This is a genomic window from Pseudotamlana agarivorans (genome assembly GCF_018860245.1).
Lineage (GTDB): Bacteria > Bacteroidota > Bacteroidia > Flavobacteriales > Flavobacteriaceae > Pseudotamlana > Pseudotamlana agarivorans_A.
Window position 1 is genome coordinate 324,877 of the sequence record NZ_JAHKPD010000018.1, and the last position, 115,343, is coordinate 440,219.

At 33.9% G+C, this 115,343-nt stretch carries 89 protein-coding genes (2 of these 89 only partly in view); 64 read left to right on the top strand and 25 right to left on the bottom strand.

All coding sequences use genetic code 11. The features are described 5' to 3' along the window. The 3 genes from KO493_RS12475 to KO493_RS12485 form a co-directional block, all read right to left on the bottom strand. Positions 1–624, bottom strand: partial view of an alkene reductase gene (locus tag KO493_RS12475; protein ID WP_216068298.1) — the 5' portion only. The gene continues 501 nt to the left of window position 1, outside the view; only the first 624 of its 1,125 coding nucleotides appear in the window; it begins with the start codon at positions 622–624; its stop codon lies off the left edge, out of view. Positions 625–1,011: 387 nt separating this feature from the next. Further along, complete coding sequence (locus tag KO493_RS12480; protein ID WP_216068299.1) at positions 1,012–1,989, bottom strand: polysaccharide deacetylase family protein; 978 nt, start codon at positions 1,987–1,989, stop codon at positions 1,012–1,014. 6 nt (positions 1,990–1,995) lie between these two features. Continuing rightward, entirely contained in the window at positions 1,996–2,655 is a 660-nt protein-coding gene (locus KO493_RS12485; RefSeq protein WP_216068300.1) for an NAD(P)H-dependent oxidoreductase, read from the bottom strand. A 95-nt stretch (positions 2,656–2,750) separates the two neighbouring features. On the opposite strand from KO493_RS12485, the gene KO493_RS12490 reads away from it, so the two are divergent. Then, on the top strand, positions 2,751–3,608 hold the full coding sequence (locus KO493_RS12490; RefSeq protein ID WP_216068301.1) for an AraC family transcriptional regulator: 858 nt from the start codon (positions 2,751–2,753) through the stop codon (positions 3,606–3,608). On the opposite strand, the gene KO493_RS12495 is transcribed toward KO493_RS12490, so the two are convergent. Beyond that, positions 3,605–4,630: a LacI family DNA-binding transcriptional regulator gene (locus KO493_RS12495; RefSeq protein WP_216068302.1), complete on the bottom strand. Its 1,026-nt coding sequence runs from the start codon at positions 4,628–4,630 to the stop codon at positions 3,605–3,607. The genes KO493_RS12490 and KO493_RS12495 overlap by 4 nt on opposite strands. Positions 4,631–4,755: 125 nt before the next feature. Between KO493_RS12495 and KO493_RS12500 the strand changes: the two genes are divergently transcribed. From KO493_RS12500 to KO493_RS12590, 19 genes are all read left to right on the top strand, one after another. Continuing rightward, positions 4,756–7,050, top strand: a complete 2,295-nt coding sequence (locus KO493_RS12500) for an FdhF/YdeP family oxidoreductase (RefSeq protein ID WP_216068303.1) — start codon at positions 4,756–4,758, stop codon at positions 7,048–7,050. A gap of 156 nt (positions 7,051–7,206) precedes the next feature. Beyond that, positions 7,207–9,723, top strand: a complete 2,517-nt coding sequence (gene nirB, locus KO493_RS12505) for a nitrite reductase large subunit NirB (RefSeq protein ID WP_216068304.1) — start codon at positions 7,207–7,209, stop codon at positions 9,721–9,723. 23 nt (positions 9,724–9,746) lie between these two features. Further along, positions 9,747–10,124 (top strand): nitrite reductase small subunit NirD, encoded by a 378-nt coding sequence (nirD, locus tag KO493_RS12510; RefSeq protein WP_216068305.1) that lies wholly within the window; start codon positions 9,747–9,749, stop codon positions 10,122–10,124. Between the two features lie 22 nt (positions 10,125–10,146). Further along, positions 10,147–10,731, top strand: a complete 585-nt coding sequence (locus KO493_RS12515) for a DUF4202 domain-containing protein (RefSeq protein ID WP_216068306.1) — start codon at positions 10,147–10,149, stop codon at positions 10,729–10,731. A gap of 11 nt (positions 10,732–10,742) precedes the next feature. Further along, positions 10,743–12,569, top strand: a complete 1,827-nt coding sequence (locus KO493_RS12520; RefSeq protein ID WP_216068307.1) for a sensor histidine kinase — start codon at positions 10,743–10,745, stop codon at positions 12,567–12,569. Positions 12,570–12,586: 17 nt separating this feature from the next. After that, positions 12,587–12,967, top strand: a complete 381-nt coding sequence (locus KO493_RS12525) for a RidA family protein (protein ID WP_216068308.1) — start codon at positions 12,587–12,589, stop codon at positions 12,965–12,967. 51 nt (positions 12,968–13,018) lie between these two features. Continuing rightward, positions 13,019–13,684, top strand: a complete 666-nt coding sequence (locus KO493_RS12530) for a response regulator transcription factor (protein ID WP_216068309.1) — start codon at positions 13,019–13,021, stop codon at positions 13,682–13,684. A gap of 428 nt (positions 13,685–14,112) precedes the next feature. After that, complete coding sequence (gene tssD, locus KO493_RS12535; protein WP_216068310.1) at positions 14,113–15,843, top strand: type VI secretion system tube protein TssD; 1,731 nt, start codon at positions 14,113–14,115, stop codon at positions 15,841–15,843. Further along, positions 15,840–16,448 (top strand): toxin-antitoxin system YwqK family antitoxin, encoded by a 609-nt coding sequence (locus KO493_RS12540; RefSeq protein WP_216068311.1) that lies wholly within the window; start codon positions 15,840–15,842, stop codon positions 16,446–16,448. The genes tssD and KO493_RS12540 overlap by 4 nt, the downstream gene beginning before the upstream one ends. Positions 16,449–16,722: 274 nt before the next feature. Then, a complete protein-coding gene (locus tag KO493_RS12545) occupies positions 16,723–18,213 on the top strand; it encodes an MFS transporter (protein ID WP_216068312.1) in 1,491 nt (496 codons plus the stop codon). 655 nt (positions 18,214–18,868) lie between these two features. Continuing rightward, a complete protein-coding gene (locus KO493_RS12550) occupies positions 18,869–22,390 on the top strand; it encodes a nitrate reductase (RefSeq protein ID WP_216068313.1) in 3,522 nt (1,173 codons plus the stop codon). Then, positions 22,390–23,820, top strand: a complete 1,431-nt coding sequence (locus KO493_RS12555) for a rubredoxin (RefSeq protein ID WP_216068314.1) — start codon at positions 22,390–22,392, stop codon at positions 23,818–23,820. Before KO493_RS12550 ends, KO493_RS12555 begins: the two co-directional genes overlap by 1 nt. A gap of 481 nt (positions 23,821–24,301) precedes the next feature. Next, on the top strand, positions 24,302–25,210 hold the full coding sequence (locus KO493_RS12560) for a DMT family transporter (protein WP_216068315.1): 909 nt from the start codon (positions 24,302–24,304) through the stop codon (positions 25,208–25,210). A 114-nt stretch (positions 25,211–25,324) separates the two neighbouring features. After that, positions 25,325–27,175: a DNA topoisomerase IV subunit B gene (locus KO493_RS12565; RefSeq protein ID WP_216068316.1), complete on the top strand. Its 1,851-nt coding sequence runs from the start codon at positions 25,325–25,327 to the stop codon at positions 27,173–27,175. Positions 27,176–27,348: 173 nt separating this feature from the next. Beyond that, positions 27,349–27,492: a hypothetical protein gene (locus KO493_RS12570; RefSeq protein ID WP_216068317.1), complete on the top strand. Its 144-nt coding sequence runs from the start codon at positions 27,349–27,351 to the stop codon at positions 27,490–27,492. A gap of 3 nt (positions 27,493–27,495) precedes the next feature. Beyond that, a complete protein-coding gene (locus tag KO493_RS12575; protein WP_216068318.1) occupies positions 27,496–30,102 on the top strand; it encodes a DNA gyrase/topoisomerase IV subunit A in 2,607 nt (868 codons plus the stop codon). A gap of 15 nt (positions 30,103–30,117) precedes the next feature. After that, positions 30,118–31,155: an endonuclease/exonuclease/phosphatase family protein gene (locus tag KO493_RS12580; RefSeq protein WP_216068319.1), complete on the top strand. Its 1,038-nt coding sequence runs from the start codon at positions 30,118–30,120 to the stop codon at positions 31,153–31,155. A gap of 793 nt (positions 31,156–31,948) precedes the next feature. Next, positions 31,949–32,842, top strand: a complete 894-nt coding sequence (locus KO493_RS12585) for an IS1595 family transposase (protein WP_216068320.1) — start codon at positions 31,949–31,951, stop codon at positions 32,840–32,842. A gap of 140 nt (positions 32,843–32,982) precedes the next feature. Beyond that, on the top strand, positions 32,983–33,564 hold the full coding sequence (locus KO493_RS12590; RefSeq protein ID WP_216068321.1) for a hypothetical protein: 582 nt from the start codon (positions 32,983–32,985) through the stop codon (positions 33,562–33,564). Positions 33,565–33,892: 328 nt separating this feature from the next. Here KO493_RS12590 and KO493_RS12595 read toward each other — a convergent pair whose 3' ends face one another. From KO493_RS12595 to KO493_RS12605, 3 genes are all read right to left on the bottom strand, one after another. Beyond that, complete coding sequence (locus KO493_RS12595; protein WP_216068322.1) at positions 33,893–35,161, bottom strand: carboxypeptidase-like regulatory domain-containing protein; 1,269 nt, start codon at positions 35,159–35,161, stop codon at positions 33,893–33,895. Between the two features lie 72 nt (positions 35,162–35,233). Beyond that, on the bottom strand, positions 35,234–37,045 hold the full coding sequence (locus KO493_RS12600; protein ID WP_216068323.1) for a cytochrome-c peroxidase: 1,812 nt from the start codon (positions 37,043–37,045) through the stop codon (positions 35,234–35,236). A 7-nt stretch (positions 37,046–37,052) separates the two neighbouring features. Beyond that, the gene (locus KO493_RS12605) at positions 37,053–38,591 is read right to left on the bottom strand and encodes a PhoX family protein (RefSeq protein WP_216068324.1); all 1,539 of its coding nucleotides are present in this window, start codon (positions 38,589–38,591) and stop codon (positions 37,053–37,055) included. 268 nt (positions 38,592–38,859) lie between these two features. On the opposite strand from KO493_RS12605, the gene bshC reads away from it, so the two are divergent. The 5 genes from bshC (at position 38,860) to KO493_RS12630 (ending at position 46,143) form a co-directional block, all read left to right on the top strand. Further along, positions 38,860–40,461, top strand: coding sequence for a bacillithiol biosynthesis cysteine-adding enzyme BshC (gene bshC, locus KO493_RS12610; protein ID WP_216068325.1), 1,602 nt, complete (start codon positions 38,860–38,862; stop codon positions 40,459–40,461). A 171-nt stretch (positions 40,462–40,632) separates the two neighbouring features. Next, the gene (locus KO493_RS12615) at positions 40,633–42,006 is read left to right on the top strand and encodes a pyridoxal phosphate-dependent decarboxylase family protein (protein ID WP_216068326.1); all 1,374 of its coding nucleotides are present in this window, start codon (positions 40,633–40,635) and stop codon (positions 42,004–42,006) included. Between the two features lie 60 nt (positions 42,007–42,066). Next, positions 42,067–43,602, top strand: coding sequence for a glutamine-hydrolyzing GMP synthase (gene guaA, locus KO493_RS12620; protein WP_216068327.1), 1,536 nt, complete (start codon positions 42,067–42,069; stop codon positions 43,600–43,602). A 344-nt stretch (positions 43,603–43,946) separates the two neighbouring features. Continuing rightward, positions 43,947–45,884 carry a LysM peptidoglycan-binding domain-containing protein gene (locus KO493_RS12625; protein ID WP_216068328.1) on the top strand — a complete coding sequence of 646 codons (1,938 nt, stop codon included), beginning with the start codon at positions 43,947–43,949 and terminating at the stop codon, positions 45,882–45,884. A 31-nt stretch (positions 45,885–45,915) separates the two neighbouring features. Further along, a complete protein-coding gene (locus KO493_RS12630; RefSeq protein ID WP_216068329.1) occupies positions 45,916–46,143 on the top strand; it encodes a DUF3820 family protein in 228 nt (75 codons plus the stop codon). Positions 46,144–46,158: 15 nt separating this feature from the next. On the opposite strand, the gene KO493_RS12635 is transcribed toward KO493_RS12630, so the two are convergent. Then, positions 46,159–46,398: a hypothetical protein gene (locus tag KO493_RS12635; RefSeq protein ID WP_216068330.1), complete on the bottom strand. Its 240-nt coding sequence runs from the start codon at positions 46,396–46,398 to the stop codon at positions 46,159–46,161. 158 nt (positions 46,399–46,556) lie between these two features. Between KO493_RS12635 and KO493_RS12640 the strand changes: the two genes are divergently transcribed. The 11 genes from KO493_RS12640 (at position 46,557) to mazG (ending at position 68,183) form a co-directional block, all read left to right on the top strand. Beyond that, a complete protein-coding gene (locus KO493_RS12640; RefSeq protein WP_216068331.1) occupies positions 46,557–48,512 on the top strand; it encodes a peptidylprolyl isomerase in 1,956 nt (651 codons plus the stop codon). A gap of 5 nt (positions 48,513–48,517) precedes the next feature. Then, a complete protein-coding gene (locus KO493_RS12645) occupies positions 48,518–49,366 on the top strand; it encodes a peptidyl-prolyl cis-trans isomerase (protein WP_436839523.1) in 849 nt (282 codons plus the stop codon). After that, complete coding sequence (locus tag KO493_RS12650; RefSeq protein ID WP_216068332.1) at positions 49,329–50,783, top strand: peptidylprolyl isomerase; 1,455 nt, start codon at positions 49,329–49,331, stop codon at positions 50,781–50,783. The genes KO493_RS12645 and KO493_RS12650 overlap by 38 nt, the downstream gene beginning before the upstream one ends. A gap of 3 nt (positions 50,784–50,786) precedes the next feature. Beyond that, positions 50,787–51,740 carry an AAA family ATPase gene (locus KO493_RS12655; RefSeq protein WP_216068333.1) on the top strand — a complete coding sequence of 318 codons (954 nt, stop codon included), beginning with the start codon at positions 50,787–50,789 and terminating at the stop codon, positions 51,738–51,740. 417 nt (positions 51,741–52,157) lie between these two features. Continuing rightward, positions 52,158–54,935, top strand: a complete 2,778-nt coding sequence (locus KO493_RS12660; protein ID WP_216068334.1) for a bifunctional aconitate hydratase 2/2-methylisocitrate dehydratase — start codon at positions 52,158–52,160, stop codon at positions 54,933–54,935. Between the two features lie 276 nt (positions 54,936–55,211). Next, positions 55,212–60,707, top strand: coding sequence for an alpha-2-macroglobulin family protein (locus tag KO493_RS12665; protein WP_216068335.1), 5,496 nt, complete (start codon positions 55,212–55,214; stop codon positions 60,705–60,707). A 16-nt stretch (positions 60,708–60,723) separates the two neighbouring features. Continuing rightward, positions 60,724–63,084, top strand: a complete 2,361-nt coding sequence (pbpC, locus tag KO493_RS12670) for a penicillin-binding protein 1C (protein WP_216068336.1) — start codon at positions 60,724–60,726, stop codon at positions 63,082–63,084. 180 nt (positions 63,085–63,264) lie between these two features. Then, positions 63,265–65,535, top strand: a complete 2,271-nt coding sequence (locus KO493_RS12675) for an aconitate hydratase (RefSeq protein WP_216068337.1) — start codon at positions 63,265–63,267, stop codon at positions 65,533–65,535. A 142-nt stretch (positions 65,536–65,677) separates the two neighbouring features. Continuing rightward, positions 65,678–66,349, top strand: a complete 672-nt coding sequence (locus tag KO493_RS12680; RefSeq protein ID WP_216068338.1) for a Crp/Fnr family transcriptional regulator — start codon at positions 65,678–65,680, stop codon at positions 66,347–66,349. 71 nt (positions 66,350–66,420) lie between these two features. Then, positions 66,421–67,299 (top strand): anti-sigma factor, encoded by an 879-nt coding sequence (locus KO493_RS12685; RefSeq protein WP_216068339.1) that lies wholly within the window; start codon positions 66,421–66,423, stop codon positions 67,297–67,299. Between the two features lie 110 nt (positions 67,300–67,409). Further along, positions 67,410–68,183, top strand: coding sequence for a nucleoside triphosphate pyrophosphohydrolase (gene mazG, locus KO493_RS12690; protein ID WP_216068340.1), 774 nt, complete (start codon positions 67,410–67,412; stop codon positions 68,181–68,183). On the opposite strand, the gene KO493_RS12695 is transcribed toward mazG, so the two are convergent. Beyond that, positions 68,184–68,336: an SsrA-binding protein gene (locus KO493_RS12695; RefSeq protein ID WP_216068341.1), complete on the bottom strand. Its 153-nt coding sequence runs from the start codon at positions 68,334–68,336 to the stop codon at positions 68,184–68,186. A 127-nt stretch (positions 68,337–68,463) separates the two neighbouring features. On the opposite strand from KO493_RS12695, the gene KO493_RS12700 reads away from it, so the two are divergent. Then, positions 68,464–69,408: a calcium/sodium antiporter gene (locus tag KO493_RS12700; RefSeq protein ID WP_216068342.1), complete on the top strand. Its 945-nt coding sequence runs from the start codon at positions 68,464–68,466 to the stop codon at positions 69,406–69,408. 408 nt (positions 69,409–69,816) lie between these two features. Here the strand turns inward: KO493_RS12700 and KO493_RS12705 are convergent, their stop codons facing one another. Continuing rightward, positions 69,817–70,839 (bottom strand): glutamine synthetase beta-grasp domain-containing protein, encoded by a 1,023-nt coding sequence (locus KO493_RS12705; protein WP_216068343.1) that lies wholly within the window; start codon positions 70,837–70,839, stop codon positions 69,817–69,819. 266 nt (positions 70,840–71,105) lie between these two features. Between KO493_RS12705 and KO493_RS12710 the strand changes: the two genes are divergently transcribed. The 7 genes from KO493_RS12710 to KO493_RS12740 all read left to right on the top strand — a co-directional run bounded on the left by KO493_RS12710 (position 71,106) and on the right by KO493_RS12740 (position 81,487). Further along, entirely contained in the window at positions 71,106–73,292 is a 2,187-nt protein-coding gene (locus KO493_RS12710) for a glutamine synthetase III family protein (RefSeq protein ID WP_216068344.1), read from the top strand. A gap of 82 nt (positions 73,293–73,374) precedes the next feature. Continuing rightward, the gene (locus tag KO493_RS12715; RefSeq protein WP_216068345.1) at positions 73,375–74,553 is read left to right on the top strand and encodes an AIR synthase related protein; all 1,179 of its coding nucleotides are present in this window, start codon (positions 73,375–73,377) and stop codon (positions 74,551–74,553) included. A 75-nt stretch (positions 74,554–74,628) separates the two neighbouring features. Further along, entirely contained in the window at positions 74,629–75,588 is a 960-nt protein-coding gene (locus tag KO493_RS12720) for a DUF3078 domain-containing protein (protein ID WP_216068346.1), read from the top strand. A 397-nt stretch (positions 75,589–75,985) separates the two neighbouring features. Beyond that, a complete protein-coding gene (locus KO493_RS12725; RefSeq protein ID WP_216068347.1) occupies positions 75,986–78,541 on the top strand; it encodes an adenosylcobalamin-dependent ribonucleoside-diphosphate reductase in 2,556 nt (851 codons plus the stop codon). A gap of 168 nt (positions 78,542–78,709) precedes the next feature. Next, positions 78,710–79,786: a peptide chain release factor 1 gene (gene prfA, locus KO493_RS12730; RefSeq protein ID WP_216068348.1), complete on the top strand. Its 1,077-nt coding sequence runs from the start codon at positions 78,710–78,712 to the stop codon at positions 79,784–79,786. A 60-nt stretch (positions 79,787–79,846) separates the two neighbouring features. Then, entirely contained in the window at positions 79,847–80,671 is an 825-nt protein-coding gene (gene pyrF, locus KO493_RS12735; protein ID WP_216068349.1) for an orotidine-5'-phosphate decarboxylase, read from the top strand. Positions 80,672–80,680: 9 nt separating this feature from the next. Beyond that, entirely contained in the window at positions 80,681–81,487 is an 807-nt protein-coding gene (locus tag KO493_RS12740) for an ABC transporter substrate-binding protein (protein WP_216068350.1), read from the top strand. Positions 81,488–81,688: 201 nt separating this feature from the next. Here the strand turns inward: KO493_RS12740 and KO493_RS12745 are convergent, their stop codons facing one another. From KO493_RS12745 to purU, 4 genes are all read right to left on the bottom strand, one after another. Beyond that, the gene (locus tag KO493_RS12745) at positions 81,689–81,877 is read right to left on the bottom strand and encodes a Lacal_2735 family protein (RefSeq protein WP_252723227.1); all 189 of its coding nucleotides are present in this window, start codon (positions 81,875–81,877) and stop codon (positions 81,689–81,691) included. A gap of 87 nt (positions 81,878–81,964) precedes the next feature. Further along, complete coding sequence (locus KO493_RS12750; RefSeq protein ID WP_216068351.1) at positions 81,965–82,162, bottom strand: Lacal_2735 family protein; 198 nt, start codon at positions 82,160–82,162, stop codon at positions 81,965–81,967. Positions 82,163–82,318: 156 nt separating this feature from the next. Beyond that, complete coding sequence (locus KO493_RS12755) at positions 82,319–83,047, bottom strand: DUF4197 domain-containing protein (RefSeq protein WP_216068352.1); 729 nt, start codon at positions 83,045–83,047, stop codon at positions 82,319–82,321. Between the two features lie 50 nt (positions 83,048–83,097). After that, positions 83,098–83,952, bottom strand: coding sequence for a formyltetrahydrofolate deformylase (gene purU, locus KO493_RS12760; protein ID WP_216068353.1), 855 nt, complete (start codon positions 83,950–83,952; stop codon positions 83,098–83,100). Positions 83,953–84,099: 147 nt separating this feature from the next. On the opposite strand from purU, the gene KO493_RS12765 reads away from it, so the two are divergent. The 3 genes from KO493_RS12765 (at position 84,100) to KO493_RS12775 (ending at position 88,553) form a co-directional block, all read left to right on the top strand. Further along, positions 84,100–87,621 carry a methylmalonyl-CoA mutase family protein gene (locus KO493_RS12765; RefSeq protein WP_216068354.1) on the top strand — a complete coding sequence of 1,174 codons (3,522 nt, stop codon included), beginning with the start codon at positions 84,100–84,102 and terminating at the stop codon, positions 87,619–87,621. Between the two features lie 219 nt (positions 87,622–87,840). Beyond that, positions 87,841–87,981: a hypothetical protein gene (locus tag KO493_RS12770; RefSeq protein ID WP_216068355.1), complete on the top strand. Its 141-nt coding sequence runs from the start codon at positions 87,841–87,843 to the stop codon at positions 87,979–87,981. Positions 87,982–88,007: 26 nt separating this feature from the next. Beyond that, entirely contained in the window at positions 88,008–88,553 is a 546-nt protein-coding gene (locus KO493_RS12775) for a GNAT family N-acetyltransferase (protein ID WP_216068356.1), read from the top strand. A 45-nt stretch (positions 88,554–88,598) separates the two neighbouring features. On the opposite strand, the gene KO493_RS12780 is transcribed toward KO493_RS12775, so the two are convergent. Beyond that, positions 88,599–88,994, bottom strand: coding sequence for a hypothetical protein (locus KO493_RS12780; RefSeq protein WP_216068357.1), 396 nt, complete (start codon positions 88,992–88,994; stop codon positions 88,599–88,601). A gap of 123 nt (positions 88,995–89,117) precedes the next feature. On the opposite strand from KO493_RS12780, the gene KO493_RS12785 reads away from it, so the two are divergent. Continuing rightward, a complete protein-coding gene (locus tag KO493_RS12785; protein WP_216068358.1) occupies positions 89,118–89,561 on the top strand; it encodes an Lrp/AsnC family transcriptional regulator in 444 nt (147 codons plus the stop codon). A gap of 6 nt (positions 89,562–89,567) precedes the next feature. On the opposite strand, the gene KO493_RS12790 is transcribed toward KO493_RS12785, so the two are convergent. Continuing rightward, on the bottom strand, positions 89,568–89,945 hold the full coding sequence (locus tag KO493_RS12790) for a VOC family protein (RefSeq protein ID WP_216068359.1): 378 nt from the start codon (positions 89,943–89,945) through the stop codon (positions 89,568–89,570). Between the two features lie 5 nt (positions 89,946–89,950). Continuing rightward, positions 89,951–90,925 carry a YpdA family putative bacillithiol disulfide reductase gene (locus KO493_RS12795; RefSeq protein WP_216068360.1) on the bottom strand — a complete coding sequence of 325 codons (975 nt, stop codon included), beginning with the start codon at positions 90,923–90,925 and terminating at the stop codon, positions 89,951–89,953. 87 nt (positions 90,926–91,012) lie between these two features. Between KO493_RS12795 and KO493_RS12800 the strand changes: the two genes are divergently transcribed. Then, a complete protein-coding gene (locus KO493_RS12800) occupies positions 91,013–91,618 on the top strand; it encodes a DUF1684 domain-containing protein (RefSeq protein WP_216068361.1) in 606 nt (201 codons plus the stop codon). Here KO493_RS12800 and crcB read toward each other — a convergent pair. Beyond that, positions 91,615–91,986: a fluoride efflux transporter CrcB gene (gene crcB, locus KO493_RS12805; protein WP_216068362.1), complete on the bottom strand. Its 372-nt coding sequence runs from the start codon at positions 91,984–91,986 to the stop codon at positions 91,615–91,617. The two genes, KO493_RS12800 and crcB, sit on opposite strands and share 4 nt — an antisense overlap. 3 nt (positions 91,987–91,989) lie before the next feature. Beyond that, positions 91,990–93,012 carry an SRPBCC family protein gene (locus KO493_RS12810; protein WP_216068363.1) on the bottom strand — a complete coding sequence of 341 codons (1,023 nt, stop codon included), beginning with the start codon at positions 93,010–93,012 and terminating at the stop codon, positions 91,990–91,992. A 1,215-nt stretch (positions 93,013–94,227) separates the two neighbouring features. Here KO493_RS12810 and KO493_RS12815 point away from each other — a divergent pair. Beyond that, positions 94,228–94,614, top strand: coding sequence for a nucleoside triphosphate pyrophosphohydrolase family protein (locus KO493_RS12815; protein WP_216068364.1), 387 nt, complete (start codon positions 94,228–94,230; stop codon positions 94,612–94,614). Between the two features lie 52 nt (positions 94,615–94,666). Continuing rightward, positions 94,667–94,975, top strand: coding sequence for a hypothetical protein (locus KO493_RS12820; protein ID WP_216068365.1), 309 nt, complete (start codon positions 94,667–94,669; stop codon positions 94,973–94,975). Between the two features lie 344 nt (positions 94,976–95,319). Here the strand turns inward: KO493_RS12820 and KO493_RS12825 are convergent, their stop codons facing one another. Beyond that, entirely contained in the window at positions 95,320–97,347 is a 2,028-nt protein-coding gene (locus KO493_RS12825; protein ID WP_216068366.1) for an ankyrin repeat domain-containing protein, read from the bottom strand. Positions 97,348–97,499: 152 nt separating this feature from the next. On the opposite strand from KO493_RS12825, the gene KO493_RS12830 reads away from it, so the two are divergent. The 3 genes from KO493_RS12830 to KO493_RS12840 all read left to right on the top strand — a co-directional run bounded on the left by KO493_RS12830 (position 97,500) and on the right by KO493_RS12840 (position 99,555). Continuing rightward, the gene (locus tag KO493_RS12830) at positions 97,500–97,724 is read left to right on the top strand and encodes a hypothetical protein (protein ID WP_216068367.1); all 225 of its coding nucleotides are present in this window, start codon (positions 97,500–97,502) and stop codon (positions 97,722–97,724) included. A 373-nt stretch (positions 97,725–98,097) separates the two neighbouring features. Beyond that, positions 98,098–98,304, top strand: coding sequence for a hypothetical protein (locus KO493_RS12835; RefSeq protein WP_216068368.1), 207 nt, complete (start codon positions 98,098–98,100; stop codon positions 98,302–98,304). An 873-nt stretch (positions 98,305–99,177) separates the two neighbouring features. Then, entirely contained in the window at positions 99,178–99,555 is a 378-nt protein-coding gene (locus KO493_RS12840; RefSeq protein ID WP_216068369.1) for a cupin domain-containing protein, read from the top strand. A gap of 170 nt (positions 99,556–99,725) precedes the next feature. Here the strand turns inward: KO493_RS12840 and KO493_RS12845 are convergent, their stop codons facing one another. Then, on the bottom strand, positions 99,726–100,793 hold the full coding sequence (locus KO493_RS12845) for a branched-chain amino acid aminotransferase (protein WP_216068370.1): 1,068 nt from the start codon (positions 100,791–100,793) through the stop codon (positions 99,726–99,728). Between the two features lie 135 nt (positions 100,794–100,928). Here KO493_RS12845 and mnmD point away from each other — a divergent pair, with 135 nt between their 5' ends. Both mnmD and KO493_RS12855 read left to right on the top strand, forming a co-directional pair. Then, complete coding sequence (mnmD, locus tag KO493_RS12850; protein WP_216068371.1) at positions 100,929–101,615, top strand: tRNA (5-methylaminomethyl-2-thiouridine)(34)-methyltransferase MnmD; 687 nt, start codon at positions 100,929–100,931, stop codon at positions 101,613–101,615. Between the two features lie 114 nt (positions 101,616–101,729). After that, on the top strand, positions 101,730–102,632 hold the full coding sequence (locus KO493_RS12855) for a TIGR01777 family oxidoreductase (protein WP_216068372.1): 903 nt from the start codon (positions 101,730–101,732) through the stop codon (positions 102,630–102,632). A gap of 144 nt (positions 102,633–102,776) precedes the next feature. Here KO493_RS12855 and KO493_RS12860 read toward each other — a convergent pair whose 3' ends face one another. Continuing rightward, positions 102,777–103,439: a YceI family protein gene (locus tag KO493_RS12860; protein ID WP_216068373.1), complete on the bottom strand. Its 663-nt coding sequence runs from the start codon at positions 103,437–103,439 to the stop codon at positions 102,777–102,779. Between the two features lie 148 nt (positions 103,440–103,587). Here KO493_RS12860 and KO493_RS12865 point away from each other — a divergent pair, with 148 nt between their 5' ends. From KO493_RS12865 to KO493_RS12890, 6 genes are all read left to right on the top strand, one after another. Beyond that, positions 103,588–104,151: a nucleotide exchange factor GrpE gene (locus tag KO493_RS12865; RefSeq protein ID WP_216068374.1), complete on the top strand. Its 564-nt coding sequence runs from the start codon at positions 103,588–103,590 to the stop codon at positions 104,149–104,151. An 8-nt stretch (positions 104,152–104,159) separates the two neighbouring features. Beyond that, on the top strand, positions 104,160–105,275 hold the full coding sequence (dnaJ, locus tag KO493_RS12870; protein ID WP_216068375.1) for a molecular chaperone DnaJ: 1,116 nt from the start codon (positions 104,160–104,162) through the stop codon (positions 105,273–105,275). Between the two features lie 422 nt (positions 105,276–105,697). Next, positions 105,698–106,624, top strand: a complete 927-nt coding sequence (locus tag KO493_RS12875; protein WP_216068376.1) for an ABC transporter ATP-binding protein — start codon at positions 105,698–105,700, stop codon at positions 106,622–106,624. 5 nt (positions 106,625–106,629) lie between these two features. Then, positions 106,630–107,943 carry an ABC transporter permease gene (locus tag KO493_RS12880; protein WP_216068377.1) on the top strand — a complete coding sequence of 438 codons (1,314 nt, stop codon included), beginning with the start codon at positions 106,630–106,632 and terminating at the stop codon, positions 107,941–107,943. 4 nt (positions 107,944–107,947) lie between these two features. Next, positions 107,948–108,874 carry a mechanosensitive ion channel family protein gene (locus KO493_RS12885; protein WP_216068378.1) on the top strand — a complete coding sequence of 309 codons (927 nt, stop codon included), beginning with the start codon at positions 107,948–107,950 and terminating at the stop codon, positions 108,872–108,874. Between the two features lie 38 nt (positions 108,875–108,912). Next, positions 108,913–110,076 (top strand): sigma-54-dependent transcriptional regulator, encoded by a 1,164-nt coding sequence (locus KO493_RS12890; protein WP_216068379.1) that lies wholly within the window; start codon positions 108,913–108,915, stop codon positions 110,074–110,076. Positions 110,077–110,147: 71 nt separating this feature from the next. On the opposite strand, the gene KO493_RS12895 is transcribed toward KO493_RS12890, so the two are convergent. Further along, positions 110,148–110,924: a hypothetical protein gene (locus KO493_RS12895; RefSeq protein WP_216068380.1), complete on the bottom strand. Its 777-nt coding sequence runs from the start codon at positions 110,922–110,924 to the stop codon at positions 110,148–110,150. A gap of 138 nt (positions 110,925–111,062) precedes the next feature. Here KO493_RS12895 and KO493_RS12900 point away from each other — a divergent pair, with 138 nt between their 5' ends. After that, positions 111,063–111,920, top strand: coding sequence for a PPK2 family polyphosphate kinase (locus tag KO493_RS12900; RefSeq protein WP_216068381.1), 858 nt, complete (start codon positions 111,063–111,065; stop codon positions 111,918–111,920). A 234-nt stretch (positions 111,921–112,154) separates the two neighbouring features. On the opposite strand, the gene lysA is transcribed toward KO493_RS12900, so the two are convergent. Beyond that, the gene (gene lysA, locus KO493_RS12905) at positions 112,155–113,390 is read right to left on the bottom strand and encodes a diaminopimelate decarboxylase (RefSeq protein WP_216068382.1); all 1,236 of its coding nucleotides are present in this window, start codon (positions 113,388–113,390) and stop codon (positions 112,155–112,157) included. A gap of 192 nt (positions 113,391–113,582) precedes the next feature. Between lysA and sucC the strand changes: the two genes are divergently transcribed. Continuing rightward, positions 113,583–114,776 (top strand): ADP-forming succinate--CoA ligase subunit beta, encoded by a 1,194-nt coding sequence (sucC, locus tag KO493_RS12910; protein ID WP_216068383.1) that lies wholly within the window; start codon positions 113,583–113,585, stop codon positions 114,774–114,776. 212 nt (positions 114,777–114,988) lie between these two features. Here sucC and KO493_RS12915 read toward each other — a convergent pair whose 3' ends face one another. Continuing rightward, positions 114,989–115,343: the 3' portion of a hypothetical protein gene (locus tag KO493_RS12915; protein ID WP_216068384.1), read on the bottom strand. The gene runs 80 nt beyond the window's last position; the window shows 355 of its 435 coding nt (coding positions 81–435); the start codon falls outside the window, past its right edge — the gene reads right to left on this strand; the stop codon is at positions 114,989–114,991.

Sequence of the window (115,343 nt, forward strand, 5' to 3'; positions counted from 1 at the left end):
TCCTCCGTATTCATCGGTACGTTCGTTGGAATTGCTTCTTAAAAATTCATCGATTAAATAGCCGTTAGCACCATGTATTTCTACCCCGTCAAAACCAGCCTCAATAGCATTTTTAGCCCCTATTTTAAATTCTTCAATAACCTGGTTTATATCTGCTTTTGTCATTTCACGAGGTGTTTCTACAGGGACAAAAGTGGCATCGCCATTCGGGGCACCATCAAAAATATAAACATTGGTTTCTTTCGCTATTTTTTCTGAAGGCGCTATAGGTTGTAACCCATTTACTTTAGCACTTGAAACACGACCAACATGCCAAAGTTGTAAAAATATTTTACTGCCTTTTTTATGGACTTCGTTGGTGACCAATTTCCAACCTTCAATTTGTGCTTTGGTATAAATGCCGGGGGTATTGGCGTAGCCTTTGCCTTGTAATGATACTTGAGTGGCTTCTGTAATAATTATACCTGCCGAGGCAAGCTGACCGTAATATTCTGCCATAAGTGCATTGGGTATATCTCCTGGTTGAGACGCTCTAGAGCGGGTCATGGGAGCCATTAAAAAACGATTTTTTAAAGGGATTTCTCCCATTTTATATTCTGAAAATAATGTTTTTGAAGGTTTCATATTATTTTTTCTTTTTAAAAATTTTATACAACAGAAAAATAGTTATAATCAATAGAAATGGCCATAAAATAAATAAATCTACTCGAATTATAGCTCCGATTTCATTTGCTGCCCAAATGAAATTGAGATAAACTTCATAAAGGATGTAAATAATCCAAATGGTTATTAAGGCAATTTTGTATGGTTTTCTGTTACTCATGTGGTTTATGGTTATTTGATTTATATCATATTTCAATTTTTACGTCATGCTGAATTTTTTAGCACCTCACCAATTGAATGCGAGAATCTTTGTGTGTTTCTAAAATAGGTTTCGTGTGACCTTGAAATTTTATTGCACTTCCTAAATTATCAATAAACCATGGATTTTGAGTTAATTGGTCCTCTTTTTTATTTGTTATATTCTAATTCTGAATTATCTATAGGGGTATTTGGATCGTCTTTTATCATTTTTGCAATATTATCTTTTCGCATAAAAACAACATTTTCATGTGTTTTTGCATATTTGATGAATTCATCAACCACATGTACTACCGATGGAGCACCACCAATTCTATCATGTAAACTCACACTCATCATGCGTCTTTGGGTATTGCCTTCTTCATATAACTGGTCGAACTCAGCTTTTAATTGTGCTAAAAATTGGTCGGGACTCCATTGTTTGCCTTCGATATTCACGATATCGTTATTACGTAAAGTATATGGTATTACCACAAAATTTTCTCCGCGAACTTTGGTTATAAAGGGTTCATCTCGGCTTAAATCATCTATATGATATAAGAAACCTAACTCTTGTAAAACTTTTAGTGTATTTGGTCCGCGTCTTAACCAGTTGGCGTTGTAACCAATACCACGTTGTCCTGTAATCGTCTCAACGGTGTCTATTCCTTTTTTTATGAAATCCAATTCATTGGCATAACTCATGCTCCATTGATCGCTCCAAGAAATACCGTGGGCCGCAATTTCATGACCACCTTCTGCAATAGCTTTGGCTACTTCAGGATACTTGATAGCAGCTTCACCAACAACATGGGATGTGACATGAATATCATGTTTTTTCCAAAGTTTTAGCATTCTATAAACACCTTCCTTAGCACCATATCTAAACCAACTTTCAGCGGGCATATCAGGGTTTCCTTTTGGTAATGGATTGCCCGAGAACGGACTTTCAGCGCCTTCTGGTTGGCCGCCAGTTTCAAATTGCATAGAGAAGGAAATGACTAATTGCGCATCGTTTGGCCAATATTTTTTTGTGTTTTTTGTGTGATTTTTCATGATTATTTCTTTTGCTTCATTAGTATTACAAGCTGTAAATCCTAACAGACAAATAAGCGTTGTAATGCCATAAATTAATTTTTGTTTCTTCATTAATAATTATTTAAAAGTTACCATGTTGTTTAGTGATCTTCGGGTTTTTGGTCTTGGGTCATTAACACGATATCCAAAAGCTACCATGTAGGATAAGCCATATAAATTGGTGTCAACACCTAAATCTTCTTTTAATATTTTTTCGCTTATAGACTGGTTAAAACCTTCTATCGGACAAGAATCTATACCAATCATTGCAGCACTTGTCATCATGTTAGCTAAAGGAATGTAACATTGTTTTGAAGCCCAATCGAAAAGTTTTCGATCATCGGATAAGTCAAAATCACTTTTTTGAAATGCTTCGTAAGCAGCACCTTTTTGTACAATAACATTTTCTGGTAACTCTTGAATATTTCGCATAAAATCTTCAATGTATGGACTGTCATATTTAGTTAATGGAGCTTTCATGGTTAGCCCTATTATAAAATGACTGGCCGAATCTAATTTGGCTGTGGCTCCCCAGGCACTTTCTTTCAGTTTTGTTCTTAATTCTGGGTTTTGAACCACGATAAAATGCCAAGGTTCGAAACCAAAAGAACTTGGTGATAATAAGCCTGTTTCCAATATGAAATTCATGTCTGAATCGCTAATCTTTTTAGTCGTATCGAAAAGTTTGCAAGCGTGTCTAAATTTATATGCTTCTATGATTTTTGCTTTGGTAATCATGATGTTAAGTTTTGTTACAGGGCAAAATTAAAGCAGAAGTCTATGTTATTTGTTGTATAAATACATGTTATATTTGTATAATTATATGTTTTACTATGGCGAAGCGTTTTTTTATAAATAAGGATCTAGATGTTTTAGAATTTGAAGCGGTAACTGAGTGGGGGTATCCAAGACATAAACACAATTTTTTTGAGTTGACTTTTGTTTTAAAAGGCGCGGGTCAGCATCTTTTAAATGACAGTATTATTAATTATCAAGCAGGTGATATTTTCTTTTTAACTCCAAAGGATGAGCATGAGTTTATCATTTCAGAGCCTACGACCTTCGGAATTATAAAATTCACAGAGCAGTTGTTTTTAGAGAAATCAACTTTCACTTCAAGTACTTATTGGCGAAAAAATATAGAAACGGTTATTTTTCATTCCAATGTTATTGCAGAAAGCATTGTGCACTATGAAACTGATAAGTCACAACTCATAGGATTGTATTACCTCATAAAAAATGAAATGAATAATACTTTAGCTTATAATAGAAATGTGTTAACCGAATTGTTTGGAGCCCTTTTAATTGTGCTGTCTAGGAACTTAAAATCACGAATAAAAAACGAATCGCACGAACAATTTTCAGATGAAGAAAAAGTAGAGAATATTTTAACTTATATTCGGCAGAATGTACTCAATAAAGAGCGAGTAAAGCTAAAAACGATTGCTGAAACATTTTACATGTCACCAAATTACGTGGGGTTGTTTATTAAAAAACATGCTGGTATTTCTGTTCAGCAGTATGTGATTCAAACAAAAATAAAAATGGCAGAACAACTTTTAAAACAATCCAACCTGAACATCACTGAAATTTCAGAAAAACTGGGTTTTGTTGATTCCAGCCATTTTAACCGTACTTTTAAAAAATACACAGGCGAAAATCCTAGTGCATTTTTTAATAAAACCAATTAATGTAATCGCCTTGTAGATTCGCGCTCAATTAAACTCGTTTTAACAACTTTAGTTTCAAAAGGTTTTGGGTTCGCTTCGTTTTCAATGCGGTCAATGAGCATTTTTACCGCCGTTTGGCCAATATGTTTACCATGCTGACTAATAGCCGATATGGAAGGTGTAACATGTTGTAGCAACTTTCCGTTGGTAAAACAAGCAATGGATAAGTCTTCAGGAATATTGTAATTCATTTTTTTTACTAAGTGCAAGGCATTCACTGCGGCACTTTCTTCTAAGCACAATAAACCATCGATGCTTTTATCGGATAGAATAATTTTTAAGGCGGTGTCGAAATCTTCGTGTTTATTAATACGCACTATTAAACGTTCGTCAATAGATATGTTACATTGGTTTAAAGCTTTTCTATAACCTTCAACCCGTAATTTTCCCACGCTTAAATTATCAATAACCGAAATTAAGGCCACCTTTTTACAACCCGATTTAATAAGGTGATTTGTGGCATGAAAAGCACCCTCAAGATCGTTAACGATTACTTTATCGCATTCCAATTCATCTGAAACTCGATCGAACATCACGATTGGAATACCTTCATTTAAGGTATTCTTTAAATGGGTGAAATTTTGTTTTAATTGTGTTTCTTCAGCCAAAGAAATGATAATGCCATCTAAGTGCCCGTGCTTCAATAAATCGATTGTTTTCACCTCTTTTTCAAACGATTCATTCGAGATGCAAGAGACTAAATGGTAACCGTTTTGAGACGCAATATGTTCAATACCTATAAATACTTTGGCAAAAAAAGTATTTAAAATATTAGGGATAACAACACCTATCGTTTTCGTCTTTTTGTTTAATAAGTGAAGCGCTGTTACATTAGGTTTATAATGGTGTTGTTTGGCATATTCCTGAATTTTAGTCTTGGTTTTGGCGCTAATTTCATGACTGTCTTTTAACGCCTTGGATACGGTGGCTATAGAGACATCAAAAGTTTGGGCAATATCTTTTAAAGTGATTCTTTTTTTCATGTGACGGACAAGCTGAATAGGGGTACAATTTAGAATAATTATTTTGCTTTTCTATACTACTGGCTCTTTTGGTGTTTTCATATTAATTTAAAAAGACGATATTTGAGTTTGTCAAACCAAATATTATGAGTTCATCTGCCGAAGAAAAAGCATTAACACCTGAAGATTTTGAAAATCTTAAAACTACGAAACCACCTAAGCACAGTGTGGGTTTTGGCGGTATAACAGCTGCCATGAGTCAGGTTTCAAAATATATGAATATTGCCGATGCTTTTAAATTGGGTAGAAAAATGAACCAAAAAGGTGGATTTGATTGCCCGGGCTGTGCTTGGCCAGATCCAGATGATGAACGCTCTGCTCTAGGTGAATTTTGTGAAAATGGTATCAAAGCCATTGCTGAAGAAGCCCAGAATAAAACTATTGGTGCTAATTTTTTTGCAAAACATAGCGTGGATGAATTGGCAAATTGGACAGATTTTGAAATTGGAAAATCTGGGCGTTTAGCTGAACCCATGTATCTTGCTGAAGGCGAAACACACTACAAACCCATTTCTTGGGAAGAAGCTTTTAATAAAGTGGGTACACATTTAAATGCTTTGGATAATCCCGATGAAGCGGTTTTTTATACCTCCGGAAGAACGACGAATGAAGCTGCTTTTTTATATCAATTGTTTGTTCGCGAATACGGAACATCTAATTTGCCAGACTGTTCGAATATGTGTCATGAAGCCAGTGGAAGTGCTTTGTCTGAAACCTTAGGTATTGGAAAAGGTTCGGTGACTTTAGATGATTTGTATAAAGCGGAATTGGTTTTAGTGGTTGGGCAAAACCCAGGAACAAATCATCCGCGCATGCTAACGGCCTTAGAGAAATGTAAAAATAATGGCGGTAAAATAGTAGCCGTAAACCCGTTGCCAGAAGTCGGTTTAGTGAAGTTTACCAATCCGCAAAATCCAATTAAATTATTAACCGGTGGTACCGAATTGGCCGATGTTTTTGTACCTGTAACTATTAATGGTGATGTGGCTTTTTTTAAAGCAATGCTTTTAAAGTTATTGGCTGAAGAAGAAGCGAAAGGTAACGTGTTTGATCAAGAGTTTATTAATGAATTTACACATGGTTATGATGCTTTTATTACCGATTTAAAAACTTATAATTTTGATGATTGCTTAAAGGCTTCAGGAGTTTCTGAAGCTGTTTTTAATCAAGTCTTCGATCTGGTTCTTAATAAAAAGAAAATTATTATATGTTGGGCTATGGGGCTTACACAGCATGAAAATGCGGTAGATAATATTCGAGAGGTTGTAAACCTATTACTTTTAAAAGGGAGTATAGGGAAGGAAGGTGCAGGCACTTGCCCTGTACGTGGGCATTCTAACGTTCAAGGTGATAGAACAGTAGGTATTTGGGAGTCTGCACCACAGGCTTTTTTAGATAAAATTGAGTCAAAATTCGGTTTTAAACCTAGTGTAAAGCATGGGTATTCGGTTATTGATGCGATTAAAGCGATGTATGAAAAAAAGGCAAAGGTCTTCTTTGGTCTTGGAGGGAATTTTATATCTGCAGTTCCAGATACGGTCTATTCCGCGAAAGCGTTATCAAACTGCAATTTAACGGTGCATGTAAGTACGAAATTAAACCGATCGCACTTGGTTACAGGACGGGAAGCTTTAATTTTTCCATGTTTGGGAAGAACCGAAAAAGATTATCAAAAGTCTGGATTGCAAAAACAAAGTGTGGAGAACTCAATGGGTGTAGTAACCTCTACAGCAGGTGTTTTGGAACCTTGCTCCACAGCATTACTTAGTGAAGTCGCGGTAGTTTGTGGTATCGCACATGCCACACTAAAAGGACGCTCAAAAATTAATTGGTTAGCCTATAAAGATGATTATAATTTGGTGCGTGATGCTATTGAAGACGTGGTTTCTGGTTTTGAAAATTATAACAAGCGTTTAAAAAAACCGTCAGGATTTTATTTGCCAAACGGTGCACGTGTTAGAAAGTTTAATACGAAAACTGGAAAAGCTAATTTTTCGATTAACAAGCTGCCTGAATGGAGATTAAAAGATGACGAGTTAATCATGATGACTATTCGTAGTCATGATCAATTTAATACCACTATTTACGGATTGGATGATCGTTATCGTGGCGTTTTTAATGGAAGACGGGTTGTTTTTATGAATCGTGAGGATATGAAATTACGTGGTTTAGTGGAACAACAGTTGGTAAATTTGAAATCAGAATTTAAAGGCGTCTTAAGAAATGCAAATAATTTTAAAGTGGTTGGTTACGACATTCCTAAAAATTGTTGCGCTACATATTTCCCAGAAACAAATGTTTTAGTACCTTTGGCTAGTTTTGCGCACACAGCCAAAACACCCGCATCCAAGAGCATTCCTATCACAATAGAGATTGTTTAAGGTTTTATCAAATCTGAACGATTAATTTTTCTAAAAAGCAATATATCTCAATTCTATTTGAGAAATCGGTAATAATTGCAGTTCCACTAAAATTTCTAAAAAAAATACGTCCAAAAATAAGTATAAATACTTAGTTTTGTTTTCAAATACGTAATTATGAAACATATTATTGTTGTTGGAAACGGAATGGTTGGTTATAAATTTTGTGAAAAATTTGTAGCAAAATCCGAAGCTAAAGATTTTAAAATCACTGTTTTTGGTGAAGAGCCAAGACCGGCCTACGATCGAGTTCATTTAAGTGAGTTTTTTGAAAATCAAGATGCTAAAGCGTTAGAAATGGCCCCGAGAGCATGGTATGAAGAAAACGGAATAGAGTTAGTTACAGGTGAACTTGTTACCGATATAGATAAAGAAGGTAAAACAATAACTACGATTAAGAATCGTGACTTTTCGTATGATTATTTAGTTTTAGCTACAGGGTCTTCTGCTTTTGTGCCTCCAATTAAAGGTGTTGAAAAAGAGGGTGTTTTTGTATATAGAACGATTGAGGATTTAGAAGGTATGTTGGCTTATGCGGCTAAGCTTAAAGAAACTAACCCAAATGCTAAGGCAGCTGTTTTAGGAGGTGGTTTATTAGGGTTAGAAGCAGGTAAGGCTGTAATGGATATGGGGTTAGAACCTCATATTGTGGAGTTTGCTGGTAAGTTAATGCCAAGACAATTGGACTCAAGAAGTAGTCAAGTATTGCAATTAAAACTAGAGTCTATAGGATTAAATATTCATTTAAGTAAGGCTACAAACCAAATTTTGGGTGATAAAGCGATTACTGGGATGGAGTTTGGAGAAGACGATGTGCTAGATGTAGAAATGTTGATTATTTCTGCGGGAATTCGTCCAAGAGACGAGCTAGGAAAATCTTGCGGCTTAGAGATGGGTGTTCGTGGTGGTATTGTAGTAGACAATAGAATGCAGACTTCAGACGAAAATATTTTTGCCATTGGAGAAATTGCATTATATAATCAAATGATATATGGTTTAGTGGCACCCGGTTATGATATGGCTGGTGTAGCTGCAGATCAAATTGTAGGTATGGCAGATAGCCTGATGCCAGACGAGATTGATATGTCTACCAAATTAAAGTTAATTGGTGTAGATGTAGCAAGTTTTGGAGAGCCTTTTATGCCAGCTTCTAAAGGGCATTCGATTATTTTTGAAAATAAAACACAGCATTTATATAAAAGAATTAATGTAAGTCTTGATGGTAAATCATTGTTAGGGGGTATTCTTGTAGGAGATGCGTCTGATTATAGCATGTTGCATCAGATTTACTTAAACGGAATGAAAATTCCTGAAGATCCAGCGCAATTAATTTTACCTGCAGGTGACGGAGGAGCTTCATTTGGTGATGTTATGGATTTACCTGACGAAGCCCAAATATGTTCTTGTGAAAGTGTGACTAAAGGACAAATTTGTGGTGTTATTGAAGACGGTCAGGCTACCGATGTTGGTGGTGTTGTAAGTTGTACAAAAGCAGGGACAGGTTGTGGAGGTTGTAAACCAATGGTTGCCGATTTAACCAACGCCACGCTTAAATCTTTAGGTATTGAGGTTAAAGAAGGTGTTTGTGAGCACTTTGAATTAAGCAGACAAGATTTATATAAAATTATTCAAGTAAAGGGGTATACCACGTTTAATGAAGTATTGGATAGTCATGGAACTGGAGGGCATGGCTGTGAATTGTGTAAGCCTTTAGTGGCATCATTACTTGCTAGTATTAATGCAGATACAGCAAATAAGGAGTATGCGATTCAAGATTCTAATGACAGGTTCATGGCAAACATCCAAAGAAACGGAACCTATTCTATTGTACCTCGTGTTCCAGGAGGTGAAATTACGCCAGATAAATTAATTGCACTTGGTCAAATTGCTAAGAAGTATGATCTATATACCAAAGTAACTGGTGGTGTGCGTATCGATTTATTTGGTGCAACTTTAAGTCAATTGCCAATTATTTGGAAAGAATTAATAGATCACGGTTTTGAAAGTGGTCATGCTTATGGTAAGTCTTTAAGAACGGTGAAAACCTGTGTAGGTTCTACATGGTGTCGTTACGGAATGGACGAAAGTGTGAGTTTCGGTATAGAATTAGAAAACAGATATAGAGGTATACGTGCGCCACACAAAATTAAAGGTGGTGTTTCAGGATGTATTCGCGAATGTGCAGAAGCGCGCGGAAAGGATTTTGGTTTAATTGCTGTTGAAGGTGGTTGGAACTTATACCTAGGTGGAAACGGTGGTGCTACTCCACGTCACGCCGAGTTATTTGCCGAGCAGATAGATAATGAAACTGTAATTAAATATATAGATAGATATTTAATGTTCTACATGCGTACAGCAAAACCATTACAACGTACTGCTGCATGGCAAGAAAGATTAGAAGGTGGTATCGATTACTTAAGAGAAGTTATTATTGATGATAAATTGGGTATTGTTGCCGATTTAGATCAAGAAATGCAAACTTTAGTGAATAAATTCGAATGTGAATGGACACAAGCAGTTAATGATCCTGAAGCTATGAAACGTTTTAGTCACTTTGTTAATAGTGAAGAAGAAGATGATAACTTAGTTTTTGTTCCTATGAGGGATCAAAAAATGCCAGAACAGTGGAATTAATTAATAGCCTAAAAAATTAAAAAATGGAAGCAATTCTAGATACATATAAGACAACCAAATTAGAAGATGTAAAAGTTTGGTTTAAAGCAGCTTCAGTTGATGATTTTGCAAAAGACGGTGGCGCTTGTGTTAAATATAAAAATAAGCAAATCGCTGTTTTTAATTTTGCAAGAACAAATACATGGTACGCTTGTCAAAATGTTTGTCCGCATAAAATGGAAATGGTGTTAAGTAGAGGAATGATTGGTGATGATAAGGGAACTCCTAAAGTTGCTTGTCCGCTTCATAAAAAAACTTTTTCATTAGAAAATGGTGAAAATTTAAATGGCGATTTAGATGCTATTGCAACTTACCCTGTTAAAATTGAAGGAGAAAATGTGTATATTGGCTTTTCAGAATAATGAAAAGTAATATAAAGTACATATGAAGCCTACAAGATTTGAAACAGCTATAGCTTTAATAGATAAAAAAAACGCAGAAGATACGAATACATACCAGGTAGCTGGAATGGAATATCCTAAGGAATTGTTGTATTCACAACGTATGACTAGGAAGTTATTACAGTTTTGTCCTGATGCGTCTAAAGCCCTTCAAATCGCAGCACGTGCACAACACATTTGCCGTTGGAAAATTGCAAGAGACGAGTATCCTATGGATCGAGTAGGGTATTTAAAGTGGCGTGAAACATTAAAAAAAATGCATGCGGAAATAACTGCTGAAATCTTGGAACAAGTAGGTTTCGATCGGCAGTTTATAGATCGAGTTTCATTGTTAGTTAACAAAAAACTCATTAAAAAGAATGAAGAAACTCAAATTCTAGAAGACACGATTTGTTTAGTGTTTTTAGATTACTATTTCGATGAATTCGCCGCTAAGCATGACGATGAAAAAATTATAGACATTCTTAAGAAAACTTGGGTTAAGATGTCTGAAAACGGACATAAGGCTGCCTTACAATTGCCTTATTCGGAAAAAAGTTTAGCACTCGTTAAAAAAGCAATCTCATAATGATGTAATATATGACAAAGCACGGAAATTCATTAGACCAAAGAACGTTTGATAAATTAAGCCGGCTTTATATTATTGCATTAAGTACAATTGCGGTTTCTGTAATTGTTAGCCAAATGCTTATTCGTAACCATCTTTCCGATCAGGAAACGGATTCTTCTGTTATAAATGTGGCAGGAAGACAACGTATGCTTAGTCAGAAGCTAACAAAAAACGTCGTTTCTTTATCTTCAGAAAATAGCTTAGAAACAAGGGTGTTAATTAAGAATAAAATTAAAGAAACACTTGACCTTTGGAAACTGTCTCACTATGCCCTTCAAAATGGTAGCGACAGCTTAGGGCTTCCCGATAAAAATACTGAAGAAATTCGCGCCAGGTTTTCGATTTTAAACCCAATATTTGATAAAATTAGTTTCGCTTCTAAATTTATTGTTTCTAAAATAGAAGAGGATCCAAAGTCGCCTATTTCAAGTTTTGCTTCAGAAGTTAAGGTGGTCAGAGAAAATGAGAGCGATTTTTTATTGATGATGGATGATATTGTAAATCAATATGATCTAGAAGCAGACAAAAAAGTAGATTGGTTAAGGCATTTAGAAATGTGGCTCACTGGCTTGACCTTAATTATTTTGCTAGGAGAGTTTTTGTTTATTTTTTGGCCTGCAGCAAAATCGGTGAGATCAACCCTTTCGGAATTATTATATGCTGAAAAACGCGCTAAGCAAATGGCTTTTGATGCCGATGAACTTAGTTCTGCTAAAGAAAAATCTATAAAAGAATTACGTGCGCTTAGCCGGGCTATGGACGATACTCTGCTGTTTGCTCGAATTTTGCCAAACGGGTACATTGTACATATGGGAAATAAATTCTCACGCCTTTTTAAGTATTCGAAAATGACCGATATAGGTTTGTTTTGGACAGTTTTATCACAAGAGGAGACGGAGCAAGTTATCATAGAGGAACTGATAACAAAATATAAGAAAACAGGCTGGCAAGGTGAGGTGAAAGCGAGTACAAAGGAAGGTAAGGATGTATGGCTGGAAATGGCAATTATACCTTATAGTCCAACCGAAGACCGATCGGAACTACTTATTATCGCTTCAGAAATTACTGATAGAAAAGCAGCACAATTAGAGATTGATAGACTGACAACAGCGAGTTTTGAGGAGAAAATGAATCAGCAAAAGATCATTTCTAGTAAAATTATTGAAAACCAAGAAAAGGAGCAAAATAGAATTGCTAAAGATGTGCATGATGGTATCGGACAAATGCTTACAGGGTTAAAATACAATTTAGAAAGTATCGATACGAGTAATATTGAAAAAGCTACTTCTAAAATTGAAAACTTAAAAGTGCTTGCTAGCGATATTATAAAAGGGATTAGAACGGCTACTTTTAATTTAGCGCCACCAGAATTAACCGATCATGGTATTGTGCCTGCTATTGCAAAATTAACCCAAGAATTGGCTAAACTTACAGGGAAGGAAATTATGCTTTTTAATAAAACAGATTTTAATCAGCGATTAGATTCTTTAGTTGAAATTAATATTTATCGCATCACTCAAGAAGCCATTAATAATGCCATTAAATATGCTGATACCTCTCACATATTAGTAGCGTTATCGCATAGTGAAAATATTTTAAGTATTGTTATTGATGATAATGGTAAAGGTTTCGACCCTAAGAATGTCAAGAATGTGAAAAATGGCGATGGCGGTATGGGGATGACTTTCATGAAGGAGCGTATTAAGTATATTGACGGCCGTTTCTTTTTAAATTCTGAAATAGGAAAAGGGACTCGTGTTACTTTAAATATTCCAATAAAGGATATGCAGGATTAAGGTTTTAATACGTTTTTATGGCAAGAAAAAATGTAAGTTCGGGTTCAGATTTTGAAGATCAAATTGGGTATTCAAGAGCTGTTGTTAAAGGGAATTGGATTTTTGTTTCTGGAACTACTGGATACGATTATGATACCATGTGTATTAGTGATGATATTGTAGAACAAACTAAACAATGTTTTGTTAATATAATAAAGGTGTTAGAGCAAGTGGACTCTAGTTTGAATGATGTGGTAAGAGTGACTTATATTTTACCTCATGCCAATCAATTTAAAGACTGTTGGCCGGTTTTAAAAGAATATTTTAGTGAAATTAAGCCCGCGGCTACTATGTTTTCTGCTGGCTTAGCAAATGATAAAATGAAAATTGAAATTCAAGTGACTGCGCTAAAAGAATAAAATACGTATTTATACTTAATTTTGTTATTTTTGTACTTATAAATGGAATTTATGGATATTATTAATGTTGTGCTTGCAGACGACCATGTTTTAGTTAGAGATGGGATTAGAGCCCTTTTAGAAGATCAATCGGGGGTAAAAGTTATTGCTGAGGCTTCCAATGGAAAAGAAGCGTTAGAGATTATCGCTGAAAACAAGCCACACGTCTTAATTGTGGACATTAGAATGCCAGAAATGAATGGTATTGAAGTGGTAGGGGAGATAAATAAAACCTACTCCGATGTTCGAACATTAGTACTGTCTATGCACGATTCAGAGGAATATGTGCTTAAAGCCATACAAGCTGGTGCTGATGGATATTTGTTAAAAGGAGCCAGTAAGGAAGAGTTTTTAAAAGCACTGAATAATGTCGCTGCTGGTGGGAAATATTTTACGGGAGACGTTTCTGCAATCATCATGAATAATTTTGTAAACGGCAATACTAATACCGCTGTTGCTGAAGAAAAGCAGGTTAAAAAAGACCCCTTTAAATTGACTAAGCGTGAAAAGCAAATACTTAACTTAGTATTACAGCTTAAAAACAATAAAGATATTGCTGAAGAACTTCAAATAAGTAAACGTACTGCTGAAGTACATCGTTTTAATCTTATGAAAAAATTAGAAGTTAAAAACTTAATGGAACTGAGCAATAAGGCTAAAGCGTTTGATTTGGCTTAGGCTGTTAATTCTTAATTAATTTTTTCTGTTAAGTACTTATTAAAACTTTGTACTTATTTTATTCTTACCAAATACACACCCTAAATTCTTGTGTGCAGTTACCAAAAAAATGAATAGATTTTGGAGCTATTTCACTTGCTTGTTTCATGATATTATTTGCGGTAAACAGGGAGCTAAATAGTAGAAAACACCATCCTTAATCCTTATTTCCAATAAGGGTTTCTTTTCTAAATTATTTATGTTAGTTAAGTGTTTTACTAATATTTCGTAAGACAAACATCCAGATTCAGGCAAGGAGATAGAAATTCAAAAACCCTGTCAATCTTGTGGTAATTATCTTATATTTGAAAGAAATATTATACAAATCATCGATCTTGTATTCAACAAGGTAAAATGACACAAGTCCTTTAATAAATGCAAAAGCAATAATGGTAAATGCAAAATTAATAATAGACAGACAGGAAGTAAATCTTTTGTGGTTTAATTTTGGTTTTAGGCAAGAAGCCGATTATAATGGGAGACCTTCTCAAAAACCAGTGTTTACCGGCCTTCAACTAGTTATTGAATCTAGAAAAGATTTAGACTTAACCGATTGGGCTATTGCTCCCAATCAAGCCAAACAAATTGAAGTGCATATTTATCCTGTAATCCTAGGAGGTAAAACACGTAAAATTAACTTCTACGATTGCCACCTTGTAAATTGGAAAAACAACTTTTCATCAATAGGGAGTGAGCCGATGAGTGAAACTCTTGAAATTACTGCAGCTGGTGTTAAAGACCCTCAAACTCTAACGGAATACGCCGCCAATTGGAGAACTACTTTTCCAAGCGAGGATGTTAATTTAATTACACGAGAAGAAACAGAAGAAGTTGAAGACGAATTAGCTCTGAAGTTTATAGCAAAATTTGAACGATTAGATACTTATAAAGGTGAGATTGGTTTCGATTGGATGCGAGACGAATATGAAGAGATATCTGAAAATTATGAAAAACTAAAAAAAGAATACACGCCAACCAAAATTCATGACCAAGATTACTTTGTGCCATGGTTAAGTATGTTTCCTAATCAAGAAAATGTAAAGCTAAATTTGGTAATTACAGAAATAGAAGGCAGTTTAAAAGATACAGACATTATAAAACTACCTCCAAAAAGCGGGATTAAATTTGTGCCTAACGAATTGAAAATATCTGAAGCTAATTGTAAGGAAATAACCGTAGTCTGTGAAACACCGTTAAGCAATGATGTAGTCATTTCATTATTAGATAAAGATAATAATGAAGTCGGAAAGTTAAATGTGTTTAAAAATGCTAATCATGAACAGTTGTACTTTAATATTACCCCTGTTCGTATATTAAGAGGTGTTTCTTCTGAAAGAGACAAGCAAATCATTGAAAATATGATGGACCACTCACAAGGTTTTGGAGATAAGAGCAAAGATATAAATGGTGATTTACAAAATTTACAGAAATATTTAAACGAACAATCCTTAAACCAAGCTTTATTACAATGTCATATTGGTCAGGTTTATGATGTAATTATAGATGAAGAAAAATGGATTGCTGACGACCTTATTGTTGATGAGGGGTGTGCTTTTAAAGGAAATTTATTAGATAAGTTTGAGGTTGAATTTAAAAAGCAACATCCAAAAGCATTTAAAAACAGAGGGATTACAGTATTTCTTTCACCATTAAAAAATGTTAAAAAGGATAATAGTACAGGAGCTGGAGGTTATGGGAACTTGGGAGATATTGATTCAAAAAATCTAGCCATCTTTGAAACAAACCTTTGGAATAAAGAATCTTTCGCCCATGAAATTGCTTATGTTGCAGGGTTAGAGCATTCTTTTAGAGAAGATGAGGATTTGACAGCAGAGGAGGTTATTTCTTATAATTATAGAAAAGCAGAAATTGACGGTTATTTTGATAAAATAATTAAAACAGGGGGGTATACTAAGGAAGAAATTAGAAAGCTTTGGGTGCCCTATAGTGATGAAATGAGAGTTATCAATTCGGCTTTATATACACTAAATAGAAACCTGTATAAATTTAAACAGGCTGAAACTGATAATTTTATGGACTATAATAATAAAAGAAAATCTTTTTGGAAGTTTCAATGGAAGAGTCTACAAGAAGATGTATTAAAATTCTATAATAAATGAGAAATACATATATACTCTTAAGTTTTTTGTTGTTAAGTTTTAGTCTTCTAGGGCAAAACAAAAACATTCAAGCACCGCCGATTTTTATTAATTCACTTTACTTAGATTCAGAAATCATTAAGGGGGTAGAGTGTTATACATATAAAGATTTAGAAATTAGTGATAATTTTTATGCGATTTATTATAAAGTAAGAAAATCAAATTCTAAAGAAAACCAAACAAATGATATAATAAGAGCTAAGTCCGATTTCTCTATAGGTACACATACCGGGTATATTGCAACTGGGTATTTAAGGTTATGTCATAAAAACGGCTTATGGAAAACCACCTATAACAACAAACTTGTAAAAAGCATAAATTATAATAAAGGCTTACTTATTGGTGAATATACCGTGTACAGCACCAAAGGCGATGTATTATACAAAACAACATTTGGAAATTCAGGTGATGGTAAATTTAAAGACTACTATTATGAAACTGGTGTTTTAAGGGAAGAAGGAAGTTATAAAAATGGCAAAAAAGAAGGTAAGTGGTATGAATATGATGAGGATGGAAATATTTTAAACACAACCTATTATGAAAGTGGCGTGCCGTTAGAAAAGTAGAAACCATTAATTTATTTGTGCTGGAAAACAGTATAATTTCTATTGTTTATTGTTTTGCAAGTTCGCCTTTAGCTATCTAAATTAGCTTTTCTATTAAAAAATATAAGAATTAGTGAGTCCTTTTAATAATTCTTCAAAATCTTGTTTCTATAATTGTTAAACTCATAATTTTATTTGATTACGTAGTTTTTGAATCAAAAATTAAGTATTTATACTTAATTTCGCTGTGTAATAAAGCATATAATCTGTGCGTTAAATTTTAAATAAAATTGTAATGAATACAACACAAGGAGCAAATAAAATACTGTTTATTAATACGTTAGCATTTACGTTCTGTTTTGCAGCATGGCTGTTAAACGGGATATTAGTTACTTTTTTAGTTGATAATCAAGTTTTTTCTTGGAGCGCTGTGGAGATAGGTTGGTTAATAGGTATTCCGGTATTAACGGGGGCTATTTTTAGATTACCTGCAGGTGTATTAACCGATAAATTAGGTGGTAAGCCTGTATTTACGGGGTTATTGTTATTGTGTGCTGTTCCTATGTACTTATTGTCTTATGCAAATGATTTTTGGTCTTTTGCACTTTGTAGTTTAGGTTTTGGAATCGCTGGAGCTAGTTTTGCAGTTGGAATTGCTTTTTCTTCAATTTGGTTTCCTAAAGAAAAACAAGGTGTGGCTTTAGGGATATTTGGTGCTGGTAATGCTGGTGCGGCCATAACCACATTAGTAGGTCCTAAACTTTTAAATTTCTTAACGGATAATAAAACAAATTTAGACGGATGGAGAGATATGCCAAAAATATACGCTGGAGTTTTAGTTCTTATGGCCGTGGTGTTTTTTCTAACAACTAAAAATAAAAAACCAGCTTCAAGCTCGAAAACAATTAAAGCGATGATGGTGCCTCTTAAGAGTATTAGAGTGTGGCGATTTGGATTATATTACTTTTTAGTATTCGGTTGTTTCGTAGCATTCGCTGGTTGGTTAGTGCCTTACTACACGAATGTTTATGCGTTAGATTTGGTGACAGCCGGTATATTAGCCTCTTGTTTTAGTTTGCCTTCTGGTATTATTCGAGCCTTTGGAGGTTGGTTATCTGATAAAGTTGGTGCAAGAAAAGTGATGTATTGGGTGTTAGGGTCTTCATTAATTTTTAGTGCTATCCTAATTATACCTAAAATGGATATTTATTCTGCAGGTAAAGGAATTATGGCTAAGGCATCGGGAACTGTAACTAATGTGACTTCTGATTATATAGAAGTAGAAGGTGTGAAATATGCAGTTAAAGCTAAAACTGATAAACTAGCAAACGTCGATGAAGGATTTCATATTTTTCCAAAGAAAGAATCATGGCAAGAAGTGCTTGTTGAAAAAGGAGATGTTGTTAAAAAGAAGCAATTAATCGCTAAAGGAAATACGCATATTTTCTTTCAAGCCAACTTATGGATCTTCGCTATTGTTGCGATTATAATAGGGTCTATTTGGGGTATTGGTAAGGCAGCGGTCTATAAGCATATTCCAGATTATTTCCCTGAGGAAGTTGGTGTTGTTGGAGGTATGGTAGGTGTACTTGGTGGTTTAGGAGGTTTCTTTTGTCCTATAATTTTTGGATACTTATTAGAAGGTACTGGACTTTGGTCTAGCTGTTGGATATTAATGTTAGTATTATCTGCGGTTTGTTTAATTTGGATGCATCGTGTGATTCAGAAAATGGCAGATAAAGCGACCCCTCAGTTAGTGAATAAGTTTGAAAATGAGAATGGTTAGTCCTTATTAATAAGGCTTATGGTTCTTGTGATTAATGAAATTCATTTTTTGTAATTAAATCATTAAGGAAGCCTTGTTTATTAATGAATATTTAAAATGGCTAATCATTAATTGTTAATCTAGTAATTATTTAATATTACTTAATTGTGAATCTTTAAATTAAGTATTTATACTTAATTTTACACAGATCAAGAATAAAGTAATTTCATAAAAATAAAGTACATTTTGAGTGTTAAGTGCTTTAAAATAAGTGATATCTGTTCTTTTTAAAAACATAAAAGTATTACCGAAAGTTGTTGTAATGTAGTATTGGTTATAATAATTATAGGTTTGTTTATGTAAAGTATAGCTGCATTATTGCAGTTTAGCTACCGCAGTGTCTAATGGTTTTTATAATTGGAGCCATAGTGGTTGTGACTGCGGTAGTTTTTATTTAACGCTTCCTTGTTTAAGGAAGTTAAGTTACAGTCAAAAAGAATTCAAATGGAGTTCTCTTTAAATTCGCTAATGGCTAACTAAAAAAGCGAAACAAGATGGCCTATTTTTTATTAATTTAAAAGTATATAGCGTCCATTTTATGGTTTTTCAGAATAATGAATGCAGTATTTGTTTTCTGAGATTAAAATGTATTATTTAGTATAAAATCTTTGTCTGAATGATTAAAAACGAAGTTAAAACAACGTGTTCATATTGTGGTGTAGGCTGCGGAATTATTGTTAAAAAAGACAGTAATGACAAGGTTATTGTTGAAGGAGATAAGGATCACCCTGTAAACCGAGGTATGTTGTGTTCAAAAGGTATGAACCTGCATTATGTGGCTAACGATACCTCCGATAGGATTTTATATCCAGAAATGCGATGGAGTCGCTCTCACCCTAGAGAACGTGTAAGTTGGGACGATGCCTTAGATCGTGCTGCGAGTGTTTTTAAATCCATCATAAAAAAGCATGGGCCAGATAGCGTCGCTTTTTATGTGTCTGGACAGAGTTTAACCGAAGAATATTATATAGCAAACAAGCTAACAAAAGGTTTTTTAGGAACCAATAATATAGATACCAACTCGCGACTTTGTATGAGTTCTGCCGTTGTTGGTTATAAGAAAACATTTGGGGAAGATAGTGTGCCTATTTCTTATGCAGATATTGAATTGGCAGATACTTTTTTAATATCTGGAGCCAATCCGGCATGGTGTCATCCGATTCTTTTTAGACGTATTGAAAAGCGTAAAGAAGAGAACCCAGATGTAAAAATAATAGTTGTAGATCCTAGAAAAACAGATTCGGCAAACTTTGCCGATCTGCATTTACAATTACTTCCGGGTACCGATGTTATTTTGTATAATGCCATTGGGAGATGTTTGTATAAAAGCGGACTTATAGATGAAAAATTTATAAAAGACCATACCGACGGATTTGATGGTTACAAGGACTTGATTTTTCAAACCTCTTTAAGAAAAGCCTCAAAATTATGTGGTGTATCTGAAGACGATATTAGAAAAGCAGCAAAATATATAGGGCTTTCAAAAGGATTTATTTCTATGTGGGCCATGGGACTTAACCAAAGTGTGGTGGGTACCGATAAAAATGTTTCGCTTTTAAACTTATCACTTATTACAGGACAAGTTGGGAAACCAGGTGCTGGTCCTTTTTCTCTTACTGGTCAGCCAAATGCGATGGGCGGACGTGAAGTAGGGGGTATGGCTAATCTATTAGCGGTACATAAAGATTTAATGAATGAAGAGCACCGTCGTGAAGTAGCGCAGTTCTGGGGTGTTGATAAAATCAACCCGAAACCAGGGCTAACAGCAACCGAAATGTTTGATGCTCTTGAAAGTGGAAAGCTTAAAGCGGTTTGGATTGCTTGTACAAATCCCTTAGTGAGTTTACCAAATTCAAATCGTATAGAACGTGCCATGAAAAACGCTAAGTTTGTAGTGGTTCAAGATATATCTCATAAGTCAGATACCGTAGATTTTGCCGATTTAGTACTTCCTGCAGCAGGATGGCTGGAAAAAGAAGGTACCATGACGAATTCTGAAAGACGAATCTCATACCTGCCTAAAGAAATCGATGCTCCTGGAGAAGCAAGACCAGATGTTGAAATATTTTGTGATTTTGCACAACGCATGGGCTTCAGAGGGTTTAACTTTAGCAATGCTAGTGAAGTTTATGATGAATACGCTTCCATGACCAAAGGAACAAATATTGATGTATCTTTCTTAAACTACGACCGTTTAAAAAATGAAGGTACTTTTCAATGGCCAGTTCCAGAATACAGACACCCAGGAACACCTAGGTTATTTGAAGATAAAAAGTTTTATACACCAACGCAAAAGGCACAATTTAACTTACCAAGTACCATAGAAAATACATCGGTACAACCAAATGATGATTATCCACTTATTTTAACAACAGGACGTGTTCGTGACCAATGGCACACGATGACAAAAACGGGGAAAGTATCGCGTTTAAAAACACATTACCCAACACCTGTTTTAGAAATTAACCCTGTAGACGCCTTTTTAAACAAAATTAAAGATGGCGATATTACCGAGATTTCTGGTGAAAACGGCATGGTTAGGGTGCGTGCAAAAATTACAGATACCATTAAAAAAGGTGTGGTGTTCTTGCCAATGCACTGGGGTAAGCAATTACAGAGCGACTTAAATAGAGCAAACAATTTAACGAATACACATGTTGATCCAACATCTAAAGAACCAGATTTTAAATTCACACGAGTAGCTGTTTCAAAATATAATAAACCCGTTGAGAAAATTGTTATTGTAGGTGCGGGAGCAGCTGCATTCCGATTTGTTCAAAATTATAGAGAATACAACGAGATTGATGAAATTCACGTATTTTCTAAAGAGCCAAACTTATTTTACAATAGGGTTTTATTACCCGAATATGTCACCGAAGAATTATCTTGGGAACAACTTCTTAAAATTAAAGAAAAGGAATTAGGTAAATTAAATATCCATTTGCATCCAGAACGTTCAATTTTAAAAATTGATAAGGAAAGCAAGAAAGTTACCGATAGTAATAATGACGAGCATACATTCGATAAGCTTATTTTAGCAACTGGTAGTAGACCTTTTATTCCTAAAGATGTTCAAATCGATTTACCTGGACGTTTTACTATGCGTAATAAAAGTGATGCCGATAGTTTTAAGTCTTACTTAGATGCTACAAATTTACCACCAGAGGAACAGCATGTTGTTATTGTTGGTGGTGGACTATTAGGATTGGAGTTAGCCGCTGCAATGAAGCATAAAAATGCTAAAATCACTATTATTCAACGTGCCTCACGTTTAATGGAGCGTCAACTAGATAAAGTGTCCAGTAAGTTATTAGCCTTAGATGTTCAAGAACGTGGTATTCAAATTTATTTCGATAACGAGGTAAGTACTGTGTTTGATGATGAAGATACAGGTGAATTAAATATCACTCTTAAAAGTGGTAAGTGTATTACGGCCAATGCGATTGTTTATGCCATTGGAACTATTCCAAACGTAGATATTGCCAGAGCAAATGGAATTTCTTGTAGTCGAGGCGTTAAGGTTAATCAGCATTTAGAATCTTCTCATAAAGATATTTTTGCCATTGGTGAAATTGCAGAATACAATAACAAGTTATTCGGAATTACGTCGGCTGCTGAAGAACAAGCAAATATTTTAGCCAATTTTATCGCAGGTGATATTAGTTGTGCTTATGATGGTTCTGTACTAATGAATATTTTAAAATTCAACGACTTAAACCTTTGTAGTATCGGTGATATTGATGTGCCTGAAAATGACGATAGCTACGAAGAAATTATATTTACCGATCTTAAGAAACGTTATTACAAAAAGTGTATTGTAAAAGACGACCTGTTAGTTGGTGCGGTTTTAATGGGTGATAAAAATGAATTTGCCGAATTTAAAACCATGATTGAAAGTAAGATTGAAATGGCCGATAAGCGAAATACATTGCTTAGAGGTTCCTCAAACGACGCACCTGTATTAGGTAAATTAGTCTGTTCTTGTAGTCAAGTTGGTGCAGGAAATATTGAAGAAGCTATAGCAAAAGGATGTGATGATTTTACAGAATTATGTAATAAAACAGGCGCAGGATTAGGTTGTGGTAGTTGTAAAACTGAAGTTAGAGAAATACTTCAAAATTCAAAAGTATTAGCATAATGGACGAGCCATATAGAATTAAAATTAACGGAGGTGTGTTGTCTCCAGGAGAGTTAAAATACATTTGTGAAGCAGCTGAAAGCTTAGGTTTAGATGCGATTTCATTCGGTTCTCGACAAGATATTATTTTTCCAGAACAAATTGATGAAAGCAAGTTTGATCAATTTAATAAAATACAATTTATAAAACCTAAACGTGACGGTATTCAAAATATCGCATCGTCTTATGTTTCTGCTGAAATTTTGCCAAGTACGTCCTGGTTAACAAGTGACCGCTATTTGTACATTTTGGAGCAGTTTAAGCACAAGTTAAAATTAAGAGTAAATATCACAGACCCAAAACAACGGTTGGTACCTTTATTTACAGGGAATGTGAATTTTATCGCCTCAGAACACGAAGATTATTGGTATTTGTACGTTAGACTTCCAGGTTGGAAAAAAACACTTATGTATCCGGCGCTAATTTATAGCTGGGATATGGACAAGATAGAAATTGCTATCGAAAACATTTTGCAAGAAGAGCCAGAAACAATAGAAACAGTTTTTGAATTGGTTAGCGATGCGGTTGATACCAACAACAGAACGGTTGATAAAAGCTTGGAAGTACCTTTTTATCCTTTCCCTTATTATGAGGGTATGAACAGAATTGGTACAGACCGTTATTGGTTAGGTTTGTATTGGAGAAATAACCGTTACGATTTAAAATTTCTGAAAGCGATGTGTGAATTGTGTTCAGAAAATAAAATTGGTAAAATTTCTATAACGCCTTGGAAGTCTTTTATAGTTAAAGGAATTCCTCAGAAATCGAAGTTACAATGGGAGAAATTTCTAGGAAAATACGGTATTAACGTACGTCACTCTATGTTGGAAATGAACTGGCACTTACCGGTGAACGATCCTGATGCTTTAAATCTTAAAAAGTATTTGGTAACTAATTTCGATCAGAATGACATTAGTACCTATGGTTTAACCTTCGGTATTACAAGTTACGAAAGTGATACTTATAATTTCACTTCAATCGTAATTGAAAAAAATAAACAGCCCGATCTTAAGGGGGATTTTAAAATAAGAGATACTTATAATCTATTATATGCCAAAAATTTCGACCCGAATACACGGAAATATATCATGCATGTTCAAGATGTGGATAAGGTGGAATTACCAGGCTTGTTAATGGAATTAAGTCAGTTGTATTTTGAACAATTAGGAACCGAACGTGATGAGGAAGAAGTTGAAGTGATAAAGAAAGAAACTTCCGAAGAAGAGGTATATCAATGTTCAGATTGTTTAACGGTTTATAATGAGGTTTACGGCGATATCACTCAAGATATTGCACCAAATACGTCATTTGAAGACTTGCCAGCAACTTATGAATGTTCTCTTTGTGAAGCCTCTAAAAGTAACTTTGAAAAGAAGGTCTTAGTAAAATAAAAAATAAAGTTTAATTTGAATACTTGTTTTGTATTGTCATTACCAGGTCACGAGTAATCTCACCAAAACTAGAATGATTCTTCAGTTGTATCCTTCTACTAAATGACAAAATCAATATAATTTTATTTCAGTTTACAGACAATTAAAAAAAGAATCAAAAAAACGAGTGTTATAGAATAAATTACAAATTACTTTTGCTCGAATGCGATGTCTCATAGGTACTGGATGTGTTTTAAATATGCTTGGGTTTATATTTAATTAATCAACACTAGTGCTAGAGATATCGCATTATTTTTTACCGATATTTGATTAATAACTAAGGTTCTTTTATTTCTTTTAAGATAAATGAGCCGCTTTAAGGTTTTCACTAAGTCTGCTTATTTTACCTAAATAAAATTTAAGTTACTTTTTTTACTTCTGAACATCGTATCATTTGATTTTTTTAAATATTTGTGCGAAAGCTCATACTTATTTTAGCTTCATGGAAACAAATACAAAACAATTTTGGTACGGTGTGATTATTGGTGTTTTAGGCGTGGTGCTTTTTTCATCAAAAGCCGTTATGGTGAAGTTAGCTTACAATTATAATATTGATCCCATCAGTATTTTGTTGTTACGTATGCTATTTTCGTTTCCAATTTATGTGGTTATAGCTTTCATTTATAGCAAGAAAAAAAACGAAGTCGATATTGCCAAAAGCGATTATATATGGTTGATCTTTTTTGGAGTCGTGGGTTATTACTTGGCGAGTTATTTTGACTTTGTTGGACTTAAATACATCAAGGCCAGTTTAGAGCGCATCATTTTATTTTTATATCCAACTATCGTTTTAATTTTAAATCGCGTGTTTTTAAAACGACCAATAACCAAAATACAAACATCAGCCATTGCTTTAACCTATATAGGTGTTGTTATTGCTTTTTGGGATGAAGTCGCTATATCCGGCAGTGATAGCTTTTTAGGTGGTGCTTTTGTGTTATTAAGTGCAATTACCTATGCAACGTATTTGGTTGGTACCGGTTGGTTAATCCCAAAATTTGGTGTAGTAAAATTTACAGCATACGCCATGATCGTATCCTGTGTGAGTGTGTTTATTCATTATAGTATCGTGAGCGATGTGGATTTGTTTAGTTTTTCATGGCAAGTTTATGCTTTAGGTTTTATTATAGCGGTGTTCGCTACAGTAATCCCTTCTTTTTTGGTGTCGACATCAATTAAAATGATTAGCTCCTCGAATTTTGCTATTGTAGCAGGAATCGGGCCTATTTCGACGATAATTTTGGCTTCTATTTTTTTGAATGAAGTTTTAACGGGATTACAGTTTTTTGGAGCTTTAGTGGTGATTGTTGGTATTTTGGTGGTGTCACTTAAAAAAGAAAAGCAGGCTTAATTGGGTTCTCAACAATGAATAAATAATTATTGTTAATTACTTTGTGACTCTGCTATTTCATTTTTTACTTGGTTGTGCTATATTAGCGTTCTATCTTAACCACATCTCTTATTAATGGCTGAAAACTCTAACTACACCGAAGACAATATTCGTTCATTAGACTGGAAAGAACATATCCGTATGCGTCCAGGAATGTATATTGGAAAACTTGGTGACGGGTCTTCTCCAGACGATGGTATTTATATTCTACTTAAAGAAGTTCTAGATAACTCCATTGACGAATATGTTATGGGAGCCGGGAAAACCATCGAAATTTCTATTCAAGGTGCCAAAGTAACGGTTCGCGATTACGGGCGTGGTATACCTTTAGGAAAAGTAGTAGATGTGGTTTCCAAAATGAACACCGGTGGAAAGTACGACTCTAAAGCCTTCAAGAAATCTGTTGGTTTAAATGGGGTAGGTACCAAAGCAGTAAATGCTTTATCTTCATTTTTTAGAGTAGAATCAACGCGTGATAGTAAGAGCGCTTCCGCGGAATTTGAGCAAGGTAACCTCACAAATGAAGAGTTTTTAGAAGAAACCTCCCGAAGAAAAGGTACCAAAGTATCATTTATTCCTGATGAGCTCATTTTCAAAAACTATAAATTTAGAAGTGAATATATCGTGAAAATGCTTAAAAACTATGTGTACCTGAATCCGGGTTTAACCATAGTTTTTAACGGCGAGAAATATTATAGTGAAAACGGGTTAAAGGATTTATTAAGTGAAAATATTAATGAATCCGATCGTTTGTATCCTATAATTCACTTAAGAGGTGACGATATTGAAATCGCCATAACACATAGTAAAACCCAATACAGCGAAGAATACCATTCTTTTGTTAACGGTCAAAATACAACACAGGGAGGAACGCACTTAAACGCTTTTAGAGAGTCTATAGTAAAAACCATAAGAGAGTTTTATGGCAAAAACTACGATGCTTCAGATATTAGAAAATCTGTGGTAAGTGCTATCGCTATAAAAGTGATGGAACCTGTATTCGAAAGTCAGACGAAAACAAAATTAGGGTCAACCGATATGGGCGGTGAACTGCCAACGGTTAGAACCTATATTAACGACTTTGTAAAACGTTATTTAGATAATTATTTACATAAAAATCAAGATACTGCTGAAAAAATTCAGCGCAAAATACTTCAAGCCGAACGTGAAAGAAAAGAGCTTTCGGGTATTAGAAAATTAGCGAAAGACCGTGCTAAAAAAGCAAGTCTTCACAATAAAAAATTGCGAGATTGTCGTGTGCATTTTGGAGATACTAAAAACGAAAGAAACCTAGAAACGACTTTGTTTATCACAGAGGGAGATTCGGCTTCGGGTAGTATTACTAAATCACGAGATGTAAATACTCAAGCCGTTTTTAGTTTAAAAGGGAAACCATTAAACTGTTATGGTTTAACGAAAAAAATTGTTTACGAAAATGAAGAATTTAATTTACTTCAAGCCGCTTTAAATATTGAGGAATCTTTAGAAGATTTACGTTATAATAACGTCGTGATTGCTACCGATGCCGATGTTGATGGTATGCATATTCGTTTGTTATTAATCACTTTTTTTCTTCAGTTTTTTCCAGAAGTAATCAAGGAAGGGCATTTGTATATTTTACAAACGCCATTATTCCGTGTTAGAAATAAAAAGGAAACTATTTATTGTTATTCAGAAGAAGAAAGAAGAAACGCGATTGAAAAGCTAAAGCCAAAACCAGAAATCACGCGATTTAAAGGGCTTGGTGAAATCTCTCCAGATGAGTTTAAGCATTTTATTGGTGAAGACATTCGTTTGGATCCAATAATGTTAGATCATAACATGTCTATTGAAGATTTGTTAGCATTTTATATGGGTAAAAACACACCCTCAAGACAAGAATTTATCATCGACAATCTAAAAGTAGAATTAGATATCATCGAGTAAAAGTGATCTGATTTTCATGCCTGTTTTTAGATTTAAAATAAGGTGTAATTTGGTAATAAATTTTAGTTAAAAATAGTTAAGAAATTTATCTGAAAACGTAACTTTGTAGCGTTAAAAAAAGATAAATTTATTTGAAAAACATCCTACTTTAGTGGGAGTAAAACTTAACTAAGATGTTATACGCAAAGAAAGAAGAATTAGAAGTAGTACGTTCATACGAGTATTTACATGTACACCCAGCTAAAGATCAAGTAACTAGATTGCATGCGCGTGGAAGAGTAATGCTTAATGGCAGACCAAAACCAGTTAAAAAGTAATTAATGATTGAAAACGGAGACGATTTAATTAACGAACAAGACGAACCTCAAGAAACCATTACCCGCATAACGGGAATGTATAAAGATTGGTTTTTAGATTATGCTTCTTACGTTATTTTAGAACGTGCCGTTCCTGCTATCGAAGACGGTTTTAAACCCGTACAACGCCGCATCATGCATTCTATGAAAGATTTGGATGATGGGCGTTACAACAAAGTAGCTAATATTGTTGGTCATACCATGCAGTATCACCCTCACGGTGATGCCAGTATCGCGGATGCCATGGTTCAAATTGGGCAGAAAGATTTATTAATTGATACCCAAGGTAACTGGGGAAATATTTTAACAGGAGACAGAGCCGCTGCTTCACGTTATATTGAAGCTCGTATTTCTAAATTCGGTCTTGATGTGGTTTTTAATCCAAAAATTACCGAATGGCAAGCCAGTTACGACGGACGAAGAAAAGAGCCCGTAAACTTACCGGTTATGTTTCCGTTGTTGTTGGCTCAAGGCGGCGAAGGTATTGCCGTTGGACTTTCAACAAAAATATTACCACATAATTTTATTGAACTTATAGAGGCTTCAATAAAACATTTACAAGGCAAACGTTTTACCATATTACCCGATTTCCCTACTGCGGGAATTGCAGATTTTTCAAATTATAATGATGGTTTAAGAGGAGGGAAAGTACGTGTTCGTGCTAAAATTTCTCAACTCGATAAAAATACCTTGGTGATTACCGAATTACCTTTTAGTACAACAACCTCGTCGTTAATTGATTCAATATTAAAGGCGAACGATAAAGGTAAGATTAAAGTCAAGAAAATTGAAGATAATACAGCTGCCGAAGTTGAAATCTTAATTCATCTACCAACTGGACTATCTCCTGATAAAACTATTGATGCCTTATATGCTTTTACAAGCTGTGAGTCGTCTATTTCGCCCTTGGGTTGTGTTATTGAAGATAACAAGCCTTTATTTGTTGGTGTTACTGAAATGCTTCGCCGTTCTACAGATAATACGGTTCAGCTATTAAAGCAAGAGCTTGAAATTAAACTGGGTGAATTTGAAGAACAGTGGCATTTTGCTTCCTTAGAACGTATTTTTATTGAAAATAGAATTTACCGTGATATTGAGGAAGAAGAAACTTGGGAAGGTGTTATTAGTGCTATCGATAAAGGACTACAACCACACATCAAGCATTTAAAACGAACCGTTACCGAAGAAGATATTGTACGTTTAACAGAGATTCGAATTAAACGTATTTCAAAATTTGATATCGATAAAGCACAGCAGAAAATTGATGCTTTAGAAGATCAGATTGCTGAAATCAAACATCACCTCGCAAACCTAATCGATTATGCGATTGCCTATTTCACCAGACTTAAAAAAGAATACGGAGAAGGTAGGGAGCGTAAGACCGAAATAAGAGTTTTTGATGATGTCGACGCCACTAAAGTAGTGATTCGTAACACGAAGCTTTACGTAAATAGAACTGAAGGTTTTATAGGTACATCGCTTAGACGTGATGAATACGTTGGTGACTGTAGTGACATTGATGATATTATTGTTTTTACCAAAGAAGGTAAAATGATGGTAACCAAAGTTGATAGCAAAACCTTTATTGGTAAAGACATTATTCATGTTGCCGTATTCAAGAAAAAAGATAAGCGCACCATTTATAACTTCATTTATCGTGATGGTAAAGGCGGTCCTTCATACATCAAACGTTTTGCTGTGACTAGTGTGACACGAGATAGAGAATACGATCTAACAAACGGCACTAAAGGTTCTGTTGGTTTATATTTTTCAGCAAATCCTAATGGAGAAGCTGAAGTCGTTTCTATTTCATTGCGCCAAGCAGGTAGTATTAAAAAGCTTAAATGGGATATAGATTTTGCCGATATTCTTATAAAAGGTAGAGTTTCCAAAGGGAATTTAGTTACTAAATACCCTGTAAAGCGTGTAGAACTTAAAGAAAAAGGGGTTTCAACCTTAAAACCTCGTAAAATTTGGTTCGATGATACGGTACAACGATTAAATGTTGATGGCCGTGGCGAACTCATTGGTGAATTTAGAGGTGAAGATAAATTACTCATCATTTCACAATCGGGTACACTCAAAACCGTAACACCAGAGGTGACCATGCATTTTGATAACGATATGATTGTTATGGAAAAATGGCAGCCTAAAAAACCAATTTCTGTGGTTTATTTTAATGGTGAAAAAGAATTGTATTACGTTAAACGTTTTTTAATTGAAAATGAAGGCAAAGAGGAAACTTTTATTCCTGAAGATCCGAATTCACAATTAGAAATAGTTTCTACCGATTGGCGTCCTATGGCCGAAGTGGTTTTTGCCAAAGAACGTGGAAAAGATCGTAAAGATAATTTGGAGCTTAATTTGGAAGAGTTTATTGCTGTTAAAGGTATAAGTGCTTTAGGTAATCAATTGACAAAAGATAAGGTAAACCAAGTCAACTTATTAGATCCTTTGCCTTATGAATCTCCTGATGAAGTTCATGCAGATGATGTAGAAGTGATTGATGAAACAGAAGTGTCTCCAGATGGTAAATCTGATGATGATAAATCGCAGACTACTTTGTTTTAAAACAATGCATCCCTTTTGAATTTTTTTAAAATAGTTTACTTAGCAATAAGTCGTTTACTATACTTTTTAATTCCGCTTATTTTAGTGCTAAGCTGTATTATAACGCTTTATTTCGAAAACGTACTCTCCTTAATTTTATCGGTTGGGCTTCCGCTTATAGTTGTTTTGAATGCGGTTGTGTTCATTTATTTAGCATTTCGTAAACGCAAGCAGGCCATTTTATTGCTTCTAGCATTAGTAATTTATGGTTTGTCTCATGTGTTTTTTTTCAAATTCAGTTTGGGAAAGAAAGTTGATACCCCCCCAGACTCCTTGTCTGTTTTAACCTTTAATGTAAGAGGTGGAGGTGGTGCAGGGCATACTACCGATAGATTTAATCGTTTGGAAAGAATCGATAAAATGAAAAATTTTGTAGAAAATCAAGATGCTGATATTTTGGTTTTTCAGGAGTTTTGGAGAACTAAATTTGAATCATTTAAAAATTATCCTTACGCATTTATTGGACAAAGAAAAGGGGTTTCTAAGTCATTACAATTAATTTTATCCAAATACCCAATTGTAAATAAAGGGTATGTGGATTTTCCAAATACGGCAAATAATGCCATGTATGCCGATGTGCAAATTGAGCATGAAATCATAAGAATATACAATGTCCATTTACAATCCTTTAGTGTTGAAGTCAACTCTGAGTTTTTTACAGAGACGGGTTTAAAAACTGTATATCCTAAAATAGATAAAGGTCAGAAAATGAAAAGCGCTCAAACCGAGTTACTATTAGAAGGTGTTAAAGAATTTAAAGGCAGAAGTATAATATGCGGTGATTTTAATGCGACGCCTTTTTCTAAAACCTATAAGACTATAAGCAAAGACAGGCTAGATTCGTTCTTAGAAGCAGGCTCTGGTTTTGGTGAAACTTATAATTTATTAGGTTATCCTATGCGATTGGATTATGTACTTCCTGATACTAACTTTGAAGTCATTGCTCATGAAAATTTTAATTTACAGTTGTCCGATCATGAACCGATACTTGTATATTTGAAGTTGAAAAATTAAGTTTTTAGTTTTGTTTTAGTTGCGCTGATAGTCAGTTGTTAAACCGAGATCAGGATTATTATGTAACAGTAAAGTAATTAAACAAAAGATAGATTATATTCACAATAACCCCGTGGAACAAGGTTTTGTAACAAAACCAGAAGACTGGAAATATAGCAGCGCAAGAAATTATGCAGAAGATGAAACTGGGTTGAAAATTGATAACGCAAATATACATTCAGGAATGTTGTAACGGGCACGAGCGAGACGCTCGCCTAGCCGGGTGTGAGTCGACTTTAAATACGTTAATTGAAAAGTCTAAAGTAATTGGTATAAACTTAATAAATAGAAATCTCAAAAATGGAAGGAAAGCTTCATCGAGAGATTATAGATACGATAAAAATTAAACTTGTAGAAATCTATAAAGGAATTTTGTTAAATTATAAAATATAGAGATTAATATCGAAACAGGTCTTATTATTACAGAAGTTTTTAAAATAACCATAAAATAATTATTATGAATTTAAACTTATTTCAAATAATATTGTTATTAGTTATATTATCAGGAACTTTTCTATTATTCTACAAGTATAAATTATCCTATATTTCTAATTTTTTGATAGGAAGCTGGATGTTAATTTTATTTTGTAAAATAGATTTTAGAAAGATAAAATTTATTGACGACCAATATGGTGTGATTTTAACTTCTTACATTATTCTATCTTACTTTATGTTGCATTTTTCCATTTTGATTAACCATTTATAGAGGTCAGTATATAATTGCGTATCTTAAGACCTTATAATAGTACAAATTATGGATATATTTAAAGGTCAAAACCTTCTAGAGTTCTCTGATCGGTTTAAAACAGACGAAGATTGCAAGGAATATTTAGCTTTTTTAAAGTCAAAAACGGCTTATAAATGCTTAAAATGTAATCATACCGCCTATCAATCACTCAAGAATTTTGGCCGACAATGCAATATTTGTAGACATACAGAATCAGCTACAGCTAACACCTTATTTCACAAAGTTAAATTTGGAATAAGAAAAGCTTTTTTTATCTATTTTGAAATGTCAACCACTACCAAAAGCCTATCTGCTAGTTATATGGGTGTTCGTTATGGAGTTACCGAAAAAACAGCACGTTTATTTATGTTAAAAGTGAGAGAAGCTATGTCTTCTAGCGGTAATAATCCAATGGATGGCAATGTTCATGTAGACGAATTTGTTCTAGGAGGAAAAGAACAAGAAAAAGTTGGGAGGAGTTATAATAGTAAGAAGAAAAAGGCTATAACCGCAGTCCAGCTTACAGATGATGGTAAAGTAAAACGCATGTATGCTATGAAGATAGACGACTTTTCGGCGCAATCACTACAATACATTTTTATCAATCACATAAACAGGGAAGCTCAAGTAACTACTGATTTATGGAGAGGCTATAAACCAATTTCTAAAGCTTATAACATAACTCAAATTGAAAGTAATAAAGGGTTAAATTTTAAAGCTTTGCATACTATGATTCATCAAGTAAAATCATGGATTAGAACCACATATTCTTGGGTTAGCGATCACAATTTAGATAGGTATTTTAATGAATTTTGTTTTAGAATTAATAGATCTCAAAGTAAATCAACTATATTCAATAATCTTATTGTTAAAATGGTGGAGGCCGATAAGATTTATCAATCTGAATTTATAAGCAACTAACTACTGACCTCTATAACAAAAATAAAAACCAATGTATAAAACAGTATTCCTTCTACTTTGTCCGGTATTTTTAAATGCGCAAATTAATTTGGAAGTTCAAACCTTATTAAGGTAGATTATAAACGATAAATAATAACATAATGAAGAATGTATCAAGGAATTTTAAAGCTGTACATTTTAGTGAAGGTAGATTTATAGCGATTCAAAAAAGTAAAACTTTAAGTTATAATGACAAGAAAGAGAAGAAGAACGCAATTAAAAAATTAGAAAAATGGAAAGAAGGTTTATTAGAAAAATGTACTGAAATTCATTTTGCGCGGTATATAGGTATAAGTAATTCATTTTATTTTTTAGATAATAGAATAAAATTAGTTACACACGGGGGCTGGGGATACTCATGTAGTGGATATCTTTATATTATATCTTCTGATAGTGAGTATGAGTGTGAATATACTTCTGTGAGATGTGATTTAGACTTTGTAGTTAAAGAATTAAATAATATTATGAATATTGATGACTTAGATGAATATATAAAGCAGGAATTAAAGAGGAAACAGGTAGAATTAAAACTAATAATAACCGATCTGAAAAAGGAATTAGAGCCTTTAGAGATTGATCAAGTACAAAGAGAGGCTAGGATAAAAAAAATTAAACGAAGTCTGAAGGAAAAAGAAGAAGGTTTACAAAATTTAGATGATAAATTACTTTCTTTGTCTCTTTAAAAATGAATTATTTAATGGGTTAATAGGTGTTTTTTGTTATTGTCAATTCTTGATTTTTTTTAAGCGCTATTAGGTCTGAGGTCATTTGTGATGTATAGTAAACGTATCGAGATAGAACCCCGATGGCGCAGACTACAATAAAAAGAAACGTCGATAGCGCGGACTTTTAGTCCGTGCCTACTAGAGTAAGCAATAAATGAGAAATCCCACGCTATCGCAAGCGTCACGCTCGTGTCGTCAATAGAATAAAAGCCATAAAAAAACCACCTAAATGCTAGGTGGTTTTTTATTGAATGTCGTTGTGAATGGTGTCTTCAGAAGCACTATTTTAAGTACGCTTCAACTGTTTTTGAATCTTCTTAATCGCCGATTGAATGGATTTTTCAGGTTCAATTATATTATAAGCACCCCAAAATCGAGGGTCTGAAAACCCTGAAGCTTTTTCAGTTAAAATGGTAGTTGGTCTTAAAACTTGACGTCTATTTTTAGTCAGTTTATTTTCATTAATTTCCCAATCGGTCACGGCCATTTCACTATTTAAGGTATAGGTACTGTTAAAAAGTTTGCCTTCCCAATTCACCTTAAAAGTTAAAGAGATATTGCTATAAGCATAATGCCATTTACCATTTTTAGTTCTGTAATTTACACGATAGGCAGTTTCAGTAGGGTAAACTTCAGCGCGTCGAGGTTTTTTACGAACAAAGTATTCACTAGATAGTGTTCTGTTGGATACATTTAAACTGTAAACCGCATTTGTTAAAGCTAGGGTTTCTGCGTCTATAAACAATTTACCGTAATATAACGGCGTGTTTAATGTTTCCTTTTGCTTAAAATTGATTACATAAATTAAACGGTCATTAATTTTGGTGGCACTATCAAAACTGAAGTTATATTTTGGAAGAGACTGTTCATTAAATATATACTCTGGATATTTAATCATATCGGTATACAAATTACTAAACGGCCCTCCTTGTAATTTTAAAGCTAAGGTGTCTAATTTTTTATAATCGGTGGTTTTTCTTGCCTTTACTAACTCGATATAATCACTTCTTACATTATCATAAGGTTGTTTGTGAATTTTAACGACAGCTTCAGATAGGGAAGCATTTTTTCTTTTCTTTTTTATGGTTTCACGATAGAAAGCAGTCATTAAAGTGTTTTCATTATTGTAAAGACTGCTCTTTTTGCTTAAACACTCACGAACTATGGCTTCTGCATTTTTTGGAGTTGTAACAATGCTAACCTCTTCTAAAGCCGTAGTCACAGGGCTTAACCGAATTTTTTTATGAGCTTCAAATTCTTTAACAGGAATCTCAATTTTTTCATAACCAAGGTAAGATATTGTTATGGTTCCGTTTATGTGGTCTTCAGGTATTTTTAAAGCAAAATACCCATCACTATTAGTTACTGTACTAATGTTTGAATGGTCTAGGACGATGTCTGCAAAAACTAAATCATTATTTGATTCGGCGTCTACAACTTTTCCTTCAATTTCTTGGAAAAGTGCTGTGGTTTTTTCTTGCGCAGTAAAGGTGTTCGTCCCAATAAAAAATAGGACGAACACAGATAATGTGCGTATTAGTGATTGTTTTTTCATGTTATTATAGTTTAAGATGGTTCTAAAATATACGAAAAATCAAGGTGAAATACTAGTTTTCAGTGGTTTTAATTATTGAATGAATTCGGTTTTAGATTGATCTGTAAGGCTTTTCATAAAAGCAATTAAAGCCACTTGTTCTTTTTCAGTTAATTCTAAATTATCAAAAGGCAAGGTTTGATGTTCCAAATCAAAACCAAAGCCATTTCCGCCACCTTCATTATAAAATTCAACAACCTCTTCTAAAGTGGTGTAAACACCATTATGCATATAAGGCGCTGTAAGTTCAATATTTCGTACGGTTGGTGTTTTAAAAGCTCCAAAACGTTCTTTGGTTTTAAAGAGGTCAAATCTTCCTAAATCGTCATCAAGTGCTTTGTTTTCTTTGGTTTCAGGAACTCCAATAATTTCTAATTCGGTATCTGTGAAGTTTGGTGGTACCGTACCGTTAAACATAGGCGGGAAGTGACAAGTCGCACAAGCGGCTTTCCCCATAAAGAGGTTAAAACCTAGTTTTTCTTCCGCGCTAAGCGTATTTTCTAAATTATTTATGTTTTTGTCAAATTTAGAATCGAAAGAATTAAGGGTTCTAATGTAAGAGGCTATGGCATGACGGATATTAAAATCTTCACGTTTATTTTGGTATAAGGAATCTAAATCATGCTTATGTATTTTATCCTTTTTTACTCTCGCAATAATGGAGTCCATAGACATATTGAACTCATCATGGTTATTAACCACACCTACTATTTGTCCTTCCAGACTCCCCACACGGGCATCAGTAAAGTATAATTGTTGATTAGAGACATAGGTTAGGGTTGGGGTGTTTCTTTTTTGTCTGTCATCAAAAGTCACACGGCCATCGGTGAAAGCTTTTTCAGAAATATGACAGGTAGCACAAGCCATATTATTTTCCTTGGAGAGGTTTGTGTCATTGAATAAACGCTTTCCGAAGGCTACTTTTTGAGTAAGATTGGTCGTATCACTTTTATAATCGGTGAAGAAATCCATGTTCAAAGTTTCTTCAGTAAAAAGCGAGGTTAAGTTGTTTGATAAAGCCAAGTTGAACGGAAACTTGACCTTCCAATCATTTTGGGTATCCACTAAAAGCTTCAGTTGCTGGTGAATATGATTTTTGATGAAGGCATAACGATCAAAAGTATCAAAATCGGCATCTAAAGCGTGTTTCGCTTGTTCAATGGATTTTAAAAGCTCTTGATACAGCTTTTTAGAAGTAAATTTAGATTCGTTAATCTTCAAAATAGATTCTAAAGTGGTGTAAGTGAATTGACTTTCTTCTAAAGATTGGGCTAACACTGGCGAATCAAAACCAGTAATACCTGTGGTTGCAATACGTACCATTTGATTGCGTAAAAGCCAAATGAGGTGGTAATCTTTAAAGTCTATGTGCGTGTTTTGTTTTATTAATTGGAGTCGACTATTGGTTTTGTTAACGGTTTCAGTGATTATAGCCGTGTCTATAGGTGTTTCATGAAGTAATTCTTCAATAACTTGAAACCCAAAGGGGTTCATGATTTTAATATCGGTAGGATCTTCTTCTTGAATCTGTAAAATGTTTGGGGCGTTTAAAGATTTGTAATTGTTTTGGTCAATGTAAGCCAAAATAGGTTCCGCCAGTTTAAAATGCTTTCGCGCCTTTTTGTAACTGTTTATTTTGTCTGCCGTGTTTTGGGAGGCGTTTAAAGTATCTAGATAGGCGATGCTCAGGCTTAATTGATTTAGGTAATTTTCTTCAATCTGTGTGTCAACAGCCAAAGGTGTTGGTGTTGTGGTGTCGTTTTTACACCCTAAAGCTGATAAAAGCAAAAGACATATACCAAACGTATATGCCTTTGCTCTTACTGTAAGTAAGTATGTATTCATGTTGTTTTTATCTGTCTAATCCTGTGATTTTAAATAAGGTAGAGCCTTCTTTATTAGCACTGTCTGATGAGTTTGCTTTTGGGTCTGTAAAAGAAGAACCGTCTGCAGGAACCCAACCGTGGTTTTGAGTGATGATGATAAAGGTGTTTTCACCGTTGTTAACTTCTTCAGTAACATCAATCATTCCTGTGATTTCCCACATTTTTGATGTGGTTCCGTAACCTAATCCAGCAGCCTTATCTTGGTCACATTCTAAAACTGTTTTAAATGCTCCAGTGTTTAAATCATATTGATACATTTTAGCATAGCCTGTAATGTTTGAGTTTAAGTAAGCATAACCGTTTGGATCTTCTTGAATGTATGCGTAGTTTTCTGTTACTAAAATGTTGTCAGGTGAGTGGAAACCATCAGCTTTTCCACCAACAATATCACCGTCTAATACACAAGTAATTTTTGCAGGACCTTCAGGATCTTTATCGTTTAAAACTACTTTATAGATACGTCCTAATAAAGAACCTTTACCTACTAGGTCAGCTCTATCTCTTCCGGTTACACAGAAATAGATTTCTCTTTGGTTTTCAGCAGAACCTCTTCTCCAGTCAATATCCTCTAATCTAGAGAATCCCATAACACCTTTAGCTTTAGCTTCAGCATCTAATAAATCGATTTGAGTTTCTGTTAATTCAACAAACTCAGCATCATATTCTACACCTTCAGTCATGTCCATTTCAAAATCAATACCAGCTGTAGTTACTTTTAATCCGTAAAGTTTACCATCGTCAAAGTTTCCACGACTTCCAACATACATTCCTAATTGTCCAGAAGGCACGGTGTTGTCTGAATGGTCATCACCAATAAAAGCTACAGTAGCATCATCATAAGCATCTTTTCCAATAACTACAGCATTTTCAGTAGACCATTGTCCTAATTTAGGAAGCATGATAGCTGTATCTGCATTATCCACAGATTTGTACGGGTTTGTAGCAAATACCCCTTTTGAAGAACCACCCCATTCACCGCCAGAAAGGTATAATGGTCCGAAACCATGTTCTTTAGGTGTAATCATAGACCCTGAGCACTGTGCCGTATAAGCAGTAGCGAAAGCATTTAAAATATACTCTCCATGCATCGGTTTTAAATCTTCGTTTAATTTTATTCTAGCGATAGAATAATCACCTTCAATATTATTAATTAAAGTGAAAGTACCATCGTCTTCGGCTAAAAGTCCAGCACCATCGGCTAAAGAACCATAAACGAAATCAGGAGAACTTTCTAAAACATCTTCAGAAGATAAAAGTGTTGTTACCGCAATAGAGGAGAAAGCAGGATCTACTTTAAATAAGTTTGGTGTTTTTGATGCTTCAAGCGGAATTAACTCGGCATTCGTTAAATCTTCGCCGTCCTCTCCGTCTTCACCGTCAACGCCATCTTCTCCATTAACACCGTCGATGCCGTCTTTACCGTCTTCGGCAGAGCAAGCCACGATTGCCGTACTGGATACGGTAACAAGTAATACTAGTAATAAAAGTTTGGATAATTTTTTCATAATAAATAATGGTAAATTGTTTGGTTTATGTTAGGGTCAAATTTATTATGAGCGTTTGGTATACTTGTTAACTGATTGATGTAGAATAGTTAACTTAGGGTTAGTTAAAAGTTAATAAAGTTATGTGTAGATTAATCTAGCTTTTGAAAACGGACTTTATGTTAAGGGAATATGGATTACATGTAAACGCACCAAAAAACATCTTAACTTAATTTTTAGATTTGCTAAAATAGAATAACAGTATATTTACGTGATTTTTAAGTGGCATATGCAGCACAAAACCCTTCCTTTTAATAAAACAGGCTATTTTTCAACATTAATTTGTGATTATTTGGCTGAGAAACCAGAATTGAAATCCTTTTATAATAGGTTTCCAAGTGCTGATAATTTTCAAGCCCAAATAGAAGAGAAACGTGCGTCGTTTAAATTAGAATCAAGAATTACTTTAGTTTCAGCCTTAAAAAAACAATATCAAAATGTTGAAACTTCAGAATTAACTTTAAGTCATATTGAATTATTAAAATCTGAAAATACATTCACTGTAACCACAGGACATCAGCTTAACTTATTTACAGGACCACTTTATTTTTTATATAAAATTGTTTCGGCCATAAATCTTTCAAAAGAATTAAAGCTGAAATATCCTGAAAATAATTTTGTACCTGTGTACTGGATGGCTACGGAAGATCATGACTTTGAGGAAATCAATTATTTTAATTTCAACGGAAAAAAAGTACAATGGAATCGTGAAGCAGCGGGAGCTGTTGGTGAATTATCTACTGAAGGTTTAAATGCGGTTTTGAACGTGTTTTCTGAAGAACTTGGACAAACTAATCATGCTAAAACCATAATACAGCTTTTTGAAAAAGCGTATTTAAATCACGATAATTTGGCTGATGCGACACGTTTTTTAGCCAATACCTTATTTCAAGATTACGGTTTGGTAATTGTTGATGCAAACGATGCTAGTTTGAAAAAGACCTTTGTGCCTTTTATGGAAAAGGAATTACTTCATCAAGTATCGTTTAAAGCGGTTTCGAAAACGAATAACGCGCTTTCGGAAGTTTCCGAGGTATATAAAATTCAAGTAAATCCTAGAGAAATTAACTTGTTTTACATTGAAAAAGACTTACGAGAACGTATTGTTTTTGAAGATGAGGTTTACAAAGTGTTAAACACAGAAATCTCTTGGAACAAGAATGAACTAACAGAATATTTGAATAAACACCCCGAACGTTTTTCGCCAAATGTGATTATGCGTCCGTTATATCAAGAGGTAATTTTACCAAACTTATGTTATATAGGTGGTGGAGGTGAGTTGGCGTATTGGTTTCAGTTAAAAGATTTTTTCAATGAAGTAAACGTGCCTTTCCCAATGTTGTTATTGCGGAATTCGGTATTAATTCAGACTGAAAATCAGCTAAAAAAGTTAGAGAATTTAGACATTTCAACTGAAAATTTATTTTTGAAGCAGAGTACCTTCATCAATAAAAAAGTTAGAGCGATTTCTAATATAGATATTGATTTTTCAAAACAGAAAAAACACCTTCAAGAGCAATTTAAAGACATGTATACGCTGGCAGAACAAACGGATAAATCGTTTTTAGGCGCAGTGAAAGCTCAAGAAGTTAAACAAATAAAGGGTTTAGAGTATTTAGAAAAACGCTTGCTCAATGCTCAAAAACGAAAATTATCTGATCAGGTTTTACGTATGACGGATATTCAGAATGAATTATTTCCCAATAAAAGCTTGCAAGAGCGAAACACTAATTTTTCACAGTTTTATATGGAATATGGTGACATGCTAATTCCTAGTTTGATTGAAAGTTTAAAGCCTTTAAGTGGTGAGTTTTCGATTATCACTTTATAGTATAATATGGTGTGGTCTTGAACGATTAACTATAGAATTCCCAGGACTCCTCCACTAAAAAGAAATTCTTATATGGTGTTATGGTGACGCTTTTCAATTTAATTGCTTTTAAAATTTCATGGTTTCTAATGATAAGCGTAATTTTGAAATTGATATTTAAATACAACTTAAATGCATAAAATTGATTTTGATTTAGTGGAAATGACTATGGATACCATGAAATATGTTATCGACCGTGTGTCTTCTACAACCACCACCATAGGTAAACCAAAGAAAGCTGAAGAATTAAAAGCCTTGGTTGGTGAAACGGTTACTGAGAAAGGTATAGGTGGTGAATATGCATTTAAATTATGGCGTAAGCATTTGGCAAAAGCTAATGTGCCTGTAGATCACCCAAGAAATTTAGCTTTTGTGCCAGCAGCACCAACTCGGGCTGCGATTATGTTCGATTTAATAACTTCGGCCTCAAGTATACATGGGGCATATTGGATGGAAGGAGCCGGTGGTATCTTTTGCGAGAATGAAGCCATGCGATGGATGGTGTCTTTAACGGGATTGCCAGAAGGTGCATTTGGGGTTTTTACAAGTGGAGGCACGGCGGCGAACCTTTCGGCTATTGTTGCAGCTCGTGAAAATTGGAGGCGTAGCGATGATAAACATCAGTCGGAAAAAGGTCTTATAATCACTTCTATTGGAGCACATTCTTCAGTAAAGGCGATGGCAAAAGTGGCCGATATTGATGTCGTACTCGTAGATACAGAAGATTGTTTAGAAAAAGACGCGCTTCAAGAATCAATTGATGCCTTATCGGTTAAAGAAAGACAACGTTTATTCGCTGTAGTTGGAACAGGAGGCACAACAAATGCTGGAATTATTGATGATTTAGATGGCATTGCAAGTATCTGTAATCATGAGAACTTATGGTTTCATGTGGATGCTGCTTATGGTGGAGGTGCACTTATGGCAGATTCTGTAAAACACTTGTTTAAAGGTATTGAGAAGGCAGATAGTATTACTATCGATCCACATAAATGGATGTTTTCACCCTACGATTGTGGCGCGGTCATTTATAAAAATCCAGAATTGGCTAAAAAAGCACATTCCCAAGAAGGGTCTTACCTCGATATATTTAAAGATGAAGGGGCACACGGATTTAATCCAACCGATTATCAAATTCAATTAACTCGCCGTGTACGTGGTTTGCCTTTATGGTTTTCATTAGCCATGCATGGTACCGATAGATATAAGGAGGCTGTTGAGCGTGGTATAGAATTGGCACAAATTGCAGGACGATTAATTAAAGACATGCCGCACGTAGAATTGGTTAGAGATCCTAGTTTGTCTTGCGTATTGTACAGACGCATTGGTTGGAAACCTGAAGATTATACACATTGGACTTATGAGAATCACGAATCTGGATTTGCTTTAGTCACCCCTACAAAATGGAAAACAGGTGATCGTTTTGAAACCGTTTCACGATTTTGTTTTATTAATCCAGATACCACAGAAGAAGATATTCGAATGATTTTAGAGACAATGTCCTAAAAAAGTATAAAAAAAGTGGCGTGTAATTCGTCAATAAAAAATCAATTCCTATTTTTGCGCATGCAACATGATAAGGTACTAATTTTAGACTTCGGATCGCAATACACCCAGCTTATTGCTCGTCGAGTTAGAGAACTCAACATTTACTCCGAAATACATCCATTTAATAAAATTCCAAGCAACTTAGAAGAATACAAAGCTGTGATTCTTTCAGGTAGCCCAAATTCAGTAAGAGGGGAAGATGCTTTACATCCTGAGTTATCAGAGATTAGAGGTGTTAAACCAATGCTAGCTGTTTGTTATGGCGCACAATATTTGGCACATTTTTCAGGCGGGGAAGTCGCACCATCAAACACAAGAGAATATGGGCGTGCTAACTTATCGTTTATCAAAAATAACGAGCCGTTTTTTGCGCATATTCATACGGGTAGCCAAGTTTGGATGAGCCACAGTGATACCATTAAAAAACTACCAGAAAATGGTGTTTTAATTGCAAGTACGCACGATGTAGAGAATGCAGCCTATAGAATTGATGGTGAGGAAACTTACGCGATTCAATTTCACCCAGAAGTATATCACTCGACAGATGGGAAACAATTATTAGAAAACTTTTTAGTGAGTATCGCTGGACTTCAGCAAGATTGGACACCTGATTCTTTTGTTGAAGAAACGGTTGAAGCCATTCAGGCAAAAGTTGGTGGTGATAAAGTAGTTTTAGGACTTTCAGGAGGTGTAGATTCTACCGTAGCTGCTGTGCTTTTAAACAAAGCTATTGGTGATAATCTATATTGTATTTTCGTAAATAACGGGTTACTTCGTAAAAACGAATTTGAAAGTGTTTTAAAGCAATACGAAGGTATGGGACTTAATGTAAAAGGTGTTGATGCATCCGATCGTTTTCTTCTAGCTTTAAAAGGACTTGAAGATCCAGAATTAAAACGTAAGGCTATCGGAAATGCTTTTATTGAAGTATTTGATGATGAAGCCCATAAATTAGAAGATGTTAAATGGTTAGCTCAAGGAACCATTTATCCAGATGTTATTGAAAGTGTTTCTGCAACAGGAGGCCCTTCAGCAACAATAAAAAGTCATCATAATGTAGGTGGCTTACCAGATTTTATGAAGCTTAAAATTGTTGAACCTTTAAGAGCGATTTTTAAAGATGAGGTAAGACGTGTTGGTGCTACTCTAGGTATTGATCCTGAATTGCTCGGTCGTCATCCATTTCCTGGTCCAGGTTTAGGTATTCGTATTTTAGGAGATATTACGGCCGAAAAAGTGCGTATCCTTCAAGAAGTAGACGCTATTTTTATTAACGGACTTAAATCTTGGGGACTTTACGATAAAGTTTGGCAAGCCGGAGCCATGCTGCTTCCTGTAAATAGCGTTGGTGTTATGGGAGATGAGCGTACCTATGAAAAATGTGTAGCGCTTAGAGCCGTTGAAAGTACAGATGGTATGACTGCCGATTGGGTAAATTTACCATATGAATTTCTACAAAAAACTTCAAATGACATCATTAATAAAGTAAAAGGTGTTAATAGAGTTGTTTACGATATAAGTTCTAAACCACCTGCAACTATTGAGTGGGAGTAGATTTTATTGCTGAAACCATTAAATTTTGTGATTAAGGTTTATACCATTTTAACCATATAATATCGAATGTAATTTGTTTCTTTTTCGTCCATATTTCAATATAAAATAAAACTGTAGCTAAGGCTATGCTTGAATTTTTTATTTCATCTGAACAAAAAATAATTCAAATTAAAAATCGGGCATTATACGATTAAAATGGTATTAAATACATAATTTTGGTTTTGGCATACTATATGATAATTGAGAAAGGATGTTTTTAGCATCCTTTTTTTATTTTAAATTAATGTAATACCGCGAACTTATTAGCGTTTTATTATATTTATCTCAGCAGATTATAACAAACTATGAATAGAATATTATTAGTACTGGTTTTTGTGTTTAGTTTTACTTGTGTTAAAGCTCAAAATTTTAGCACACATAATGTGAAACAAGGTGAAACCGTTGAAAGTCTTGCGAAGCATTATTACGTGCCTGTAGCTGAAATTTATAAGTTAAATCCAGATGCTAAAAGGGGTTTAAAACCGAATACGATTTTAATTATTCCTATTTCTAAAGCAGAAAAGCCTAAAACAACAACAACCATTACTAGAGAGTTTCAAAAACTTAAACCCCATCGTGTTAAGAGAAAGGAGACATTGTATAGTTTGGCTAAAATGTATGGAATTGAAGAAGCTGATATTAAAAAATATAATACTTCACTTTATTCAAGTCCTTTAAGAAAAGGTGACAGAATTCAAATTCCTGTTTATAAAACAGTCGAGGTTATTGAAGAAGTTAGTCCAACAAAAACATATACGGTTTTACCAAAAGAAGGAAAATGGCGTGTCGCTTATAAGTTTGGTATCACTTTAAAAGAACTGGAAACTTTAAATCCAAATATGGGTGAGGTTTTAAATGAAGGTCAAATTTTAAATGTACCCAATGTTGATGTTACAGAAGAAAAAGTAATTGATGACCAATACAGTTATTATAAAGTTTTACCTAAAGAAGGCTTTTATAGGCTCAAGCTGAAATTGGAATTAGAGCAAGCTGAAATTGAAGCGCTTAATCCAGGTTTATCTGAAACTGGATTAAAATCGGGTATGATTCTAAAAATCCCTTTTACAGAAGATATTAAACCCATTGTTGGTGGTTCTGTTGCCGAGAAAGTTAACCTAATCGATAGTATTTCAAATCGCAATACAAAGCATATAGCGGTAATGTTACCTTTTCGATTAAATCGTGTGGATTTTGATTCCGTTGTTGGAACCAAAAAGAGTATTAGTAAAGACCCTTATTTAAATGCTTCCTTGGAATTTTATTCAGGTGTTTTAGTAGCCATCGATTCCTTAAAAAAACTTGGAATTTCTTTAAATGTAGATGTTTATGATACAAAGAATTCTGTAGGTGAAGTTTCTAAAATACTTCAAGGGAACAATTTTAATGATGTCGATGCTGTTATTGGACCGTTAACTTCACTTTGTTTTGATAAAGTGGCTGCAGATTTAAATGCAGATCATATTCCTGTCGTTTCACCCATTGGTTTGAATTTGAAATTAAGAGACAATGTTTTTCAGTCGCGACCTTCAGATGCATTATTAAAAAAGAAGATTGTAAATTTTGTAAAATCTGATACGGTAAATTATAATGTGCTAATTATTTCCGATTCTAAAAATTCAGCTAAAGCTAATGCTCTAAAACAAGATTTTCCTGGAGCGAGTGAAGTACATTCTAGGAAAAACAAAAAAGGAAAAGATGAGTTTTTTGCCACACGTGAAGCCGTAAGTAAAGGTTTAAAACCTGGAAAAAACTATGTGTTTTTAGAAACCAATAATGAAGGTTTTGCTTCTAATATTACAAGTATTTTGGCTTCTTTAATTCGAAAAGCAAACCCAGAGTTAGAACATGAAGCAGTTGATATTGTTTTGGTGACAACCAATTTAAATTCGGCCTTTGAAGGAGATCAAGTGAATAATACACATTTGTCTAAATTACGATTTCACTTTGTAACAGGTTCGAAGGAATATAATGAAACTGAAGACATCTCTTTTGTGAAATCGTACAAGAAACAGTATAAAACGATTCCAAATAAAAGAGCTGTAAAAGGTTTTGACTTAACTATGGATATAGGCCTGCGTTTGGCATCGTTTACAGACTTATATACCTCTGCAACTCAAGCACCATTAACCGAGTATGTTGAAAATAAATTTGCTTATAAAAAGAAACCTATGGGCGGTTATTTTAATGATTCGGCGTACCTAGTAATGCATGAGAACTTAACGATTGTTAAAGTTGGAGATTAGTTCTTTAATTTTAAATATCAAATTGTAAACGATGCTTCCAGATAAACAATTTCTCATAGACTTAGCGCATACAAAAATGCCTTTTGGTAAGTATAAGGACCGATTCTTAATCGATTTACCAGAATATTATGTCGTGTGGTATCACAGTAAAGGTTTTCCTAAGGGGAAATTAGGTGTGATGTTAGAGCAAGTTTACGAATTAAAATTAAACGGTTTAGAAGATATTATTAGGAATATAAAACGACAGTTCCCTAAGTGAATTAAGTTTGTTTTTTTATGACTCCGAATAAACTTGTCCGCGGTGTGGTTTTAAGGCGTCGCGAATAGGTTTCATTTCACTTTCATTGACTACCAAAAAGGCAATACTGTGCATTTCGCTAAGATTTGAAACACCAGTAATTGAAATATCAAGATTTTCTAGTTTAATATAATCTTTCAAGTGAATGTTATGGTGCGCTGCTGTTTTTTCGGCATGTGGTCCATGAAAGTCCCAAATTAGTTTGAGTTTTCGCATTTGTGTTTTTTATTAAATTGAAGTGTAAAAGTACATAAATATTAGACTTCGAATTTATAAAACATAGTGAAATATAAGATGTTATCAACCGTTCTTAAAACAACTTGCGAGATACGATTATATTGCTATTTTTGTATTTTTTAAAATATTATGACCTCATGAAAATCAAACATTTTTTTACATTTCTTTCTTTAATAGTCGTTTTTAGTGCTGCTGCACAATCTTCAAAAGAAGCTGTTTTATTTACCGTAGGGAACGATTCTGTTTATGCTTCAGAATTTATTAGAGTTTATCAAAAAAATTTAGATTTGGTTCAAGATGAGTCACAAAAGGATGTTGATGCATATTTAAAGCTTTTTACAAGCTATAAGCTAAAAATTAAGGAAGCTAGAAGTTTAGGGTTTCACAAAAAACCGGGCTACCAAAAAGAGTTAGAAAGTTATAAAAAGCAATTGGCTAAAAGTTACCTGTCCGATTCGAAAGTTACAGATGCCTTAGTTGAAGAAGGGTACGAGCGTATGACTAACGATGTAAACGCAAATCATATTCTTGTAAAAGTTTCTGAAAATGCAAGTCCGCAGGATACCTTAGCTGCTTATAATCAAATATTAAAATTGCGAGAAAGAGCCTTAAATGAAGGATTCGAAAAGGTTAGAAAAGAAGTTCACAATGGTAAAACAGTTTACGGGGAAACTTTAGGCTACTTTACTGGTTTCAAAATGGTTTACGAATTTGAGTCGGTTGCTTATAATACACCTGTTGGAGCTATATCAATGCCGTTTAGAACGCGATTTGGATATCATATTTTGACAGTGATCGACAAAAGAAAATCTGAAGGCGAGCGTGAAGTAGGACATATCATGATTATAGCCAAAAGCGATGCTAATGATTCGATTGTGAAAAAAGCAGAAAATAGAATTAATGAGATTTACGCTAAAATAAATCAAGGTGAAACATTTGAAGCACTAGCTAAACAGTTTTCAGAAGATAAAAATTCGGCACCTAAAGGTGGTAAACTTAGAGCATTTAGCAGAGGCCAGTTAAGTGCAGAAGCATTTGAAAATGTAGCCTTCGGTTTAGAGAAAGTTGGTGATATTTCTAAACCATTTCAAACGAAATTCGGATGGCACATTGTAAAGCTTTTAGATATTAAGCTTGTCCCAGATTTTAAAACTATGAAGCCTGAATTAATAACTAAAGTTCAACGCGATTCTAGGTCTAAATTAATTGATCAAGCACTTGTAGATAATTTGAAATCAAAATATAATATTAATGATGATCAATTATCATTATCCTATTTTGAGTCTATTTTAAATAATGATTATTTTAAAAATTCATGGAAACTGCCAACTGATTTTATTTCTGGAAAAACCATGCTTATTATTGGTAATAAGAAAATTACTTATCAAGACTTTGGTGATTATTTAATAGCTACGCAACGTCAGTCAAGAAAACAAATGCCCATTAAAACCTTGGTAGAAGAAAAGTACCAAGTTTTTCTTAAAAATGATTTAATAGCTTATCAAGAGGAAAATTTGGAAACAGAAAACTTGGAGTATGCCTCGGTAGTGCATGAATATAGAGATGGTCTTTTACTGTTTGAATTAATGGAAAATACTATTTGGAATACCGCTCAAACCGATTCTGTAGCCATTAAAAATCACTATGAGATCAATAAGTTAGATTATTTTTTTCCAGAACGAATTGATGCGGTGATTGCGACCTCATCAAAGAAAAAAACACTAAAAAAAGTATCTAAATTATTAGATGCAAACCAAGATTTAGAAAGTATAAAATCTGAAGTTAATACTAAAGATGCTATTGAAGTTATCTTTACTTCAGGGGAGTTTGAAGCAGATCATCAAGGACTTCCAAAGGGTTTTGAGTTTAAGACAGGTATTTCTAAAATATTCAAACATAATGATGCTTATGTAGTTGTTCAGGTTAAAGAGGTTTTCCCTAAAAAGCAAAAATCTTTTTATGAAGCTAAAGGGCAAGTCGTTAACGATTACCAGGTCCTTAAAGAGGAGAAATGGGTTGATGAATTAGCTGATAAATACGAGATAACTGTAAATGAAGCTGTTTTCAAAAAAGTAAAAGAAGAACTTAAATAAAAAAGGTGCGTATAGTAATTTGCATAGTATTAGTGAGTTTAATGGTCTCTTGCGATTATTTTAATAAATCGGAAGAAATTGATGCTTTGGCACGTGTTAATACTAGTTATTTATATTATGATGATATAGATGGTTTAGTCCCTGAAGGAGCGACTAAAGCAGATAGCACTTTAATTGTTCATAATTTTATCAACCGTTGGGCAACGCAACAACTTTTGGTCGACGGCGCAATGTTAAACCTAAGTCAGAAAAAACAGGATGCTTTTAATAAACTTATCCTTCAATATAAAAATGATTTATATATAAAAGCCTATGTTGAAGCGCTAGTAAAACGCAGCGTAGATACCATAGTAACATATGATGAAGCTGATAATTATTATAAGAGTAATAAGGAAGTTTTTAAGTTAAATGAAGAACTTATCAAGTTTCGTTACATTCATGTTGATGAAAATATTATCGATTATAACGACATAGAAGAGCGTTTCCAAAGATATGATGAGCAAGACAAAATTCTATTAGATTCTATATCAATACAGTTTAAATCGTATTCATTAAATGATTCAATTTGGATAAAATTAAGTCAGGTCATTAATAAAATTCCAGCAGTAAATTCTGAAAATAAAAAGGAACTGTTAAAAAAATCTAATTTTATACAACTCAAAGATTCATTAGGAGTATATTTGATGCAAATTAACGATGTGTTATTACGTAATAATACCGCACCGTTAGAGTATGTTAAGCCAACTATTGATCAAATAGTGATTAACAAACGCAAGCTTGAATTAATCAAAGAGTTAGAAAAAGATATCACAAAAGATGCCATTAAAAATAAACAATTTGAAATTTATAAATAATTTGAAACACTTATTGGTTTTAAGCATGACGTTCTTTTTTATGGGCGTCGTTTCAGCACAAGAAATCATTGAAGATGAAGTAGCGCAGGAAGTGGTTAAAAAAGTTGACACAGTTAAAACTAAAAATGCTAAAAAAGTAGATGGAGTTGCTGCAGTAGTTGGTAATTATATTGTTTTAGATTCCGATATTAAGAAAGAAAGAGAGCAAATAAAGGCTGCTGGTGGATCGATTGATGGTGTGGATGATTGTGAGTTGTTTGGACTTATGTTAGAGCGTAAACTTTATGCGCATCATGCAATTCAAGATAGTATCCCTGTTTCTGATGCTGAAATTAGAAGAAATGTAGATTATCAAATAGAGCAATTTTTACAACAAACCAACGGTTCTATGGAAAAACTTTTAGAATTCTATAATAAAGAGGATGAGAAAAGTTTTAGAGATGATATGTTCGAAATTAATAAAGCTAATGAGTTAGCTCAAAAAATGCAAGCACATATCGTAGAAAGTGTTGAGATCACACCAGAGGAAGTTAGAACATTTTTTAATAATATAGAAGAAGAGGATCGCCCTACTTTTGGAACAGAACTTAAAGTAGCACAAATTGTTGCAGAGCCGCAGGTTTCCGAAGAAGAAAAACAAAAAATTATAGACCGTTTAAAAGGATTTAAATCTGATATCGAAAATAATGGAGCAAGTTTTCGCTCTAAGGCTGTATTGTATTCAGATGATCCTGGATCGGCAAGTAAAGGAGGGAAGTACACATTGCATAAGAAAAAGCCTAAAATGGTAAAAGAGTTTAGGCAAGTGGCTTTTTCTTTAGAGGAAGGCCAGATTTCTGAGCCGTTTGAAACCGATTTTGGTTACCATATTATCATGCTTGAAAAAATTAGAGGGCAAGAGTATGACGTCGCACATATCCTTTTAATCCCTCGGGTTTCTGATAAAGCTGTTGCCGAAGCAAAGGAGCGCTTAGAAAAAGTGAGAAAAAGAATTATTGATGGTGAAATTTCTTTTGCAGATGCAGCAAGAGAAGTTAGTGATGAAAAGGAAACTAAAAATGATGGCGGACAACTAATAAACCCTACAACGCAAGATTATAATTTTGAATTAACGAGAATGGATCCTGAATTGTATTCTCAAATTCAAAACCTAAAAGATGATGAGCTTAGTCTAGTTTTGAGAGAGGAAGATAGAACAGGGAAAATTAAATTTAAAATTTTAAAAATCACCGACAGAATTGATGAGCATAAAGCCGATTACGGAAGAGATTATTTAAAAATTAAGGAATTAGCACTAGACGAGAAAAAAATTAATGCTATCGATCAATGGCAGAAAGATCACATTTTAGATACCTATATTAAAATTACTGGACAATACAGAGATTGTGACTTTAAAGGTAATTGGTTAAAAAAATAGAATATGTCGGACGTCGCAGCTATACAATCATTTGTCAAGCAATTTAAAGGATTAAAAACTGAAATTGGTAAAGTTATAATCGGACAAGATGAGGTTGTTACTCAAATTTTAATCTCTATTTTCTCTGGAGGACATTCTTTATTAATTGGTGTTCCTGGTCTAGCAAAAACCTTAATGGTGAATACCATTGCTCAAGCTTTGGGCTTAGATTTTAAGCGTATACAGTTTACGCCAGATTTAATGCCTAGTGATATTTTAGGTAGTGAAATCCTTGATGAAGATCGCCGTTTTAAATTTATTAAAGGCCCTATTTTTTCAAATATTATATTGGCAGATGAAATTAATAGAACGCCTCCAAAAACACAGGCCGCTTTGTTAGAAGCGATGCAAGAACGTGCAGTTACTGTCGCTGGACATCACTATAAGTTAGATTTACCTTATTTTGTTTTGGCAACCCAGAACCCAATTGAGCAGGAAGGAACTTATCCCTTACCAGAAGCACAATTGGACCGTTTTATGTTTGCTATTAATTTAGATTATCCAACTTTTGAAGAAGAAGTACAGGTTGTAAAATCTACTACAACCGATAATAATGTTAAAGTTAACGCCTTGTTTTCTGCGCAACAGATCGTTGATTTTCAACATTTAATTAGAAGAATTCCCGTAGCAGATAATGTCATAGAATACGCCGTATCGTTGGTTGGGAAAACTAGACCAAATACTGAAACTGCTCCAGAATTAGTTGAAAAATATATCGATTGGGGAGCAGGGCCAAGAGCTTCTCAGAATTTAATTCTTGCCGCAAAAACGCATGCCGCTATTCAAGGAAAGTTTTCTCCAGACATTGAAAATGTTCAAGCTGTAGCTTATGGTATTTTAAGACATAGAATCATTAAAAATTACAAAGCAGAAGCCGAAGGCGTTACCGAAGAACACATTATAAGAAGCTTATTTTAGTTTTCAAAAAGATAAAATACGCAGCTCTTTTTTGTTATTGCAACTTTCCATGTAGTTAAATACCTATCATCAGCGTGGTTTTTAATATATCATAAGCCTACTTTTTAGTTAAACACTTATCAAATATTCAATTTTAACTAAAAATAAATAGTAAAAACTAAATGATTTTAAGGAATTATGTCACAATAATAATTTGATATATTTAGAAGCCGTATAACCCAAATTCCTGTTAAAAATAAGTTTTTAATTTTGTATTTTGCAAAGCCGAAAATTACTTGCGGCATTTCGTATGGCTTGTCGAGAATAATATTCTCGAAAAAATATTTTCAGATTTTAAGATGAGTTGATAAAATTAAGGTATAGTGCCTACTAGACTTTAAGCGAAATTTAATACCGAACCAGAATTAATTCTATTATATGAACACTTATAACGATTACATCAAGGAGATTGAAGACAGAAAAGAACAAGGACTTCACCCAAAGCCAATTGATGGTGCTGAATTACTCAATAATATTATTGAGCAAATTAAAGATTTAGATAACCAGTACAGAGAAGATTCTCTAAACTTTTTTATCTATAATGTTTTGCCAGGAACAACTAGTGCTGCTGGTGTAAAAGCTAAGTTTTTAAAAGAAATCATTCTAGGAGAATCGGTTGTAAAGGAAATTACGCCTGCATTTGCTCTTGAGCAATTGTCACATATGAAAGGAGGCCCTTCTATAGAAGTACTTTTAGATTTAGCACTTGGTGCAGATGCTACTATTGCAAAAGATGCTGCAGAAGTTTTAAAAACCCAAGTTTTCTTATATGAAGCCGATATGGCACGTTTAGAAAATGCCTATAACGATGGTAATGCTATAGCGAAAGAGCTTATTGAGAGTTATGCTAAAGCAGAATTTTTTACAAAACTTCCAGAAATTGAAGAGGAAATTGAAATCGTAACATTTATTGCTGGAGTTGGTGATATTTCTACAGATTTATTATCTCCAGGTGGTGATGCGCATTCAAGATCAGATCGTGAACTTCACGGGCAATGTATCTTTGAACACAACAAAGAACAACAAGCCGAGTTAAAAGCCTTACAAGCAGAACATCCAGACAAACGGGTGATGTTAATTGCTGAAAAAGGTACCATGGGCGTGGGATCATCTAGAATGTCTGGAGTGAACAACGTTGCATTATGGACTGGTAAAAAAGCGAGCCCATATGTGCCATTTATTAATATCGCTCCTATTATTGCTGGAACAAACGGAATTTCACCAATTTTCTTAACTACTGTTGGGGTAACAGGTGGTATTGGAATTGACCTTAAAAACTGGGTTAAGAAAACAGATGCTGAAGGAAACGTGATTCGTGATGAAAATGGAGATCCTGTTTTAGAAGAAGCATATTCTATAGCTACTGGAACGGTACTTACGGTTAATACAAAAGAGAAAAAATTATACAATGGTGATCAGGAATTAATGGATATTTCTGCATCATTAACGCCACAAAAAGCTGAATTTATTAAAGCTGGTGGATCTTATGCTGTGGTTTTTGGTAAAAAACTTCAAACTTTTGCTTCTAAAGTACTAGGTATTGATGTAGTGCCAGTTTACGCGCCTTCAAAAGAGATTTCTATCGATGGGCAAGGACTTACTGCTGTAGAAAAAATATTTAATAAAAATGCTGTTGGAACAACACCAGGTAAAGTTTTACATACGGGATCTGATGTTCGTGTTGAAGTAAATATTGTAGGTTCTCAAGATACTACAGGATTAATGACTTCTCAAGAATTAGAGATGATGGCAGCTACTATCATTTCTCCAATTGTTGATGGCGCATACCAATCGGGATGTCACACAGCTTCAGTTTGGGATAATAAATCTAAAGCAAACATTCCTAGATTGATGAAATTTATGAATGACTTTGGTTTAATTACAGCTCGTGATCCTGAGCATAAGTATAAGCCAATGACCGATGTAATCCACAAGGTACTTAATGATATTACAGTTGATGACTGGGCCATTATTATCGGTGGAGATTCACACACAAGAATGTCTAAAGGTGTTGCTTTTGGAGCAGATTCAGGAACGGTTGCTTTAGCACTTGCTACTGGTGAAGCTTCAATGCCAATCCCACAGTCTGTAAAAGTTACCTTTAAAGGTGAAATGAAAGCTTATATGGATTTCCGTGATGTAGTTCATGCCACACAACAACAAATGCTTGCTCAGTTTGGTGGCGATAATGTTTTCCAAGGTAGAATTATTGAGGTACACTTAGGGACGTTAACTGCCGATCAAGCCTTTACATTTACAGATTGGACTGCAGAGATGAAAGCAAAAGCTTCAATTTGTATTTCGGAAGATGAAACTTTAATAGAATCTTTAGAGATTGCTAAGAGTAGAATCCAAATCATGATTGACAAAGGAATGGACAACAAATTGGACGTTCTTAAAGGTTTAATTGCTATTGCTGATAAAAGAATTGCAGAGATTAAATCTGGTGAGAAACCAGCTTTAGCTCCAGATGCAAATGCTAAATATTTTGCTGAAGTTGAAATCGATCTTGAAAAGATTGAAGAACCAATGATTGCTGATCCAGATGTAAACAATGAGGATGTTTCAAAACGTTACACACACGATACCATTAGACCATTATCTTTTTATGGTGGCACAAAACAAGTAGATTTAGGTTTCGTAGGATCTTGTATGGTTCATAAAGGAGATATGCAAATATTGGCTCAAATGTTGAAAAACATTGAGGCCTTACAAGGTAAAGTAGAATTTAAAGCACCTTTAGTAGTTGCACCTCCAACTTACAATATCGTAGATGAATTGAAGGCTGAAGGTGATTGGGAAGTATTACAAAAATACTCAGGGTTTGAATTTGACGATAATGACCCTAAGGCTGCGGCACGTACTAAATATGAAAACATGTTGTACTTAGAACGTCCAGGTTGTAATCTTTGTATGGGTAACCAAGAAAAAGCAGAACCAGGTGATACGGTTATGGCAACTTCTACACGTTTATTCCAAGGAAGAGTTGTAAAAGATTCTGGTGAGAAAAAAGGTGAGTCTTTATTGTCATCTACTCCAGTAGTCGTATTGTCTACGATCTTGGGTAGAACACCTAACTTAGAAGAGTACCAAGCTGCAGTAAAAGGTATTAACTTAACGAAATTTAAACCTTCAAGTAAGTTATTAGCAGTATAACATATAGATTATAATATCATATATTAAAAGCCTGAGTTTTTGCTCAGGCTTTTTTATGTTAAATAGTTTTTTGCTCTTTATTGATATTTTGTTTGGTCTTTTATCTGTTATGCTTAAGATAAATTAAACTTGTATAGTAGTAAGTTTTTAAACAAGTAACAATTGTAGCTTTTATCTTATAAATTGAAAGGTTTTTCATATTTTTGCAAACTTAAAAATAGACATCCTAGTTAATTTAGTGGTCTCACTTAACAATAAACAAACTAACCTTAATTCATGAAATATTTCTCTAGAGTCTTAATGTTTGCGATCCTAGCTCTAAGTGGTTGTAAAGACAATTCCAATGATAACTTAAACAATATTCAGAAATTTAAAGATTATATTTTTGAAGTAACATCTGGTGTAGTATCTTCAAAAACGGAGGTTAATGTTGTTTTAATGAGTCCAATGAAAGATATCTCATCGGAAGTTGAACTGGATAATAGCATTTTAAAAGTTTCTCCAAAAGTACCAGGTAAGGTTGTCGCATTAAACAATAGAACTATAGCTTTTATTCCAGAGCAAAAATTTGAATCGGATACCAGATATACTTTTAAGTTAGACCTAGGTGCGATTCAAGATGTAAGCAATGATTATAAAACCTTTGTTTTCGATATAAAAACAATTAAGCAAGATTTTCAAGTGGTAACTAATAATCTAGAAAGTTACTCTAGAGATTGGCAATACTTAAATGGTACATTACGATCTAGTGATGATATTTTAAAAGCAGTCGCTGAAAAACTTATAAAAGTCAAACAAAAAGGAAAATTATTACCAGTAAAAATACTAACTGAGCCTATAGAAGGAAACTCTTTTAAATTCAAAATAGATAGTATTCAACGTTTTGAAAAAGATAGCCCTATAGAAATAGAGTGGGATGGAAGTGATTTTGATATTGATACAGAAGGTGATTATACTTTTAATATACCAGGAAAAAACAATTTTGAAGTCATAGATATAAATGTTTTTGATGAGAATAAATATGTGGAAATTAATTTTTCAGACCCTGTTAAAAGGAATTTTAATTTAGATGGTTTTATCACAATTGGAGATAGAGATAATTTGTCTTTTTCTATTATTAAAAATGTGGTTAGGGTATATGTTGGAGATATCAAGGAAAGTGAGACACTAACCATACATAGTGGTATTATAAACTTATATGGCTATAAACTTAAGCGCTCTTTAAAAAAGGAAATCACATTTGAAGACATTAAACCTCAAGTGAAATTATTGCAGAATGGTACCATATTACCAACTTCAGAAAATCTTAAATTCAATTTTGAAGCCGTAAACTTAAAAGCTGTTGATATTACAATTATTAAGATTTTTGAAGGTAATATCTTACAGTTTCTTCAAAATAATAATTTAAAAGGAAAAGATGAACTGTTGCGTGTAGCCAGACCAATTGCGAAAAAAACCATTAATTTATCTAAATATGGGACAGATTTATCCAATTGGAAATCATATGCGGTCGATTTAAAAGAAATTATAAATCCAGATCCAGGTGCTATTTACCGTGTAGAATTAAGTTTCAAAAAACAATATTCAAACTTTAAATGCCAAAATGATGATGATAGTGAAATTGTTGAAACCGTTATAAATTACGATCAAGAAGAAACCGAGAATAGTAATTGGGACAATTCATATTATAGTGAAACGGGTAATGAATACCATTGGAGAGCATCAGACAATCCTTGTGAGCATTCGTATTATAGAAATAAAAAGGTTAGTAGTAATATACTGGCATCAAATATTGGAGTTATCGTTAAACAAGGCAGTAATAATAATTATTTTATTGCCGTTAGTGATATCATTACAACAAACCCTATTTCAGATGCCGAAGTTCATTTTTATAATTACCAACAGCAATTAATAGGTAAGCAAAAAACAAATTCTGAAGGAAAATTAACGTTCCCAGCTTCATCAAAGGCATATTTTGCTGTTGTTACAAAAAACAAAATAAGTACCTATGTGAAGTTAAATGATGGAAATGCTTTGTCTGTAAGTAAGTTTGATGTAAATGGAGCCAAATTAAAACGGGGCTTAAAAGGCTTTATTTATGGTGAACGCGGTGTTTGGAGGCCTGGAGACACATTGCATTTATCCTTTATGCTAAATGATAAAAACAATAAGCTGCCAGAAAATCACCCCGTTAAGTTAGAAGTTTTCGAACCTGCTGGTTCTTTGTATTTTTCAGCAGTTAATACCCATGGGTTAAATAACTTTTACAAATTTTTAGTGCCTACAAATTCAGATAGTTATACGGGTTCATGGATGGCCAAAGTTAGTGTTGGAGGCGCCGTTTTTACTAAAAAATTAAGAATAGAATTCATTAAACCTAATAGGCTAAAAATTAAAACGTCAATCCCTGATAAGGTTATTACTAATAGGGAGGTTAATGGAAACCTCGAAGCAACATGGCTACATGGTGCTATTGCTAAAAATTTACAGGCAGATGTTACGGTAACATTCAATTCGATAAAAACTAGTTTTAAAGCTTTTCCTAGTTATGAATTTGATGATCCAACAAAAACCTTTTCAGGAAAAGAACAAACCGTTTTTAACAATACCATTGATAGCGACGGTAAAGCTAAATTTTCATTTCATCCAAGTACAGGTAATAGCGCACCTGGATTACTAAAGGCGACATTTGTTTCTAAAGTATATGAAGAAGGCGGCGATTTCAGTACAGATGCTTTTTCTACCAATTACGCATCATACAGTTCCTATGTCGGTTTATTAACTCCAAAAGGCGATGCGGCTAGAGATATGTTGCTAACTGATACTAAGCATAAATTTGAAATTGCCACCGTAGATGCCTACGGAAAACCAAAAGCTGCCGAAAATATAAAAGCAACTATTTTTAAAGTAAATTATAATTGGTGGTGGAACGAAGATGAAGACAACTTATCTTCTTTCGATACCAGTTCCGATAAAAAGGAAGTATTCTCAGCAACCGTATCTACTAACTCTGTAGGTAAAGGTACCTTTAATTTTGAGTTAAAATACCCTGAATGGGGGCGCTATTTAGTATATGTGTATAATAAAGAATCTGGACATTCAACAGGGAAAACTGTATTTATAGACTGGCCAGGTTGGGCAGGAAAAGCAAGAAAAGGTGATCCTTCAGCGGCAACTATGCTTTCTTTTTCAACTGATAAAACAGATTACAAGGTTGGCGATAAAGCACTTGTTACATTTCCATCATCAGGTTCTGGTAGAGCTTTGGTTACCGTCGAAAATGGTTCGGGAGTTATCAAATCCTTATGGGTAAAGGCAGACAAAGGTGATACAAAGTTTGAGTTACCAATAACAACAGATATGACGCCTAATGTTTACATCAACATTAGCTTGCTGCAAAACCATAATAATACCAAGAACGATTTACCCATACGTATGTTTGGCTTGGCTGGGATCAATGTTGAAAATCCAGAAACTAAGCTTGAACCAAAAATTAATATGCCAGATGTTTTAGCTCCTGAAAAAGACGTTACCATTAAGGTGTCTGAAGCAAAAGGAGTTCCAATGACCTATTCTATTGCAATCGTTGACGAAGGCTTATTAGATTTAACACGCTTTAAAACACCTAATCCTTGGGGTGTTTTTTATCAGAAAGAAGCTTTAGGTGTGAAAACTTGGGATATTTATGATGATGTTATTGGCGCATTTGGCGGAAATATTAATCAGGTTTTTAGCATCGGGGGAGATGGAATGCTTCATGCAAGTAAAAATAAAAAAGCAAACAGATTTAAACCTGTGGTGATTTACAAGGGGCCGTTTAAACTGGATGCTAATAAAACAGAAACGCATAAAATCAAAATACCAAAATACATTGGGGCTGTAAAAACTATGGTCGTTGCTCATAATCCAGACCTCGAGGCGTATGGAAGTTCAGAAAAATCTACTCCAGTGCGTAAGCCATTAATGGTTTTAGCATCTATTGCAAGAAAGGTGGCTCCTGGCGAAAAAGTTAGAATTCCAGTAACGGTTTTTGCTATGGAAAATAAAATTAAAAATGTTAATGTATCTATTAAACTTAATGATGTCTTTAAGATTATAGGAAAGTCTACGAAATCCTTATATTTTTCTAGTCCAGATGAAAAAATGGCCTATTTTGATGTTGAAGTACTTAAAGATGGTATTGGTGAAATTGAGATTCATGTAAATGGTCACGGCGAAAAAGCCTCTTATAAGTTAGAATTAGACGCTTTTAATCCTAACCCCAAATCGCTTGAAACTACAAGTGTGGCTGTTGAACCTAACGGGTTACAAGCCATTACTTTCGATACTTTTGGTGTTGAAGGCACAAATGGGGCTAAATTAGAAATTTCAGCTTTTCCTTCAATCGATTTTACAAGTAGGTTAGAATATTTAATTACTTACCCTCATGGTTGTGTGGAACAAACTACATCTGCCGCTTTTCCGCAGCTTTATATCAATGATATTTTTAAGATTTCTGAAACTAAAAAAGATGAAACTCAGAAAAACATTCAGCATGCTATCGATAAGTTGGCCAAATTTCAAAAGTCTAATGGAGGTTTTTCATATTGGCAAAATCAAAATTATGCAAATGATTGGGCAACAAGTTATGTTGGGCATTTTTTAATTGAAGCTGAGAAAAAAGGTTTTGTTCTACCGCTCAATTTTAAAACCAGATGGGTAAAATACCAAGAGACAGAAGCTAAGCGTTGGAGTACTTCAAGTAATGAATTAGCACAAGCATATCGTTTATACACACTTGCTTTAGCTAAACAAGCCGATAAATCTTCAATGAATAGGTTTCGTGAATTGGCAAATCAAGGTCAATTAAACCATGTTGCTAAATTACGAATTGCAGCAGTATATGCCTTGTCTGGTAAAACTTCTGTTGCCAAAGACTTAATACGTGATTTTGATGTCAATGTTGCCCTAGATAGCATAGAATCAAGTACAAATAATTATGGTTCTAAACAGCGAAATCTAGCCATGATTTTAGAAACCTATGTGCTTTTAGAAGAAAGTTTAAAGGCGAAAACCATTGCGGATAGGATTGCTTCAGAATTATCAAGTAAAACCTATATGAGTACACAAACAACTTCATACTGTCTGTTGGCCATGTCTAAATATGCGACTTACGTCGGAAATAAAGGGATTAACTTGGTTTATAATCTTAACGGAAGTAAAAACGAACCTATTAAAACCAATAAAGCCGTCATACTGGATGGTCTTAAGGTGCATAGCGGCCATAATTCCATTAAAATTGAAAACAAAAATGATAACCTGATATATGTTAGGCTAATTAATGAAGGGATATTACCAATTGGAAGCGAGAGAACAGTTGAAAAGAATATGACTATTAATTTGGCTTTCACCGATAAATCAGGACAGCGTGTAGATGTTTCAAACCTAAGTCAAGGAACAAATTTTGTAGCACATATTGTGTTGGGTAATCACACAGGTTCTAAAGTAAATGATATCGCTTTAAAGGCACTATTTCCTTCAGGTTGGGAGATTGTTAATTCAAGGTTTAATACGGGTTCTAGTTTAAATAGTTCCATGACTCATGAAGATATTAGGGATGATCGTGTTAATTTTTATTTCGATATGGCACCAGGTCAAGAAAAATCATTTAAAGTATTATTAAACGCGTCTTATCTAGGGAGTTATTATTTACCGGGCCTTCAGGCCGAAGCGATGTACAACCCAGATTATTTTGCAAGAAATAAAGGGCAGTGGGTTAAAGTAACCGAATAATTCAAATTTAATTTCAATGAAAAAAGGGCTATTAATTCACTTAAAATATTATTTATTAAATAATAAATTAAAAGCGATTTTGGTGCTTGTAATAGTTGCTGCTTATGCCTTTTGTTTACCAAATAAATTGTTTAACGATCCTACATCTACTATTTTAGAAAGTAGAGATGGTGATCTACTTGGAGCTTTAATCGCCGATGATGGTCAGTGGCGTTTTCCAATTTTAGATGCTGTACCTCCTAAATTTGCGCAGTGCATCACACATTTTGAGGATGCCCACTTTTATAAGCATCCTGGTTTTAACCCAATCTCGATGTTTAAAGCATTAAATGCAAATATAAAAGCAGGAAAGGTGGTTAGGGGAGGTAGTACTATTACACAACAAGTTATTCGATTATCAAGGAAAAATCAATCACGGTCTTATTTTGAGAAAGTAATAGAAATTATTTTAGCTACACGTTTGGAGTTAAGAGATTCCAAGGAGCAAATTTTAAATACTTATGTTTCAAACGCACCATATGGAGGAAATGTGGTGGGATTGGAAGCCGCATCGTGGCGCTATTTTAATATAGCACCTCACAAATTGTCTTGGGGGCAAAGCGCATTATTAGCGGTGTTACCTAACGCACCGAGTTTACTTTATCCTGGTAAAAATGTAGAACCGCTTATAGAAAAAAGAAATAGACTATTAAAAAAGTTGCTAGAATCGAAAGTCATCGATGAAATTACCTATCAGTTATCAATAGAAGAAAACATACCTAGTAAACCTGAAAAATTACCTCAAATAGGGCCGCATTTACTGCAAAATATAGTGAAAACACAAAAAGGAAAACGTGTTAAAAGTTCTATTGACACGTATTTACAAGAATTAGCGTTACAAATTGTTGACAGGCATCACAACCTACAAGCTGAAAATGGCGTTAACAATATGGCGGTATTGATATTGGATGTAAAGAGTAAAAAAGTATTGAGCTATATCGGTAATACAAAGACAACAAAGGCGCATCAAAAAGATGTAAATATCATTTTAGCGCCAAGAAGTACCGGTAGTGTGTTAAAACCGTTTTTATACATGGCCATGTTGGATGCTGGAGATCTATTACCAGAAACATTAATAGCAGATGTGCCAACTACCATTGGAGATTATAAGCCAGAAAATTTCACTTTAAAATATTTAGGTGCCGTGTCTGCTAAGGAGGCCTTAGCGAAATCCTTAAATATTCCTGCAGTTAGAATGTTGAAATCCTTTGGTGTGACAAGGTTTTACGATATTTTACGAAAACTAGACTTGTCGGATATAAACAAAGGTGCAGACCATTACGGCTTATCGGTAATTCTGGGAGGTAGCGAATCTAATTTATGGGACATATGTAATGCGTACAGCAACTTAGCAGGTACTTTAAATCATTTTAATGAAAATTCTAGTCAGTATTATACTAATGAATATCAAAAATCAGGTTTTTCAAGCGATTCTAAAACGGATTTAGGAGCCTTTAATTTTGACAAAGAAATTTTTAACGCGGGAAGTATTTATTTTGGTTTTGAAGCGATGAAAGAATTAAATCGACCAGGTATTGATAATTCTTGGCGTTATTTCGAGTCCGCGCAAGAAATAGCCTGGAAAACAGGAACCAGTTTTGGTAATCGTGATGCTTGGAGTGTTGGCGTTACATCAAATTATGTAGTGGGTGTTTGGGTAGGCAATGCCGATGGTGAGGGCAGGCCAGGAATGACGGGTGTTTCTGCAGCCGCACCAGTCATGTTTGATTTGTTTGATGTGTTGCCAAAATCGGAATGGTTTTTAACACCATTAGATGATGTAATAGAAGCCAAAATTTGCACGAATAGCGGACAATTAGCCTCAGATATTTGTCCGTTTACAGTAAAGCAAGTACCAGCAAAAGGATTAGATACCGATTTATGTCAATACCACAAGCTAGTATATTTGAATAAAGACCAAACCCATAGAGTGAATGCCTCTTGTGAAAGGTTGGGTGACATGGTTAAATCCTCTCATTTCGTATTGCCTCCATTAATGGCATGGTATTATAAGCGTAATAATTCAGATTACAAATATTTACCACCTTTAAAAGATGGTTGTGAGGGAGAAGAAACTCCGGTGATGGCATTTACAGAACCTTTAAATACAAATACCATAATTATACCTAAAGGGATTACAGGAGAAAGGAATAAAATTGTTTTTAAAATTGCACATACCAATCCTGAAGCTCAAATTTATTGGTATTTGGATGATACTTTTTTGAAATCCACTCAAAATTTTAATGAAATCGCCATCGGCTTAACTTCTGGATTTCATCGTGTAACAGCATTAGATGAAAATGGACGTTCTATAATAAAGAAGTTTAATGTGAAATAAGCTCAGTTTAGTATATAAGATTTACTATTTAATAAAATTTTTGATACGTATTATTGAAAAAACTAACATGCTATTGATAGCGCTCATTATTAGTTTATTAGAGCAAAAAAGGCTCTTTTTTAATCCTCCTATATTTCGTACCTTGTATTAATTGTTTAACGAAACTTAAAATTTTATTTTATGGCATTTGATATTGATATGATAAAGAGTGTTTACAGCAATATGGCAGAGCGTGTAAACAAGGCTCGTGAGCTTGTTGGTAAACCACTAACGCTCTCAGAAAAGATATTATATTCCCACCTTTGGGATGGAAATCCAACAAGAATTTTCGTAAGAGGCAAAGATTATGTTGATTTTGCGCCAGATAGAATCGCGTGTCAAGACGCAACAGCTCAAATGGCATTGTTGCAATTTATGCAAGCTGGAAAACCTAAGGTTGCTGTGCCTACAACGGTACATTGCGATCACTTAATTCAAGCAAAAGAAGGTGCTGCTAAAGATTTAAAACACGCGAACAGCGTTAGTAGTGAAGTATTTCAGTTTTTAGAGTCCGTTTCTAATAAATATGGCATTGGTTTTTGGAAACCTGGTGCAGGTATTATTCATCAAGTGGTGCTAGAAAACTATGCATTCCCAGGAGGTATGATGATTGGTACAGATTCACATACTGTAAATGCAGGAGGATTAGGTATGGTAGCCATTGGCGTAGGTGGTGCCGACGCCGTAGATGTCATGGCCGGAATGGCTTGGGAACTTAAATTTCCAAAATTAATTGGGGTTAAATTAACTGGAAAATTATCGGGTTGGACGGCGCCAAAAGATGTTATTTTAAAAGTAGCTGAAATTCTAACCGTAAAAGGAGGAACAGGGGCGATTGTTGAATATTTTGGACCTGGAGCAACAGCGATGTCTTGTACAGGAAAAGGAACTATTTGTAATATGGGGGCTGAAATCGGTGCTACAACGTCAACGTTTGGTTACGATGAATCTATGGAACGTTATTTACGTGCTACGGATAGAGCGGATATTGCAGACGCTGCAAACAAAGTTAAAGCACATTTAACTGGAGATGATGAAGTTTATACGAACCCAGAACACTATTTTGATGAAGTTATTGAAATCAATCTAACGGAACTAGGACCTTTATTAAACGGACCATTTACGCCAGATTTATCTACGGAAGTTGGGGCTTCAATGACTGAAAAAGCAAAAGCTAATGAATGGCCAATAAAAGTGGAATGGGGGTTAATTGGATCCTGTACCAACTCTTCTTATGAAGATTTATCAAGAGCGTCCTCAATTGCACAACAAGCCTTAGATAAAGGTTTGAAAATGAAATCTGAATTAGGAATTAATCCAGGATCTGAGCAGGTACGTTATACAGCCGATCGCGATGGTATCCTTGGGATATTCGAAAAGTTAGACGCTAAAATATTTACGAATGCTTGTGGTCCATGTATCGGACAATGGGCAAGATATAGTGACCCTAAAAATGCACCAAAAAATAGTATTGTACATTCTTTCAATAGAAATTTTGCCAAACGTGCCGATGGAAACCCTAATACACATGCCTTTGTGGCTTCACCTGAAATTACCGCAGCAATAGCTATTGCCGGACGATTAGATTTTAACCCTATTACAGATAAATTAATTAATGAAGATGGGCAAGAAGTGATGTTTGACGAACCTACAGGGTGGGAATTGCCTCCAAAAGGTTTTGAAGTTAAAGATAATGGGTATTTAGCACCAGAGAAAGATGGAAGTCATGTTGAGGTTAAAGTGAGTGAAACATCAGAAAGACTTCAACTTTTAACACCTTTTGAGCCTATAGGAAACAAAATTGAGGGTGCTAAATTATTAATTAAAGCCTTTGGGAAATGTACGACAGATCATATATCTATGGCTGGACCTTGGTTACGTTTTCGTGGTCATTTAGATAATATTTCTAACAATTGTTTAATTGGTGCAGTTAATGCATATAATGACAAAACAAACTTTGTTAAAAATCAACTTACAGGCGATTATGGTGGTGTGCCAGATACGGCAAGAGCTTATAAAGCGGCTGGAATTAAAACTATCGTGGTAGGTGATCATAATTATGGGGAAGGTTCTTCTCGTGAGCATGCTGCAATGGAACCAAGACATTTAGGAGTTGCCGCAGTAATTGTAAAATCGTTTGCGCGTATTCATGAAACAAATCTTAAAAAGCAGGGGATGTTAGGTTTAACTTTTGTGAATGAAGCAGATTATGATTTAATTAAAGAAGATGATACCTTTAATTTTTTAGATTTAAATGAATTTGCACCCGATAAACCATTAACATTGGAGGCCGTTCATGCCGATGGTTCTAAAGATGTTATTTCTCTAAATCACACATACAACGCGGCTCAAATTGCTTGGTATAATGAAGGTTCTGCTTTAAATTTAATTAAGAAACAAAACGTTTCCTAAAGTTATAAACTGTAAAAATCATAGGCGACTGAAGCAAGTTTAGTATCAGCATCACATTATTTAAAAAAGGTTATCTGAAAAGGTGACCTTTTTTTGTAAGTAAAAACTGTTTAATACGTCAAACTTTATAAAACTAAATTTTATGAAGAACATATGGTATTTAGATGACGTCAATGTTTTTAAAATTTTATGTCCGCATAAATTCAAATCTTATAAAGACTGTCATAATTTTGACCATTATAATCTTAAGGAATATGTTTACTCTGAACAAGACCATTCCAGTAAAATGTTCCTTATCGTAAAGGGGAAAGTTAGAATAGGGTATTATTCCGCTGAAGGACATGAAGTGGTAAAAGCTGTTTTAACCAAAGGAGATGTTTTTGGAGAAAAAGCTATTTTAGGCGAGGAATTACGGAATGAATTTGCTCAAGTTCTACAAAAAGATACTGTAATTTGTTCAATGAAAGTTTCAGTTTTGCACGATCTTATGCGTGAAAATAAAACCTTTTCCTTGAAAATTTATAAATTAATCAACTTCAGAATAAGGAAATTAGAACGTAGACTACAACTCTTACTTTTTAAAGATGTTCGCACACGTTTGATGGAATTTCTACAAGAACTTTGTGATGAATATGGTGTGTGTTGTGAAAAAACAGGAGGTGTAAAAATTAGCCACCCCTATACACAAAAAGATATGGCGAGTTTAATTGGCACATCAAGACCTACTATAAATTTAATCATGAACGAACTTCGGGAAGAAAAACTCATTGATTTTAATAGAAAAGAGATTTTAGTTTACAAAAAAGTGGGCTAATGTAAGCTAGCTAACTTTTTTTATCATTTTTGGATTCTATTTTTGGGTTAAAACCTAAAAACAAAAACATTATGATTAAGAATTTAAAATTATTAGCCTTATGCGTTCTTACCTTAAGTTTATCTTATTGTTCGAACGACGACGACAACGGACCCAGTAAATCAGATTTAACTTTAGATATTAATGGTTTAGAAGACCTAGGCTCAGATTTTGTCTATGAAGGATGGATTATGGTGGATGCAAGTCCGCAAACTACAGGTAGATTTTCAGTAAATGATAGCGGTGATTTGTCTAAAACTAGTTTTGCGCTAGATAGCGATGATTTAGCAGCTGCTACAGCCTTTATTTTAACCATTGAACCAGCCGTAGGAGATGATCCCGCTCCAAGTGATACACACTTAATTGCTGGAGATTTTTCAGGAGATATGGGTGCTTTAACTATAGCTCATGGTGCTGCATTAGGAGATGATTTCAATACGGCGGCTGGAGATTATATTTTGGCAACACCCACAAACGGATCTAACAATGATGAGAAAAGTGGGATATGGTTTTTAGACTTAAACTCTGGAAGTCCAGCAGTTGGATTAGATTTACCAGTTTTACCTGCAGGGTGGAAGTATGAAGGTTGGGCTGTGCAAGGACAACCAATCACCACAGGTACTTTTTTAAATGTCGATGCAGCTGATGATTTCGATGAATTTAGTGGTGGTATGTCAGGTCCTCCATTTCCTGGAGAAGATTTCCTAGTCAATGCACCATCAGGATTAGCCTTTCCTTTAGATTTATCGGGTGGAACAGCTGTGATTTCTATCGAGCCAGACCCAGATAATAGTCCGGCTCCATTTTTATTAAAACCCTTAGTTGGAGCAATTCTTAGTGATGCTGTAGATCATGTAACCTATCCTATGACACCAAATTTAAACTTCCCAACAGGAACTGTTTCTAGATAAATTGCAAAGTCAAATTAGCATTGAAAAGCAGTCCGAATGGGCTGCTTTTTTTTGTTTATAGCTTTTCAATTAGAAATTTTAATAATTGTATTTTTACAAAAATTCTTCACATGAATACAAGAGAAAATCAACTAAAAGCTTTCGATCGTTTACTTACTATTATGGATGAACTACGTGAGCAATGTCCTTGGGATAAAAAGCAAACCATGGAAACTTTAAGGCATTTAACAATTGAAGAAACTTACGAACTTGGTGATGCGATTTTAGATAAGGATTTAGAGGAAGTGAAAAAAGAATTAGGAGACGTGCTTTTACATATCGTATTCTATTCTAAAATTGGTAGTGAAACTAGCGATTTCGATATAGCCGATGTTTGTAACAGTATTTGTGAAAAGTTAATTCACAGGCACCCACATATTTATAGTGATGTAAAAGTTAAAAATGAAGAAGATGTTAAAAGAAACTGGGAGAATTTAAAACTTAAAGAAGGAAAGAAAAGTGTTTTAGAAGGTGTACCAAAAAGTTTACCAGCTCTAGTGAAAGCGAATCGCATTCAGGAAAAAGTAGCCGGTGTTGGTTTCGATTGGGAAGCTCCTGAGCAAGTTTGGGAAAAAGTAGAAGAAGAGCTAAGTGAATTTAAGGATGAGGTTGTTTCAGGAAACCAGGATGCCATGGAAAGTGAATTTGGCGATGTGCTGTTTTCAATGATCAATTATGCGAGATTTTTAAAAATTAATCCAGAAAATGCTTTAGAACGTACCAATAAAAAATTTCAAAAGCGTTTTCAGTATTTAGAAAGTAAGGCCAAAAGTTTAAACAAACCATTAAGTGATATGACCTTAGCCGAAATGGATGTGTTTTGGGAAGAGGCTAAATCACTATAATTAATCTAAAGCTCGTTTGGTAACATACCAACGCCAACCGATGATGGCCATTTGAAATTTATTAGCTTTAGAAATGTCTAATTTCTGTTTAGAATAGCTAGGGAGTACAGCCTTATTAATTGTTGCTAATAACTTAAAAAGTTGTTTTTTCATAAAACAAAAATAGTAAAACTTATTTAGCATAATAGTCCAGGATAATTTGGTTTGTGGTTATATAAAAATTTCATTGAGCATGGTGTAACAGTTGGTGTTATATTATCTTCGCATTAAAAAATATTTTATGAGTATACTTTGGGTGGCCCTTGGTTTTATTTTATTAGTTGTAGGAGGCGAGTTTTTGGTGCGTGCTTCGGTGGCATTATCCTTTAAATTTAATATTTCTAAAATGGTTATTGGAATGACTGTCGTGTCATTCGCAACATCAGCTCCAGAATTATTGGTAAGCTTGCAAGCGGCACTTTCAGGGTCGCCCGCTATTGCCATTAATAATGTCATAGGGTCCAATATTGCGAATATTGGTCTGGTGTTAGGAATAACTGCTTTGGTTACGGTCATTGATGTAGATAAATCGTTTTATAAGCTGAATTGGCCAGCGATGATGCTGTTTTCCATGGTGTTATTTTATTTTTTGAAAAATGACAATGTATTATCAGCCCTTGAGGGTGCTATATTGTTTGGCGGACTTGTTCTGTTTTTAGTTGTATTGATTAAAAACGCAAAAAAGGATATTGTTGTTGAGGAAGTCGATGATTCTTTAGCTGTAGTTTCAAATTTTAAAATCATTATCTGGTTATTAATCGGAGCAACGGCTCTTTATTTTGGTAGTGATTGGCTAGTTGAAGGTTCTAAAGAAATCGCAATTTCTATGGGAGTAAGTGAAGCCGTTATAGGTGTTTCTCTTATTGCGATAGGAACCAGCGTACCAGAATTAGCGGCTTCTGTAATTGCTGCAGCAAAACAAGAAAAAGCCATTTCATTAGGGAATTTAATAGGTTCCAATATTTTCAATATCGGTTCGGTTTTGGGGTTAACGGCATTAGTAAAGCCGATCCCAGTTAACGCTCCAGAAATTCTTTCAAATGATATTTTTTGGATGTTAGGCTTTGCGGCTGTTTTAGTGCCACTAGTATTCCTTCCTTTAAAATTAAAAATAACACGATTTAAAGGTTTCGCATTAGTGGCGGCTTATGGCGTATTTATGTTTTTGATTTTTACGAATAAGTAGTGTTGGAGTTACATTAGGAGGCCTAATCAAGCTGTTTCGTAGTAACAAGCAGAAGCTCAGCGTTTATTTGGGATAACACGCGTTATTTAAAGAGTGTATTTTCAAGAATAAGAAATAGACCTCAATTTATTGTGTGTAGAATGTAATTATGGAAGTCCGAGTTACAAACTCGAACTAGTGAATACTGAGAAAAATCTGTGAAAACCCTTGAAATCTGTGTCTGAAATTTTCTCAGCGGAACTCTGTGTATTCCTTTGTGTCACTCTGCGTAAAAACTAAAAAACACCACAACAACTGCGAATGATCCTTTACTAAAATAATCAGAAGGTATTGTATAAAAAAATAAAAGGCTAACATGTTATCATGTTAGCCTTTTATTATGAACAAAATGTTTTATAACATTAAGAATTAAACCTTAGCAGTTTTAACTGTTTTGATAATTCTTGCAGCAATTTTGTATGGATCTCCATTAGAAGCAGGTCTTCTGTCTTCTAACCATCCTTTGTATCCGTTTTCTACAGCGATAATTGGAATACGAATTGACGCTCCTCTATCTGAAACTCCCCAAGAGAAATCTGTAATAGCAGCAGTTTCGTGTAATCCAGTTAAACGTTGGTCGTTAAACTCACCGTAAACAGCAATATGTTCTTTTACGAAAGGTCTGAAAGACTCACAAATAGCAGCGTAAATTTCTTTACTACCACAAGTTCTTAAAGTGGTGTTAGAGAAGTTTGCGTGCATACCTGAACCATTCCAGTCCATATCTTTACCTAATGGTTTTGGGTGATACTCAATATAGTAACCATACTTTTCAGTTAAACGGTCTAGTAAATATCTAGCGATCCAAATTTCGTCTCCAGCTTTCTTAGCACCTTTTGCAAATAATTGGAATTCCCATTGTCCAGAAGCAACCTCTTGGTTAATTCCTTCAAAGTTTAATCCAGCATCGATACATAAATCAGCATGCTCTTCAACTAAATCTCTACCGTGAGTGTTTTTACCACCAACTGAGCAATAGTACATACCTTGTGGAGCAGGGTAACCACCAACAGGGAATCCTAATGGTAATTGTGTTGCTGTATCCATGATAAAGTATTCTTGTTCAAAACCAAACCAGAAATCATCATCCTCATCATCAATTGTAGCTCTACCGTTAGAAACGTGTGGAGTACCATCAGCATTCATAACTTCAGTCATTACTAAATAACCATTGATTCTATCAGGATCAGGGTAAATAGCAACAGGAACTAATAAACAATCAGAAGATCCACCTTCAGCTTGTTTTGTTGAAGATCCGTCAAAAGACCAGTTTCCTATTTCTTCTAAAGTTCCTTGAAAGTTTTCATGCTCTTCTACCTTTGTCTTACTTCTCAAATTTTGAGTAGGGAAGTAACCATCTAACCAAAGGTATTCTAATTTAATTTTTGCCATAATAAATATTTAATAAATGAAATATTAGTAATAATATCACAAATATAAATTTTTATGTATTTAATTGAAATTTATAGGGGGTCTTTTAACTAATAGCTAACATGTTTTTATTTATACCCTATTTTTTTAAGGTATATCCAGAAAAAAGTTTAAATTTTTATGTAAATACTGAAAAAGTGTTAACAATAAAATCTAAGATGAAACCTTATTTTTAGTAAAAGCTGACTATTTTTGCGTTATAATTCATTTATCAAAGTTTTAATAAAATGTCAACACTTAGATTTCACGCTATAAAAGAATCGTTAGCCTATAGACCTGTTAAAATTGTAGAAGAGGAGCGTCGATCTGAATTGTTTGGTCAAAATGTGTTTAATTTAAATGCTATGCGTCAGTATTTAACTAATGATGCATTTTTGGGGGTTAAAAACGCCATTCAATTTGGGAAAAAAATTGATAGAAATATAGCCGATCAAGTGGCTTCTTCAATGAAAGACTGGGCGTTATCTAAGCATGTAACACATTACACCCACTGGTTTCAACCGCTAACCGGTGCAACTGCAGAAAAACATGATGCTTTTTTTGAAACAATAGGTGATGATTTATCAATTGAAAAATTTGGAGGCTCTCAATTGGTTCAGCAAGAACCAGACGCATCTAGTTTCCCACATGGAGGTATTAGAAACACTTTTGAAGCCAGAGGATATACCGCCTGGGATCCTACATCGCCAGCATTTATTTACGGAACAACACTTTGTATTCCAACAATTTTTGTGGCTTATACTGGAGAAGCCTTAGATTATAAAACACCACTTTTACGCGCACTGAGTGCCGTTGATGAAGCAGCTACCGCGGTTTGTAAATATTTTGATAAAAACGTAAAAAAAGTAACATCTTCATTAGGATGGGAACAAGAATATTTTCTAATCGATAAAATGTTAGCAGCCAGTCGTCCAGATATTATGTTAACAGGACGTACTTTATTGGGGCATTCATCTGCGAAAGGGCAACAGCTTGATGATCATTATTTTGGTTCAATTCCTAGTAGGGCATTGAATTTTATGAAGGATTTGGAAAAAGAATGCATGCTTCTAGGGATACCCGTAAAAACAAGACATAATGAAGTGGCTCCCAATCAATTTGAAGTGGCTCCTATTTTTGAAGAGGCCAATTTAGCAGTCGATCATAATTCCTTATTAATGGATATTATGGGGCGTGTGGCTGCTAGGCACAATTTTAAAGTGCTACTTCATGAAAAGCCATTTGCAGGTGTAAATGGTTCAGGTAAGCATAATAACTGGTCGCTTTCAACAGACACTGGTGTTAATTTGTTGGCACCAGGGAAAACGCCAATGAGTAGTTTGCAGTTCTTGACATTTTTTATAAATACCATAAAAGCAGTACATAAACATGAAGCGCTATTAAGAGCCGTAATTGCATCGGCAAGTAATGACCATAGGCTAGGAGCCAATGAAGCGCCTCCGGCAATTATTTCAGTATTTATTGGAGAGCAATTAAAAAAGGTTCTAGAGGAACTTGAAGGCGTGACAAAGGGGAAATTGTCACCAAAAGAAAAAACGGAATTGAAACTGAACGTAGTTGGTAAAATTCCGGATGTTTTGTTGGATAATACCGATAGAAATAGAACTTCTCCTTTTGCATTTACAGGCAATAAATTCGAATTTAGAGCCGTAGGATCTATGGCTAATTGTGGAAATCCGATGACGGTTTTAAATACCATTGTCGCAAAACAATTAAAAGATTTTAAAAAGGAAGTTGATGCTTTAATTGATAAAAAGGACTTAAAGAAAGACGAAGCCGTTTTCAATGTTTTGAGAGAATATATTAAATCTACTAAAGATATTTTATTTGAAGGAAACAGCTATGGAGAAGCATGGGAAGCAGAAGCAAAAAAACGTGGTTTAAGCAATAGTAAAACGACACCAGAGGCATTAAAAGCGCAAATTTCGAAAGAAAGCATTGCGTTATTTGAGGAAATGAATGTGATGAGCGCTATTGAAACTAAGGCGCGTTACGAAATTGAAATTGAATCCTATATCATGCATATACAAATTGAAAGTCGTGTTTTAGCCGATATCGCAAGAAATCATATTGTACCAACTGCTGTTAAATATCAGAATGTGCTAATTGAAAATGTGAAAGGATTAAAAGATATTTTTGAAAAGAAATATTTAAATGTTTCGAAAGAACAAATCACTTTAATAGAAGAGATTTCTAATCATATAGAAGGTATTAATTCGAACGTTACCAAAATGGTGGACGAGCGAAGAAGTGCTAATAAGCTTACGGTTATGGATAAGAGAGCTGAAGCTTATAGTCAAAAAGTCATGCCTTTATTTGATGATATTCGATACCATTGTGATAAGCTAGAACTACTAGTGGATGACGAAATTTGGCCATTAACTAAATACAGAGAACTATTATTTACTAGATAGTCCATAAATCTTATAAAATCCTGCTTCAAAAAAGCGGGATTTTTTAATTCAAAGAAGTAAATTTGCAACACAATTTTATATTATGAGTCAAGAGGTTTCAAAACGATACGCACAACGTGGTGTTTCTGCGTCAAAAGAAGATGTACACAATGCTATTAAGAACATAGACAAAGGTTTATTTCCAAAAGCATTTTGTAAAATAGTTCCAGATTATTTAACAAACGATGATGATTATTGTTTAGTTATGCATGCAGATGGTGCAGGAACTAAATCGTCTTTAGCCTATATGTATTGGAAAGAAACTGGAGATGTTTCTGTATGGAAAGGTATAGCTCAAGATGCATTAATCATGAATATCGATGATTTATTATGTATTGGTGCAACCGATAATATCATGTTGTCTTCAACTATTGGAAGAAATAAAAATTTAATTCCAGGAGAAGTGCTTTCTGCTATTATAAATGGTACAGAAGAACTTCTTGAAGATTTGAAATCTTTTGGAGTGACTATTCATTCAACAGGTGGTGAAACTGCCGATGTAGGTGATTTAGTGAGAACAATTATTGTAGATTCTACAGTTACAGCTCGTATGAAACGTAGCGATGTCATTGATAACGCTAACATAAAAGCAGGTGATGTTATTGTAGGTTTAGAAAGTTTTGGCCAAGCTACCTACGAAAAGGAATATAATGGCGGAATGGGAAGTAACGGTTTAACTTCTGCACGTCATGATGTATTCCATAAATATTTGGCTGAAAAATACCCTGAAAGTTTTGATGCTTCGGTACCTGAAGACTTAGTGTATTCTGGTGGTGTAAAATTAACAGATGCTGTTAAGGGTGCTCCAATCGATGCTGGAAAACTAGTGTTATCACCAACACGTACTTATGCACCAATTATTAAAAAAATTCTATCGGAATACAATAGTGAAAATATTCATGGTATGGTACATTGTTCTGGAGGGGCTCAAACTAAAATTCTTCATTTTGTAGATCAGTTCCATATTGTAAAAGACGATATGTTTCCAATTCCACCGTTATTCAAATTAATACAGGAACAATCCAAAACAGATTGGAAAGAGATGTATCAAGTTTTTAACTGTGGTCATCGTATGGAATTATATGTGACACCTGAAGTAGCAGAAGATATTATAGCGATTTCTAAATCGTTTAATGTTGATGCGAAGGTTATTGGTAAGGTAGAAGCATCCGAAGAAAAAAAGCTTACAATAAAATCAGAGTTTGGTGAGTTTACTTATTAAATAATTTTGTGTCTTTTGGTTATGGAATGATTGTTGTAGCCAACAGCACTTGTGTAATTTAATTTCTAACACTTCATGAGAATTTTTGTCTTACTAATTGTTTTATTAGGGTTTAATGTTTTATCCGCACAGCCCGATTGGCTATACATTGAAGAAGATAAAGATGATTATAATGGGCCAGAATGGACACAGAAAAATAAACTTTCCTTAGATATTAACGAAGCGGTTTTTGTAAATTGGAATGAAGGGGGTACAAACTCGATCTCGGGACTTTTTGACGCCAAAACCATGCTTAACTATTCCGATAATTATTACGTGTGGAACAATGATGCACATCTTCGTTATGGTGTGAATATGCAAGAGGAGCGTGAGGCTAGGAAAACAGATGACTTGTTCGAGTTGAATTCAAATTTGGGTTTTAAGCCCAACGAGAATTCCGATTGGTTTTATATGGCGCGTTTAAACTTTCGTACGCAATTGTCAAACGGATATAATTATCCCAATACAGATAATCCCATTTCCAAATTTATGGCGCCAGGGTATTTGTTTTTTGGGGGAGGAATGGAATACGGTAAAAACAATAAGAATTTATCATTATACTTCTCACCACTTACGTTAAAAGCAACTTTTGTTTTTGATGATGCTTTAGCAAATTCAGGTGCATTTGGTGTAACACCCGCGGTTTACGATGCGCAGGGTAATGTTATTACGCCTGGAGAGCAAATTCGTCGAGAAGTTGGTGTTTTATTAACGAATACTTACATCAGGAAGTTGGTTAAGAACATTGAAGTGAAAAACCAATTGAGTTTATATTCTGATTACATAAATAATTTTGGCAATATTGATATAGATTGGCGTTTAGATTTCGATTTTAAAGTGAATAGCTTTGTTCGCGCGAATTTTGGTACGCATCTTCGATATGATGATGATATTAAAACTGTAGTACCTTCCGATGTTGAAGGGGAGTTTGATGAAGCCGGCGCAAAAGTGCAGTGGAAACAGTTTTTAGGCGTAGGAATAGCCTTCGATTTTTAATTTTTGCCTACCTTTTCTCGAAAACTAGAGCTCTTGAAATATTGTGTTTTTTTTATAGGATTTTATTTTTAGATATCAAGTTAAATTTATTAAATTAAAAGACTTTTAACTTGAATTTTTGGCTTGTGCTTGATAGTCAAATTACTACCATAATTACGATTTTTCTACTCGTGTTTGGGGGTTTGTTTTTAAAAAATAAAATTTTGTACTTCACAAAAGTATTTTTATAAAATTGTTAACTTTTTAGTGTTGATAAATTGTTAATATATTAACAGTGAGTTGTTTAGTCGTTTTTACTTGTGGACTTTGTGATGATTTTTATTTTTTTAGTTGTATGTTTGTGCTTTATTTGACGCACATTAAATTAATTAATCCAGCTTAAAATCTCAAATTATCCATGAACGAAAAACTCACAAAAGTACCAACTAAAACTTACTCTCAAGAGGAGGCCTTTCAAGCCGCTCTTAAATACTTCAAAAATGACGATTTAGCTGCTAGAGTTTGGCTAAATAAATATGCCTTGAAAGATTCAGACGGGAATATTTTCGAGTTAACACCTAACGATATGCACAAACGTATTGCTAGAGAGATTGCAAGTGTAGAGTCTAAATATCCAAATCCGTTATCGGAAAGTGAGGTTTTTGATTTAATTAAAGATTTTAAATATATCGTACCACAAGGTAGTCCAATGGCAGGAATTGGAAACCCTTTTCAAATAGCGTCATTATCTAACTGTTTTGTAATTGGAAATGATGGTGAATCTGATTCTTATGGCGGCATCATGAAAATCGACCAAGAGCAAGTACAACTTATGAAACGTCGTGGTGGTGTTGGTCACGATTTATCACATATACGCCCAAAAGGATCTGCGGTTAAAAATTCAGCGTTAACTTCAACTGGAATTGTGCCTTTTATGGAGCGCTATTCAAATTCTACAAGAGAGGTTGCTCAAGATGGAAGACGTGGGGCATTAATGCTTTCAGTTTCTATTAATCACCCAGATTCGGAAGATTTTATCAATGCTAAACTAGAGCAAGGTAAAGTAACAGGAGCTAATGTTTCTGTAAGAATTGATGATGAATTTATGAAGGCTGTAAAAGCTGGAAAAGAATACACACAGAAATATCCAATTTTTAGTTCAAACCCAAAATTTTCTAAATCTATTGATGCGAATGCTTTATGGAAGAAAATCGTTCATAACGCATGGAAATCTGCAGAGCCAGGTATTTTATTTTGGGATACTATTATTAATGAGTCGGTTCCAGATTGTTATGCAGATTTAGGTTATAAAACGGTTTCCACTAATCCTTGTGGGGAGATTCCATTATGTCCTTATGATTCATGTCGCTTATTAGCAATTAACTTATTCTCTTATGTTGACCATCCATTTACGGATAAAGCGAAATTCAACTTCGAATTGTTTAAAAAACATGTGGCTGCTGCACAGCGTATCATGGATGATATTATTGATTTAGAACTTTTAAAAATCGATAATATTATTAGAAAGATTGATGAAGATCCAGAGCAAGATGAGGTAAAGCGAACAGAGAAAAATTTATGGTTAAATATTCAGCGTAAAGCAGAAGAAGGCCGTAGAACTGGTGTTGGTATTACTGCTGAAGGTGATATGTTAGCTGCTTTAGGTATAAAATACGGAAGTGAAGCAGGAAACGCTTTTTCTTTAGAAGTGCACAAAACTATTGCTATTGAAGCATACCGTGCTTCTGTACATTTAGCTAAAGAACGTGGTGCATTCGGGATTTTTGATGCCGATCGCGAAAAAAATAATCCTTTTATTCAGCGTTTAAAAGAAGCGGATGATAAGTTATATTATGAAATGCTTGAATATGGTAGACGTAATATTGCGTTATTAACAATTGCGCCTACAGGGACAACAAGTTTAATGACACAAACAACTTCTGGAATTGAGCCTGTATTTATGCCGGTTTATAAGAGAAGAAGAAAAGTAAATCCAAATGATAAAGAAGTTCGCGTGGATTTTGTTGATGAAGTTGGTGATTCGTGGGAAGAATACGTTGTTTTTCACCACCGTTTTAAACAGTGGATGGAAGTAAATGGTATCGATACATCTGTGAATTATTCTCAAGATGAAATTAACGAACTTATTAAAAAGTCTCCTTATTATGGAGCGACTTCAAACGATGTTGATTGGTTAAGCAAAGTAAGCATGCAAGGAGCTATTCAGAAATGGGTAGATCACTCGATAAGTGTTACGATCAATCTGCCAAACGATGTTTCAGAAGATTTGGTTGGTGATTTATACCTAAAAGCATGGGAAGTTGGCTGTAAAGGAGTAACGGTTTATAGAGATGGATCACGTTCTGGTGTTCTAATTTCTAACGATGAAAAGAAAAAAGAAAAGAAGGATGATGAATTCACGATATTTCCAACTAAGCGCCCGCAATCTCTAGAAGCTGATGTCGTGCGTTTTCAAAATAGTAAAGAAAAATGGATTGCCTTTATAGGTATCATTGATGGAAAACCATATGAGGTTTTCACTGGCCTTGCTGATGATGAGGATGGTATTTTAATTCCACGTTGGGTAAACAAGGGAACCATTATTAAAAACCGAAGTGAAGATGGTGTAAGACGATACGATTTTCAATATAAAAACACAAGAGGTTATAAAACGACCATTGAAGGTTTATCACATAAATTTAACCCAGAATTCTGGAATTATGCGAAACTAATTTCAAGTACTCTGCGTCATGGTATGCCAATCGATAAAATTGTAGATTTAATTAATAGTTTACAATTAGATAGCGAGTCTATCAACACATGGAAAAACGGTGTGGTACGCGCATTAAAACGTTATGTAGAAGACGGAACAAAAGCAAAAGGTCAAGAATGTGATAATTGTAAGTCTGAAAACTTAATTTATCAAGAAGGCTGTTTAACTTGTAAGGATTGTGGTTCTTCTAAGTGTGGATAAATTACAATAAAGTAAATTAATGAAAAGGAGGCTGTAATGAGTCTCCTTTTTCGTTTTGTAGATTGAGGTAGATGTTTTTTGTCTTAAAAACATAAAATTTAAACAAGAGTTCAAGACATAGAAAATTCATAAATTATCGTATTTTTGACTTCCAATTAAAAAAGGCAGATGTTAGAGAAATTACAAATTGTAAAGCAACGTTTTGATGAGGTGAGTGATTTAATCATTCAGCCAGATATTATCTCCGATCAAAAGCGTTATGTAGAGCTAAATAGAGAATATAAAGATTTACGCATCCTTATGGATAAGCGTGAAGAATACTTAGAGTGCACTAATAATTTAGCTGAAGCTGAAGAAATTATTGCCGATGGAAGTGATGCAGAAATGGTTGAAATGGCCAAAATGCAATATGAAGAAGCAAAGGAGGGTATTACACGATTGGAAGAAGAAATAAAAGTACTTTTAATACCAAAAGATCCCGAAGATTCTAAAAATGCTGTGGTTGAATTGCGTGCAGGAACAGGTGGTGATGAGGCAAGTATTTTTGCAGGTGATTTATTTAGAATGTACACCAAATACTGTGAAGGTAGAGGTTGGAAAGTGGATACTGTAGATTTCTCTGAAGGGACTAATGGTGGCTTTAAAGAAATTCAATTTGAGGTTACTGGTGATGATGTTTACGGGACTTTAAAATTTGAAGCAGGTGTGCATCGTGTACAACGTGTGCCACAAACAGAAACTCAAGGCCGTGTGCATACTAGTGCAGCAACTGTAATGGTGTTTCCAGAGGCTGAAGAATTTGATGTTGAAATAAACCCGAAAGATGTACGTATCGATTTTTTCTGTTCTTCAGGGCCAGGAGGGCAGTCTGTAAATACAACGTACTCGGCAGTGCGTTTAACGCATATTCCAACAGGATTAGTTGCTCAATGTCAAGATCAAAAATCTCAGCATAAAAATAAAGAAAAAGCCTTTAAGGTATTACGTTCGCGTTTATATGACTTAGAGTTGGCCAAAAAGATGGAGGAAGATGCTGCATTACGTGGTACTATGGTAACTAGTGGTGATAGAAGTGCTAAGATTAGAACATATAACTATTCTCAAGGACGTGTAACCGACCATAGAATTGGATTGACACTTTACGATTTATCAAACATTGTGAATGGAGATATTCAAAAAATTATTGATGAATTGCAATTGGCTGAAAACACTGAAAAGTTAAAAGCTAATAGCGATCAAATATAATAATACAATTAGAGTAAGCGCATAACAGTTTCCTCTTTTGGAGGATTAAGGAGGATTACCATGACAACAAATCAGTTAGTAGAAGAAATCAAGAATAAAAAATCCTTTCTATGTATCGGATTGGATGTTGATTTAAATAAAATTCCAGAACACCTATTAAAGGAAGAAGATCCTATTTTTGCCTTTAATAAAGCGATTATAGATGCCACACACCACTTGTGTGTTGCCTATAAACCAAATACCGCTTTTTACGAAGCTTATGGTTTAAAGGGGTGGAAAGCCTTAGGGAAGACTATCAATTATTTAAATGAAAACCATCCTGAAATTTTCACAATTGCTGATGCCAAGCGTGGTGATATTGGGAATACCAGTACGATGTATGCGAAAGCGTTCTTTGAAGATTTGGCATTCGATTCGGTAACGGTAGCGCCTTATATGGGAAAAGACTCAGTAGAACCTTTTTTAGCTTTTGAAAACAAGCATACCATACTTTTAGCGTTAACTTCTAATCAAGGCGCTTTCGATTTTCAGACAAAAACCATTGAAGGCAAAGAAGTGTACAAGCAGGTTTTAGAAACTTCAAAAACATGGACCAATTCTGAAAACTTAATGTACGTGGTCGGTGCTACTAAAGCTGAATATTTAGCAGACATTAGAAATATTATACCAAATAGCTTTTTATTGGTTCCTGGTGTTGGCGCTCAAGGCGGAAATTTACAAGACGTATGTAAATATGGAATGAACGATTCTGTTGGCTTGCTAATCAATTCTTCACGTGGTATTATTTATGCTTCTAAAGAAACTGATTTCGCTCAAGCTGCTGCGCAAAAGTCTGAAGAACTTCAAAAAGAAATGGCTGAGATCTTAAATGCGGCATCATTATAAAATGATGTCATGCAAATTACAGATCAACTTCACAGAATCCTTCATATTCAAAAAACACCAAAACGCATTGTGTCACTGGTTCCAAGCCAGACAGAATTACTTTGTGATTTAGGGTTGAAAGATAGCTTAGTTGGTGTGACTAAATTTTGCGTGCATCCAAATACTATTCGTAAGGAAGTTGCGATTGTTGGAGGTACCAAACAAGTTCATTTAGATAAAATAAAAGCGCTTCAGCCGGATATTATCCTGTGCAATAAAGAGGAAAACACAAAAGAAATTGTTGAAGCTTGTGCGCAAATCTCTAAGGTACATGTGTCTGATATTTTTACTATAGAGGATGGTTTAGAACTAATTCAGCAGTATGGAGCTATCTTTGAATGTTCAGATAAGGCTTCAAGAATCATAGAAAAGATTTCTAGTGAATTTGAAAATTTTCAGCAGTTTGTAAAGGATGAGCCTACCATGTCTGTAGCTTATTTTATTTGGAAAAACCCGTGGATGGTCGCAGCAAATAATACGTTTATAAATTATTTACTAAAAGTGAATAGATTTGAAAATGTGTTTGAACACAAAAATAGGTATCCAGAAATAGAGTTCTCTAGTTCTGGAGCCATTGTAAAAGCAGATTTAATTTTGTTGTCTTCTGAACCTTTTCCTTTTAATGAAATTCATCAAAAAGAGGTACAAGAAATTATCACCGATGCTAGAGTAAAACTCGTAGATGGCGAAATGTTCTCTTGGTATGGTTCAAGACTCATGATGGCGTTTCAGTATTTTAAAACGCTCCGTTTAAATCTTCAGCATACTCAACTTTAGTTCTGTCTTCAACAAAGTTTGCAATTCTATTTTCTAATTCTTTTAAGCTAAGTAATTTATTTAAATTAGGCTTAATTTTTCCTACGCGACAAAAGTGAGGGTTCATAACTTTTAATTTTTTTTGTTTATACAAAATACGTGAAAATCACTTATTTAGATGTTTTTTTAAGGTTAAAAAAATGATAATTTATAATTACAACTTCAATACCTTAATTGATTAGTTGTTAAATAATTTAAATTGTTTGCTTCATTAAGCAGTTTAATAGCTCTAAATTCTAAAATATCACTTATAGCAGAGTCTATTTGTCTGAAATTATAGGCTTGTTCCATAAGTTGCTTATAATTTTTTATTAATTTAATTTGTTGCTTTTTTATATAACTAGTATTCATGATGTTAAATTATTGTTTATTAGACAATCTACGAGCAAGTTTGATGCCTTGTATGTCTAATAAAAGTTAAATATATGGTAAAAAATACTAGTTAATTGATTTCCGCTGTTCTCGGTATAGATATTTTAATCTATTTAATTTGTTTAACAGTTTTATTGCACGATATTCAGATATATCACTTAATGCGCAATCGGTTTGTCGAAAATTATACGCCTGTTCCACAAGAGTTTTATAGTCTTTATGAAGTTTGTCTTCGTGAAGTTTTATGGCGTCAAATCGATTCATTGCTGTTGCTTGATTTACAGTCAGTTAAATATACATTTTTTTTATTTAAAATGATAATTTGTTAGAAAATTTTTAATCTAATTTCAATAAATTTTTAAAGCATAAAAAAACCGAATGACTTTTCATTCGGTTTTAATTAATTAATAATGGGGTGTTTTAGTCCTGTAAAGCAAATACTTTCTTTAAAAGGTCGGTACTTCTAGAGCTGTATTTAGTTCTTATTTCTTTTTCTTCAACTTCTATCATCGTGTAAACCCCTTTTAGCGCTTCACCCGTCACATAGTCAGTTAAATCTGGGTTAACATTATCTGTAAAAGGGATACTGTTATATTTGTTGATTAAATTAGACCAAATTTTATCTGCTCCAACTTTATCGAATGAGTTTTTAATAACAGGATTAAATTTATTGTAAAGTGAAGATCTAGTTTTTGTCACCAAATAATTTGTTGCAGCATTATCGCTTCCTGTTAAAATGCCTTTCGCATCGTTAAAGGTGATGCCTTTGACTGCATCAACAAAAATAGGTGTGGCTTCTTTTACGGCATCTTCAGCGGCTCTGTTTAGAGCTTTTATACCTTCATCTGCCAAACTGCCAAGGCCAATTTTACGAAGTCCGTCATCTACTTTTTGTAGTTCTTTAGGCAAAAGAATTTTGACCATATTATTACCATAGAAGCCATCAATTTGAGTCAACTTGGTAACTTGTTTTTCGATACCTAGGTCTAATGCTTGTCTTAAACCTGCCGCGACATCTGCATTTCCAATAGAGCCTAAGCTACCATTAGTTCCAGTTTGTGTTTGTGGAAGTTGATTAGCAACCTGTTGTAATTCCGCGCAAGCTGTCATATTTAATACTAGTGTAATGGCTATTAATTTACGTATCATAGGTGTGTTTTAATTATGAATAATACTACTGTATGGTTTTCTTTAATTTTTTAAGTAAAAATGACCGTTTTATTATTATATACCATAACTTTTCTATTGGCATGAAGCTTTACGGCATTAGCCAATACTACTTTTTCTAGATCACGACCTTTAGCGATTAAGTCGGAAATGGCATGCGTATGGGTAACCCGAGTCACATCTTGTTCGATAATTGGACCAGCATCTAACTCTTCTGTGACATAATGGCTGGTTGCTCCAATAATTTTAACACCACGCTTGTAAGCTGAATGATAGGGTTTTGCACCAACAAATGCCGGTAAAAACGAATGGTGAATATTTATTATTTTGTTAGGGTATTTGCTTATCATTCTATCGGATATGATTTGCATATAACGCGCCAAAACTATAAAATCTACTTGATGTGCTTCTAACAACTCCAATTGTTTGTTTTCAGCCTCCTTTTTTGTTTCTTTAGTAACTGGAATATGATAAAAAGGAATGTTGAAATTTGCAGCGATATGCTCTAAATCTCTATGATTACTAACTATAAAAGGTATTTCTAAATTGAGTTCTCCAGAATTATATCGTCCTAATAAATCATATAAGCAATGATCATATTTAGATATGAATAAGGCCATTTTTGGCTTTTTTTCAGAAGAATAAATGCGCCATTTCATATTGAAAGTTTCCGCTAATTCTTTTTTAAAGGAAGCTTTAAAGTCTGTCGTAATAAATGATTCAGGATTAAATTCACTTTCCAGACGCATAAAGAAGATGTCTTGTTCGCGATCCACATATTGATCAATATAAACAATGTTTCCGCCTTTGTTCGCTATAAAGTTTGTAATGGACGCGATAATATTAGGTTTATCCTTACAATGTATAAGTATGGTTATTTTCGTCATTAGAATTTTGATCTTTAATACGCTCAAAATTAGCTTAAAATTGTAAAAGACTAAACAAAGAATCTAGTTTTAGATAATATCAAGTAAATGGTTGGTTTTTTTGATTATTTCGTAAATTGCCGGACTTAAATAAGAGAATCTTTACGAATGAATCAGCAAGCAATTTATAAGCCAAAACATAAAATAAGAATCGTTACAGCAGCATCCCTTTTCGATGGGCATGATGCTTCCATAAATGTAATGCGACGTATCATCCAAGCTACTGGAGTTGAGGTGATTCATTTAGGTCATGATAGGAGCGTAGAAGAGGTAGTAAATACCGCTATTCAAGAAGATGTGAATGCGATTTGCTTAACGTCATATCAAGGAGGTCACAACGAATATTTCAAATATATGTTCGATCTTTTAAAAGAAAGAGGTGCCGAACATATTAAAATCTTTGGTGGCGGGGGTGGCGTTATATTGCCGTCGGAGATTAAAGCGTTAATGGATTACGGTATCACGCGTATTTATTCGCCCGATGATGGTCGTGAGATGGGACTTCAAGGGATGATTAATGATTTGGTTCAACAATCTGATTCCCCACTTAATCTCCCTAAAGGGGAGAAACAGCATACCGGAAAGGTGTGTAATCAAGATGGCTCCTGGTTAATTGAACTTGGACCAGAAAAAGTTAAAGAAAACTTACTAAATAAAGAAGTTAATACGATTGCTAGGTTAATTTCATTAGCAGAGAATAATCATGAAGATTTTGATAAAATATTTAATAATCAGCGTAAAATTTCCTCCCCTTCAAAGAGGTCTGGTGGGGCATCTAGCCCTGTTCTTGGAATAACAGGAACAGGGGGTGCAGGAAAATCCAGTTTGGTAGACGAACTGGTTAGACGCTTTTTATTGGATTTCCCAGATAAAACCATAGGAATTATTTCTGTAGACCCTTCAAAACGAAAAACTGGAGGAGCCCTTTTGGGAGATCGAATTCGCATGAATGCCATTAATAATAGTCGTGTTTATATGCGAAGTTTGGCCACGCGTCAATCTAACCTGGCACTTTCAAAACATGTGAATGAAGCGGTTGAAGTTTTAAAAGCTGCCGAGTACGATTTAATTATTTTAGAAACTTCAGGAATTGGGCAATCGGATACCGAAATTATCGAACATTCGAATGTATCACTTTATGTCATGACTCCTGAGTTTGGAGCGGCGACTCAACTCGAGAAAATTGATATGCTTGATTTTGCCGATTTAGTAGCTATTAATAAGTTTGATAAGCGGGGTTCGTTAGATGCTTTACGTGATGTGAAAAAGCAATATATGCGGAATAATCTGCTTTGGGATGTTCCACAAGATGAATTGCCGGTGTTTGGGACTATCGCATCTCAGTTTAACGATCCAGGAATGAACACGCTTTACAAGGCAATTATCAACAAGTTGGTCGAAAAAACTGAAGTTGTTTTAGATTCTAATGCAGTAGTTTCAAGCCAAGAAAGCGAAAAGATATTCGTGATTCCACCGGCTAGAACACGTTATCTTTCTGAGATTTCAGAAAATAATAGAGCTTTTGACAAAACAGTAAATGAACAGGTTGATGTTGCTCAAAAATTATATGGTATTTTCAAAACGATATGTACTGTTATTAATGTTTCTAAAAAGGAGGATGAATGGTCTTTTATTGGCAAACTAAGATTAAACGATGAAGCAATTTTAGAATTTTCTAACGCAGATAACAAAGATTTTGTAAACCTGCTTATTGCCGAATTCGACAGGGTGAAAATGAACCTTGATCCCTACAATTGGGAGATTCTAATTGGCTGGAACGAGAAAGTGAATACATATAAAAATCCGATTTACAGCTTTAAGGTTCGTGATCGCGAAATTAAGATTGAAACCCACACCGAATCTTTGTCGCACACACAGATTCCTAAAGTAGCTTTTCCTAAGTACCAAGCTTGGGGTGATGTTTTAAGGTGGTGTTTACAAGAAAATGTACCTGGCGAATTTCCTTTCACTTCGGGATTGTATCCTTTTAAAAGGAAAGGAGAAGATCCAGCACGTATGTTTGCGGGTGAGGGGAGTCCAGAACGGACTAATAAACGCTTTCACTATGTAAGCCAGGGTATGCCTGCCAAGCGATTATCTACGGCTTTCGATAGTGTGACGCTTTATGGAAATGATCCTGATAGTAGACCTGATATTTATGGTAAAATAGGAAATGCTGGTGTGTCTATTTGTTGTTTAGATGATGCTAAAAAACTATATTCTGGTTTTAATTTAGCTCATGAAATGACCTCGGTAAGTATGACTATCAATGGTCCTGCTCCAATGTTATTGGGGTATTTTATGAATGCGGCTATCGATCAGCAATGTGAAATATACATTAAAGAAAACGGCTTAGAAAAAGAGGTGGAAGCTAAAATTTCTAAGCTATATAAGGAAGAAAATCGTCCAAAATACAACGGAAACCTTCCTGAAGGTAACAATGGTTTAGGTTTAATGCTTTTAGGTGTTACGGGCGACCAAGTTTTGCCAAGTGATCTATATCAAGATATTAAGGTTAAAACCATAGCACAGGTTCGAGGAACGGTACAAGCGGATATTTTAAAGGAAGATCAAGCACAGAACACCTGTATCTTTTCAACAGAATTTGCTTTACGTCTCATGGGAGATGTTCAGGAGTATTTTATTGAAAATAATGTTCGAAACTTTTATTCGGTGTCTATTTCTGGGTATCATATCGCTGAAGCTGGTGCCAACCCCATTACACAATTAGCGCTCACCTTATCTAATGGTTTCACTTACGTGGAATATTATTTAAGTCGTGGCATGGATATTAATAAATTCGGACCTAATTTATCATTCTTTTTCTCAAATGGCGTAGATCCTGAATATGCTGTAATAGGTAGGGTAGCACGAAAAATTTGGGCTAAAGCGATGAAACATAAGTATGGTGCAAATGCTAGAGCGCAAATGCTAAAATACCATATTCAAACTTCCGGTCGCAGTTTACATGCTCAGGAAATTGATTTTAATGACATTCGTACTACCCTACAAGCGTTGTATGCGATTTACGATAATTGTAATTCATTACACACCAATGCATACGATGAAGCGATTACAACCCCAACAGAAGAGTCTGTTCGTCGTGCGATGGCCATACAGTTAATCATCAATAAAGAATTAGGTTTAACAAAAAATGAAAACCCAATTCAAGGTTCTTTTATTATTGAAGAATTGACCGATTTAGTGGAAGAAGCCGTCTTAGTTGAGTTTGATAGAATAAACGAGCGTGGTGGTGTTTTAGGAGCTATGGAAACCATGTACCAACGTAGTAAAATACAAGAAGAAAGTTTGTATTATGAAACCTTAAAACACAACGGTGAATTTCCAATTATTGGTGTGAATACGTTTTTAAGTAGCAAAGGATCTCCAACGGTTTTACCTGCGGAAGTGATTCGCGCCACAGAAGAAGAAAAACAATTCCAAATTAAAACCTTAGAAAATCTACATCAGGCAAACGATACAGAAAACTTACTGAAAGATTTACAGCATAAAGCCGTTAATAATGAAAATATATTTGAAGCTTTAATGGAGGTTTGTAAAGTGTGTTCCTTAGGAGAGATAACAAATGCTTTGTTTAAAGTTGGTGGTCAATACAGACGGAATATGTAATTGATTTGGTGTAAGTCATTAAAATACAGGTTGTTATTTGTGTTTGTGTCGAAGAGGAGATGATTTCACCCCGTTTTTTTACAATAAATAACAGATTATAGAAAAATCATAACGCTTAGTCTAATAATTAAGCGTTATTTTTTTGATTTATAATTCTAGGTTTAAATTGGTTTTTCTGAAGCTATTAATTTAGTGTTGTTTAACCAAAAATTTACTCCTATGGAATCTAACTTAAAGTACAAGTTTAAAAGACGTTCTAAAAGCTATTTAGACTGGTTAGTTTATACTGTAAAATCTGAAAAATATTATTTAGCGGAAGGTTGCATCATGAATAATAAAAAGGGAATGTTTATGCATTGAAGCCATATTTTTTTAAAATACAATTAATGAGTCAATATAAAATATTTGAAACTGAAAGATTAATATTAAAACCAGTTTCAGAAGAAGATGCAAAATTTATTTTGGAATTGTTTAATACGCCGAAATGGATTGCATATATAGGTGATAGAAATGTGAAGACTATTGGAGATGCCAAAAATTATATTAGAGAAAAAATGTTGCCTCAACTTCATAGTCTAGGCTATTCCAATTACATCTTAACCCAAAAAGAAGACTCTAGTAAAATAGGGACTTGCGGACTCTATGACAGGGAAGGACTTGATGGTATTGATATCGGGTTTGCATTTCTGCCACAATATGAAAAGAAAGGGGTTGCATACGAATCTGCAAATAAATTGAAACATATTGGATTTTCTGAGATTGGACTTACACGTATAAATGCTATTACTAGAAAAGATAATATGTCGTCTCAAAAATTATTGAAAAAATTGGGCATGATTCCCGAAGGAACAACAAATCTTCCAAATGATGAAGTCGAATGGTTGCTTTTTAAGATTGAAAAAGAACAATTTATAGCCCAAGAAAGCCAGTAATAAAAATTATAAGTATTTATGAAATATACCTATTGTTTGACGAACCTATAAGGTAAGCATCCAATGGTTCTGAAGTTTTTTGAATTTTTTTAATTCACTTCTAAGAATAGGTAAAAAATCCTTTCCATTACTGTTAGAACGTTCTAAACGGTACGAGTTTTTATAAAGTTTATTCGTAAGTTTTCTTAAAGACTCAATATGTTTGTATTTAATTTCAGAATGTCTTTGCATTTCTGCATTAAGAATTTCTGGCGCTAAAGAATTGGATTGTTGAATGATATCTCCTGAGAAATATATATGATGATTCTCGCTACCATCTTGATTTAGAGGTGATAAGTCGTTGTTTAGGTAGGTTGAAATGCTTTGCGATAGTGTTAAAATCTCCAAAGCTTTCTGATAAATCGGTAATTCCGATAGATTTAGTGGGATATTAGACGACATAATTATTTTTTCAAAGCATTTTTTTCAAAATTACTCACAAGCAAGGAGAATCGTCTTTAATTTTTAAGGTGTTTTTGTATATTTGCTTTAATATTTAATTTATTATAGTTAAAATACATTAAAATGATTATTGATTCGCTTAACCGTAAAATATTGAAATGTTTACAGCAAAATGCACGACTGTCAAACGCAGAAATTGGTAGGCAAGTTGGTATCAGTTCACCCGCTGTTTCCGAGCGTATAAAAAAGATGGAAGATATAGGAGTTATTGAAGGTTATAAAACGATAGTGTCACCTTTTGAAATTGGATACCAATTAAAAGCGATTATCACTTTAAGAGCCTTTATGGGGAAATTGCGGCCGTTTTTAGAAAAGGTTAAAACCTACGATGAAGTTATTAATTGTTATCGAATTACAGGTGATGAAAATATTGTAATGGAAGTCGTTTTGAAAAACCAAAAGCATTTAGAGACTTTTATAGACCAGCTTATTACCTATGGTGAATCGAAAACTCAAATTGTATTATCTAATGTTGTAAAACAAAAGGAAGTTATACCTATTAAATAATGACATCTATTTTAATTTCCATGGGGGATCCTTTCTGTTTTTTCCTGCAAAATATAAAATAATACGATTGCCATCAGGATCGTTTATATGTGCCTCACGCCATAACCAAGGCATATCTGTTGGTAACTGATTAAAAACAAGGCCTTTCTTTTGTAGTTTCTTCACGTACTCATCTAATGAGGCTTCTTCAAAATAAACAGTAACTCCTGGGCCTTTTGGTAAAATTTCAACCTCATGAATAGAAAATGTGGCATCACCTTGAGGACAGGCAAATCTTGCGTATTTTGAATGGGTAAATACAATAAGATTTAAACCTAAATTTTTATAAAATGCTACAGATTTTTCCACATTTAATGAAGGTATGGTGACTTGATTTAAATTCATGTGCGTTAGAATTGGAGGTTATCTAAATGTTCGGCAATAAGTTTGGCATGAATTCTTGAGTTTTCAATAAACCATTTGTGAGTTTCCTTGCCACCACAAACAACACCAGCTAAATAGAGTCCGCTTACATTCGACTCCATAGTTTTTGGGTTGTATTGCGGGATGTTTTTACCATCGGAAGAAAGCATAACGCCGCTGTTTTTCAATAAATCAAAATTTGGTAGATAGCCCGTTAAGGCGATTACAAAATCATTAGAAATGGTGAGGTTTTCGTTTTCTTTCTTAATCATAACTTCATTTTTCTTTATTTCAGTTATTTCAGCATTAAAATGCACCTTGATGCTTCCTTCTTCAATACGGTTTATAATGTCTGGACGTACCCAATATTTCACGCGATCACCAATTTCTTTACCTCTTATTACCATGGTCACATATCCGCCTTTACGCCAGATTTCTAATGCAGCATCTACTGCCGAATTGCTAGCTCCAACAACCACAACATTTTGTAAAGCATAGTTATGTGCTTCCTTATAATAGTGGGTTACTTTATTTAAATCCTCACCAGGAATCTTCAATAGTTTTGGGATGTCATAAAAGCCTGTGCAAACAATCACTTTTTTAGAATGGTATATGGTTTTATCTGTTTTAATTGTAAACTTTTCAGCAGACTTTATAATACTTTCTACCGTTTCGAACAAACTTATATTTAACGCGTTGGATGTGGTAACACGACGATAATATTCTAAAGCTTCATCTCTATTAGGCTTAGGGTTGTTGCTGATAAAAGGGATATCATTAATTTCAAGTTTTTCTGAAGTAGAAAAGAAAGTCATATTTTTTGGATAGTTAAAAAGCGAATTCGTTAGGGCGCCCTTTTCAATAACCGAATAATGCCATTTTCTTTTTTCACATTCTAATGCGCACGCAATCCCTATAGGACCAGCTCCAATAATAATGATGTCAAAATAGTCTTCTTTCAAAATGTGTGTTTTTCTTTTTGTGTTTTTTTGATTAATCAAAACTATCTAAAACATTTGGAAATTGTATTTTTAGGGATAAAAAAAATAATGAAAATCAAGATAGTTATAATCTTCGCTATGATATCCTTTTTTAGTTGTGAGCAAAAAAAGCGTATTATAAAAGGAGACACCCCGTATCAAAGACACCAGAATGGTGATTTTAAAGATGCTTCAAAATCACCATTAAAATCTAAAGATTTAAAGCATTTCGAGGGTTTAGATTTTTTTAAACAAGATTCAACATATGTCGTAAACGCAAGTCTAGAACGCAATCTTGATACAATATGGTTTAAAATGAAAACCACGACAGACCGTGTTTCAGAAGAACGTATTTATGGTGTTTTGTCATTTGAATTAAAAGGAAAAACCTATAACCTAAACATTTATCAAGGTAAAGAAACCATGACGCAAGAGGGCTTAGAAGATTATTTGTTTTTACCCTTTATAGATGAAACGAATGGTTTTGAAACCTATGGTGGCGGACGTTATATTGACGCGCAGATACCAAAAGGAGATCGTATAATTATAGACTTTAACAAGGCTTATAATCCTTATTGTGCTTACAATGAAGCTTTTTCTTGTCCGATTGTACCAAGAGAAAACTATTTAAAAACGCGAATAGAAGCAGGCGTGAAAACTTTTAAAAAAAATTAAAAACTTTTCGCTAAAAACATCCCCAGAAATACGAGTAAAAAGCCTACTATAAAACTAACACAGGTATAAACAGCGAAACTAAAAAAGTCACCAGATTTTAAAAATAGATGGTTTTCGTAAACAAATGTTGAAAAGGTGGTAAACCCTCCACAAAAACCAGTTGCTATTAAGAGTGTATGATTTTGATTTATGGCGTCGTGTTTAGCGGCCATACCCAAAATAACCCCTATAAAAAAGCTACCTAATATATTCGCTAGAAACGTACCATAGGGAATCCCTGTTTCGATACTATTGAGTTGTTTTCCTATAAGGTACCTTAGTACACTACCAAAACCTCCACCAACAAATACAAGTAATAAATTCTTCATAATTTATTTTACAGCAATATAAATTTCTGTAATCCAATCTGAAGGATTTGGTGTTGTACTTCGGTTTGTAAGATAGGCTTCTAGCATGGGTCCGTTTTCGCTAAATTCATAACCGTTTTCAGGAATGTATTTCATGGCTGTCTCCCAAGCTTCTTTTAAGTTGTCATAATCACCTTTTAATGTTGTTTTTATCGCTTTAAAGGCTTCTAGGTGTCCTGTTAAAATATCAACATCGTTAGAAATTATTTTTTCAGTAGTGGGAATACAACATGAGAAAATTGCAGCATTGTTTTCAGTATCCCATTTTAAATAGTTAACAAAAGGTGCACCAGCCATTTTAATATTGTTTTTTGTCGCATAATTGGCTATTTGAGGCATCATTATTTCCATTTTTCGTGAAAGATCAGATATTTTGCATGAGGTCGTGTTATAGATATAATACCCACCACCATGCTCTGTAAGTCCGTTTACAATCACACTATACGCTCGCATACTTGCTGTTACAATACTATCTAATTTAAACAAGCCTCTGTCAAAATCTGGCGACGTATTTTCTTCAATGGAACCAGCAAAAGTTGTATACATTTTAGTCATGAAATCTTGCTTCCCATCCATAGCCCAAGTTACTTTAGTGCCACCTTCAGTAGGCTCGAAAGTCCAACCAATGTTCGATTTAGACTTAAAAGGTTCTATGAATTCAATCGCTTGTGAAATCGATTTGTTTTTTTGAACAGTAAGCGTTGTCATTTTTCCTTCACCTAAGATTTCTCCTTTCCAAGCATAACCTGCGTCTACACCAGAAGTTTTGTCCTCGTAAGATAACGTGGCATCAGGTTCTTGCTCTATCCAAGGTGAAAAATTAGGCCAGTTTTTATAATCGTTCACCTCATTATAAATTATGGAAGCCGGAGCTTTAATAATGCGACTTCTATTGAAACTAAATTCATTCGGTTGAACCGCAATATATATAGCGGTTCCGATGAAAATAATGAGTAAAAAAAATAAAATAAACTTAAAGACTTTCATTTGGTCGTTTTTTAGCGGTTTCCTATATCAAAGATACTCATTTTAATTTCTTACTAAGGAAATTCATACCTACCAGTTCTAAGACTGTTATTTTTAGAGGTAAAAATCATTAGCGTATTTTAATTTATAAGTGTATTCTGATAAAATGCGACTAAAAACAATTTTAGAAGGTGAAGCTTCCCATGTCTTGTTTAACAATTCTGATATTAAAAGGTAAATCAAGCAAAGGGAGTTGATAATGTGGCACGATCTGTAGTTAATTTCTATGGACAAATGTTACTAATGCAGATGTAGAACGATTCTATAAGTCAAAGACTTCTTCCAACCCCGAAAAGCCATTGTCTTATGGAATAAATTCACAATTGATTAAAGAAAAAGGGGGTATAAGAGCGGGATTGTAAATCCTGTTTTAGTTGCAAAGAAAAATGATCAAGGAGAAATTACAAAAATTACTGTAACACAGCCAAAAACTTTTGAAAGCCGGATGTTAGAATATAGTGAAAATTATAGTTTTCTTCCAGGAGTAAATTAGGCTAGAAATTAAAACTAGGTGTAAATAAAAAGACAGAACCTTAATCAAGGTTCTGTCTTTTTATTTACACTAAATATTAGTAAAATGATATTAATAACAATAAGCGCACTTAAAATTAATATAACAGTCATCTTTGGTTGATTTAAGTTGGTTTTATTAAAAGATGTCAAATTGCTAAAAGGGTTGCGTCTAAAGTATCATTTTTTTTATAAAAAGGCTTGTTTTTTAATGAATTATCGATAAAACACGGGTTTTGTAATTATTTAAAAAAGAATTTTATAGCCGAAATAAGTGCGATAAACCCAATAAAAGCAATAAGCATCCAGTAACTTCCAGAATAGAAACGCTTATGTAGTTTAAAATCTTTTCTATACGTGTAGGCAATTATTATAGCGAAAACTATAAAAAATAAAACTCCGAAAATGATTTGGCCTTTACTGAACATATAATATTTTTATGCAAATTTAAGGAATTAGAAACCATTTTCTAATTTAATACCATTTTAACCATATAATATAACGTCGTATATAACTTGTTTCTTTTACGCCCATATTTCAATATAAAATAAAACCGTAGCTAATGCTATGCTTGAATTTTACTATGTTATCTGAGCAAAAAATAATTCAAATTAAAAATTCGACATTATACAGTTAAATTGGCATAATTAAACTCAAATACATCATATGAAAAATAAAATTGAAGCTGTTAAAGCATTTCACACGGCATTTAAAATAGGACACCTAGAATCTCCAAAAGCAGATTTGGGCATTGATAAAAATACACTGCGGTTCAATTTAATGAAAGAGGAAAATGAAGAATATCTGGAGGCGGCCAATAATAATAATGCGGTTGAAGTTGCCGATGCTTTAGGGGATATGCTTTATATTTTATGCGGAACCATTATTGAACATGGTATGCAGCACAAAATTGAGGAAGTTTTTGATGAAATTCAGCGTAGTAATATGAGTAAGTTGGGTAAAGATGGTGAACCTATTTATCGTGAAGATGGTAAAGTGTTAAAAGGGCCGAATTACTTTAAGCCTAATATTAAATCTATTTTAGATAAGTAGGTAGAAGACGTGTTATGTAAAAGCTTGTTCGTGGCCTTTAAAAATAAAAACCTTGAAAAAACTTATTTATTTACTAATTCTGACTTTAGGAACGACTTCTTGTAGTTCTGACGATGAGAACATTAATAACACATATGCATTTATTGCGGAATATTCAACAAAAGTAACCGTTGGCGGTGTTATTGGAATATCTGATCGAACTTTTAAAATTGGTGAAAAATATACAGGAGTTAACCAAGGTAATAACGTTATTACATTAAGAATTGCAGAGCATTCCGAATTAAATAATGATTGTCCGAATAGTTGGTGTTATCAAGAATTATTAGATGTTCCTAGTGAATTCTTGAAATTAATAGAGTGAATATTGCATAAATAGTTGGATAAAAAAATATGGACTGATGCATTAATAATTATAGAGATGAGTAGATAATTTCTTATATATAAACTCCGTATAAAAATGAAAATGCTGTATATAGTACTATTGTCCCTTCGAGCCCAGTCGAGAACTTTTCGGTGCTAAAAATTGGTTCTCGATTGGGCTCGACCTGACATTCGGCAAAACTCAACTTAAAAGTATGTAACTAGTTACTGAGCTCTAAATAATTATTTTGTTTTGGCCTAATTCGTGAAATCCTGAATAATTTCTTAATAAAAAGTGTCATCTTGTTTTAAATTCTTCATAACAGAAAATTCTTATTGTTTGATTTATACATAAGTAAATGTAAATTCTTTACCTCCATCGTGTTCCGATTGAATAATTTCTACGGTATCTTTTTTATTTAGAGCTTTAAACGCATCAAGTTTAACCACTTTACTTATAACACTTTCATATATTTTTTGTGTCGGAATGTAGTAGATCTCATTATAGTGGTCTAACTCATAGCCGTTATCACAATAAACGTAGTATGGCCTTGTAAGGGTATTGTCGTTATGATCAAAATCCCACTCCATATTAAGCCTTCCTAAAGGATCTTTTGTAGTCGCTAAAATCCTCTTAAATAAATCATCATAAACGGGAATCCATATGTTTATAAAATCAACATCAAAGGGTTTGTAGCCATCTTGTTTTAAATAGCCTATCTCGGAATAGACCATTCGTAACATGTGACCTAAATCGTTAAAACTGCGTGTTTCGACCGAACGGACTTTATCATTTTCAATTATAAAATCATACTCATTGTTGCATCGCGAATAGAACGTTACAATTTCATCTTCTTTTTTAAAAGTGAGATATAACACCTTATTATTTGAAAAATCCATGAGTGTTTTAAAAATATTAGTATTTCTAATTGTATCAAAATTACAATCATTAAAATCTGAAGCTTTATAAGCTTTGCTTAATGCTAGCGCCGATAGGTTAATGGTATTATCAATATCATTATTAATTGAAGCTAAGCAGGCGACATTAAAAAACATGAATCCCGCTTTGGTTTCTCTTGTGCTTTTAGCTTTTTCAACAAATTCAAAAACATCTTCAAACCCTTCTTTGTGTTTGTTTAATTTATCGTAAGCGACGACAACATGGCCAATGGTATTCGCTGCAGGATCGTTAGTTGGAATAAACTCATTTTTAAACTGATTCCATATTTCGAGTGCTTTTTGGAATTCTCCACTTACTACATAAATGAATACTATGTTATCTAACAGGTAGTTATTAATCCCAAATTTTTTAATCCCCAATAAACCATATTTGGTAGCAGTTTTAATAGCTCCAATTTTACGATAAGCAACAGAAGCAGTGTGCAGGGTTTCCCAATTGGCTTCTTCAAGTGGTAATTCTTCAAACCAGGTTATAATTTCACTATAATTCATATTCACTAAAAAGAAAGCAATCATGGACTTTATAACTGTAGGCGTTTTGTTGGTTTCAATAGCATCCATAAAAAGACTGATAACCTCCTTATTATTTGTTTTAATCGTCAAATCAAGAGTTGTTGTGCCGTCTTTAAAAACCTGATCATATTTTGCTCCAATGGATAATAGATATTTCGCAATTAGTGGTACACGTCCATATATCGCATGATGTAGTGCCGTCCATCCATGTTTTGTGGACTCCTCATTATTTACAGAAATATGGATATCGGCTCCAAGTTTTATATATTTTTTAACAGCTTCAACATAGGCTTCATTGTTTGACGCTTCCAAACAAAAATGCATTAATGACGTTATTCCTTTAGTGTTTACTGAATTGATATCTAAACCTTTTTCTACTAAGAAGGCTAATGCTTTTGGAGATTTTTCAATATAGTGAAGTATGCTATTTCCTCTTTTATCAATAAAAGTATAATTAAAACCTTTTTCTATTATAAGTTTAATAAATACAAAGGAGAAGTCATCTGCTTGCTCCAGTGATAATAATTCTAGAGTTCTATTGAAGACACTAAGAATGTTGCTTCCTCTTTTAGATAACTCATTAAAATTAATACCCTTTATATTAAGAACTCTTTTAAGCAACACTTGGTCACCCTGTAAACCTTCAACGAAATCGAAAAACTTAGGCAAACCACCCAAGCCACTTTTTACATTGACATTAAAACCAAGTGATACGAACTTTTCCATGGCTTCAATTTTAAATTCTGCATATTTTATTGTCTCATGAACCTTCTCGTGATTGATGTCTAAACCCTTTTCAATCAGTGCTTCAAGTTGGGTAAATTCATTGTAGAAATATGCTAGGTAAACCGAATTTGAAATCTCCCGTTCATTAAATTCTGTAGGCTCATAAATGTTCATCTAAAAATGCTTTTAAATTGAAAACATAAATTTAAACTTTGCCTTTAATATGAGGACTTTTTTCACAAAAAAAGTATTGAGAATAATTAACGATTTAGTTAAATCTATCGTGTAAGTTATAATGGAAAAATACTACCTTAAAATATGGTAACATGCGCCTAAATTCAAAACCCTTTCAGATTTTCTATTCGATTTGCATTTGCTATATTGAGGCTTCAGTAAATAAGGAAACCTTAAACCAACAGGTGTATAGGTTTGTTAAAAAAAATGCAAACGTTAGTAGTGCTGTTACTTTTTTAACAACAACCGATACCAATGGAGCCACTAGGGAGGATGAAGAAAATGTATTGAAATATGTTAACAGTAACTTATTATAAAAGCAAAAACAATAGCGTATGATTACCATTTAAACGTTTCACTTATAGGGGAATAGTAAACTCGATTTGCGATTAATAAACTTTTTTTAATGAAGGTTTTATTCTTTAATCAGGATTTCATTAATTTATGATTTGTATACCATAGCAGAATCAATTAAAACACGATCTAAACATGAGGAACCGGGGTTATCATATAACTTTTGACAAAGCATATTATTTTCCTAAAAATAATTTCATACAAAGAGGTAGTCAATACGGATCTTGGTCTTTGAATCCTATTGAGGATTGTGAATTGTAGTTTGGAGGGGTATTGCAGAATAAACTCAATCACCTCGTTTCATTTGAACAAAGTTTTTTAGTAAACGAACTAGAGTTGAAAGGCCAAATATTTGGAATCAATTTTGAGGACTTTTTTAATGTTCAAATAAATGGAGATAATCTTTATTATAGTCACCTTGAAAATGGTAAAATAGAACGTGTAAACAAAGCCATCGAAATTGGAATAAAATATTCTAATCATCCATTAAAGGAAACAAAAATTAAAGTGGCTAAAACCCCAGAATCACTTCTTAATCAGTAATGGGAGGGTAACTGTAATAAAATAGGAGGGGACCCCGTGTGGGTGCAAAATCCCGAGTTTTTAAATTGTCCTATTTGTCAAAATAAAATGACATTTATATTTCAATTAGATAGCGGTATACCAGATTTAAATTCAAATAATGATTATGAAATTTTGTTTGGAAATGATGGAGTCTGTTATGTATTTTGGTGTGATGATCATAAAATTAGTGGGTGTTTATGGCAGTCAACTTAGAACAATTGTAATCTTTTACTGAGCATATTTGAGTTGTAATTCTATTGCTATCAATTTAATTTACAGGTTTTTATAGCGTTGTGTTTTCTCTGGAGAAATCATTTTTAATAAATATTTTTTTCGGCTCACTTTGCAAAAATCTCCTAATTTTATTTTTTCTCCTTTAACGTGGGTTTTGTATTTATGGAGGTGTTAAAACTATCCTAAGTAATAAGTCTTCACAACTAATTATGTCTAGAATTGAATTATTTTTTCGTAAATTTGTAGGACTAAAATTAACAAGTAGTAATTTATAGATTTACGTTTTAGAAGCTTCTGAATTTGTTAATATTTATAAAGGAATCGTTACAGTTTAAATAGCATTTTTCTACCAAAAAAATGTTAAACAAGAATAATTGTAACGCGTATAATATTTGTGACTAAACAACAGCCTTATTGATTAAAAACTTTTAGATTAAAAAGTACAAAAGCCAAACCTCTACCATTATTAATTACTAAATGAAGTCATCCAAACTAAATTGTTAGATGATTTTAAGAAAATAAAAACGAATTAATGAAGTATAAGGGTTAGAAAATTTCTAATTTTTACTTCTCTAATTAAATTACATAAATAGTATATAATACAAAATTTTTAAAAAAATGGAAAGATTTAGTGAAAAGTACGTTATCACAAAAGACATGGAATGGGAACAACTTGGTGGAGGCGTATCAAGAAAATTCTTAGGATACGATAACCAAATCATGATGGTGAGCGTGAAATTTGAAAAAGGGGCATTAGGTGCACCACATCAACATTTTCATACACAGGCTACTTATGTTGTTTCAGGTAAATTTGAATTTGAAATTGACGGAGAAAAGAGTATAGTAGAAGCTGGAGATGGTGTGTATATTGAGCCAAATTTATTACATAGCGCAGTTTGTCTAGAAGAAGGACAATTAATTGATACATTTAGCCCAGTAAGAGAAGATTTCTTAACTGGTGTAGGCCCATCTTATTTTGGAGATAAAGAAGAGTAGGCTTAATTGATTTAAAAGCTCTAAATTTTAATACGAGATTTATTTCGTTTAGAATGCATAAAAAAAGAGGTTGTTTGAAAAAACAACCTCTTTTTTTTAGAGTAAAACCTAAACGTTATAGTTTTTAAAAAGAAAATCGCCTAAAAATTTCTCTTTAGACGATTGCTTTTTTATTTTACCTCATAACGCCATCCAAAAGGATCTTCGGCTTTATTCGTTTGTATATCTGTAATACGTTTTTTTAAGAAACTCGCATAAGTATCATCAATTTTTGGAATGTCATAGTCTTCTTCTTTATATCCAAAACCTGAAATAGGAGAAATAACAGCAGCGGTTCCAGCCCCAAACATTTCTTTTAACGATCCGTTTTTTGCAGCTTCAACAACTTCAGCAACTGTAAGTTTTCTAACTTCAACAGGAATGTTTTCAGATTTAGCTAATTCAATAATACTTTTACGTGTAATCCCATCAAGAATTCTATCACTTGTTGGTCCCGTAATTAAAGTGTCATTAATACGAACAAAAATGTTCATAGCTCCAGCTTCTTCAATGTACTCATGTGTGTTGTCATCGGTCCAAATAACTTGTTGGTAACCTTTTTCAACGGCTAATTGAGTTGGATAAAACTGTCCGGCATAATTACCACCAGCCTTAGCGAAACCTACACCACCATTGGCAGAACGTGAATATTTTTCTTCAATTAAAACTTTAACGTCTCCCGCAAAGTAAGATCCTGAAGGCGCCGTACAAATAATAAATTTATATTCATCGGCTGGCGACGCATGGAACCCGTTTCCAGATGCAAAAACAAAAGGTCTTATATATAATGAACTTCCTTCTTTAGTAGGAATCCAATCCTTATCAACTTCTAACAAGGCTTTTAAACCATCCATGAAATAATTTTCAGGAAGTTCAGGAATTGCCAATCGTTTAGACGAAATATTAATACGTTTAAAATTGTCTATAGGGCGAAATAACCAGACTTTTTCATCGGCATCTTTATAGGCTTTCATACCTTCAAAGACCGATTGTCCATAATGGAAAATTTTAGCAGAAGGATCTAAAGTAATGCCTTGATATGGAATGACTTTAGGCGCTTGCCATTTACCGTCTTTAAAGCTGCATTCTAACATGTGATCAGAAAAAACATGTCCGAATTTTAAATTATCAAAATCTACATCATTTATTTTTGTAGTTTCCGATTTTATAATCTCGATGTCGTTGATTATAGCACTCATAGTCTCGTGTTTTTATAGGGCAAATTTAAACAAATTCGTCTTTAAAAAATGCTATATTTACAACAAATCATGGATTCTTTTATTTTTTTTGAGGCGAATTGATTAAAAAACGACTTTTCACTAGAGATTCTTAATTTGAAACGAGAAATAATAATTACTTCCGATGGTTCTTCAACCATCCATATCCCAGAGTGGGATGAGCAATACCATTCTAAACACGGCGCGATTCAAGAAGCTTATCATGTTTTTATAAAACATGGTTTGCAGCATGTTTTTGAGACTAAATTCAGTTCAAAACCAAAAGAAGTTTTATCTATTTTAGAGATTGGTTTTGGTACAGGTTTGAATGCTTTTATCACCTTAATTGAATCAGAAAAATTAAATGTACCAATCCATTATATTGGTGTTGAAGCGTATCCAGTTTCAGCTGAAGAAGTTAAAAAACTAAATTACGTATTAGAGTTGAAATCTCAAGAATATGAGGGCTTATTCGATACGCTTCATAAGGTGTCTTGGGAAACTTCTCATAAGATCAAAAAAGGGTTTTGCTTAACTAAGCAAAAAAAGTTTTTCGATGAAATTACTGATGCCGATAAGCACAATCTTATATATTTTGATGCCTTTGGGGCACGTGTTCAACCAGAGTTATGGACCGAAGCTATCTTTTTAATTATGTTTAACGCCTTAAAACCTGAGGGGGTTTTGGTTACTTACGCAGCCAAAGGAAGTGTAAGGCGTGCGATGCAAGCTGTTGGTTTTATTGTTGAAAGATTACCAGGACCTCCAGGAAAGAGAGAGATGCTAAGAGCTACGAAGCCATAAGTTATTAGTAATGAATGTGGTTTAGGGATACAAAAAATGTAAGTAATACTGTTAAACCTAATATAAATACCAAGTCGCCCGTAACACCATTTAGTAACTTTGCAAAAAAAAAGGATGCGTGTACTAATTACAGGAGCTACTGGTATGATTGGTCAGGATATTGTAAAACTTTGTAAAAAACAAGGTATTCAAGTCAGTTACCTAACCACGCGTAAATCTGCAATCTCATTAGAAGAAAACTATCATGGTTTTTATTGGAATCCTAAAACAAAAGAGATAGATACAAATTGTTTTAAAGATGTAGATGCCATAATTCACCTAGCAGCTGCAACTATAGGTAAACGATGGACGCCTTGTTATAAAAAGGAAATTTTAAAAAGTCGCACTGAAAGCACAAAATTATTAGTTAATAATTTAAAAGGAGAATCACATCATATTAAACAAGTGATTTCAGCAAGTGCCATTGGTGTATATCCAGATTCTATTACTAATTATTATGACGAAAAATTTAAAGTATCACAAACGTCTTTTTTGAGTAAAGTTGTTTGTGCTTGGGAACATGAAGTTGATGCTTTTAAGTCCTTAGAAATAGCAGTTGCTAAAATTAGAATAGGATTAGTTTTATCTAATAAAGGAGGGGTTTTACAAAAAATGGTAAAACCTATAGATTATGGGGTAGGAGCGGCTTTTGGTACAGGGAAACAATGGCAATCTTGGATTCACCAATACGATTTAACGCGTCTGTTCTATTATATTTTGAAGTTTCAACTGGAAGGCGTTTACAATGCAGTTTCGCCAAACCCGGTAACGAATAATGAGTTGGTTAAAACAATGGCCAAAGTCTTAGAAAAACCACTCTTTTTGCCTAATATACCTAAATTTGTGATGAAATTGTCTTTAGGCAAAATGCACACACTTTTATATGAAAGTCAGCGTGTGAGTTCTAAAAAAATTGAGGATAAGGGCTTTTTCTTCAAATTTCATCATTTAGAACCAGCATTGGTCGATTTGTTATAAACAAAAAAAAGCGGTCCAAAAAGCATTCAATTTCGTTATTCTGAATTCATTTTCAGAACCGCATCAATATGAGAACCTAAATCATGTTCAGGCTTACGAAAACTTTACTTTTTAAACAGCTTCCTTCGTGAAAAATAGTTCTGATTAAGCTTTTACTGCTTTAACCTTAATTTTAAACTCAATATCATCACTGATAAATTTATCACCTAAATCGCCAAAAAATGATTTAGACTTATATTTAATGTCCCATTTAGTTCTGTCTATATTGAAGGTTTCACTTGAAATAGTAACGCTGTTTTCAGTATAATCAACAGCAACAGGAATTGTAATGTTATGTGTAATACCTTTAATAGTTAGATTTCCAGAAAGTATGTTTCTAGCTTCAGATTCTAATAATTCAGTAACTTCAAAAGTAGCCGTTGGGTGATTTTCAACATCAAAAAAGTCCTCATTTTTCAAATGTCCTAGAAGTTTAGCATTACCTTCATCTTCCGCGGGAATATCGGTTACAACAATGGAATTCATATCGATAACAATAGAACCGCTGTCTACTTTAATAATTTTACTATTTAGAGTTCCTCCTTGTATAGCAATCGTACCAAAGTGCTCACCTGTTGGTTTAGTACCTTTCCATGTGATACTCGATTCTTCAGCAACTACATTATAAGTTGTTGTAATTGCTGCTTCTTCAACAACGGCAGGAGCTTCAGCTGGGGTGGTTTCAGCTTCATTAGTTTTGTCCTTACAAGAAGTAAAAACCGCCGATGTAGCAATGCATAATACTAATGTTAATAATGATTTTTTCATTTTGAATTATTTGTGGGTTTAAGTATCAAAAATAGTGATAAGTGAGTGGAAAAAAAATTAAAATAATTTTAATGACATTATGACATTTTTACAATAATGGCAGTACTTTTGCCAACTTAAATTGAGTATTTCAAAACGTGAATTTACGATGAGTAAAAAAGATAAGAATAACGATATAGAGAGTGAACAAGTTGACAGTGTTCAAAATGAGACTGTTGAAGTTGAAGAGCAAGTTGCTGAAGAAGCAGTAGTGGAAGAAACTGCAGAAGAAAAACTTGAGGCTGAATTAAAGCAAGAGAAAGAGAAGTTTTTGCGTTTATTTGCTGAATTTGAAAATTACAAACGCAGAACATCTAAAGAGCGTATTGAGTTGTTTTCTACAGCAAGTGAAGGGGTTATGAAGACTTTATTACCTGTTTTAGACGATTTCGAACGTGCTTTAAGTCATATTGAAGACGATAAGGAAGCTGAGGAATTACGTAAAGGTGTGTTATTAATTTATCAGAAATTGGTAAACACTTTAGAGCAAAAAGGTTTGAAGGCTATGGTTGTTGAAAAAGGAGAAGTTTTTAACGCCGATAATCATGAAGCAATTACACAAATACCTGCACCAACAGACGATTTAAAAGGAAAAATTATTGATATAGTTGAAAAAGGATATGTTTTAGGAGAAAAAGTAATCCGTTTTCCAAAAGTAGTTATTGGGCAATAAAATAGAATATGGCAAAAAGAGATTTTTACGAAATATTAGGCATTAGTAAAGGGGCAAGTGCTGCTGAAATTAAAAAGGCTTATAGAAAAAAAGCAATTGAATTTCACCCAGATAAAAACCCAGATGATAAGGGCGCAGAGGCTAAATTTAAAGAAGCGGCCGAAGCCTATGAAATTCTAAGCGACGAAAATAAAAAAGCACGTTACGACCAATATGGTCACCAAGCCTTCGAGAATGGCGGCGGTGGCGGCGGCTACGGTGGTGGCATGAATATGGATGACATATTTAGTCAGTTTGGTGATATTTTCGGTGGTGGCGGTTTCGGCGGAGGCTTCGGAGGCGGCGGTGGCCAACGTCGTGTTAAAGGAAGCAACCTTCGTATTCGAGTGAAGTTAACTTTAGAAGAAATTGCTAATGGTGTTGAGAAAAAAGTTAAAGTAAAACGTAAAGTTCAAGCGCCAGGTACTACCTATAAAACTTGTCCAACTTGTCAGGGTAGCGGACAAGTAACACGTATCGCAAACACTATTTTAGGGCGTATGCAAACTTCGGCACCATGTAATGCTTGTGGTGGCGCAGGACAAACGATTGATAAAAAACCAAGTGATGCCGATGCACAAGGTTTAAAAGTAGCCGAAGAAACAGTTTCAATCAAAATTCCTGCAGGAGTTGTTGATGGCATGCAACTTAAAGTTTCAGGAAAAGGAAATGAAGCGCCAGGTAATGGTATTTCAGGTGATTTAATAGTTGTTATTGAAGAGGAAGAACACGATAAATTACAACGTGAAGGTGATAATTTACACTATGATTTATATGTAAGTTTCCCCGATGCCGTTTTAGGAACTTCAAAAGAAATTGATACCGTTACCGGAAAAGTGCGTATTAAAGTTGAAGCTGGTGTACAATCAGGTAAAATTTTACGCTTACGCGGAAAAGGAATTCCAAGTATAAATGGATATGGTAAAGGGGATTTATTAGTTCATGTTAACGTTTGGACGCCTAAAACACTGAATAAACAACAGAAAGATTTTTTCGAAGCGATGCAAGATGATGAGCATTTTGATCCGAAGCCGGAAAGTTCAGACAAATCTTTCTTTGAGAAAGTAAAAGATATGTTTTCATAATAAAACCTATTAAAAATTAAGAAATCCGCTTAAAAGGCGGATTTTTTTTGTCAATAATTATAAGATATATAGCCAATTAGTAGGAAGTATTAAAAAAAAAAGTATATTTGAAAATCACTAATTTATTTAGTGATAATTTTTCTTTTTCATAGCAATTTTTTTCCCATCCTTAATTTATTAAGGGTGGGTTTTGTTTTTAAGCTATTTGCCTAAGTGGAATAGGCTGTAAAACACCACTGTAAGAGGCCTGTATATTCGTTTCTAATGAGGCCTTTTCACTTTGAATTTTTTAGCAGGACAAGAATTTTCGCTATTCGTGCTAAGCTATATTTATATCCTACTAAGATTATTGTCTTATAAATCCCCAAAAAGCAAGACAAAGGTTTCATACATTTGATATATTTACCATTAAAAGAATATCTATGAGTAATTTATTAGAGGTAAATAAGGTTTCCAAGAAATTTGGCGACTTTCGAGCCTTAAATGATGTTTCTATTTCAGTTCCTGAAGGTAGTATTTTTGGGTTGTTAGGCCCAAACGGTGCTGGGAAAACGACCTTAATTCGTATTGTAAATCAAATTACCATGCCCGATACTGGAACGGTACATTTAGGCGGCGAATTACTCAATCAAAATCACATTAGCGCAATTGGTTACTTGCCAGAAGAACGTGGTTTATATAAATCGATGAAAGTTGGAGAGCAGGCCTTGTACCTGGCACAATTAAAAGGATTAAGTAAAGCTGAAGCTAGAAAACGTTTAAAATATTGGTTCGAACGCTTAGAAATTGGAGACTGGTGGAACAAAAAAATCCAGGAACTCTCTAAAGGTATGGCGCAAAAAATTCAGTTTGTGGTTACCGTTTTACACGAACCAAAACTGTTAATTTTTGATGAACCATTTTCAGGATTCGACCCTATTAATGCCAATCTAATCAAAGATGAAATTTTACGATTACGTAATGAGGGTGCAACGGTAATTTTCTCAACGCACCGTATGGAATCTGTAGAGGAGCTTTGTGATGATATTGCCTTAATTAATAAATCCAATAAAATTTTAGACGGAAACTTGTTCGATATTAAAAGACAGTACAAAATAAATACGTTTGAAATTGGGATAAGAACCCAGGATAATGTGCTTTTAAGACAAGAATTAAATGAGAAGTTTAATGTGTCTGAAGCCAATTTTAAAACCCTTGAAGATGAGTTGAAATTGAATATTAAATTAGATAATGGGGTTAAACCAAACGACTTACTTAACTATTTAACAACAAAAGGTGAAGTTTCTCATTTTGTAGAACTCATTCCTAGTGTTAATGATATATTCATTCAAACTGTAAAGAATAACTAAATTTAATGAACCACTTACCGCTTATTATAAAACGTGAATACTTAACAAAAGTTAGGAATAAATCTTTTATTATCATGACTTTTTTGAGTCCGATAATATTTATTGCGCTTATAGCATTTGTAGCTTACCTTACCCAACTTAATAATGACAAAATGCGCGTTATTTCTGTTTTAGATGAATCAGAGTTAGTGCAAAATGTGTTTAAAAAGACCGAACACACCACCTATAATATTCTACATGGATTAACCCTTGAGGATGCCCAAGCCCTAGTTATAGAGACTGAAGGTACTGGGCTGTTGCACATTCATAAGCTGGAGAATGACGCCATTGATGCGCAACATATTACGTTTTATTCAGAAGACGCACCGTCATTAAGTTTAATTTCAGATATAGAAAATAAAGTTGAAAAAAGGCTTACTAATATTAAACTTCAAGAAAATGGTGTTGATGTCGAAATGATTAACAATTCAAAAGTCAAAATAACTATTGCACAAGAAAGTTTTGAAGGTGAAAAAACCTCAAAAGTAGATAGCGTGGTTAAATTAGTCTTTGGTGGAGCTGCTGGATATTTGTTATTCATGTTTATTATTATTTATGGAAACATGATTATGCGCAGTGTTATTGAGGAGAAAACCAGTAGAATTATAGAAGTTATTATTTCATCTGTAAAACCTATGCAGCTTATGCTGGGTAAAATTATAGGTACCTCTCTTGCAGGCATAACACAAGTTGTTATTTGGTTAATTTTCGCTAGTGTTTTAATGACTATTACCTCATTCGTTTTAGGTGTTGATATGGCCGAAATGCAAACCCCGCAACAACAGGTTATGGAGCATGCCCTTGAGAACTCTGAAGTGAGTGCGGAAATTCAAAATATAGCACTGGCCTTCTATCATTTGCCCTTAACCAATTTGGTTATTGCTTTTATTTTATTCTTTATAGGTGGGTATTTGTTTTACAGCTCATTGTATGCAACTATTGGTGCTGCGGTGGATAATGAAACAGATACTCAGCAATTTATGATGCCAATTATTATGCCCTTAATATTGGCGGTTTATATTGGGTTTTTTACCGTTATCGAAGATCCACACGGTACGGTTTCAACAGTATTTTCTTTTATACCTTTAACATCACCAGTGGTTATGCTAATGCGTATACCTTTTGGGGTACCAGTTTGGCAGCAACTTTTGTCGTTTATCATATTAATTATTACGTTTATAGTTACCGTTTGGTTTGCTTCAAAAATTTACCGAGTAGGTATATTAATGTATGGTAAGAAACCAACTTATAGAGAGTTAATGAAATGGATTAAGTACTAGGCATATGCAAAATACAGCAGATAAAATAGAAAAAAGTGTAGACGCCGTTAGTGAAACGATTACGGAAAGTGGTGTATGGGAGAAAATCGTCCAGTTTTTAGAATTTAAAATTATCGATTTTTCTTATGTTACTGAAGGAGATGCTCATCAGATTGTTTTAAAAGTTAAGTACGTTCTACTGGTATTTATCGTTTTAATGTTAACTACTTATATTTTACGATGGATTAAAAATTTGGTGACGAAAAAAATGCCATTGGATGATAAGGCGAAGTTTACTACGGTATTTTCATTTGCGCGTTGGCTTATTTACATCATTGTGATGCTCGTTGTGTTTGATTCTATAGGTATTAATGTTACAGCTATTTTTGCGGCATCTGCGGCACTTTTAATAGGTATTGGTTTAGCACTACAAACCTTATTCCAAGACATTATATCTGGAATATTTATTCTTGTAGATCAATCGGTTCATGTTGGCGATATTATTGAAATAGAAGGTAAAATAGGCCGTGTAGAGGAAATTAAATTGCGCACCACCCGTGCAGTAACTATCGATAATAAGGTTTTGGTAATTCCTAACCATTTGTATTTGGAAAATATGCTTTTTAATTGGACACAAAATGGTACAATTACCAGAGAGTCAGTATCTATTGGAGTAGCATACGGAAGTGATGTTCAATTGGTTAAACGCCTGCTAATTCAAGCGGCTAGTACCAATGCATCAGTGCTTAGTGAGCCGGAGCCTTCCGTGGTATTTATGGATTTTGGTGCGAGTTCCCTAGATTTTAAATTAGTGTTCACCATTAATGATAGTTTTAAAGCGCAGTTTCCTAAAAGTGAAATTCGCTTTGAAATTGATAGGTTATTTAGAGAGCATCATGTAAGTATACCATTTCCTCAAAGAGATATTCATATTATTCAGAAACCTCAGTAATTGAGTAAATTTTAATTACAGAATTTAAAAAATAAAATATGTCGAAAATATTAGTTATTGAAGATGAAGCTGCAATTAGACGCGTGTTAGTTAAAATTCTTTCCGAGGAAAATGACAGCTACCAAGTTGAAGAAGCAGTTGATGGATTAGAGGGCATTGAAAAAATAAAAAACGATGATTACGACTTAGTGTTTTGTGATATTAAGATGCCAAAAATGGATGGTGTTGAAGTGTTGGAAGCTACTAAAAAGATTAAGCCCGAAATCCCTATGGTCATGATATCTGGTCATGGCGATTTAGATACGGCTGTAAACACGATGCGTATGGGGGCTTTCGATTATATTTCGAAACCACCAGATTTAAACCGTTTATTAAATACAGTTAGAAATGCTTTAGAAAAAAAGGAGTTGGTTGTGGCTAATAAAATCCTTAAAAAGAAGGTGAGCAAAAAGTATGATATGATTGGGGAGAGTGACGCCATATCTAATATTAAGAACATCATAGATAAAGTCGCTCCAACCGATGCTCGTGTGTTAATTACCGGATCAAACGGAACAGGGAAAGAGTTAGTGGCCCATTGGTTACATGAAAAAAGTGCCCGCTCTAAAGGGGCTTTAATCGAAGTGAATTGTGCAGCGATTCCATCTGAATTAATTGAAAGTGAGTTGTTTGGTCATGTGAAAGGTGCTTTTACAAGTGCGAATAAAGACCGTGCTGGGAAGTTTGAAGCCGCTAATGGTGGCACCATTTTTCTTGATGAAATTGGAGATATGAGTTTGTCTGCTCAGGCTAAAGTACTGCGTGCGTTGCAAGAAAGTAGAATTCAGCGTGTGGGTAGTGATAAAGACATTAAAGTTGATGTACGCGTGATCGCGGCCACCAATAAGAACCTTAAAAAGGAAATAGAAGCAGGGCGTTTTCGTGAGGATTTATACCACAGATTGGCTGTTATTTTAATTGAGGTACCATCGTTAAACGAAAGAAGGGCGGATATTCCTTTGTTAGTTAATCATTTTTCAGAAAAAATCGCTTCAGAAAATGGTTCTACTAAAAAAGTCTTTTCAGATAAGGCTATAAAGCAACTTCAGGAATATGATTGGACAGGAAATATAAGAGAGCTCCGCAACGTTATTGAGCGTTTAATTATTCTTGGAGGTCAAGAAGTGAGTGAGCAAGATGTGAAATTGTTTGCTTCGAAGTAATTATCATATAAAAAAACGCGATGTAAAATCATTTTACACCGCGTTTTTTAATGTTTGAGTAGTTAGTAAAATTAACTCGCTTCACATTCAATTAAAGCTTCTAAATAGTTCTTAGTAAGCATTTTAATTTCGTTTAAATAGTGTGATTTAATTTCATTTACACTTTTAGTTTCCATGTCAATAATCGTTTCTTTAAAGGTTACAAAAGAATTACTCCCGTATACTTTTAAAGTTTCATTGTAGGACTTCATGTTTTCTAAGATTTTACTCTTATACACTTGAATCATCTGTTGCTTTCTTAGGGCCAATTCTTGCGATTCTTGTTGGGCTAATTGCGCCTTAATTTGCTCAGATTTTAATCTTAAAGCTTCTTGTTGTTGCTTTAATTTAAGCTGTTCTTGTTGTAAGTTAGTTAAATCTGATATTTTAGTATTGCTTGTAGTTCCAGCAACAGCGACATTTGCAACGGCTGTTGGTTGAAACTGGTTGTAAGCACACTTGTCTATTTCAACAAGGCCTTCTTTACTGAATTCACGTCCGCGTTTTACGAAAAAGCGTCCGTCTTCAAAAGTCTCAGCAGATTCAACTTTCTCTAATGCTTCAATGCTTTTATTAGCCAATTCAACTGCTTTATCACAGTTACAAGTAGCAAGAGATTTCTTGGCTAATTTAAAAGATTCAACAGATCTGTTTGCATAATGTTTTAAGTGACTAACGTTATTTGATTCATAAGAATCTTTAACGTGTGCGTAAGCATTTCCCATGTACGCATGGGCGTTATCGCAGTCTGATTGGGCACTAACCACCATAGAGGCTGTTAGAAAAAATAGTAGGTAATAATTTTTCATAGTATTTGGGTTAACATAAATAGGTACGCCTAATATATAAAAATATATTAAAATTAGTGTTGCCTATTATTCATATTTTAGATTTACTATATTTAACCTAATCTAATTGTATAATAGAACACCAAAAACATATAAAGTATGGATATAGACCAGTATAAAGTGACTTCAAATATCACTTTAAAAAATTCTCAGACTAAAGTTGTAATTGATGATGCCGAGAAAGAGTTAAAAAAAGTAAGAAAGAAGCTAGGAAAGCTTCAAGATACGCTTTATGCTCATGGAAAGTATGCCGTTTTAATTTGTTTGCAAGGCATGGATACCGCTGGAAAGGATAGTCTAATACGTGAAGTTTTTAAAGAATTTAATGCTAGAGGTGTCGTAGTTCACAGTTTTAAGGTGCCTACGGAATTGGAGCTAAAACACGATTTTATTTGGCGTCACTATATAGCACTTCCTGCTCGTGGAAAATTTAGTGTTTTTAATAGAACGCATTATGAAAATGTTTTGGTAACCCGTGTACACCCAGAGTATGTTATGGGTGAAAATCTTCCTAATATTCATTGTGTTAACGATGTTGATGCAGCTTTTTGGGACAAACGTTTCGAACAAATCAATAATTTTGAGAAGCATATAGCCCAAAATGGTACGCTTATTTTTAAATTCTTCTTGAATCTTTCTAAGAAGGAACAGAAGGATAGATTATTACGCCGATTAAATAAGCAAGAGAAAAACTGGAAATTTTCTCCTGGAGATTTAAAAGAACGCAAGCTTTGGGATGTGTATCAAGTTTGTTACGAAGATGCAATTAATAGAACCTCTAAGCCTCATGCGCCTTGGTATGCGATTCCTGCTGATGATAAGCCTTCAGCACGTTATTTAGTTGCAAAAATTATCTACGATACACTTAAGCAGTTTGATGATATTCAAGAACCTGAATTAGATGATTCTATTAAGGCACATTTAAAGGATTATAAAAAGCAGTTGAACAATGAGTAGTTGTGGTTTGTTTCTGCTTCAAGGTAGGTTCGTGATGAAATATAAACTGAATATCTCTAAACACATAAATTAACAAACAGTCAACCTGAATTCATTTCAGGGTCTCATTGAGTGCTTTTATTTATTCTTTTGATGGGTTTCCGAATCAGGTTCAGTATGGCGACGTACTCGAACAAAAAAAATCCTCTTCACAAAAAACAGTGAAGAGGATTTTTTATATGATTTGAGCAGTTATTATTTAGCCGCTACAGTTTTCTTTTTAGTAGAAAAATCAACTTCAACTTGATTTTTCAGAATGTCTTCCATGGTTTCACGTTCTCTAATAACACGTGCTTCATTGTTATACCATAAAACTTCTGCAGGCTTAAATCTAGAGTTATAGTTGCTAGCCATAGAGAAGCAGTACGCGCCAGCATTTCTAAAACACAATACATCACCTTCGGTAATTTCATTAATACGGCGGTTGTTTCCAAAAGTGTCTGTTTCACAAATATAACCGACTACGGTATAGAAGCGTTCGCGACCTTTAGGATTAGAAATGTTTACAATATCATGGTGCGATCCGTAAAGCATCGGTCTTATTAAGTGGTTAAATCCTGAATCAACCTGTGCAAAAACCGTTGATGTCGTTTGTTTAACCGCATTGACATGAGTTAAAAAACTTCCAGATTCACTCACTAGAAATTTACCAGGTTCAAAAGCTAAAGTTAAATCCTTCCCATATTCTTTACAAAATGCGTTAAATCTAGCCGATAATTTTTCACCTAATTCTTCTATATTCGTTTCAATATCTCCAGCTTTATAAGGCACTTTAAATCCTGATCCGAAATCGATAAAGTCTAAGTTCTTAAATTGTTTAGCCGTTTCAAACAAAATTTCACTCGCATAAAGGAATACTTCAATATCTAAAATATCACTTCCTGTGTGCATGTGAATACCGTTAATGTGCATTTTAGTGTTTTCTACAATACGTAAAATGTGAGGTATTTGGTGAATTGAAATTCCGAATTTAGAATCAATATGTCCTACAGATATATTCGCATTTCCACCAGCCATAACATGCGGGTTAATACGAATACATACTGGTATATTAGGGTGTTTTGTTCCAAATTGCTCTAAAATTGATAGGTTGTCAATATTGATTTTAACCCCAAGTTTAGCAGCTTCTTCTATTTCAGATAACGACACGCCGTTTGGTGTGAAAATAATTTGTTCTGGTGAAAATCCAGCAGCCAGTCCAAGCTGAACTTCTTGAATTGAAACGGTATCAATTCCTGATCCTAGAGATTTAAAAAGCTTTAAAATAGAGATGTTAGATAGTGCTTTAACGGCATAGTTAAGTTTTAGTTTCTTAACATTCTTAAAGGCGTTTGTTAATCTGTGGTACTGAAATTCGATTTTTTCAGCATCATATACATAAACAGGACTTCCAAAATCTTGTGCAATTTTAAGTAATTGACTATCTAACATAATTTATAATTTTTGGCAAAGATATTTCTTTAAGGAATATAAAAAAGGAATAAATAAAAAATTGTACAAAATAAACAAAGTGTTAATTATTTAACAATCACGTTAAAACTTATTATAGTTTTCAGTATTAATTATTAGGGTAAGTAAAGCCTATAATATATATTTGCTTTTTTCTTAAACAATTAGCAAATTATGAATTTACACGAATATCAAGGTAAAGAGATATTGAGTAGTTTTGGAGTTCGTATCCAAAGAGGTATTGTTGCACAGAATGCTCAAGAGGCAGTAGCTGCTGCAAAGCAGTTAACTAGTGAAACAGGAACGAGCTGGCACGTTATTAAAGCACAGGTTCACGCAGGTGGTCGTGGTAAAGGTGGCGGAGTAAAGCTTGCAAAAAACCTTCAAGAAGTTGAGGAGATTGCAGGTCAAATTATTGGTATGGACTTAGTGACGCCTCAAACTTCTGCAGAAGGTAAGCGCGTACACCAAGTTTTAGTTGCCGAAGATGTTTACTATCCAGGTGAAAGTGAAACAAGCGAATTTTATGTATCTGTATTATTAAATAGAGCTACAGGTCGTAATATGATTATGTATTCTACTGAAGGTGGAATGGATATTGAAACTGTTGCTGAAGAAACACCGCATTTAATTTTTACTGAAGAAGTAGATCCTATTGTTGGATTAGTACCTTTCCAAGCGAGACGTATTGCTTTTAACTTAGGTTTATCTGGTCTTGCATTTAAAGAAATGACAAAATTTGTTACTGCTTTATATACGGCTTACGTAAAATCTGATTCTTCTTTATTTGAAATCAATCCAGTATTAAAAACGAGTGATGATAAAATCATGGCTGTTGATGCTAAAGTAACGATTGATGATAATGCTTTATATAGACATAAAAACTATGTTGATTTACGTGATGTACGTGAAGAAAGTGCTATTGAGGTTGAAGCTGGAGAACTTGGTTTAAACTATGTTGACCTTGACGGAAACGTTGGTTGTATGGTAAACGGAGCTGGTTTAGCGATGGCAACAATGGATTTAATTAAGCAAGCAGGTGGTGAGCCAGCTAACTTCTTAGATGTTGGTGGAACAGCAGATGCTGCTCGTGTTGAAGCTGCTTTTAAAATCATCTTAAAAGACCCTGCTGTAAAAGCCATCTTAATTAATATTTTTGGTGGAATTGTACGTTGTGATCGTGTAGCGCAAGGTGTTATTGATGCTTACAAAAACATGGGTAACATTGAAGTACCTATTATTGTACGTTTACAAGGAACCAATGCTGATGTTGCTAAAGAATTAATTGATAATTCTGGTTTAGACGTATTAAGTGCGACTGAATTCCAAGAAGCTGCTGATAAAGTACAAGAGGTACTAGGAAAGTAAATTATATGGAGACTGTTTTAAACAGTCTTTAAATTTATTATATAAAAAATCTCCGGAAGTTATACTTTCGGAGATTTTTGTTTTTAGAAGGTTTTTTATTCGTCAAGCGGAACTTGATTCAGCTTTTCTTAGCGATTTTTTCGTGTAGAACTGCATTCTGAAATCAATTCAGATTAAAATGTTTATTTCTAAAAAAAAAACTTTAGAGATCATTAAAAGTTCCCTTTAAATCCAAGGCGAAGCTTTTTTATAATATCTTCCATATAAAGAATAGACCATATTATGTTTTCACTATCAGCATAAGCTACAAAGTCAGCAATTAGATTATTATTCGCTCTAATACGCTCACGTTCATCTTCTTTATACTTGCTAAGTAATTTTATGTTTTCAGAATTTTCGCGAATACCAACATCTTGTAATTTTTGATCAGATTTGGTCGTAATTGCCATGAAAGGCATAATTTTGGTTATTTCAGCAAATCGATCGGCATATAAGCTTACTAAATCGCCTTTTCCTAAATCTTCCAAATCGTCTATAGTGTGAAACTTATTGATGCGATCTGATTTT

Coding starts and splice junctions, on each gene's coding strand:
- KO493_RS12815 (WP_216068364.1), top strand. CDS start 94,228: ATGAAAAATAAAATTGAAGCTGTTAAAGCATTTCACACGGCATTTAAA.
- KO493_RS12555 (WP_216068314.1), top strand. CDS start 22,390: ATGGACGAGCCATATAGAATTAAAATTAACGGAGGTGTGTTGTCTCCA.
- dnaJ (WP_216068375.1), top strand. CDS start 104,160: ATGGCAAAAAGAGATTTTTACGAAATATTAGGCATTAGTAAAGGGGCA.
- KO493_RS12525 (WP_216068308.1), top strand. CDS start 12,587: ATGGCAAGAAAAAATGTAAGTTCGGGTTCAGATTTTGAAGATCAAATT.
- KO493_RS12845 (WP_216068370.1), bottom strand. CDS start 100,793: ATGAGTGCTATAATCAACGACATCGAGATTATAAAATCGGAAACTACA.
- KO493_RS12600 (WP_216068323.1), bottom strand. CDS start 37,045: ATGAATACATACTTACTTACAGTAAGAGCAAAGGCATATACGTTTGGT.
- KO493_RS12520 (WP_216068307.1), top strand. CDS start 10,743: ATGACAAAGCACGGAAATTCATTAGACCAAAGAACGTTTGATAAATTA.
- bshC (WP_216068325.1), top strand. CDS start 38,860: ATGCAGCACAAAACCCTTCCTTTTAATAAAACAGGCTATTTTTCAACA.
- KO493_RS12540 (WP_216068311.1), top strand. CDS start 15,840: ATGAGAAATACATATATACTCTTAAGTTTTTTGTTGTTAAGTTTTAGT.
- KO493_RS12875 (WP_216068376.1), top strand. CDS start 105,698: ATGAGTAATTTATTAGAGGTAAATAAGGTTTCCAAGAAATTTGGCGAC.
- mazG (WP_216068340.1), top strand. CDS start 67,410: ATGAATACAAGAGAAAATCAACTAAAAGCTTTCGATCGTTTACTTACT.
- crcB (WP_216068362.1), bottom strand. CDS start 91,986: ATGAAGAATTTATTACTTGTATTTGTTGGTGGAGGTTTTGGTAGTGTA.
- KO493_RS12495 (WP_216068302.1), bottom strand. CDS start 4,630: ATGAAAAAAAGAATCACTTTAAAAGATATTGCCCAAACTTTTGATGTC.
- KO493_RS12725 (WP_216068347.1), top strand. CDS start 75,986: ATGAACGAAAAACTCACAAAAGTACCAACTAAAACTTACTCTCAAGAG.
- KO493_RS12830 (WP_216068367.1), top strand. CDS start 97,500: ATGCGCCTAAATTCAAAACCCTTTCAGATTTTCTATTCGATTTGCATT.
- KO493_RS12810 (WP_216068363.1), bottom strand. CDS start 93,012: ATGAAAGTCTTTAAGTTTATTTTATTTTTTTTACTCATTATTTTCATC.
- KO493_RS12685 (WP_216068339.1), top strand. CDS start 66,421: ATGATTAAGAATTTAAAATTATTAGCCTTATGCGTTCTTACCTTAAGT.
- KO493_RS12485 (WP_216068300.1), bottom strand. CDS start 2,655: ATGATTACCAAAGCAAAAATCATAGAAGCATATAAATTTAGACACGCT.
- KO493_RS12715 (WP_216068345.1), top strand. CDS start 73,375: ATGAGTCAAGAGGTTTCAAAACGATACGCACAACGTGGTGTTTCTGCG.
- nirB (WP_216068304.1), top strand. CDS start 7,207: ATGAAACATATTATTGTTGTTGGAAACGGAATGGTTGGTTATAAATTT.
- KO493_RS12710 (WP_216068344.1), top strand. CDS start 71,106: ATGTCAACACTTAGATTTCACGCTATAAAAGAATCGTTAGCCTATAGA.
- purU (WP_216068353.1), bottom strand. CDS start 83,952: ATGACGAAAATAACCATACTTATACATTGTAAGGATAAACCTAATATT.
- KO493_RS12840 (WP_216068369.1), top strand. CDS start 99,178: ATGGAAAGATTTAGTGAAAAGTACGTTATCACAAAAGACATGGAATGG.
- KO493_RS12855 (WP_216068372.1), top strand. CDS start 101,730: ATGCGTGTACTAATTACAGGAGCTACTGGTATGATTGGTCAGGATATT.
- lysA (WP_216068382.1), bottom strand. CDS start 113,390: ATGTTAGATAGTCAATTACTTAAAATTGCACAAGATTTTGGAAGTCCT.
- KO493_RS12595 (WP_216068322.1), bottom strand. CDS start 35,161: ATGAAAAAACAATCACTAATACGCACATTATCTGTGTTCGTCCTATTT.
- KO493_RS12755 (WP_216068352.1), bottom strand. CDS start 83,047: ATGATACGTAAATTAATAGCCATTACACTAGTATTAAATATGACAGCT.
- KO493_RS12720 (WP_216068346.1), top strand. CDS start 74,629: ATGAGAATTTTTGTCTTACTAATTGTTTTATTAGGGTTTAATGTTTTA.
- nirD (WP_216068305.1), top strand. CDS start 9,747: ATGGAAGCAATTCTAGATACATATAAGACAACCAAATTAGAAGATGTA.
- KO493_RS12660 (WP_216068334.1), top strand. CDS start 52,158: ATGAACACTTATAACGATTACATCAAGGAGATTGAAGACAGAAAAGAA.
- KO493_RS12695 (WP_216068341.1), bottom strand. CDS start 68,336: ATGAAAAAACAACTTTTTAAGTTATTAGCAACAATTAATAAGGCTGTA.
- KO493_RS12480 (WP_216068299.1), bottom strand. CDS start 1,989: ATGAAGAAACAAAAATTAATTTATGGCATTACAACGCTTATTTGTCTG.
- KO493_RS12665 (WP_216068335.1), top strand. CDS start 55,212: ATGAAATATTTCTCTAGAGTCTTAATGTTTGCGATCCTAGCTCTAAGT.
- prfA (WP_216068348.1), top strand. CDS start 78,710: ATGTTAGAGAAATTACAAATTGTAAAGCAACGTTTTGATGAGGTGAGT.
- KO493_RS12865 (WP_216068374.1), top strand. CDS start 103,588: ATGAGTAAAAAAGATAAGAATAACGATATAGAGAGTGAACAAGTTGAC.
- KO493_RS12790 (WP_216068359.1), bottom strand. CDS start 89,945: ATGAATTTAAATCAAGTCACCATACCTTCATTAAATGTGGAAAAATCT.
- KO493_RS12745 (WP_252723227.1), bottom strand. CDS start 81,877: ATGAATACTAGTTATATAAAAAAGCAACAAATTAAATTAATAAAAAAT.
- KO493_RS12770 (WP_216068355.1), top strand. CDS start 87,841: ATGGAATCTAACTTAAAGTACAAGTTTAAAAGACGTTCTAAAAGCTAT.
- KO493_RS12705 (WP_216068343.1), bottom strand. CDS start 70,839: ATGGCAAAAATTAAATTAGAATACCTTTGGTTAGATGGTTACTTCCCT.
- KO493_RS12780 (WP_216068357.1), bottom strand. CDS start 88,994: ATGTCGTCTAATATCCCACTAAATCTATCGGAATTACCGATTTATCAG.
- KO493_RS12675 (WP_216068337.1), top strand. CDS start 63,265: ATGGCATTTGATATTGATATGATAAAGAGTGTTTACAGCAATATGGCA.
- KO493_RS12650 (WP_216068332.1), top strand. CDS start 49,329: ATGCCATTAAAAATAAACAATTTGAAATTTATAAATAATTTGAAACAC.
- KO493_RS12750 (WP_216068351.1), bottom strand. CDS start 82,162: ATGAATCGATTTGACGCCATAAAACTTCACGAAGACAAACTTCATAAA.
- KO493_RS12625 (WP_216068328.1), top strand. CDS start 43,947: ATGAATAGAATATTATTAGTACTGGTTTTTGTGTTTAGTTTTACTTGT.
- tssD (WP_216068310.1), top strand. CDS start 14,113: ATGGTAAATGCAAAATTAATAATAGACAGACAGGAAGTAAATCTTTTG.
- KO493_RS12545 (WP_216068312.1), top strand. CDS start 16,723: ATGAATACAACACAAGGAGCAAATAAAATACTGTTTATTAATACGTTA.
- KO493_RS12515 (WP_216068306.1), top strand. CDS start 10,147: ATGAAGCCTACAAGATTTGAAACAGCTATAGCTTTAATAGATAAAAAA.
- KO493_RS12800 (WP_216068361.1), top strand. CDS start 91,013: ATGAAAATCAAGATAGTTATAATCTTCGCTATGATATCCTTTTTTAGT.
- KO493_RS12640 (WP_216068331.1), top strand. CDS start 46,557: ATGAAAATCAAACATTTTTTTACATTTCTTTCTTTAATAGTCGTTTTT.
- KO493_RS12560 (WP_216068315.1), top strand. CDS start 24,302: ATGGAAACAAATACAAAACAATTTTGGTACGGTGTGATTATTGGTGTT.
- KO493_RS12500 (WP_216068303.1), top strand. CDS start 4,756: ATGAGTTCATCTGCCGAAGAAAAAGCATTAACACCTGAAGATTTTGAA.
- KO493_RS12490 (WP_216068301.1), top strand. CDS start 2,751: ATGGCGAAGCGTTTTTTTATAAATAAGGATCTAGATGTTTTAGAATTT.
- KO493_RS12530 (WP_216068309.1), top strand. CDS start 13,019: ATGGATATTATTAATGTTGTGCTTGCAGACGACCATGTTTTAGTTAGA.
- KO493_RS12890 (WP_216068379.1), top strand. CDS start 108,913: ATGTCGAAAATATTAGTTATTGAAGATGAAGCTGCAATTAGACGCGTG.
- KO493_RS12615 (WP_216068326.1), top strand. CDS start 40,633: ATGCATAAAATTGATTTTGATTTAGTGGAAATGACTATGGATACCATG.
- KO493_RS12860 (WP_216068373.1), bottom strand. CDS start 103,439: ATGAAAAAATCATTATTAACATTAGTATTATGCATTGCTACATCGGCG.
- KO493_RS12880 (WP_216068377.1), top strand. CDS start 106,630: ATGAACCACTTACCGCTTATTATAAAACGTGAATACTTAACAAAAGTT.
- pbpC (WP_216068336.1), top strand. CDS start 60,724: ATGAAAAAAGGGCTATTAATTCACTTAAAATATTATTTATTAAATAAT.
- KO493_RS12550 (WP_216068313.1), top strand. CDS start 18,869: ATGATTAAAAACGAAGTTAAAACAACGTGTTCATATTGTGGTGTAGGC.
- KO493_RS12565 (WP_216068316.1), top strand. CDS start 25,325: ATGGCTGAAAACTCTAACTACACCGAAGACAATATTCGTTCATTAGAC.
- pyrF (WP_216068349.1), top strand. CDS start 79,847: ATGACAACAAATCAGTTAGTAGAAGAAATCAAGAATAAAAAATCCTTT.
- KO493_RS12775 (WP_216068356.1), top strand. CDS start 88,008: ATGAGTCAATATAAAATATTTGAAACTGAAAGATTAATATTAAAACCA.
- KO493_RS12605 (WP_216068324.1), bottom strand. CDS start 38,591: ATGAAAAAATTATCCAAACTTTTATTACTAGTATTACTTGTTACCGTA.
- KO493_RS12585 (WP_216068320.1), top strand. CDS start 31,949: ATGGATATATTTAAAGGTCAAAACCTTCTAGAGTTCTCTGATCGGTTT.
- KO493_RS12570 (WP_216068317.1), top strand. CDS start 27,349: ATGTTATACGCAAAGAAAGAAGAATTAGAAGTAGTACGTTCATACGAG.
- KO493_RS12630 (WP_216068329.1), top strand. CDS start 45,916: ATGCTTCCAGATAAACAATTTCTCATAGACTTAGCGCATACAAAAATG.
- KO493_RS12895 (WP_216068380.1), bottom strand. CDS start 110,924: ATGAAAAATTATTACCTACTATTTTTTCTAACAGCCTCTATGGTGGTT.
- guaA (WP_216068327.1), top strand. CDS start 42,067: ATGCAACATGATAAGGTACTAATTTTAGACTTCGGATCGCAATACACC.
- KO493_RS12655 (WP_216068333.1), top strand. CDS start 50,787: ATGTCGGACGTCGCAGCTATACAATCATTTGTCAAGCAATTTAAAGGA.
- KO493_RS12680 (WP_216068338.1), top strand. CDS start 65,678: ATGAAGAACATATGGTATTTAGATGACGTCAATGTTTTTAAAATTTTA.
- KO493_RS12635 (WP_216068330.1), bottom strand. CDS start 46,398: ATGCGAAAACTCAAACTAATTTGGGACTTTCATGGACCACATGCCGAA.
- sucC (WP_216068383.1), top strand. CDS start 113,583: ATGAATTTACACGAATATCAAGGTAAAGAGATATTGAGTAGTTTTGGA.
- KO493_RS12700 (WP_216068342.1), top strand. CDS start 68,464: ATGAGTATACTTTGGGTGGCCCTTGGTTTTATTTTATTAGTTGTAGGA.
- KO493_RS12740 (WP_216068350.1), top strand. CDS start 80,681: ATGCAAATTACAGATCAACTTCACAGAATCCTTCATATTCAAAAAACA.
- KO493_RS12590 (WP_216068321.1), top strand. CDS start 32,983: ATGAAGAATGTATCAAGGAATTTTAAAGCTGTACATTTTAGTGAAGGT.
- KO493_RS12825 (WP_216068366.1), bottom strand. CDS start 97,347: ATGAACATTTATGAGCCTACAGAATTTAATGAACGGGAGATTTCAAAT.
- KO493_RS12765 (WP_216068354.1), top strand. CDS start 84,100: ATGAATCAGCAAGCAATTTATAAGCCAAAACATAAAATAAGAATCGTT.
- KO493_RS12900 (WP_216068381.1), top strand. CDS start 111,063: ATGGATATAGACCAGTATAAAGTGACTTCAAATATCACTTTAAAAAAT.
- KO493_RS12785 (WP_216068358.1), top strand. CDS start 89,118: ATGATTATTGATTCGCTTAACCGTAAAATATTGAAATGTTTACAGCAA.
- KO493_RS12885 (WP_216068378.1), top strand. CDS start 107,948: ATGCAAAATACAGCAGATAAAATAGAAAAAAGTGTAGACGCCGTTAGT.
- KO493_RS12575 (WP_216068318.1), top strand. CDS start 27,496: ATGATTGAAAACGGAGACGATTTAATTAACGAACAAGACGAACCTCAA.